Genomic DNA, 115,343 nt, shown 5'->3' on the forward strand with positions numbered 1-115,343 from the left:
ACGCTGTCAGCAAGAATCGAAACCATAACAACAGGCTCGACCTTTTTTGCCCTTGGCTATCCTTACAGCCACTGCCGTGTACAGAACATAAAAACCATCGATCTCACGTCGCATTCGGGGAAACAACCATGGTCACGATCAAACGTATTCTGGGCGCCACCGTGTGTGGCTTGACGCTGCTGGCCAGCGCCGTCCAGGCCGAGCAGCGCGAACTGCGGGTGTACAACTGGGCGGATTACATCCTGCCGTCAGTGCCCAAGGATTTCGCCGAGCAAAGCAAGATCAAAGTGACCTGGGACACCTTCGACACCAACGAATCCCTTGAAGCCAAACTGCTCACCGGCAACTCCGGTTACGACCTCGTGGTGCCGTCCAACCAGTTCCTCGAAACCCAGATCAAGGCCGGCGTGTTCCAGAAACTCGACAAGTCGAAACTGCCGAACTGGCAGCACCAGGATCCAGCCCTGCTCAAATTGCTTGACGCCAACGACCCCGGCAACCAGTACGGCATGCCATACATGTACGGCACCGTGCTGATTGGCTTCAACCCGGCCAAGGTCAAGGCTGCATTGGGCGATAACGCACCCGTGGACAGTTGGGATCTGGTGTTCAAGCCCCAGAACATGGAAAAGCTCAAGGCCTGTGGCGTGGCGATGCTCGATTCGCCGTCGGAAATCCTGCCGCTGGCCCTGCATTATCTGGGCCTCGATCCGAACAGCCAGAACCCGGCGGATTATGAAAAGGCCAAGGCCTTGATGATGAAGATTCGCCCGTACGTGACCTATTTCAACTCGGCCAAGTACATGACCGACATTGCCAACGGCGACATCTGCGTGGCGATCGGTTATTCCGGCAGCTTCTACCAGTTCGGCAATCGCGCCAAAGAGGCGGGCAACGGCGTCGTGGTGGACTGGCGTTTGCCGAAGGAGGGCGCACCGATCTGGTTCGACACGTTCGCCATTCCCAAGAGCGCGAAGAACGTCGCCGAGGCGCATGAGTTCCTCAATCACTTGCTCGACCCGAAAGTGATCGCACCGATCAGCGATTTCCTCGGCTATCCGAATGCCAACAAGGACTCGATGCCGCTGATCAACAAGGACATCACCGACAACCCCAACCTGACCCCGACCAGCGAAGCGCTGAAAACCCTGTATGTGGTGCAGCCGTTGCCGCAGAAAATGGAGCGGGTGCGCACGCGTGTGTGGACCAGTATCAAGTCCGATAAATAAGTATCGGCTGTACGAAATCCCTGTGGGAGCGAGCTCGCTCGCGAAAGCGCAGTGGCAGTCGATGTAAATGTTGACTGATCCGACGCCTTCGCGAGCAAGCCCGCTCCCACAAGGTGTCAGGTGGTGTCATTCGGTGCGGCGTTCTGCCTCGCGGGTGGTCACCAGACTCAACAGTACCGACCCGGGAATCACCGAACCCACCACCGCCAGCGACCATTCCACGGGCATGTGGAACCATGGCATCAGCACCATCTTGCCGCCAATAAATACCAGCACGATCGCCAGCCCGTATTTGAGCAGGTGAAAGCGATCAGCCATGTCCGCCAGCAGGAAGTACAGCGCGCGCAGGCCCATGATCGCGAAGATGTTTGAGGTAAAAACAATGAACGGGTCGGTGGTCACGGCGAAGATTGCCGGGATACTGTCGACCGCGAACATCAAGTCGCTGGCCTCGATCAGCACCAGCACCAGAAACATCGGCGTTGCCCAGCGCACGCCGTTCTGCAGGATGAAAAACCGTTCGCCATGAAAGCCGCTGGTGATGCGCATATGCCCGCGAACCCAGCGTAACAACGGGTTTTTGTCCAGATCCGGTTGATGATCAGCGAACACCAGCATCTTGATCCCCGTAATGATCAGGAATACGCCAAAGGCATAGAGCAGCCATTCGAACTGTGAGACCAGCCACACACCGGCAAAAATCATGATCGCGCGCATGACAATCGCGCCCAGCACGCCGTACAGCAGCACGCGTCGTTGCAATTCCGGCGGCACGGCGAAATAGCTGAAAATCATCACGAAGACGAACATGTTGTCGATCGACAGCGACTGCTCGATCAGATAACCGGTGAGAAACTCCAGGGTTTTCTGCCGGGCGATTTCACCGCCGAATTCGCCGTGCAGATACCACCAGAGCAACCCGGCAAAACTCAGCGCCAGCAGGCACCAGGCAACCACCCAGGCCGACGCTTCCCGCACCGAGACCCGGTGCGCCTTGCGCCCACCGAAGACAAACAAGTCCAGGGCCAGCATGGCGAGAACGAAGACGATGAAGGCGCCCCACATCCAGGGTTCGCCGATATTGATGTTCGTGGCAGGCATGTCACGCTCCCTGTCTTTTGCAGCGTTATCACCGTTCCCGGCTCCGGCACAGAAACCTGTGGGAGCGGGCTTGCTCGCGAGTGTTGACTGACAGACTGCATTTGCGAGCAAGCCCGCTCCCAAGGGATCACCGTTGGCTGGGAGTTGTGTTCATGGCTTGATCAAGTCAGACGGGGCCATGCTAGCGACGGATTTGTGACTAAGAAAAATCGTTTATTTCTGACTGACAGTTCGGCAAAAACGAAGTGTCAGCGAAAAAACTCCCCCGGGGTCTCACCAAATTGCTGGCGAAACGCGGCGATAAACGCCGATGTCGAGTCGTAACCGCACGCCAGCGCGACATCGGTCACGCGCTCACCTTGTTCCAGCGGCGTCAGCGCACCCAGCAGGCGCAGGCGCTGGCGCCAGGCGCGAAAGGTCAGGCCGGTGTCGCGCAGAAACAGGCGCGTCAGGGTCTTTTCGGTGACGCCGAACTGGTCGCTCCAGTGGCTCAGAGTGGTCTGCTGTTCCGGGTGTTGCTCCAGGCTCTGGCAGATCTGCTTCAGGCGAGCGTCTTGCGGCAGCGGCAGCATCAAGTCGATGGTCGGCGCGTCGGCCAATTGATCGAGGATCACCTGAGCCAGGCGTCCATCGGGGCCACCTTCGTCGTATTCCACCGGCACCTGACTGAAGGCGCGGATCAACTCCCTGAGCAAATCGCTGACGCCGAGCACATGGCAATGTTCGGCCGCCCAACCGGTGACGCTGCTGTCGATGTACAGGCTGCGCATTTCCGTGTGTGGCGCGCTGAAGACGCGATGGGGCACGCCGGCAGGAATCCATACCGCACGCTCCGGCGGCGCGACGAAGCGGCCGGCGCCGGTCTGCACTTCGAGCACGCCCTGAATCGCATAGGACAACTGCACCCACGGATGACTGTGGCGGCGGGTGAGGGCGCGATTGGGCAGCGATTCGGTGCGTCCATACACGGGGCGCGGCAGGCTGGGCAGCCCGGGAACGCTGCGACGGACGCTTTTGGCATGTCCTTTAGGCGGCATCTTGCGGCTCTTCGGCGTTAGTCGGTAATTGCCAGTCACGTTAGAGTCGTCGGCACGCACTGGCAACCCCCGGATGAATCTCATGACGCGCCCACGTTTTTTGCCCGATAACTTCACGCTGACGTTGATCGGCGTTGTCCTGCTGGCCAGCTTTCTGCCTGCCAGCGGCCAGGTCGCGGTCGGCTTCGGCTGGCTGACCAATATCGCCATCGCCCTGCTGTTTTTCCTGCACGGTGCCAAGCTGTCCCGCGAATCGATCATCGCCGGCGCCGGCCATTGGCGTTTGCATCTGCTGGTGTTTGGCCTGACCTTCGTACTGTTTCCGATTCTCGGCTTGGCGTTGAAACCGTTGTTGTCACCGCTGATTGGCGATCAGTTGTACATGGGCATGCTTTACCTGTGCGCATTGCCGGCCACCGTGCAGTCTGCCATCGCTTTCACTTCGCTGGCGCGAGGCAATATTCCGGCGGCGATCTGCAGTGCGGCGGCGTCCAGCCTGTTCGGGATTTTCCTCACTCCCTTGCTGGTGACGCTGCTGCTCAACGTTCATGGCGACGGCGGCTCGACCCTCGATGCGATCGTGAAAATCAGCGTGCAATTGCTGCTGCCGTTCATTGCCGGGCAGATCGCTCGACGCTGGATCGGCGCGTGGGTAGGGCGCAACAAAAACTGGCTGAAATTCGTTGATCAGGGGTCGATCCTGCTGGTGGTTTACGGCGCGTTCAGCGAAGCGGTCAACGAAGGCATCTGGCAGCAGATTCCGCTGTTCGAGTTGCTTGGCCTGGTGGTGGTCTGCTGCATCCTCCTGACGCTGGTTCTGGTGGCATCGACTTTGTTGAGCAAAGCGTTCGGCTTCAATCAGGAAGACCGCATCACCATTCTGTTCTGCGGCTCGAAAAAGAGCCTGGCCACTGGCGTGCCGATGGCTCAGGTGCTGTTTGCCGGCAGCACCATCGGCGTGCTGATCTTGCCGCTGATGTTGTTCCACCAGATTCAACTGATGGTCTGCGCGGTACTGGCCCAGCGTTATGCGCGGCGGCCGGAATCGGTGCCGGAGTTGATGGCGCAGGTCGATCCCTGATCGCTGCGCCTCAGACGATATCGTCGATCAGAATATGGTGCAGCCCGCGGCTGCACTGTTCGATCCGCGCTTCAACCTTGTACACGCTGCGCAGCATCTGCTCGGTGATGACCTCACTGCTCGGGCCACTGCCCTGGGTGGTGCCATCAGCGATAACCAGCACCTGATCGGCAAACCGCAGCGCCTGATTTAGATCATGAATCGCGATGAATACAATCACCTCGCGTTGCCGCGCCAGGCGGCGCATGAAGTTCAGCACCTGCACCTGTCGATGCATGTCGAGGGCGCTGGTCGGTTCGTCCATCAGCAGGATTTCCGGTTCGCGCACCAGCGTCTGTGCGATGGACACCAGTTGCTGCTGCCCGCCACTGAGTTCACCGAGGTTGCGAAACGACAGGGCGGTGATGCCCAGTGCGGCGAGAATGTCGTCGACCAGTTTCAGCTCGTCATCGTGGACGACCCAGCCCGGCGTCAGTTGCTTGCGCGCCAGCAGCACTGATTCGTATACGGTCAGGCGGGCGCTGGCGTTCAGGCCCTGGGGCATGTAGCTGATCCCCGTCGGGCCTTTTTTCGAGTCCTGCAGGATCACTTGGCCAGGGCCGTCGATCAGCCCGGCCATGCGTTTGAACAGCGTCGATTTGCCGGCCGCATTCGGCCCGACCACGGCGACCACCTGACCACCCAGAAACGCCGCGGTGGAGACGCCGCGGATGATCTCGCGCTGGCCATAGCGGGCGCCCAGATTGTCCAGTTGCAGCTTCACCATGAGTTTTTCTTCCCGCCGAGAATCAGTGAAATGAAGAACGGCACGCCGATCAGCGAGGTGACCACGCCGATCGGGAAAATCGCGCCGGGAATCAGGGTCTTGCTGACCACCGAACTGGCCGACAGAATCAGCGCCCCCGTGAGCAGCGAGGCCGGCAGGAAGAATCGCTGGTCTTCGCCGATCAGCATGCGTGCGATGTGCGGGCCGACCAGGCCGATGAAGCCAATGGTGCCGACGAACGCCACGGGAAACGAGGCGAGCAGACTGACCATGATCAGCGTCTGAAAGCGCAGGCTGCGCACGTTGATGCCGAAACTCGCCGCCTTGTCGTCGCCCAGGCGCAGGGCGGTCAAGGCCCAGGCGCGGCGGGCGAAAATGGGTAGGGTGATGAGTATCACCAGGCAGATGATGCCAAGTTTTGGCCAGGTGGCTTTGGTCAGGCTGCCCATGGTCCAGAACACCACGGCGGCGACGGCTTGCTCGGTGGCAAAAAACTGCACCAGCGCCAGCAACGCGTTGAAGGTGAAGACCAGGGCAATGCCGAGCAGGACAATGGTCTCGGCGGTAACCCCGCGGCGCATGCTCAAAAAGTGAATCAGCAGCGCCGACAGCATGGCCATGATGAACGCATTGAGCGGCACCATGAATTGCGCGGCCAGCGGAAACAGCGCGACGCCGAAGGCAAGACCCAGCGCCGCGCCGAAGCTGGCGGCGGCGGAAATGCCCAGGGTGAACGGGCTGGCCAGTGGATTATTGAGGATCGTCTGCATCTGCGCGCCGGCCAGCGACAACGCCGCGCCGACGGCCACCGCCATCAACGCCACGGGCAGGCGAATGTCCCACATCACCACGCGCACTTGCGGCGAGGCGCTGTCCGGTGAAAGCAGTGCGCCGAGCACTTCACCGAGGCTGTAGCTGGCCGGGCCGAGCGCCAGATCGAGCAGCACGCTGCACAGCAGCAAAAACACCAGCCCGGCGAGGATCAGGCGCTTGCGCAGCACCAGACGGCGATAGGTTTCGCGCTGGACTTCCACGGTGTCGGTCATCGAGCTCATGGCTTGACCTCGGTCTCGCCCAGGCTGACGAAGTAGCCCGATTCGTACGGCACCGGCAGGAAGCGATCATGCAGTTCGCGGAACGCTGCGTCCGGGTCGAGATCGGCGAACAGCTGCGGGTGAAACCATTTGGCCAATTGCTGGATGGCAACGAACTGGTAGGGGCTGTTGTAGAACTGGTGCCAGATCGCGTGGAAGGCTTGATGCTCCTGGGCCTTGATGCCGGCGTAGGCCGGGCGCTGGGTGTACCAGGCGAGCTTTTTCCGTGCCTGCGCCATGTCCGCGCCGGGGCCGACGCCGACCCAGTGCCCACCGGGGGCAAACGCTTCCCAGTTGGCGCTGGTGACCACCACATGCGCCGGATTGGCGACGATGACTTGCTCGGGATTCAACTGGCCGAACGTGGTCGGAATGATGCCGCGCGCGACGTTGTTGCCGCCGGCCATGTCGACGAACAGGCCGAAGTTTTCGTTGCCGAAACTCAGGCAGCAATCATCGGTGTAACCGCCGATGCGCTCGATGAACACGCTCGGGCGAGGCGGGTGCTGTTTTTCGATGACGTCGGTGACGCGATGGATCTGCTGGTTGCGAAAATCGATGAACGCTTCGGCCCTTTGCTCCTTGCCGAACAACTGGCCGAACAGGCGCATGGTCGGCTCGGTGTTCTGCATCGGGTGGTTGCGAAAATCGACGTACACCACCGGGATACCGAGGGCGTCGAGCTTTTCGATGTAACGCGCATCCTCAGTGGCGTGCTGCGCCTCGATGTTGAGGATGATCACGTCCGGGCGTTGCGAGATGGCCTGCTCGATATCGAAGGTGCCGTCTTCAAAGCCGCCGAAAGTGGGGATTTTGGCGATGGCGGGGAATTTGCGCAGGTACGCGTTGTAGGTGTCCGGGTCGGACTGGATCAGGTCCTTGCGCCAGCCAACGATGCGTTCGATCGGATTCTGTGTATCGAGCGCCGCGACCAGATACAGCTGCCGGCCTTCACCGAGGATCACCCGCCTGACCGGCAGATGCACCTTGACCTTGCGTCCCAGCAGGTCGGTCACCTCGGTGCGCGCAGCGTCGCTGTCAGCAGCGTCAGCACTGCGCGGCGCGAGGGAAAACAGGCTCAGCACGCCCGCCAGTAACAGCGCAGCAACCGCCTGGCTGCGTCGATCGAAAATCGCCATGGTCCAACCTTTGCCAAAGTCAGCGCGGCCCTCGGCGCCTGCCGCCGCCACGCTGAACGTTTCAGAAATCGACAGTCGCCGACAGTAATAAAGTGCGCGGTGAGCCCTGGGAGAACGCGCCGTAAGAGGCGACGCCCGACCAGTACTCTCGATCGAACACGTTCTGCACCGTGGCGCGGAACGTGGTCGGCCGCTCATCGATGCGCGTGGTATAACGCGCACCGACATCGAAGCGGGTCCAGTCATCGAGTTTTTGCGTGTTGGCCTGGTTCACGTACTGGCTGCCGGTATGGATGGCCCCCCCGGTCAGCGACAGCCCTTCGAGCCACGAGCTGTCCCATTCGGCCCAGAGGTTGGCCTGCATCGACGGCACGCCGACCGGCTTGTTGCCGCGATTGCCGGCCACGGCGGTTTTGTTCAGTTCGGCGTCCAGCAGGGTCACGCCACCAAGCAACCGCGTGCCCGGCGTCAGTTCGCCAAACACGTTCAGCTCCAGGCCGCGGTTGCGCTGCTCGCCCTGCACCGAGAACACCCCGGCGGCCAGCTCGCCGCTGGGCTTGGTGATCTGGAACAGGCTCAGGGTCGAGGTGAAGGTGCCGTAGTCGACCTTGACGCCGAGCTCATGCTGGCGCGAAACGTATGGTGCGAAGATCTCCCCCGCATTGCTGGCGGTGGAGGGCGCGATGTCGCCCTTGCTCAGGCCTTCGATGTAGTTGTAGTAGAGCGCGACGTGGTCCCAGGGCTTGATGACCGCACCGAACAGCGGCGTGGTGCGGCTGTCGTCGTAGGACGTGGTGACCACGCCGCTGGGGTTGTAATTATCCGATTTGATGTTCTGCTGGCGCACGCCGAGGGTCATCTGCGCGCGGTCGTCGAGGATCGACAGGGTGTCGGCGAGGGCCACGCCGGTCAGTTCGCTCTCGGAGACTTTCGGCGTGGCCGGCTCCGGAATGTAAGGCTCCGGGCGATCCACGGGGTGATAAATGTTCGACAGGATCGGCGCGGCGGAGGTGATCCCCCGTGACAGCACATCGCGATAACGGCTGACTTGCACCGCGGTGCGGTGGCTGACCGGCCCGGTGTCGAAGCGCAGCCGCGCACCGGTGTCGACGGTGTAGCGCTTGACCTCGAATTTGTAATAACCGGGCGTCGAAGACGTGTCGCCAGCCGGGTTGATGATGGTCGGGGTCTGGTCGGACATGCGCGCCACCGCCGATTTGCCGCCCCCGGCATGGGCGAACACCGTCAGCGCCTCGCTGAGGTCGTATTCGCCGCTGAGCAGCGCCGAGGTATCCCGGGTTTTCGACCAGCCCCAGTCCTGGCTCACGCTGGTTCGGCCATTGGCGGCGGAGGGAATGTCCACGCCCGGGGCGATCAGAAACGGCCGCGAGGCGGCATCGAAGCGTTCTTTCTGCCGCAACCAGTCGAAGCTGGTCCGCAGGCGCTCGCCTTGATAATCGAGGGCAATCGCGCCGATGTCGACGTGGCGCGACTGCTTGTCGATCGCCGTGTCGCCCAGTTGCGTGCTGCCATTGATGCGCACACCGAAGCGGCGTTCTTCACCGAAACGCCGACTGACATCGAGGTGCCCGCCGAGCTGCGCATTCAGCGCGTAACTGGCCGTGAAACGGCTCAGGTCTTCGTCCAGCGAACGTTTCGGCACCACGTTGATCACGCCGCCCACCGCGTTGTTGGGGGACATGCCGTAGAGCAGGGCGCCGGGCCCTTTGACCAGTTCGATGCGCTCGGCGTACTCGGTGAAGACCCGGTAGTTCGGCGCGACGCCGTAGACGCCATCGAACGCCAGTTCACCGAGGTTGCCTTCGCCCACCGGAAAACCACGAATGAAAAACGAGTCGACGATGCCGCCGGTCTGCCCGGTAGAGCGCACCGAGGAATCGCGTTCCAGCACATCACCGACGGTGACGGCCTGTTGATCCTTGATCAGCGCCGAGGTGTAGGTGCTGACGCTGAACGGCGCGTCCATCACATCGGTGTTGCCGAGCAGGCCCAGACGTCCGCCACTGGCCACCTGGCCGCCGGCATACACCGTCGGCAGCGCGTCGCTGCGCCGGTCGGTGCCGAGCACCGCCGTTTCATCCAGCGTGACCCGACGCGCGACCAGCGTGTAACTGCCGTCGCTGCGCCGCACCATATCCAAACCACTGCCGGCCAACAGGCGATTGACCGCTTCCTGGGTCGAATAGCGGCCGATCAGCGCCGGGCTGCTCAAGCCGTCGGTCAGCGCCGGCTGGAACGACAGGGCAATGCCGGCGTCCACGGCAAAACTCGACAGGGTCGCACCGAGCGGCCCGGCCGGAATGTCGTAGGCACGCAGGGCGAGCGTATCCAGTTGCGCAGGCTCGCCGGCGATGGCCAGCGGGCAGGCGACAGCGATCAGGACAAGGCTCAGCAACGCACTGCGAATAGCGGGTTTGAACGGACGATCCGGGCGCAGTAGGCGTGCAACGGGCATGGATGGATGAGCCTATGAACAGGACGATAAAATGCATCTCCCTCCTAGCCAGTCGAGATCGGAAAAAGTATCAGCACGGCGGCAAATATTTTTTCCGCTCAGGCGCCGGAGAGCATGACCCAGTAGCCATTCAAATGGCCGCTGACCAGAATCGGGTAGGTTTGCGCCAGCATGTTCAAGGTGCGCTGGCTGTCGCTGATCGGGTAGGCGCCAGAAATGCGCAAGTCGGCAATCGCCGGATCGAGGCGGATGAAACCGCGACGATAGCGCGTCAGTTCCGCGACGAAATCGGCAAGGCGCATCTTGTCGGCCATCAGCATGCCTTGGCTCCAGGCGCCGGCGTAACGGTCGGTGGCACTGACCGCGCCAAAGGTCGAAGAAGATAAGTCGGTGCGCTGCCCGGCGTTGACGATCAGTGGCGTGTGCTGGCGATTGTCCGCGAGTTCGACTTTTACCGCGCCTTCCAGAACCGCGAGGTGCGTTTGCGGAGGCAGCGCGCGCACGGTGAATCGCGTGCCCAGCGCCTGCATCCGGCCCTGCGGGGTCGTGACCACAAAGGGCCGCGCCATCGGTGAGATATCCGCTGCGGTCTGCACCAGTATTTCGCCTTCGCGCAGGTGAATCAGGCGCTGACTGGCGTCGAACAGCACATCGATGGCGGAATCAGTGTTGAGGGTGATTTTTGAGCCGTCGGCGAGGGTCAGTTCGCGTTGCTGGCCGACGGCCGTATGGTAATCGGCTGACCATTGCTGGGTTTGCGAAAGCTTCCAGCCGCCCCAGCCGGCCGGGACCAGCGCCAGCAGCAGCGCCAGTTTGCCAATCGCCGCACGGCGTTCCGGGCTGCTGGGCCGGTCGAGGGCAGACATGGCCAAGGACGGCGGCAGGCCACCCAGTTTGCCCTGCAACAATTGCGCACGGGCCCAGGCGCGCGTGCGCTCGGGGCTGCTGGCTTTCCACAATTCCCATTCGCCGCGTTCGCTGTCGCTGAGCTCGCGCTCGCTCATGCGCATCAGCCAGTCAGCGGCTTCTTCCAACGCCTGAGGAGCGGGTTGCGCTTCATTGCGCCGGGCGAGCATTCATTCCACCAGCAACAGGCATTGCACGAAGGCTTGCTTCATGTAGCGTTTGACGGTGATCAGCGACACGCCCAGTTGTTCGGCAATGTCGTCGTATTTCAAGCCGCTGATCTGCGACAGCAGGAACGCACGTTTGACCAGCGGAGGCAGGGTGTCGAGCATCGCGTCGATTTCGTGCAGGGTTTCCAGCACCATGAAGCGCAGTTCCGGCGAGGGCACCTCGGGCGCGGGCAACTGCGCCAGCGCCTCCAGATAGGCGCGTTCGAGCGCCTTGCGTTGATACCAGTTGACCAGAATGCCCTTGGCCACGCAGCTCAGGTAGGCGCGCGGCTGTTCGATCACCGTGACCTGCGAGGCGAGAATGCGGGTGAAGGTGTCCTGCGCCAGATCCGCCGCATCCATGGCGTTACCCAGTTTTTTTCTCAGCGTCGCGTACAGCCAGCCGTGATGACCGCTGTACAGGGCTTCGATCGCGCACAGGTGCTTGTTGTCATTCGCGGGAAGGGTTTCGCTCATGGCTGCAGATTTTCATGCAATTGAGAAGTATTCCCAATGCTAGTTTACAAAGCCTGTGCGGCGCAAGCGCCGATTGGCCTGCCGTTTCGAAGCCGCGACAAAGGCTGTGAACCGGCGATCATCGCGTCGATTTTGCGCCCCGGTGTCAGGCGTGCAGCGAGACGTGGCTGACTTTCAGCAAGTTTCCATGCGGCGTATCCAACTGCATCTGCCCGCCACCCTGGCAGACGTCTAGCACCTTCTGCTTTGTCGCCAACGAGACCTGGTCGTGTTTTCCTGGATCAATCCGCCGGCGGTGCGTGGCTCGGTTGCATCGCGGCAGGGCAGTAACGCAAGGCGACAATCGGGATCAGCGCGAACCCGTACGCCAGGCACACGAACAGGTAGGTGTACTGCAAACCGTAAACCTGACTGAGCAGCCCGCCAGCCGATATTCCGGCAATCGACGCAAATTGTGCCGTGCCCTGTGCGATGCCCAGCACATGACCCTGCTGCGAGCTGTCCGCGTTTTTCGAGATCAGCGCCATCAGCACCGGCGTGGTCGCCCCCAGCAGTACGCCCCAGATGAAATAGGCCGCAACGAAAACCAACGGGTTACGCGTGACGCCTGCGACTGCGGTCAGTGCGATGCAGCCGATCACCACGTAGCTCATGCGCTGCAAGGTGTCCTGCTGGCCACGGTGTTCGAAATAGCGCGACCACGCCGTCGCCGACAGGATGAAGCCCAGCGCCAGCAGGCCATAACACAGGCCGACCACTGAATTGTTCACCTCGAACACCGAGCTGACGTACAGCGAAAACGATGTCTGCGGGAGCATGCGCGCCAGCAGTAGAATGCCCATCACACCCAGCAGCGAGAGCAACGGCGAACCCCGCCAGAGACTGGCGCGGCGCACGGGTGTGGCGGCTGCGCTGACCACGGCTTTCTTCACTGGAGGCACGTCCGGCAGCGTTACCGCAGCAATAACCGTACACACCGCGCAAAGTGCCGAGGCGATGATGTTGATCCAGAAGAATGTCGCGTAATCAAGGATCAGCCCGCCGACCACAGCACCAAGCAGCGAGCCGACGTTGGTTGAGATCTGCAGCATCGCGAACAGCCGCGTCCGTCGCGACGGTGCTTCGATACTCACGCCATACGCCTGCGCCGGGGCGATGTAACCGGCGAAGGCGCCCTGCAGAAACCGCAGAATCAGAATTGCCCAGATATCACTGAACAGAGCCAACCCCAACTGAGTCAGTGACAACCCGGCGAGCGCGCGGATCATCATCAGCTTGTGACCGTAGCGGTCACCGATTCGGCCCCAGAAGGCACTGGTCAGAATGATGCCCAGCATCGGCCCGACATACACGGCGATGCTGGCGAAGCTGAAAACCGTTTCGGATTCGGTTAGCCCGCGCAGGTGGACAGGCCAGAACGGCCCGCTCATTTCCATCGCGCCCATCGACACCAGTTGGATCGCGAACAGAAGATAAATCAGGATTCGGACACGCGAACCATGGATGGCACCTGCATGGGACATGAGTCGGCCTCGGTTAAACGCTGGCGAGCGGGATGGTCATGGTTTGTAGCAAACGATAGTTGCTGTGTTGCATCAGGTACATGCTCAGCAACGAACGCGTCGGCCAGGGTTCTTCGACGAACGCCCGGTGCAAGCAACGGCGCATAAGTGCGTATATGGCCGAAATCGCGGACCAGCAGACTACGTGCTTTGCCGTCTGGAGAGAACAGCACCATGGTGTTTTGCCTGAGCTGTCGGCCGGGAAGGTCGTCCTCATCGGCCCTGGCGAGATGTTGCCTTACAAGACCACCCGGCGTGCGTTGAACCCGGCGTGGCCGTTGTTGGCGATACCGCTGGAGCGCCTGTGCACCCGACCAGCACGGGTGCGGAAAATAAAACTGACTGGCGCTGATACTTTTTCGCGAATCGACTGGCAATAGGAGTGATTACCATTTTCCCTCGATGAAAAGGATCCTCACCTCATGCCTGTTGTCAGTCGTCCTTGCGGTGAGCGGGTGTTAACACTCGCTGTGCGTACCGCCATGCTGAATTTCGTTCTGGTCGCAGGAAGCGCCAATGCCTGGGCCGCCGGCTCCGGGCAGACCGACGTCGCCGCCCAGACATCGAACGCCGCGGCCACCGCGCCGGCCGATGACAGCAAGGACGCGCTGACCCTCGACACCACCAACATCAACGCTCGTTACAACAGCGCCACGGCGTTGCCGGAAACCCTCGCCGGAGGGCAGGTTGCGCGTGGTGCTCGGCTGGGCATGCTGGGCAACAAAGACGTGATGGACACGCCGTTCAGCGTCACCAGTTACACCGCGAAAACCCTTGCCGACCTGCAGACCGTGACCGTCGCCGATGCGCTGGAGCGCGACCCTTCGGTGCGTTCGACCGGCCAGACGGGGGGCATCGTCGACTCGTTTTTCATTCGCGGCTTCCCGATTGGCGAAGGCAACCTCGGCGAGCTGGCGTTCGACGGCGTCTACGGCGTGGCGCCGAACTATCGGGTATTCACCGATTACGCCGAGCGGGTGGAAGTGCTCAAGGGCCCCGGCGCGCTGATGTACGGTATCTCGCCGAACAGTGGCGTCGGCGGGGTGATCAACATCGTGCCCAAGCGTCCGCTGGACGAAGACCTGACCCGATTCACCGGCAGCTACGCCTCCGACTCACAGGTTGGCGGGCATCTGGATCTGAGCCGGCGCTTCGGTTCGGAGAACCAGTTCGGCGTGCGTTTCAACGGCAATCTGCAAGGCGGCGACACGGCGGTCGATGATCAGCACCGCGACCTCGGCGTCGGCGCCATCGCGTTGGATTATCGCGGCGAGCGTCTGCGCTTGAATCTCGATTACATCAGCCAGAAAGAGAGCTGGGAAGCCGCCTCGCGGCCCTTCACCATCGCACCGGGTGTCGACGTGCCGTCGGCGCCGAACGGCCGCACCAACCTGCCGCAGGACTGGGGCTGGTCGGACACCAAGGAACAATCGGCGCTGCTCGGTGGCGAATATGACCTGAGCGACAACGTCACGGTGTTCGCTCACGCCGGCGGTGGCCGATCCGACGTCAAGCGCCTGTCCGATCAGGTGCCGAGAATCCTCAATGACGCCGGCGACACCAGCAACATTCCCGGCTACTACAAATTCAATGTCGACCGCTCGACTGCCGATGTCGGCATGCGCGGCGTCTTTGCTACAGGCCCGATCACCCATACCACGACGATCATGGCCACCCGTTATCAGGACGAGCTGTCACGCGGGATCACCAACGGCACCGCGATCCTGTCGAACATCTATCACCCGGTCGACGTGCCGCAGCAGTATCTCAGCTCGCCGAAGGTTCAGCGGGTGTCCGAGTCGGAGCTGTCCGGTGTGGCGTTGACCGACACCTTGTCGATGCTCGATGACCGCTTCCAGCTGACCCTCGGCGTACGCCGCCAGGACATTGAGTCGCGCAATTACAACGCGGCCGGTGCGGTCAGTTCCAAGTACAGCGACAACGCGACGACGCCGCTGGTTGGTGTGGTGGTCAAGCCGTGGCAGGACGTTTCGCTGTACTACAACTATGTCGAAGGCTTGTCCAAAGGCGACATCGCGCCGGGCACGGCGAGCAACGCGGGCGAGACCTTCGCCCCGTACGAATCGAAGCAGCATGAGATCGGCGTCAAGTACGAACACGGCACCTTCATGACCACGCTGGCCTTGTTCCAGATCGAAAAACCCAGCGGCGAAATTGGCGCCGGTAATGTGTTTTCGGTGCAGGCCGAGCAACGCAACCGCGGCGTCGAGTTGAGCATGTATGGCGAAGTTGCCAAAGGCACACGCCTGATGGGCGGCGTCACCGTGCTTGACGGTGAACTGACCGATTCGGCCACGACGGCCAATCGTGGCAACAAACCGGTCGGCGTGCCGGACGTGCAGGCCAACCTCTGGGCCGAATGGGATACGCCGTGGCTCGAAGGCTTCACCCTGACCAGCGGCGCTATCTACACCGACCGCCAGTACGTCAACCAGGCCAATACGCAGGAACTGGATGCCTGGACCCGTTTCGACGCCGGTGCGCGTTATGCGACGAAAATCGAAGGCCGGCCGACCACGTTCCGCGCCACTGTGCAGAACGTCTTCGATCGCGAGTACTGGTCGGGCGTGGCTTCCTACGGCGCGTTTTCGCCGGGGTATCCGCGCACGCTGCAATTGTCGGCCACCGTCGATTTCTGATGACAGCAGCGGGGCAGTTGTCCGGTCATCCGGCGACTGCCTCTTCTATATATAGAGAGCGGTTTGAGCATCTCAGAAAAGGAGCCTTCGTCATGTTGAACCATCCCGGCGTTGCGGCGCTTGTCGTTCGGCCCGCATCCTCTGCGCTGCCGCGCGAGTTCGATCGCAGTGCCAATCAACATATTCGTCAATTGCTGAGCCACTTCGGACTGCGCAGCAGCCTGATCCGCTTCAAGGTGCTCAATGCGCTGCTGCTTGCCAGTCGTGACGGCTATTCAACGGGAGTCAATGGCGTGCATGCGTGGGTGGCCTCGTCATCACCGCAGTTGTCGTTCATCAGTGTGCGTGAAGTGCTCAAGCGCCTGTGCCTCGAAGGCTTGATCACCCTGGAACATGACAAGACCTACCGCTTCACCCGGCAAGCCCGGGCCATCCTGCAGCAACACGACCATTGCTTGTAGGCGCGGGACAAGCTGCGCCTACACCAGCCCGAGATACTTCACGGCAGCCGCGGCCCGCGAAGGCACATCGAGAACGCGCAATAAACAAGACACGTGTATGCGCACCGTGAAGGGCGAAATGTCCAGCTCACGGGCGATTTCCTTGTTGGTCTTGCCTTGCGCGATCAAGCGCAGCACATCCTGCTGACGCGGCGTCAGCGCCGTCGCAGTTTCCAGCGGCAACAAGCCGGACGGCGCCGATTTCACCAACACTTCACCCTCACGGATCGCCAGAATCGCCTGGCCGATTTCCTCCGGCGCAATGTTCTTGCCGATAAAACCATCAACACCTGCTGCCATGACTTCACTGATCAACGCTTGGTCGTCGACCATCGACACCACGATCAGCGTGGTGCGCGGTAATCGTTGGCGCAGGTCGGCGAGCTGGGTGATGCAGGTCAGCCCGGGGAAACGCAGATCGAGCATCAGTGTGTCCGGCTCAATGCCCCGCGCCAGCAGGTCGATCACGGCGTCAAAGTCGCCGGCCTCGTCGACAATCGCCTCGGGCAGCAACCGCTGCACAGTGCGCAGCATCGCCTCGCGAAACAGTGGGTGATCGTCGGCTATGATGATCCGGCATGCCATGGCGCGACCCTCCCTGGGTCAAGCGTTAATCAAGGCCGGCACCTTAGCATCGGACGCGAAGGTTGCCTGTAGGCTGCTTCCGAAACTGACGAACGCTGCACAAGGACGTTTACATGAAATTCGAGAAAAACACCGAACTCGACCAGGCCAATCTGCGCATCATCATCGCTGCCATCGCGGTGGTTTACATGGTCGTGCTGGTTTTTCTGCCGGGTCATCGGCTGGAGACCTACCTGCCGGTCATTACCTACATCAGTCTGTTTCTGCTGGCTTCCATCGTGTTCCGTCAGGCCATTGCGCGCTGGGCCGGGCATTATCCGGCGCGGCGGATTTTTGCCATGCTTCACGATTACACCGGCACCTGTTTCGGTCTGGTGATCGGCGGTGAGGCGGCGCTGCCGCTGTATGCGGTCATGGTCTGGGTCAATCTTGGCAACGGCATGCGCTACGGCTCACGCTATCTGGCGATTGCCACCGGCCTGGCGCTGGCGGCGCTGCTGGTGGTCTATCGCCTGACGCCGTATTGGCAGGCGCAGCCGTTCATGGTGCTGATGCTGCTGATCACCAGCACGGTGATTCCGTTTTATGCGCACTTGCTGTTGGAGCGTACGCGCAAGGCCTCGGAAGAAGCGGTGGCGGCTAACCTTGAAAAGTCCCGGTTTCTGGCACAGGCCAGTCACGATTTGCGTCAGCCGATTCATTCCATAGGACTGTTTACCGCGTGTCTGCGCGAGTCGCGCCTGGGCGCTGACGAGCGGCGGCTGGTCGATAACATCGACCGTTCTCTGCTCAACGTCTCGCAGTTGTTCCGCTCGATTCTCGACCTCTACACCCTCGATAACGGTCGGGTCGAAGCGAAAATGCAGACGCTGGACCTCGGTGAATGGCTCGCGGACATCGTCCGGCAACACGAGGAAGCGGCGCGTTGGGCAGGCGTCGAGCTGCGGCTGCGACCGTGCAAGCACTGGGTCAGAACTGATCCGGCGTTGTTGGCAACCATGGTGCAAAACGTCCTCTCCAACTGTTTCAAATATGGCGGGCAGCGACCGGTGTTGCTCGGCGTGCGTAAACGCGGGGCAGGGCTGGCCATCGTCATTTATGACTGCGGCAACGGCATCGCCCAAGAGCACCTGCACAAGGTGTTCGAGGAGTTTTATCGGGTGCGGCAGGTACGCGACAAAGATGTCGAGGGTGTCGGGCTGGGTCTGTCGATCATCAGGCGTCTGGGTGAACTGATTGATGTCGACGTTGCTCTGCGCTCGCGGGTAGGGTGCGGCACGGCGGTGACCCTTGGCGGTTTGCCAGTCGTAGCGGCGCCGCAGGCACGGTTTGTTCGCGGTGAAGCGCGACAGGTGGGTATGTTGACAGGCCTGAAGGTGTGTCTGGTGGAGGATGATCGCAACGTGCTGCTGGCCACTTCGGCGTTGCTTGAGCGCTGGGGCTGCGTGGTTCAGGCCGAGTGCTCGGCTGAGGATCTGGTGACTGACTGCGACATCATCGTCGCCGACTATGACCTCGGCACCCACGCCACTGGCATCGAATGCATCGATGAGGTGCGCAGGCAGCGCGGCTGGGCAGTGCCGGCGATGATCATCACCGGCCACGACGTCGAAAGGATTCAGGCAGCCTTGCACGACCGACAGATTGCGATTCTGTCGAAACCGGTGCACCCGGCCGAGTTACGCGCGACGTTGCGCGGGCTGCGCGGGCTGCGCGATCGACGAGGCGAATCCGCCGAAAACGTTCTGACGTAAAGTCCGATCTTCAGGCTTTACGTCAGTGCAGTGCTAGATGTTCGCCAGTGCCCTGGCGAGGTCGGCACGCAGGTCTTCGACGTCTTCAACGCCTACCGACAGCCGCACCAGCCCATCGCCGATCCCGAGTTTTGCGCGGGTTTCGGCCGGGATGGTCGCGTGGGTCATGATTGCCGGATGCTCGATCAGACTTTCCACACCACCCAGACTTTCCGCCAGGGCGAAGATCTGCACGTTCTCCAGAAAGCGCCGTGCGCCGGCCAGGTCACTGTTCAGATCGACGGAAATCATCCCGCCGAAACCACGCATCTGCCGCTTGGCCAGTTCATGCTGCGGATGCGAAGCCAGCCCCGGGTAGTAAACGCGCTTGACCTGCGGTTGCTGCTCGAGCCACTGCGCCAGGTCCAGGGCGTTGCTGCAATGTCGCTCCATGCGCAGCGCCAGGGTTTTCACCCCACGCAGGGTGAGGAACGCATCGAATGGCCCGGAAATCGCGCCGACGGCGTTTTGCAGAAAACCGAGTTTTTCCGCCAACTCGGCGTTCTGCCCAACCACGGCAATGCCACCGATCACGTCGGAGTGGCCGTTCAGATATTTGGTGGTCGAGTGCAGAACGATGTCGAAACCCAGCTCCAGCGGGCGCTGGATATACGGGCTGGCGAACGTGTTGTCGGCGACGCAGATGATCCCGCGAGCGCGGCAGATGCGCGCAATCGCGGCCAGATCCGACAGGCTCAACAGCGGGTTGGTCGGTGTCTCGACCATGACCATGCGCGTGTCGTCCTGCAGCGACGCTTCGAACGCCGACAGATCGGTCAGGTCGACGAAGCTGAAACGGTGCCCGGCACTGCGCTGACGAACCTTGTCGAACAGGCGGAAGGTACCGCCGTACAAGTCGTTGCCGGAAACGATATGCGAGCCGGCATCGAGCAGTTCCAGCACCGTGGAAATCGCCGCCAGACCCGAGGCGAAGGCGAACGCGCGGGTGCCACCTTCGAGGTCGGCGACGCAGCGTTCCAGGGCAAAACGCGTCGGGTTGTGCGAGCGGCCGTAGTCGAAACCCTTGTGCACGCCGGGGCTGTCTTGCAGGTAGGTGGAGTTGGCGTAGATCGGCGGCATCAGCGCGCCGGTGGTCGGGTCCGGTTGTTGTCCGGCGTGGATCACCCGGGTCGCGAAACCCTGGGATTTATCGTCGTGCTGACTCATGCAAGGGATCTCCGTAATTGATTGAGCATGTCGGTGCGGGTGATCAGGCCATGGAAGCCGGAGGCGTCGGCGATGATGGCGACGAGGCCACGGCTGAGCACCGATTCCAGCTCGGCCAGGCTCGCAGCCGGGGCGAGGGTTTGCAGCTTGTCGGTCATCACGCTGGACACCGACTGGCTGAAGCGCGCGGCATCTTCGTGCACGCCGAGAAGGATGTCGGACTCGTCGATCACGCCCACCAGTTGCTTGCCTTCGACCAACACCGGCAATTGCGAAACATCCGCCAGACGCATGCGCTGGAATGCGGTAAGCAGGGTGTCATCGGGGCCGACGCTGATCACCCGGCCGTCCTCGAAACGTCGGGCGATCAAGTCGCGCAGATCGCCGTAGCCCTTGCGTTGCAGCAGGCCCTGGTCGGTCATCCACTGGTCGTTGTAGACCTTCGAGAGGTAGCGCGTGCCGGTGTCGCAGACAAAACTGACCACGCGTTTCGGCTCGGTCTGCTCGCGGCAATAACGCAGCGCAGCGGCGAGCAGGGTACCGGTCGACGAGCCACCGAGGATGCCTTCGGCCTTGAGCAACTGGCGCGCGTGATCGAAGCTTTCGGCATCGCTGATCGAGTAGGCGTGACGCACGCTGGAGAGGTCGGTGATCGATGGAATGAAATCTTCGCCAATGCCCTCGACGGCCCACGAACCGGGGGTCGGCAAGGTGCCGTCGCGACTATATTGCGCCATCACCGAACCGACCGGATCAGCGAGAACCATTTCCAGATTCGGCTGCACGCGCTTGAAGAAGCGACTCAACCCGGTCAGCGTGCCGGCCGATCCGACGCCGACGACGATGGCGTCCAGGTCATGTTCGGTCTGCGCCCAGATTTCCGGCGCGGTGCTGCATTCGTGGGCCAGCGGGTTGGCGGGATTATTGAACTGGTCGGCGAAAAACGCGCCGGGAATGTCCTTGGCCAAACGCGCGGCAACGTCCTGGTAATACTCGGGATGGCCCTTGCCGACGTCGGAGCGGGTGATATGCACTTCGGCGCCCATGGCCTTCAAGTGCAGGACTTTCTCGGTGGACATTTTGTCCGGCACCACCAGTACCACGCGATAGCCTTTGGCACGGCCGACCAGCGCCAGGCCGAGACCGGTATTGCCGGCGGTGGCCTCGACGATCGTGCCGCCCGGTTGCAGGCGGCCGTCGCGTTCAGCCGCGTCGATCATCGCCAGACCGATACGATCCTTGATCGAGCCGCCGGGGTTCTGCGATTCGAGTTTGAGAAACAGCGTGCACGGTCCGGTATCGAAGCGGGTGACCTGAACCAGCGGAGTATTGCCTATCAGCCCAAGCACGGCAGGGCGTGATTCCTTCGACATTTCTTCACCTCTTTATGGTGTTGATCGCGTTCCAATCGCGGGGAAAAGACTCGCGTGCAACTTAGGCGCAGACATCTTCCCCTCGCAACCTTTAATCCTTCGCAAATCCAGCCATTTGGATCTAACCATAGAACGAAAACTGGCAAGTTGCCCTGAGGCGTTCTGATCGTTCCACGCTCCGCGTGGGAATGCAGTCGGGGACGTTCTGCATCCCTACGGTCTGAAGATCGCAGCCTTCGGCAGCTCCTACAGGGGTGTATGTGCATGAGTGGAACTTGTGATGATCTAGAATTTATTGAGTTTGTTTCATCAAGCTTCGTTCCCGACAATGGCCGCCATCGAATAAGCACCTGGAGTTGTTTGTCATGGCACTGGCCCATTCCCTTGGATTTCCGCGCATCGGTCGCGACCGTGAACTGAAGAAAGCGCAAGAGGCGTTCTGGAAGGGAGAACTGAATGAGGCGGGCCTGCGTGACGTCGGGCGTGAGCTGCGCAAGGTCCATTGGGACTTGCAGAAGAACGCCGGCATCGATTTGTTGCCGGTCGGCGACTTCGCCTGGTACGACCAGGTGCTGAGCCACTCGCTGATGTTCGGCGTGATCCCCGAGCGCTTCCGCCCCCATGACGGCAAAGCCACGCTGCAGACGCTGTTCAGCATGGCCCGAGGCGTCAGCAATGCTTGCTGCAGCGACGGCCAGGCTCAGGAAATGACCAAGTGGTTCGACACCAACTATCACTACCTCGTACCGGAATTCAGCGCCGATCAGCACTTCCAGCTGGGTTGGGAGCAGCTGTTTGAAGAAACCGAAGAGGCCCGTGCGCTGGGGCACAACGTCAAACCGGTGATCCTCGGCCCGTTGACCTATCTGTGGCTGGGCAAAACCAAAGGCGCCGACTTCGACAAGCTCGATTTGCTCGATCGCCTGCTGCCGCTGTACGGCCAGATCTTCGCCCGGCTGGCGGCACTGGGCGTGGAGTGGGTACAGATCGACGAGCCGATTCTGGTCCTCGATCTGCCGCAGGACTGGAAGAATGCTTTCGAACGCGCCTACAACCAGATCCAGCGCGATCCGCTGAAAAAACTGCTCGCTACCTACTTCGGTGGTCTGGAAGAAAACCTCGGTCTGGCGGCGAACCTGCCGGTCGACGGCCTGCACATCGATCTGGTGCGCGCGCCGGATCAGTACCCGACCATTCTTGATCGTCTGCCAGCCTATAAAGTGCTGTCGCTGGGTGTGGTCAACGGTCGTAACGTCTGGCGCTGCGATCTGCAAAACGCATTGGCGACGCTGCGTCACGCTCATGAGCGTCTGGGTGATCGTTTGTGGGTGGCGCCGTCCTGCTCGTTGCTGCACAGTCCGGTCGATCCAGGCCGAGAAGACCAGTTAGATGCCGAAATGAAAAGCTGGCTGGCGTTCGCCCGACAAAAGTATGAAGAGGTGGCTGTGCTCGCCCAAACGGTCAGCGAGCCGCAAGCGCTGCGCGCGTAGCCCTTCGTCGGAGCGGGCTTGCTCGCGAAGGCGGAGTGGCAGCCACAAATAAATTGCCCGACCAACCGCCTTCGTGAGCAAGCCCACTCCCACAGGATTTCGCGCTACACCCGCGATCCCCGGCAACCCACAAGTCCACTGTGGGAGCGGGCTTGCTCGCGAAAGCGGTCCGTCAGCTACACATGCGTCAGGTAAGAAAACGCAATATCTGCGCCCCATCGAACGGGTCCGTCAGGTAGTGCGCCCTGACCCCGAAGGTCATCTGTAGACGCTCCGGCGTCAGCACTTGCAACGGCTCACCCAATGCCACGAGACGGCCGCGTTCCAGCACCGCCAGACGATCGCACTTGAGCGCCTGATTGAGGTCGTGCAGGGCGATCAGCGTCGTCACCGGCAGCGCACGCACCACTTGCAGAATGCTCAACTGATGCTGGATGTCGAGGTGGTTGGCCGGCTCGTCGAGCAGCAGGATCTGCGGGCGCTGGGCCAGTGCGCGGGCGATGTGCACGCGTTGGCGTTCGCCGCCGGAGAGGCTGCGCCAGAGGCGGTTGCGCAGGTGCACGGCGTCGACGTCAACCAACGCTTGCCCGACGATGGCGTCATCGGCCGGCGACCACGGTTGCAGCGCCGATAACCATGGCGTGCGCCCCAGCGCCACCGCGTCGAACACGCGGATGCCGTCGTCGGTGTCGGCCTGTTGCTCAACCACCGCGAGCGTCTGCGCGATGCTGCGCCGTGACATCTTGCCCAGCGCCTGACCGCCGAGCTGCACATGGCCGACGCTCGGTTCGCGCAGGCCGGCGAGCAGTTTGAGCAAAGTGGATTTGCCTGAACCGTTCGGCCCGACAATACCCAGTGTCTCGCCGCGCTGAACGTCGAGGCTGACACCGTTGAGCAACTCGGCGCTGCGCACTTTGAAGCCCACACCCGCACAACTCAGAACCGTGTTCATCGCGCCGATCTCCGACCCACCAGAATCAGGGCGAACACCGGCGCGCCAACCAGCGCGGTGATCACGCCGACCGGAATCACCTGACCCTTGATCAGGGTGCGTGACAGCACATCGGCGGCGATCAGAAACACCGCGCCGCCCAGTGCGCTGGCGGGCAGCAGACGCGCATGGCCGGTACCGAGCAACAACCGTGCGGCGTGGGGAATCACCAGACCGACAAAGCCGATCGAGCCGACAATCGACACCATCACCGCCGTCACCAGCGCGGCGCAGCCGATCAGCAGAATCTGCACGCGACGCACGGCAATGCCCAGAGACGCTGCCGAATCCGCGCCAAAGGTAAACGCATCCAGCGCACGCCGATGCCACAGGCACACCACCAACCCCAGCAGCGCTACCGGCACCGCCAGCCACACCGACGGCCAGCGTACGCCGCCGAGATTGCCCAGCAGCCAGAACATGATCCCGCGCGCTTGCTCCGAGCTTGCTGAGCGGGTAATCAGAAACGCCGTGAGGGCGTTGAACAACTGCGACCCGGCGATGCCGGCCAGGATGATCTGCCCGGTGCCGCTGGCCGAGCCGCTGACCCGTGCCAACAGGATCACCAGCACGAATGCCGTCACCGCACCGGCAAAGGCACCGACCGACAATGAAATAGCCCCGGCGCCGACGCCAAGCAGGGCGACCATCACCGCGCCGGTCGAGGCGCCAGCGGAAATTCCCAGCAAATACGGATCGGCCAACGGATTGCGCAGCAACGACTGCAGGATCACCCCGCACGTGGCGAGGCCGGCACCGCAGGCCGCCGCGACCAAAGCGCGAGTCAGGCGATAATTCCAGACGATGCCTTCGTCGATCGGGTCGAGCACATGACCGGCGCCCCACAGTTTGTTGGCCAGCACCTGCAACACCACGCTTGGCTCGATCGAGGTCTCGCCAATGGCCACGCCGCCGATCAGCGCGACCGACAGCGTCAACAGGACCAGCAGCGACCGAATCAGGTGTCTGCTCATTGCGACAGGTCGTAGCCGTTGATGGCGCTGGCCAATTGTTCGAGGCCGTCGAAGGTGCGCAGGCTGGCCTGCATAGCCATGGCGTCGAGGACGATAATGCGGTTGTGCTTGACCGCGTCCATGTTGCGCGTCACCGGATCACCGCGCAGGAAGGCGAGTTTTTTCTGATAGTCGTCCGCCGGGAAACGTCGACGATCCATGCGCGCGATGACCAGAAACGTCGGGTTGGCCTTGGCGATGGTTTCCCAGCCAACGGTCGGCCATTCTTCATCCGACTCGACGACGTTGCGCACGCCGAGGGTGCTGAGCATGAAATCGGGAACGCCTTTGTGCCCGGCCACGAACGGCTCGATGTCCATCTCGGCGCTGGAGAACCACACCAGGGCGCTGACGTCTTTGCGCTTCTGTTTTTTCGCGGTGGTGATCGACCGCGCGAGGCTGGCTTTGAGCTGCTCATTGAGCTGTTCGCCGCGCGCCTGCACATCGAAAATCGCCGCCAGTTGACTCACGCCTTTGTAGATGCTGTCGATGCGGAACGGCGCCAGCCGCGTGCCGTCGGAGCCGACGAGGTTGTCCTTGGCTTCGCAATCGGAGGGCAGCAGGTAGGTGGGAATCTTCAATTCATGGAACTGCTCGCGACTGCCGACCGCGCCTTGCGGGCCGACCATCCATTCCAGCTCGACGGCAACCAGCTCCGGGCGTTTGGCGATCACCGCTTCGAAACTCGGCTCGTTGTCGGCGAGGCGCTCGATCCTGTCGTTCTGGGCTTTGTATATGCCCATCACGTCGTTGAACCACAGTGAGGTGCCGACGACCTTGTCGCCCAGACCCAAGGCGTAGAGCATTTCGGTGCCGGCCTGGCCGATGGTCACTGTGCGAGTGGGTGCGTGTTGAAAGGTCAGGCTGCTGCCGCAGTTTTCGACGGTCAGCGGATACGCAGTCGGTGCCGCTTGAACCAGTGTGCAAAGGCTCAGACAGGTCAGCAGGGTGGCAACGCGGGTCAGCAGCATTGGGCAGTCTCCAGGGGAACCGTACGGGAGCGGGCGGGTACGGTTTGGAAACACACCTCGGGCGCGGTCGTGGAAACAGCGCAAGGCCGGCATTGTGAAAACACACACGGCACGATGTCCTTCCCGGACACCCCGCCGGTTAGTCAGTCACTGTGCCGGCAGGTCTCCTGACTGATGCGTCATCGCCGTGCTCCGGCCTTCCCGGGAATGACCCAGTGGCAGTCGAGGAGCAGGCTCGGCACCTACAGTTGCGGGGGCAGTTCCGATTGATGCTGTGCAAGCATTTCGGATTCCCTGTTAATTCCGTGTGGAAACCGGCGCGGGCATGGTAGTCGATCAGGGCGCTCAAGGGGAGCCGAATCTGCCTTCGGCAGCTCCTACAGGGGGCGCGTGCTTTCATGCCGGGTATTTGCAATCCTGGGCGAAGCTTGGCTAGTATACGTTCCATATACATTTCGTATCGGAAACAGATATGGGCATCGTAAAAATTTCAGAGGACATGCACGAGAATCTGCGCATCTCCAGCAACGCCCTCAGCCGCTCGATCAACGCGCAGGCCGAGCACTGGATGCGCATCGGCATGCTCGCCGAGCTGCACCCCAACCTCGACCACAGCGCCATTTGCCGCCTGCTGATCCGCGCCGAACAGAACGGCGGCTTGGATTTGCAACAACTGACTCAGGAAGCCGTCAGCGCATGAGAAACCAGATCAAAATCAACACGCCTGCCGACATTGAAAAATCCCGCGCCGCCGGCAAACTCGCCGCCGAAGTGCTGGCGATGCTGGTGCCGCATGTGAAGGCCGGGGTGACCACCGATGAGCTGGATCGGCTGTGCAACGACTACATCGTCAATGTGCAGAAAGCCGTGCCTGCCAACGTCGGTTATCACGGCTTTCCGAAAACCGTCTGTGCGTCGGTCAATGACGTGGTGTGCCACGGGATTCCGTCGGGCACCCCATTGAAGGACGGCGACATCGTCAACCTCGATATCGCCGTGATCAAGGATGGCTGGTTCGGTGATACCAGCCGCATGTATGTCGTCGGTGAGGCGACTCCTGAAGCGCAGCACCTGATCAAGACCACCTACGACGCCATGTGCGCGGGCATTCGCGCAGTGAAACCGGGCGCAACGCTGGGCGATATCGGTCATGCGATCCAGAGCCTGGCGGAGGCGAAGGGCTTCAGCGTCGTGCGTGAATACTGCGGCCACGGCATCGGCAAGGTTTATCACGATGAACCGCAGATCCTGCATTACGGCTTTCCCAATCAGGGGCTCAAGCTCAAGGCCGGGATGATTTTTACCGTGGAGCCGATGCTCAATGCCGGCAAGCGCCATGTGAAGAACATGCCGGATGGCTGGACCGTGCTGACCAAGGATGGCTCGTTGTCGGCGCAGTGGGAGCATATGGTCGCGGTGACCGAGACCGGGTTTGAAGTGCTGACGGCTTGGCCGGATGAGGTCGAAGGCTTTATCCCGATTGTCTGAGCACCACAAAACCTTGTGGGAGCGGGCTTGCTCGCGAATGCGGTGGGTCATTCAACCTTGATGGTGACTGACACGACCTCTTCGCGAGCAAGCCCGATCCCACAGTTGAAACGCAATTTCATGTAGAAGCTTCAGTGGGCACCGGCAGCCTTGTTCAAGTCGCTTTCGGCCCACTCGGTATAAACGCAAGCATCCGCCGTCGCCCAGCGCACCCGCACCGGATCGCCGGCCTTGAGCGGCATGCCCGCCGCCGACAGTGCTTTGACCGTCATCGACGTCCCGCCCGCAGTCACCACGCTGCACGTCTGGCTCTCACCCAGAAACAGCACTTCCACAACATTCGCCGACACCTCATTCCAGCCCGCCGCGAGCGGCTCATCACTCGCTTGCTGCACACTCAGCGCCACAGCCTTTTCCGGCCGCACCATCAGCAGCACATGCTGATCAGTGTGCAACCCGGACGTCAGCCGAATCGACAATGACTGCCCCTCGAAACTCGCCGCCGCATTGCCCTGCGCCTTGAGTTTGAGGAAGTTCGAATTGCCGAGAAAGGATGCGACAAACGCATTCGGCGGATTCTGATAAAGGTCATAACCACTGCCCAGACCCACGATCTTGCCGTGGCTGAAAATCGCGATGCGTTGCGACAGACGCATGGCTTCTTCCTGGTCGTGGGTCACGTAGACAATGGTGATGCCCAGGCGCCGGTGCAGCTGGCGCAGTTCATCCTGCAAATCCTCGCGCAGCTTCTTGTCCAGTGCGCCCAGCGGCTCGTCCATCAGCAGGATGCGTGGCTCGTAAACCAGCGCCCGGGCAATGGCGACACGTTGCTGCTGACCACCGGACAGTTGCGAGGGGCGGCGATGGGCGAACTGTTCGAGCTGCACCAGTTTGAGCATTGCATCGACGCGTTTTTCGCGCTCGGCCGCTGCCAGTTTGCGGATCGCCAAAGGGAAGGCGATGTTGTCGCGCACCGACAGATGCGGGAACAGCGAATATCGCTGGAAGACCATGCCGATGTCGCGCTTGTGCGGCGGCACGTTGACCAGCGATTGGCCGTTGACGAGGATCTCGCCGCTGCTCGGTGTTTCGAAGCCGGCGAGCATCGACAGCGTCGTACTCTTGCCCGAGCCGCTGGAGCCGAGAAAGGTGAGGAATTCGCCGTCCTTGATGTCCAGCGAGATGTTGTCAACGGCGGCAAAATCGCCGTAGTGCTTGTTCAGGTTGCGCAGGCTGACCAGGGGGTTGTCGTTCTGCTGGGATGCGTCTTTGATCACGGCACTCATGTCGTACTCCTGGGCGCTCAGGCGCTGATTTCATTGCGCCGGCGCAGGGCGGCGGCGATCACCATGACCAATACCGACAGGCCGATCAGCAGCGTCGAAGCGACGGCGATCACCGGGGTCAGGTCCTGGCGCAGAGTGGTCCACATTTTCACGGGAAGGGTTTGCAGAGTCGGGCTGGCCATCATCACGCTGAGCACCACTTCGTCCCACGAAACGAGGAAAGCGAAGAGGGCGCCGGCGACCATGCCCGGACGGATCGCCGGGAACGTCACCTTGAACACCGCTTGCAGGCGCGAGGCGCCGCAAATTACCGCTGCGTCTTCAATCGACTGATCGAACAGCTTCAACGAGTTGATGATCGAGATGATGGTGAACGGCAGCGCGACGATCACATGGCTGACCACGAAGGCAAACATCGTCCCGGTGTAGCCGAGCTTGAGGAACAGCGCATACACCGCCACGGCGATGATCACCAGCGGCACGATCATCGGCAGGGTGAACAGGCCGTAGAGCATCTCGCGGCCGGGGAAGCGCCCACGCACCAGCGCAAACGCGGTCGGCAGACCGAGAGCGACGGCGCAAATCGTGGTCAGTACGGCCACCTTGAGACTGGCGGCAGCGGCGTTCATCCAGTCGGGGTTGGAGAAGAACTGGCCGTACCATTTCAGCGTCCAGCCCGGTGGCGGGAACACCAGCCACTGGGAAGAGCCGAACGACAGCAGCACGATGAACACGATCGGCAACAGCAGAAGCAGACCGATCAGCCCAGTCGTGGCGTAGAGGCCGAAACGCATGCGCCGGCTCATGGCATTGGGGGTCAGGAGCATGTCGGCTTACCTCGCGTTACTGGCGCCAACCGGGGATTCCGGTTGAAGCTTCAGGTAGAAGTAGAACAACACCAGGGTGATGGCGATCAGCAACGCGGCGCCGGCACTGGCCAGGCCCCAGTTGAGGAACGATTGCACCTGCTGAATGATGAACTCCGGCAGCATCATGTTCTGCGCCCCGCCGAGCAGCGCCGGGGTGACGTAGTAACCGAGCGACATCACGAACACCATTAACCCGCCGGAGGCCAGGCCCGGCCGGCACAGCGGCAGGAACACCCGGAAGAAGTTGGTCCACGGGCTCGCGCCACAGATCGAGCCGGCCTGCAGGATCATCGGGTCGATGGCCTGCATGGTCGCCTGCAACGGCAGCACGATGAACGGGATCATGATGTAGCTCATGCCGATCACCACGCCGGTGAGGTTGTGCACCATTTCCAGCGGCTGATCGATGATGCCCATGGCCATCAGCGCCTTGTTGATCACCCCCGAGGCTTGCAGCAGCACCAGCCACGAATAGGTGCGGGCGAGCAGGCTGGTCCACATCGACAGCAGCACGATGTTCAGAATCCAGCGGCCCCAGCCGCGCGGTACCAGGGTGATCGCCCAGGCCAGCGGGAAGCCCAGCAACAGGCTGAACAGGGTCACCAGCCCGGCCACCGAAAAGGTATTGAGCAGCACTCGGGCATAGGCCGAGTTGGCGAACAGTTGTTCGTAGTTGCCAAGACCCGGCACCGGTTCCAGCACGCCGCGCAACAGCAGGCCAATCAGCGGCGCGAGAAAGAACAGGCCGAGGAACAGCAGCGCCGGGACGAGGTTGCCGGCGCCGCGCCAGCGCTGCTTGAAAGCCGAACCGGCAGCGCCGGCGGCGCTCCCGGTGGCAGCGGAGGGGCGGGGCGCAGTGGCCGCGATTTTCATTTGACCAGCCATTCGTTCCACCGTGTCGCGATAGCCGGACCGTTTTTGGCCCAGTAAGCGAAATCAAGGGTGATCTGATCCTTGGCGTACGCTGTTGGGAGGTTGGGCGCCAGCGTCGAATCCAGACGCTCGACACTGTCGAGGTTGACCGGGGCGTAGGCGGTCAGGTTGGAGAAATCGGCCTGGCCTTTGGCGCTGCTCGCGTTGGCGAGGAACTTCATCGCCGCATCCTTGTTTTTCGCGCCTTTGGGGATGACCAGAATGTCGGCCATGACCAGGTTCTGCTTCCAGCTCACGCCAACGGGTGCGCCGTCTTCCTGCAAAGCATGCACACGACCGTTCCAGAACTGGCCCATGCTCGCTTCGCCGGACGCCAGCAGTTGCTGCGACTGCGCGCCGCCGCCCCACCAGACGATGTCTTTCTTGATGGTGTCGAGTTTCTTGAAGGCGCGGTCCAGGTCCAGCGGATAGAGCTTGTCAGCCGCAACGCCGTCGGCCAGCAGCGCCAGTTCGAGCACGCCGGGGCTTGGCCATTTGTACAGGGCGCGCTTGCCGGGGTAAGTCTTGGTGTCGAACAGCGCGCTCCAGTCCTGCGGCTTGGTGGCGCCGAGCTTGCCCTCGTTGTAACCGAGGACAAAGGAGAAGAAGAACGAGCCGACGCCGTGATCGTTGACGAAGCGCGGGTCGATCCTGTCGCGCTGGATCACTTTGAAGTCGAGGGGTTCGAGCAAGCCTTCAGCGGCGGCGCGCAGGGCGAAATCGGCTTCGACATCGACGACGTCCCACTGCACGTTGCCGCTCTCGACCATGGCTTTGAGTTTGCCGTAGTCGGTCGGCCCGTCCTGGACGACGGTGATGCCGCTGGCCTTGCTGAACGGATCGGCCCAGGCCTGTTTCTGCGCATCCTGGGTGCTACCGCCCCAGCTGACAAAATTCACGCTTTCGGCAGCCATTGCAGCCTGGCCGGTAACGCTGAGCAGTCCTGCGAAAAAGATCGCAGTTGCAGCTTTGTTCAACACCATGTTCACGCCCTCATTGTTGTGTTTTTGAGCGGGCCTTGCGTTGTTGCCCGCCTGTCGGGAGCAGTAGCTGGACGATTGGTTGCAGCGTCCGGTCTATGGAATATCATATTATGGTATTCCAAACTTTGTGCAAGCACTTTGCCTTACCGGTTATCTGGCAGGACAGTTTTTTGTGACTCAGAAATCCGTGCGTGTAATACAGGCCCCTGTGGGAGCGGGCTTGCTCGTGAAGCGTCGGGTCATTCAATAATGAAGTCGGCTGACAGGACGCCTTCGGGAGCAGGCCCCCTCCCACAGGAAATGTGGGTCAGGTAGATTACTCGGTGAAGGGGATGCTCTCGACGACCTCCAGGTCATACCCGGTCAGCCCTGCGTACTTCAGCGGCGGCCCGAGGTGGCGCAGCTTGCCGACGCCAAGATTCTGCAGAATCTGCGCCCCAGTCCCGACTTCGGAATAGATCCGCGATTGCGAGCGGCTGAACTGCCGGGGCGGCTGGGTCAGTTGCGGGACCCGCTCCAGCAACGCCTGCGACGACTCATGATTGGCCAGCACCACGACCACCCCGTGACCTTCCTCAGCCACTCGTTGCAACGCCGCCCACAGCGTCCAGTTCTTCGGCCCGCTGTACTCGGCACCGACCAGATCGCGCAACGGATCGATTACATGCACACGCACCAGCGTCGGCTCGTCACGGCGCAGATCGCCCATGACCATCGCCATGTGCACGCCGCCCTCGATGCGGTCTTCGAAAGTAATCAAACGGAACGTGCCATGTACCGTTGGCAGCTCTTGTTCACCGATGCGTTCGATGGTGTGCTCGGTGCTCAGGCGATAGTGGATCAGGTCGGCGATGGTGCCGATCTTGATCCCGTGCTTGCGTGCGAACAGTTCCAGATCCGGACGCCGGGCCATGGTGCCGTCGTCATTCATCACTTCGACGATCACCGACGCCGGGGTGAAACCGGCCAAACGCGCCAGATCGCAACCGGCCTCGGTATGACCTGCGCGGGTCAACACGCCACCTTCCTTGGCGCGCAGCGGAAAGATGTGGCCGGGCTGCACCAGGTCTTCAGCACGGGCATTCGGCGCGACGGCGGCAGCAACGGTGCAGGCTCGATCCGCCGCGGAAATGCCAGTGGTCACGCCAACCGCCGCTTCGATCGACACGGTAAAGGCAGTGCTGAACACGCTGCCGTTGGCGGGGACCATCTGCTCCAGGCCCAGACGCTGACAATGTTCGTCAGTCAGGGTCAGGCAGATCAGCCCACGTGCTTCACGGGCCATGAAGCTGATAGCCTCCGCCGTGCAGCGGTCGGCGGCCAGCAACAGGTCGCCTTCGTTTTCGCGGTCTTCGTCATCGACGAGCAAAACCATTTTGCCGAGGCGATAATCGTCGATGATTTCTTCGATGCTGTTGAAGGCCATGCTGGACTCTCAGGGTTCGTTGGAAATATATTGGTATACCATAATACAAAATTAGCACAGAGGTCACTATGAAGGCGTACTGGATTGCCCATGTGGATATAGCCGATGCCGAGCGCTACAGCCATTACACCCAGCGCACCCCGCAGGCGATTGCCGCATTCGGTGGCGTATTTCTCGCCAGAGGCGGGCGCAGCGAGGCGATGGAAGGGCGTGAAACGCCGCAACGCACGGTGATCATCGAGTTTGAAAACTACGAAACAGCCGTGGCGTGCTACCGCTCAGCGGCGTACCAGGAGGCGAAGAGTTACCGCGAGGAATGGGCGAGGGCGGAGATCATTATTGTTGAGGCCTTTGCCCCGATTTAAGCCGTATTGATCGTTCCCACGCGGAGCGTGGGAATGATCAGACATCAGCGCATAAAGTGGATTTTGCCGCTGTCGTCATTGCCCATGTAAATCCCGTACACCCCGGCCTGGCGCTCTTCGATATAGCGCTCGAGAATCTGCCGGATCGCCGGGTAATAAATCTGCTCCCAGGGAATCTCTTCAGGGGCGAAGAATTTGTAATCCATGGTTTCCGGCCCGTACTGCCCGGTGATCTCCAAAGCGATGGCGCGGAAGATGATGTACACCTCGCTGATCTTCGGCACGCTGAAAATCGAATACGGCGAGACGATTTCCGCGCGCACGCCGCTTTCTTCCCAGACTTCGCGCAACGCCGCCTGCTCGGTGGTCTCAAAGCTTTCCATGAACCCGGCCGGCAGGGTCCAGGTGCCCGGGCGCGGGGGAATTGCCCGTTGGCACAAGAGGTATTTGCCGTCCTGCTCGATGATGCAGCCGGCAATGATCTTCGGATTGATGTAATGGATATAGCCGCAGCCGCGGCACATCAGGCGCTCGTGCGTATCGCCCGACGGCGTCTGCTGACCAAGGTCAGGGCCACCGCATTTCGGGCAAAAGCTCGGGCTGAACATGTCATTGACCTATGCGGGGTTCTTTCAGCGCGATCGGCAGAGTGATCGCCGGGGTGCCTTTGACGGCGACGCCGGTTTCTTCCTGCTTGCGCTTGAGGTAATCGAGGGCCACGGCCGCCGCCGCGCGGACGTGATCGACACAGGCCTGATGCGCCGCCAGCGGATCACCGCTCTTGATCGCCTCGACCATTTTTTCCATCTCGTGATTACTCGCGCCGCGTCGGTTTTCCTGTGACACCGAGGTCGCGCGCAGATAGCTGATGCGGGCCTGCAACTGGCGCAACTGAGTGGCGGCGACGTGATTGCCCGAGCCTTCGAGCAGTACGTCGTAGAAACCCTGCACCGAGTCGATCACCTGCTGCAGCTCGCCGTCCTTCAATGCCTTGCGGTTGTCATCGAGGGCTTTTTCCAGGGCTTTGATGTCCTTGGCTTTGGCGCGCAGAGTGAACAGCTGAACGATCAGGCCTTCGAGTACGCAACGCAATTCGTAAATATCGACAGCGTCATCGAGGGTGATGATGGCCACGCGCGGGCCCTTGGCGTCGGCGAATTCGACCAGACCTTCGGATTCCAGATGGCGCAAGGCTTCGCGCACCGAAGTCCGGCTGACACCGAGGCGATCACAGAGGTCGCGTTCGACCAGGCGATCGCCTGGCATGAGCTGGAAATTCATGATCGCGCTACGCAGTTTGTCCAGCACGATTTCGCGCAGGGTAACGGGGTTGCGATTGACCTTGAAGCTGTCGTCGAGTGGCTGGCGTTTCATGGGGTCCGCTCTTGAGCTTGGCTGTCCATGCCAGAGGGGCATCAAAACAGCCGAGGGGTTAACTTGAGGCCTCGGCGTCGGCTTCGGCAAAGGCTTCACGGGCCAGCCGGAAACTGTCCACGGCCGCCGGAACGCCGCAATAAATGCCGACCTGAAGCAGAATTTCGCGTATTTGCTCACGACTCAGGCCGTTACGCAAGGCGCCACGCACATGCAGCTTGAGTTCGTGCGGGCGGTTGAGCGCCGAGATCATCGCCAGGTTGATCATGCTGCGCTCCTTGAGCGACAAGCCGTCACGACCCCAAACGTGGCCCCAGCAGTATTCGGTGACCATTTCCTGCAGCGGACGGGTGAAGTCGTCGGCGTTCTCTATCGAACGTTGCACGTACGCTTCGCCCAATACCTGGGTGCGGATCTTCAGACCCTTCTCATACTTCTCGTTACTCATTATTCCTCCAGTCACCCCATCCCTTGTGTAGGAGCTGCCGAAGGCTGCGATCTTTTGATCTTGCTTTTAAACAAAGACAAAAGATCGCAGCCTTCGGCAGCTCCTACAGGGGGATTTGTGTGAATTCGTCAGGTCAAGGCAGGCAACGCGCCCAACTTGCCCTTGTGATAAATCATCGGCGTCACCGGTTGCTCGGGCAGGATCAGGTGCTTCACCGCGCCGACGATGATCGCGTGGTCGCCGCCGTCGTATTCACGCCACAACTCGCACTCGATAATCGCCGTGGCCTTGGCAAGGATCGGATTGCCCAGATCGCTCAGATGCCACTCGATGTCTTTGGCCTTGTCCTTGCCCTTGCCGGCAAACGCATAGGCTTCGGCTGTCTGTTCGGCGGAGAGCAAGTGGATGGCGAATTTCTTGCTGTCGCGTAGCACCGGGTAGGTATCGGAAGCGTAGTTGGGGCAGAACAGCACCAGCGCCGGGTCGATCGACAGCGCACTGAAGGCGCTGGCGGTGATGCCGACGATGCCGCCGTCCGGGTCCAGCGTCGTCACCACCGTGACGCCGGACGGGAACGAGCTCATGACGTCTTTGTAAATGCCGGGTTCGATCATTTCGCAGGACTCCTAGCGCATCACAAACGGATCAGGCATCGGTGCCTGGGAGAGGTTGATCCACACCGTTTTCAGTTCGGTGTAGGCCAGCACCGAATCGATGCCGCTTTCGCGTCCATAGCCACTGTTCTTGAAGCCGCCGATCGGCGCCATGGCCGAGACCGCGCGGTAGGTGTTGACCCAGATGATCCCCGAACGCACGTCGCGCGCCAGACGATGGGCACGGCCCAGGTCGCGGGTCCAGATGCCGGCGGCGAGGCCGAACTGTGAGTCGTTGGCGATCGCCAGTGCTTCGGCTTCGTCTTTGAAACGAATCACCGAGGCGACCGGGCCGAAGACTTCTTCCTGCATGATCTTCATCGAATTGCGGTCGCATTCGAACAGCGTCGGCTCGTAGAACCAGCCTTCGCCAACATCGCTCGGACGCTTGCCGCCGGTGCGCAAGCGCGCGCCTTCGGCGATCGCATCGGCGACCAGACCTTCGACCACCGCCAGTTGCTGCGCGGTGGCCATCGGGCCCATTTCACTGTTGTCTTCCTGCGGGTTGCCGATGCGGATGCGCTGGGCGCGTTCGACCAGGCGATTGACGAACTCGTCGTAGATTTCGTCCTGCACCAACAAGCGCGAACCGGACACGCAGCTCTGCCCGGACGCCGCGTAGATCCCGGCGATCGCGCCGTTGATCGCACTGTCGAGATCGGCGTCGGCGAAAATGATGTTCGGCGATTTTCCGCCCAGCTCCAACGACAGCTTGGCGAAGTTCTCGGCGCTGCTGCGCACTACATGCCGCGCCGTCGCCGCACCGCCGGTGAAGGCGATCTTGCGGATCAGCGGATGGCGAGTGAGGGCGGCGCCAGTGCTCGGGCCGTAGCCGGTGACGACGTTGACCACACCCGGCGGAATCCCGGCTTCAAGGGCCAGGCGTGCCAGTTCGAGAATGGTCGCCGAGGCGTGCTCGGACGGCTTGATCACGATGGTGTTGCCGGCGGCGAGCGCCGGCGCCAGTTTGATCGCCGTCAGGTACAGCGGGCTGTTCCACGGAATGATCGCGGCCACCACACCCATCGCTTCGTGCACGGTGTAGGCAAACAGGTCGGGCTTGTCCAGCGGCAGGGTGCCGCCCTCAAGCTTGTCCGCGAGGCCGGCGGTGTAGTGGAAGAACTCCGGCAGATAGCTGACCTGGCCACGGGTTTCGCGGATCAGTTTGCCGTTGTCGCGGCTTTCCAGCTGCGCCAGGTGTTCCTTGTTTTCCGCGATCAGGTCGCCGAGGCGACGCAACAATTTGCCCCGCGCGGTTGCAGTCAGGCCACGCCATGCAGGGCTGTCGAATGCAGCCTGTGCCGATTGCACAGCGCGTTCGACGTCCGCCTCATCAGCGTCAGGCAGCTGCGCCCAGGCTTGCGCCGTGGCCGGGTTGAGGCTTTCGAAGGTCTTGCCGGAGAGGGCGTCGACCCAGTCTCCGCCGATGCACATCTGGAAGCGTGCGAGTGTCATGCAACGATCCCCTTTATATGGTTTTGTCGGGAGTGTGCGAATTGGAGAAATTCCAGCAGCATCTGATTGACCAGACGCGGCGACTCTACCGGCATCATATGCCGTTGCTCGGGCAGCACGGCAACCTTCGCACCAGGGATGCGCCGGGCCAGTTGCTCGGCCATTTCCGGCGTCGAGCCGGGGTCGAGTTCGCCGGTGGCGATCAGCGTCGGCGCCTGAATGGTGCCGAGGTCGTCGGCGCGATACATGTCCTGGGTGGCGAACAATTCGTAGGTGGTCAGGTAGCCCTGCGGATCATTGTTGGCCAATGTCTGGCGCAACGCGGCGATCTGCGCCGGGTTGGCTGCCTGATATTCACGGCTGAACCAGCGTGACAGCGCCGCCTCGGCATTGGCGTCCGGGCCATGCTCGGCGGCCTGCGCAGTGCGGGCGATCACACCAGCACGCTGTTCTTCGCTGCGGTTGAACACGCTGTTCAACACCACCAGGCTTTGCAGGCGCTCGGGATAGTGCAGGGCAAAAGCCCGGGCGACCAAGCCGCCCATGGAGAAACCGATCACCGCTGCCTGGGGCAGATTCAGGTGATCGAGCAGCTCGAGCAACTGATCGGCGTAACCGAGCAGGTCGGTGCCGCTGGCCGGGCGCGGGCTGGCGCCGTGACCGAGCATGTCGTAGGCGATCACCTGATACTGGCTGGCGAGGCCGACAATCTGTCCGCCCCACATTTCTTTGTTCAGGCCCACGCCGTGGATCAAGACCACGGGCTGGCCTTGGCCGGTCGCCAGGTAACTGGTGCCAGCCGGGGTGAGTTCAGCGGTGAGCCGAATCATGGAGCGCTCCTGCAATGCCTTTCTTGTTGTGATTACTGGGCTTTTTCGGCGGCCAGTTCTTCCAGATCGATGTAGCGGTTGCCGATGCGCGGGTGCAGGCGGCCACCGTCGGCGCAACCCAGCACGACGACGATTTCGTCGGCACGCGGCGCATCTTCGATCTGCATTTCCAGGGTGATGTAGTGCGAACGCAGGCCTTCGTCGTCCTTGTGCATCATCGGGATCTGAATCGACGTGCCCGGGCCGCCGCGCTTGTTGGTGAAGCTCAGGTAGCTCTTGGCTTTCACCGCTTCGCGGTAGTGGTTGCCGAAGCGCAGGGTGTGGATCACCGCCGAGGCGTGCTCGATCTCGCCGTCAGCACCGACCACCGCCGCTTTGCCGTAAGCCTCGATTTTGTCGGCACCGCCGATGATCCCGACCAGGCGCTCGACCATCATTGCGCCAAGGTCAGAGCAATTGGCGCGGATCTGCGGCTTGAGGTCTTCGACAAAACCGTTGCCCACCCAAGGGTTCTTCATCACCACGGCGAGGCCGACCATGGTCACCGGCTTGTCAGTAGCCTTGCCGCCTTCGATGAAGGTTTCTTCGACATAGCTGACGATCTTGCGAATTTCGAAACTCATGAGCTGCTCCGTTGGGGGATTGAGAGTGTCTGTGCGTCTGATGGTATACCATAATACCGATCCTGCAAGTCCTCTCCACAAGATTTGCGTCATCTATCCTGCGAATGGCTACACATTCATCCGCCACTCACAATTCCCCCAGACAACCTGTAACTCTGTGGGAGGGGGCTTGTCCCCGAAAGCGGTAGATCAGGCAACGTGTCTGGTGGCTGGCACATCGATTCGGGAGCAAGCCCCCCTCCCACAATGAAAATCGCAGGCCAAGCGAGGCTGGTACCGGTTAACAAAAGATAACGTGGCGCCGATTGTCAGACATTTGCAAAGCCCGATAGGATGAGCCAGCTTCCGAAGGGGCTCTGGATTGCGGGTTTCAGGACGATGATTCTGATCTGCCAGCAGCCGGGCACTCTTGCGGCGCCCTTGAAGGCCCGATGGCCCAACAATAATAAATAGGGGAAGGTCTATGAGTCGTTGCCGCCCGCCGGCGTTACGCAACACCGCGTTGCTGGCCACAGCACTCTCGCTGCTGGGCTTTGCCACGTTATCGGCACCTGTGATTGCCGCCGAGGCCCCGGCTGACGTGGTCTATGCCACCGAATCGGCCAAGGCCGCAAAAAGCCTGATTCTTGATGTGGTCCATGCCGGCGCGCGTCTGGTTGCGGTCGGCGATCGTGGGCACATCGTCTATTCCGATGACCAGGGCAAGACCTGGACCCAGGCCAAGGTGCCAACCCGGCAACTGCTCACCGCCGTGTATTTCGTCGACGACAAAAACGGCTGGGCCGTTGGCCACGATGCACAGGTTCTCGCCAGCACAGACGGCGGTCTGACCTGGAGCAAACAATTCGAAGACCTCAAACGTGAATCGCCGCTGCTCGACGTCTGGTTCAAGGACGCCAGCAGCGGCTTTGCCGTGGGCGCCTATGGCACGCTGCTGGAAACCACCGACGGCGGCAAAGACTGGCAAGACGTCAGCGACCGCCTCGATAACGAAGACCAGTTCCACCTCAACGCCATTGCTGCCGTGAAAGACGCCGGGCTGTTCATCGTCGGTGAGTCCGGCAGCATGTTCCGCTCCGCCGATGACGGTCAGACCTGGGAGAAACTCGAAGGCCCATACGAAGGTTCGCTGTTTGGCGTGATCGGCACGGCGCAACCGCAGACCCTGCTCGCTTACGGCTTGCGCGGCAACCTCTACCGCTCCACCGATTTCGGCAGCAACTGGGAGCAGGTCGAGCTCAAAGCCGCGCGCGGTGCGCTGGAGTTCGGCCTGTCCGGCGGCACGCTGCTGGAAGATGGCTCGATCGTCATCGTCGGCAACGGCGGCTCGGTGATCAGCAGCAGTGACAACGGCGAAACCTTCAGCGTGTTCAACCGTCCGGATCGCATTTCGCTGTCGTCGGTCACCGCCGCCGGCAATGGCAACCTGATTCTGACCGGGCAGGGTGGATTGCACATCACCCAGCCAAACGGTGCCGAGACCAATAACAAGAAGGCGGGGCTATGACTTCCTTGATCACTCCTCAGCAGGAAAAGGCGACGTTCCTCGAACGCCTGATTTTCAACAACCGCCCGGCCGTGATTCTGATCTGCCTGGTGGTGAGCATCTTCCTGTTCTGGCAGGCGACGCTGATCCGGCCGTCGACCAGTTTCGAAAAAATGATCCCGCTGCAGCATCCCTTCATCGAAAAGATGATGGAGCACCGCAACGATCTGGCGAACCTCGGCAACACCGTGCGTATTTCGGTGGAGGCTACCGACGGCGACATCTTCTCCAAGGAGTACATGGAGACCCTGCGCCAGATCAACGACGAGGTGTTCTACATTTCCGGCGTCGACCGCTCCGGGCTGAAGTCGCTGTGGAGCCCTAGCGTGCGCTGGACCGAAGTGACCGAAGAGGGTTTCGCCGGGGGTGAAGTGATCCCGCAGAGCTACAACGGCTCCCAGGACAGCCTCGATCTGCTGCGCAACAACGTGCTCAAGTCCGGCCAGGTCGGGCGTCTGGTGGCCAACGATTTCAAGTCGAGCATCGTCGACATACCGCTGCTGGAGGCCTACCCGGACCCGCAGGACCAAGGCAAGCTGCTGGCGCTGGACTATCGCCAGTTTTCCCATGAGCTCGAAGACAAGATCCGCAACAAGTTCGAAGCGCAGAATCCCAATATCAAGATCCACATTGTCGGTTTCGCCAAGAAAGTCGGTGACCTGATCGACGGCCTGGTGATGGTGGTGCTGTTCTTCGGCGTCGCCTTCGTCATCACCCTTATCCTGCTGCTGTGGTTCACCAACTGCGTGCGCAGCACCATTGCAGTGTTGAGTACGACCTTGGTGGCGGTGGTCTGGCAGCTCGGTTTGATGCACTTCTTCGGCTTCGGGCTCGACCCGTATTCGATGCTGGTGCCGTTCCTGATTTTCGCCATCGGCATTTCCCATGGTGTGCAAAAGATCAACGGTATTGCCCTGCAATCCAGCGAGGCGGATAACGCGCTGACCGCAGCACGGCGCACCTTCCGGCAATTGTTCCTGCCGGGGATGATCGCGATTCTGGCCGATGCGGTGGGCTTCATCACGCTGCTGATCATCGACATCGGTGTGATCCGTGAACTGGCCATCGGTGCGTCGATCGGCGTCGCGGTCATCGTGTTTACCAACCTGATTCTGCTGCCGGTGGCGATTTCCTATGTCGGCATCAGCAAGCGTGCGATTGCCAAGAGCAAGAAAGACGCGAACCGCGAACATCCGTTCTGGCGCCTGCTGTCGAACTTCGCCAATCCGAAAGTCGCACGCGTCTCGGTGGTGCTGGCGCTGATCGCTTTCGGCGGTGGCCTCTGGTACAGCCAGAACCTGAAAATTGGCGATCTCGACCAGGGCGCGCCGGAACTGCGACCGGACTCGCGCTACAACAAGGACAACAACTTCATCATCAGCAATTACTCGACCAGCTCCGACGTGCTGGTGGTGATGGTCAAGACCAAGGCCGAGGGCTGCTCGCGCTATGAAGCCATGGCACCGATCGATCAGTTGATGTGGAAGATGCAGAACACCGAGGGCGTGCAGTCAGCGATCTCGCTGGTGACCGTGTCCAAGCAGATGATCAAGGGCATGAACGAGGGCAACCTGAAATGGGAAACCCTGTCGCGCAACCCGGACGTGCTGAACAACTCGATCGCCCGCGCAGACGGCCTGTACAACAACAGCTGCTCGCTGGCACCGGTGCTGATTTTCCTCAATGACCACAAGGCCGAGACCCTCGACCGTGCGGTGCAAGCGGTGCAGGAATTCGCCAAGGAAAACAACAAGGACGGCCTTGAATTCATCCTCGCCGCCGGTAATGCCGGGATTGAAGCGGCGACCAACGAAGTCATCAAACAGGCTGAGTTGACCATCCTGATTCTGGTGTACATCTGCGTGGCGGTGATGTGCATGATCACCTTCCGTTCGTGGGCGGCGACGCTGTGCATCGTCCTGCCTCTGGTGCTGACCTCGGTGCTCGGCAACGCGCTGATGGCGTTCATGGGCATCGGCGTCAAAGTCGCGACGCTGCCGGTGGTGGCGCTGGGTGTGGGGATCGGCGTGGACTACGGCATTTACATCTACAGCCGTCTGGAAAGTTTCCTGCGTGCCGGGCTGCCGTTGCAGGAAGCCTATTACCAGACGCTGAAGTCCACCGGTAAAGCGGTGCTGTTCACCGGCCTGTGTCTGGCGATCGGCGTGTGCACCTGGATCTTCTCGGCGATCAAGTTCCAGGCTGACATGGGCCTGATGCTGACCTTCATGCTGCTCTGGAACATGTTCGGCGCGCTGTGGCTGCTGCCAGCGCTGGCGAAGTTCCTGATCAAACCGGAGAAGCTGGCGGGGCAGAAGGGCAATTCGTTGTTTGCCCACTGATCTGACAGGCTGAAACGACAAAGCCGCAACCTTATGGGGTTGCGGCTTTTTTATCTTTTGAATTTCACTCAGTCCAAATGTGGGAGCGGGCTTGCTCGCGAATGCAGTGGGTCAGTAAAGAATGCTTTGACTGACACACCGCATTCGCGAGCAAGCCCGCTCCCACAGGGAATTTTCGCTGTGTCAGGAAAGCTCGGCGCCCAGCACCACACTCAATGCACTGCGCGCATCATCCAGCTGCACCAACGTCGCATGCCGGGCACCCAAGGCATCACGGTTCTCGATGGCGGTCAAAATTGCCTTGTGCCGCGGCAACGCCAGCTCATGCAGATTCGGTCGCTGATTGGAATGCTTCAACGCCTCGGCAATCGCCACCGCCAGCATGTTGCACAGGTTCGCCAGCAGGTCATTGTGCGTCGCATCGGCAATGCGGCTGTGGAAATCCAGGTCCGGCTGCAACAAGGCTTCCGGCGTCGGTGCGGCTTCCATGCGTTGGTAGGCTTCGTTGATCGCAGCGATGTCGGCATCGGTCGCATGCTGAGCGGCGAGGGCGGCTGCGGCGGGTTCGATGATGCTGCGTACGCTGGTCAGCACGTTAAAGAATTCATTCTGTGGGCTGCTCTGCATCAGCCAGTGCAGCACGTCCGGGTCGAGCATGTGCCATTCGCGCCGGGCCTTGACCACTGTGCCCACGCGCGGTTTGGAATACACCAGACCCTTGGCCACCAACACTCGCGTGGCCTCGCGCAACACCGGCCGACTGACCGCGTACTCCTCGCACAGCAGGGCTTCGGCGGGCAGTTTGTCGTCGGGCAAAAAGCGTCCGGAGACGATCTGCATGCCCAGTTCCTGGACGATGCGCGAATGCATGCTTTTACGGTCGGAGGGTTTGCGGTAATCCATGGGGAGCGGCGCGATCCTGAGCGATGGAGATGCCGCGCATCATAGCAGGCACCGGACAATCTTGAGTCGGGTATAGAACAACTGTGGGAGCGGGCTTGCTCGCGAAAGCGGTGAGTCAAACAACATTACTGTTGAATGTGCCGCCGCCTTCGCGAGCAAGCCCGCTCCCACACGGATTTGCATTCCCGTGTAGGAGCTGCCGCAGGCTGCGATCTTTTGCTCCTAATGAGAGTGACGCGGAACCTCGGCACCACGGCAACCGACGAGGAAGTCAAAGTCGCAACCCTGATCCGCTTGCAGTACGTGGTCGATGTACAACTGACGATAGCCACCCACCAGCAATTGCTGCGGCGCTTGCAGATCGGCCATGCGAGCGGCCAGTTCCACGTCCGGAATGTCCAGATGCAAACGGCCGCTGGCGCAATCGAGTTCGATCCAGTCGCCTTCCTTTACTGCCGCCAAAGGCCCGCCCGCTGCCGCTTCCGGCGCAACGTGCAAAACCACCGTGCCGTACGCGGTGCCGCTCATGCGTGCGTCAGAAATGCGCACCATGTCGGTCACGCCTTCTGCCAACAGCTTGGCCGGCAGGCCCATGTTGCCGACCTCGGCCATGCCCGGATAACCCTTCGGCCCGCAGTTTTTCATCACCAGAATCGAATCCTTATCGACGTCCAGCTCCGGATCGTTGATCCGCGCCTTGTACATGTCGAAGTTCTCGAACACCACGGCGCGACCGCGATGCTGCATCAGTTCAGCGCTAGCAGCGGACGGCTTGAGTACTGCCCCCAGCGGCGCGAGATTGCCGCGCAGCACGCAGATGCCGCCGTCAGCGCGAATCGGATTGTCGAGGGTGCGGATCACTTGGTCTTCGCCGTAGATCGGCGCGTCCTTGGTGTTCTCGCCGATCGATTTGCCGTTGACCGTCAAGGCATTCGGATTGGGAATCAGATTGGCTTCGCCGAGGCGACGCAGTACCGCAGGCAAGCCACCGGCGTAATAAAACTCTTCCATCAGGAAGCGCCCGGACGGCTGCAGGTCGACGATGGTCGGCATGCCGCGACCGATGCGCGTCCAGTCGTCCAGATCGAGTTCGACGCCGATGCGCCCGGCAATGGCTTTCAAGTGAATTACGGCGTTGGTCGAACCGCCGATCGCAGCATTGACGCGAATGGCGTTCTCGAAGGCTTCCTTGGTGAGGATCTTCGACAGTTTCAGGTCTTCGCGAACCATCTCCACCGCACGCATGCCAGACATGTGCGCCAGCACGTAACGGCGCGCATCCACTGCCGGGATCGCTGCGTTGTGTGGCAGCGAAGTGCCGAGTGCTTCAGCCATGCAGGCCATGGTTGAGGCGGTGCCCATGGTGTTGCAGGTGCCCGCCGAGCGCGACATGCCGCCTTCGGCCGCGAGGAAATCGTCGATGGTGATGGTGCCGGCCTTGACCTGTTCGCTGAGCTGCCAGACCACGGTGCCAGAACCGATGTCCTTGCCCTTGTGCTTGCCGTTGAGCATCGGCCCGCCAGTGACCACGATGGCCGGCACGTCGCAACTGGCCGCGCCCATCAGCAACGCCGGGGTGGTTTTATCGCAACCGGTGAGCAGCACCACGCCGTCGATCGGGTTGCCGCGAATCGCTTCCTCAACGTCCATGCTCGCCAGGTTACGGGTGAGCATGGCGGTCGGGCGCAGGTTCGATTCGCCGTTGGAGAACACCGGAAACTCCACCGGAAAACCACCGGCCTCGATCACCCCGCGTTTGACGTGCTCCGCGATCTGGCGGAAGTGCGCGTTGCACGGCGTCAGCTCGGACCAGGTGTTGCAGATGCCGATGATCGGCTTGCCGTGAAACTGGTGGTCGGCGATGCCCTGATTCTTCATCCAGCTGCGGTACATGAAGCCGTTCTTGTCGGCCGTGCCAAACCATTGGGCGGAGCGCAGGGTGGGTTTCTTATCAGACATGATCGTTTCTCTTATTGTAAGACTATTGTTTGCGAGGTGACGCTTAATCTAAGCTCAAAATCCGCGCATTGGAAGTGTTGTTGGGTAATTAGTATTACTATATAGTCGTTTTCGACGGAGGGATGGCCCTGGCTGTTTTAGCGAGAGGCGTCCCCCGAGGTTCTATAAAAACAACAATCGGAGACCGATCTCATGAGCCAGGAATTGCGGCTTATCCGGCGCATCACACTGAAACTGATTCCCTTCCTGATCCTGCTGTACCTGATCGCCTATGTGGATCGCTCCGCCGTTGGCTTCGCCAAGCTGCACATGGGCGCCGACATCGGCATTGGCGACGCGGCCTATGGCCTGGGTGCCGGGCTGTTCTTCATTGGTTACTTCCTGCTCGAAATCCCCAGCAACCTGATGCTCGAACGCTTCGGCGCGCGGCGCTGGTTCGCCCGGATCATGATCACCTGGGGCGCAATCACCATCGGCATGGCCTTTGTGCAAGGGCCGCACAGCTTCTATGTGATGCGCTTTCTGCTCGGCGCGGCCGAAGCGGGCTTCTTCCCAGGCGTGCTGTACTACATCACCCAATGGTTCCCGGTGCGCCATCGCGGCAAGATTCTGGGGCTGTTCATCCTGTCGCAACCGATCGCGATGATGATCACCGGACCCGTGTCCGGCGGTTTGCTCGGCATGGACGGCATCCTTGGCCTGCACGGCTGGCAGTGGCTGTTTATTGTCATCGGCACCCCGGCGATCCTGCTGACCTGGCCGGTGCTGCGCTGGCTGCCAGACGGCCCGCAGCAGGTGAAGTGGATGGATCAGGCGGAAAAGGACTGGCTGACCGGCGAGCTGAAAAAGGATCTGCAGGAGTACGGCCAGACCCGTCACGGCAATCCGTTGCACGCACTGAAGGACAAGCGCGTGTTACTGCTGGCGCTGTTCTATCTGCCAGTGACCCTGAGCATTTACGGCCTCGGCCTGTGGCTGCCGACGCTGATCAAACAGTTCGGTGGCAGCGACCTGGTGACCGGGTTCGTTTCTTCGGTGCCATACATTTTCGGCATCATCGGCCTGCTGATCATTCCGCGTAGCTCCGATCGTTTGAATGATCGCTACGGCCATCTCGCCGTCCTTTATGTGCTCGGCGCAATCGGCTTGTTCCTCAGTGCCTGGCTGTCCTTGCCGGTAGCGCAACTGGCGGCGCTGTGTCTGGTGGCGTTCGCGTTGTTTTCGTGCACGGCGGTGTTCTGGACCTTGCCCGGACGTTTCTTTGCCGGTGCCAGTGCGGCGGCGGGGATTGCCTTGATCAACTCGGTCGGCAACCTGGGCGGTTACATCGGCCCGTTCGTGATTGGCGCGTTGAAGGAGTACACCGGCAATCTGGCTTCGGGGCTGTACTTCCTCTCGGGCGTGATGGTCTTCGGGCTGATTCTGACCGGCATCGTCTACCGCGTGCTGGAACGCAAACACGTGTTGCCCGTCGACCAGTTCGCCGCGAGTGCCCGTGGCGCGACCCGCACCTGAACTGCAGGACTCCACAAAACCTATGTGGGCCCGCGTCATTTTCAAGTTTGTGCTTAAAGGAGAGGACATATGCATCTGGTGCAATTCGAATTACCCAACGGCGAGCGCCGTGTCGGCATGGTCGACAACGGTCAGGTTCGCGAAGTGCAGGACGCCGGCAGTGTCCGCGATCTGGCCCTGGCCGCAATCGAAGCCGGCGGCTCGCTTGAGCAGCAAGTGCAGCGCCTCGGCCTCGGCGCCGATCACGACTACGCGCAATTGCTCAAAGACCTGCGCATCCTGCCGCCACTCGATCACCCGGACCCGGCGCACATGCTGGTCAGCGGTACCGGCCTGACTCACCTGGGCAGCGCTTCGGCCCGCGACAAGATGCACCAGCAGGCCGGCGATGAAGCGGCAATGACCGACACCATGCGCATTTTCAAATGGGGCGTGGAGGGCGGCAAACCGGCGGCGGGGCAGGCCGGTGTGCAACCGGAGTGGTTCTACAAGGGCGACGGTAGCATCGTCGTGCGTCCGGGGCAGCCGTTCCCGCTGCCGCCGTTTGCCGAAGACGCCGGCGAAGAGCCGGAGATGGCCGGCCTGTACGTCATCGGCAACGACGGCAAGCCCTATCGCCTCGGTTTCGCGGTGGGCAACGAGTTCTCCGACCACGTGATGGAACGCAAGAATTACCTGTACCTGGCGCACTCCAAATTGCGCAGTTGCAGTTATGGTCCGGAACTTCGCACCGGTGAATTGCCTCAACACCTTGCCGGCACCAGCCGAATCCTGCGTGACGGCGAAGTGCTCTGGCAGAACGAGTTTCTCAGCGGCGAGGCCAACATGTGCCACAGCCTGGCGAACCTCGAATACCACCACTTCAAATACAGTCAGTTCCTGCGTCCGGGCGACGTGCACATCCATTTTTTCGGCACCGCGACCCTGTCGTTTGCCGACGGCATCCGCACCCAGCCGGGCGACACGTTCGAGATCAGCCAAGCCGACTTCGGCGCTCCGCTGGTCAACGGCATCGCACCGGTCAAAGCGGCTTTTGAACCGGACAGCATTGGCACCCTTTAAGGAGATCCCATGACTCAGATTCTCGGTCACAACTACATCGGCGGTCAGCGCAGCGCCGCCGGCACCGTCAAATTGCACTCAGTCGACGCCAGTAGCGGCGAGGCGCTGCCGCACGATTTCATGCAGGCCACGGCCGAAGAAGTCGACGCCGCCGCCAAAGCCGCCGCTGCGGCTTACCCAACGTATCGCAGCCTCAGCGCCGAACGCCGCGCGCAATTTCTCGACGCGGTCGCGGATGAGCTTGATGCGCTTGGCGACGATTTCGTTGCTGTGGTCTGCCGCGAAACCGCACTGCCGGCCGGTCGCATTCAGGGCGAGCGCGGACGCACCAGCGGCCAGATGCGCCTGTTCGCCAAAGTCCTGCGTCGCGGTGATTTCTACGGCGCGCGCATCGATCTGGCATTGCCGGATCGCCAGCCATTGCCACGGCCCGATCTGCGTCAGTACCGCATCGGCCTCGGCCCGGTCGCGGTGTTTGGCGCGAGCAACTTCCCGCTGGCGTTCTCCACTGCCGGTGGCGATACCGCAGCAGCGCTGGCCGCCGGTTGCCCGGTAGTGTTCAAGGCCCACAGCGGCCATATGGCCACCGCTGAGCTGGTCGCCGACGCGATCATTCGTGCGGCGGAAAAAACCGCCATGCCCGCCGGCGTGTTCAACATGATCTACGGGGGCGGCGTCGGTGAATGGCTGGTCAAGCATCCGGCAATTCAGGCGGTTGGTTTCACCGGCTCGCTGAAGGGTGGTCGCGCGCTGTGCGACATGGCTGCCGCACGTCCGCAACCGATCCCGGTGTTTGCCGAGATGTCGAGCATCAACCCGGTGATTGTTCTGCCGCAGGCACTCGCCACGCGTTCGGAAACCGTCGCGCGCGATCTCACCGCCTCGGTGGTGCAGGGTTGCGGTCAATTCTGCACCAACCCGGGTCTGGTGATCGGTATCCGCTCGCCGCAGTTCAGCGCGTTTGTCCAACAAGTTGCTGCTGCAATCGGTGATCAACCGGCGCAAACCATGCTCAACGCCGGCACCCTCGGCAGCTATGGCAAAGGCCTGGAAAAACTTCTGGCGCACAGCGGCATCCAGCATCTGGCCGGTAATCCGCAGCAGGGCAATCAGGCGCAGCCGCAGTTGTTCAAGGCCGATGTCAGCCTGTTGATCAACGGTGACGAAGTGCTGCAGGACGAAGTGTTCGGCCCGACCACAGTGATCGTTGAAGTAGCCGATCAGGCACAGCTCAGCGCGGCGCTTCATGGCCTGCACGGTCAACTGACGGCGACGATCATCGGTGAGCCGGCTGACTTCGAGCAGTTCGCCGAACTGACGCCGCTGCTGGAACAGAAGGTCGGGCGTATTCTGCTCAACGGCTATCCGACCGGTGTCGAAGTGTGCGATTCGATGGTGCACGGCGGGCCATACCCGGCGACATCCGATGCCCGTGGCACGTCGGTGGGCACCCTGGCGATCGATCGCTTCCTGCGCCCGGTGTGCTTCCAGAATTACCCGGACAGCTTGCTGCCCGAGCCGCTGAAAAACGCCAACCCGCTGCGGATTCAGCGTTTGGTGGATGGCAAGCCATCGCGTGACGCGATCTAGCCAGCACCGCAATCCCTGTGTAGGAGCTGCCGAAGGCTGCGATCTTTTGATCTTGTTGTTAAAAGCAAAATCAAAAGATCGCAGCCTTCGGCAGCTCCTACACAAGGGGCAGGGCGCCATGAGCTATCATTGGCCCTTTCCCCCCAAAGAAAGACTGTTTGCCATGACTGCCCAAACCCTTCTCAACGCCCTCGAACACTGCGGTATGGTCGAAATCGACGGCCTGCACGCCTTCGAATTCGCCCTCGACGAGGACGATAACCTGCACATCGAATGCATTGATGGCCGTGAAGCCAAGCACTGGGAATTCACCCCGGCGCAGGTCGCGGCAGCGACGTTCGATGAGACGCTGCAGAGCTGGCTGGTCGTCGGTTACGCCAGCGACACCAAGACCACGGGCGAGCATCGTCTGGTGTGTCTCGGCGATGTGGTCAGCAGCAGCGACGATGAGGAAGAAACTGATGAAAGTGCGTAACTTCTGGCCATTGCTGATGGCCGGCAGCGTCGGTGCGATGGGGCTTTCCAGCGCCTCTGCCGAAACCCTCCAGTTGCTGGTCGGCTCCTACACTGCCGGTTCCAGCCAGGGCATCTACCGCATGCAGTTCGACAGCGCCACCGGCCAGATCGACGCCAAGCCGCTGCAGGTGGTCAAGACTGAAAACCCGTCGTGGCTGACCCTTTCGAAAGATCAGAAACGCCTGTTCGTGGTCAACGAAAACGGCCCGGGCCAGACTGATCCGGTCGGCCGTGTCAGCAGCTACGCTATCGACCCGAAAACCCATGCCCTGAGCCTGATCAACCAAGTGCAGAGCCTGGGCAACGAGCCTACCCATTCCAGCCTTAGCGCTGATGCCAAACACCTGTTCGTCAGTAACTACTCGGTAATGGAAGATCCAGGCGGCACCCTGGCGGTATTGCCGGTCGATGCCGACGGCCAGCTGAAACCGGTAGTGCAGATGAGCGGGCATCCGGCCAGTCGGGTCAACGCTGAGCGTCAGGCCTCGAATCACGTGCACTCGACGGTGTCGTCGCCGGACGGGCGCTATGTGTTCTCCAATGACCTGGGCGCGGACAAGGTTTTCATTTACCAATACGACCCGAAGGCCAACCCCCACTTGCCGTTGACCCCGGCCAAAACCGCCTCCGTGTCTATGCCAGCCGGCAGTGGCCCACGTCATCTACTGTTCAGCGCTGACGGCAAACATGCCTGGCTGACCATGGAAATGAGCGCACAGGTCGCGGTGTTCGACTACAACGACGGCGTGCTGACCCAGACGCAACTGGTCGATCTGGCAGCGGGCCAGCCAACTTCCGACAAGGCCGGCGCGGCGCTGCATGCCTCGGCTGACGGCAAGTTTCTGTACGTGAGTAATCGCGGCACGGCCAATCAGCTCGTAGTGTTCGGCATTGATCCGGCGACCGGTCAGCTCAAAGAGCTGCAAAAGCGCTCGGTCGAGGGTGATCACCCGCGCGAGTTTGCCCTCGATCCGAGCGGTAAATTCGTCTTGATCGCTAACCAGAAGAGCAACCAGATTGTCGTCGTCGAGCGCGATGCCAAGACCGGTCTGCTTGGCAAAACCGTGCAAAAACTGCCGATCGACGCGCCAAGCGACTTGAAGTTTCTAGTGCGACAATAAGCCGCAGGCCCCGGTTCATGGGGCCTGCATCGGTGTATTAATTGCACTGATATCGGCTAATGCTACAAAAGATTTCAAGCGAGTAACCCTCGAGCGGTACGTTTGTTTCACAGCCCGACCGGGCAAACCAAGCAAACGAACACGAGGGTTACCGCCATGAACTTCAATCTCTTCTCAGTCATCGCCGCTTCCGCCATTTCTGCCACCGTGGTATTGCCAGCCGGCGCCAACGTCGAAATCGCCAGCAAAAAATCCCACACCCAGAGCTACACCCAGAAATACCTGCAACAAAGCGCCAACTTCTACGCCGCGCTGGATCACAAAACCCAAGCTTGAAATGCTCGTCTCCTTGTAGGAGCTGCCGAAGGCTGCGATCTCTTGATCTTGTTTTTCAAAAGCAAAATCAAGAGATCGCAGCCTTCGGCAGCTCCTACGCGTGTGCGTGGCATTCGGTTATAGGTTTCTTCAAGCGAAGGAATAGAGCCGGTAAATAATCAACGAAGCTGATATCCACCATTGCAAACCCTGAGTGGTTGCCCCGGCTTTTTTGACTGATTCTGTGGCCATCGAAACCTTTGCCCACGGAGAACACCATGGCCAGCGCAATCCTCACTTCCGCCAAACGCGGCGCCTATCTGGCCATCGGTCTGTACCTGGCCGTGGTGCTGTTCGTCAGCATCGGCGCGCAGATGGAACACAGCTTCGACGCCCCGATCGACGTCGCCCACCCTGGCATCCAGTTCGAACTGCGCTCGCAAAGCGCGATGGTCGACAGGTCTGAACTGGCAGGAGTCGGCGGCGCATGAAAGGCTACAGACTCTGGGTCGTCGCCAGCCTCGCGTTGATGACCAACGGCGCCTCATTGCTCGGTTTTGGTCAAGGCTCGGTGGGCGGCCTCGCACGGGCCATAGAGGCCAATCACAACATTGCGCACAATATTGAACGCGCCAACACGCTGGGGCTGATGGCGGGTAATCCACCCGTCAAGGTCGCGGTGGATTTTTTGGGGCCGTTTGAAGTGGATTGCATGGCACTGGGCATGTGCCAAGCACTGGCATGAGCCGGTTACTTCTTCATGATCGAGATGAACAGTTCGGACTCCAGCAGCCGCTGCAACCAAGCCTGCAAGCGGACATAAGGCGTCTGCGCAAACCACTCGCGATCGACGTGAGCGAACTGCCGCACAAAGGGCAGCAGGGCGATGTCGGCGAGGCTCGGATGATCGGCCAGCAAGTAGTCACGACCTGCAAGCAGTTCATCCAGTTTCTGCAGAAATAACGCACCTTCAGCCCGATAAGCTTCCATTGGCTGCTCAGGGTAACGCTCGGCGTACTTGTAGCGATTCAAAGCCGATTTGAAAATCTGATCATTACCCTCAATCAGTTTCTCCATCCAAAGTGCGGCGAATGAGTTGCCTGCCAGCAACCAGTCATCCGGATCGTTCTGCGCCAACGCCCAGCGCATGATCTGCAGACTTTCATCAATCACCACGCCATCGGCATTCAGCACCGGCACCGTGCCCTTGGGCGAGAGCGCCAGCATATCTGCCGGTTTGTCCTTCAGGCTGACCTCGACAATCTCCAGCGGCACGCCCGCATAACGCAGCGCCATTCGCGCACGCATCGCGTAGGGGCAGCGTCGGAACGAATACAGCGTGTTCATTTCACCTCCAGCGTGCTCAAGCCATTGCCCTGGCGCCGCACCTGAATCTGCACCGGGATCCGTTCGTGCATTTCCTGCACATGGGAAATCACCGCCACCTTGCGCCCCTGCGCCTGCAGGCCATCGAGCGCGTCCATAGCCAGCTGCAGTGATTCCGGATCGAGGCTGCCAAAGCCTTCATCGATAAACAGCGATTCGATTTTCAGCGTGCTCGACGCCATCGACGCCAGACCCAGTGCCAACGCCAGCGAGACCAGGAACGTCTCACCGCCCGACAACGAATGCACCGAGCGCAGTTCGTCGCCCATTTCCGTGTCCATCACCAGCAGGCCGAGCATGCTGCCGCCGCGTTTGAGGCGATAGCGTTTGACTAGTTGGCGCAGCTGCGCGTTGGCGTGATGTACCAGCAGGTCGAGGTTGTAGGCCTGGGCGATCTTGCGGAAGGTATCGCCGGTGGCCGAGCCGATCAAGGCACTGAGCCGCGCCCAGCGCTGGTACTCGGCGTAGGCGTCGGCGATTTGCTGCGCCAATGCCTGATTGGCGTTCTGCCGGCGCTGGTCCTCCACCTGTTCGGCGCGCAGTTCGGCGCACTGCTGTTCGCTGATGGTGAACTGGTTTTGCAATTCGGCGAGGGCGCTGTCGAGCTGTTCGGCGTCAGGATTGCCGTCCTGCCGGGTCTGGTGATCGAGCAGCCGCTGATCGCGCTCCTGCAACAAGACCTGGGCCTGTTCGATGGCTTTTTCGTTGTGCTGAAGGGTTTGACGCAGTTCGGCGACTTGCGCGTCGTCGAAGCGCAGCAAGTCTTCGAGGCCGCCGTCATCCAGTTCCGGATGGCTGGCGCGCCACTCGGCGATCTTGTCGGCGAGTGCCTGGTCTTCAGCTTGCAGTGCTTGCAGGCGTTCCTGTTGGGCCTTGAGCTCAGCGGCGATCTGCACCAGCTGCGTGCGCACGCTTTGCAGCTCCTCAGCGGTGCTGGTTTCAGCGATGCGCGCCTGCTCCACTGCGTGTTCGAGCTGCTGCTGCCAATGCTCTGCACTGCTGTGCTCGCCCAGTAACTGCGCGAGTTTTTCCTGGCAGCTTTGCTGTTGCCCGGTCAATGTCGTGAAGTGCTGCTCGGCGCTGTGCAGTTGCTGAGTGCGCAGCTGCTGGCGATCCTGTTCTTTCTCCAGCGTTTGCTGGCGTTGCTGCTGTTCGCTCAGCTCTTCCTTTTGCTGCTCGAGCTGGGCCAAGCGCTCGGCGATCTGCCGATCCAGTTGCATGAACGTTGCCGCCGGCTCCAGGCGCATGGCTTCGAGCGTGTCAGCGGGCAGCAGCGGGCCGAACGCGCTGAGTTCCTCTTCAAGGCGCTGACGGTCACTGTTGAGCTCATGCTGCTGATGACTCAGCTGTTGCGCCGCTTGCTGATGCGCAACCTCGGCCTGACGCAATTGTTGCGACAGACGCGCCGCGTCCTGCTGCAAGGTGAGCAGGGCGCTTTGCCGCTGTTCGTCCTGAGTGATGCTCTGGTTCAACTGCTCGTTCTGGCGGCTGAGCCAGGCGTCGCGTTTGTCGGCGTCCTGATTGAACAGTTGCGCGGCCAGCGGATGCGCCTCCAGGCTCGGCGCCAGGGCCTGTTGCTGCGCCGCGAGTTGTTCCTGTTGCTGGAGCAGCTCTTTCTGTTGCGCGATCACGCCGCCGACTTCGCCGCGCAGTTCGATCAGTTTTTCCTTGAGCTGATCGACCACTTGCTGGGCGTTGGCCTGTTCGCTTTCATCGTGACGGCCAAGGCTTTGCAGCAGCGCTTCGGGCTGATGATACGGGTGCTCGTTGCTGCCGCAGACCGGGCATGGCTGAGCGTCCTGCAGCTGTGCACGCAACTCTTCGACACTGGCACTGCGCGCCAGCCGCTGCCGCTCAAGCAGTTCGCGAGTGACGTTGAGGGTTTGCTCGGCGACGGTCAGTTCGGCTTTGGTTTTCACGCCGTCCTGGGTCAGGCGTTCGCGTTGCTGCTGCGCGTCGAGCTGGCGTTGTTGCAACTCGGCGCTGCGCTTGTCGAGATCCTGATGAGAGGCCCACAGGCGCGACAGGTCTTCGATTGCGCGCAGCTGTTTGCGGTTGTCCTGCAGCAAGGTGCCGAGCAGGCCGATCTGTTCGGCTACCGCATCGGGCTCGGCGCCAGCCTCTTTGAACAGCACATCCAGTTGCTGTTTGTGCGAGGCCAGTTGCTCAGCGCTGTGCGCGGCGTTCTGCTCGAGGGACGCCAGTTCGCTCTGCCCCTTGTTCAAGCGGTTGCCGATCAGCATCAACTGTTGCAAACGGTCGCGATAGGCGCTCCAGGCATCGCTCAAGGGCGCCAGATGCGCACGCTGCTCAAGCTCAGCGGCGATGCGCTGCAAACGCTCAGCGACTTCAGTCTGCTTTTCCTGAAAAGCCTGAATCGTGTTCTGGCCATCCTTGAACGCTTGCTCGGCCGCTTGCCGGGCTTCGGCGCTGCTGGCGGTGTCCTTGATCAGACGAGCGAGGGTGCTTTGCTCTTCGAATGCCTGACGCAGCAACGGCGCATTTTCGCTCTGCCATTGTTGCGCTGCGCTCAGGGCGACTTTCGCTGCGTCGAGGTCATGCGCCAGTTGCGTCTGCCGCTCGTCCAGCGCTACGTGTTGTTGGGTGTGTGCGGCAATCTGCGCCGCCAGTGGCGTCAGCAGCGCATCGAGCTCGGCCTTGCGCGCGAACTGATGACGTTGCGGGCCAAGCTGTTCCAGACGCGTCAGTTTCACCCGCTCGCCGGCCAGTGCCTGCCATTGCTGTTGCGCGGTTTGCAGTTGTTCGCTGGCCGCTTGCTGCGCTTGCTGCAACAGACGCAAATCCTTCAGCCAGGCATGCTGTTGCTCAAGCTGTTTGAGCTGCGCCTGTTGCGCTTTCATCTGTTGTTGCGCAGTGTTGAAGCGTTCGTCCAGTTCGGCGCGGGCTTCCGGCGCCAGCGGCGTCACACCGGTCGCCTGATCCTGCAGCAACTTGTGCGCTTCGCGGGCCTCTTTGGTCTTGTCGAAGGCGCGGCGGCCGAGGCGCGTATACAGCGCGGTGTCGGTGAGTTTCTCCAGCAGTTCACTGCGATCGTTATCGTCAGCCTTGAGGAACGCGCTGAACTCACTCTGCGCCAACAGCACGGCGCGGGTGAACTGTTCAAAGTTAAGGCCCAGCGCGGCTTCCAGCTGGGTTTTGTATTCGCCTTTCTGGCTGGCGAGCAGTTGATCCTGATCGATGTCGCGCAGGCTCTGCCGACTGGCCTGCAGCTTGCCGCCAGCCTTCTCGCGCGCGCGATTGGCTTCCCAGCGCGCCCGATAGCGGCGGCCATCGACGCCGACGAAATCCACTTCGGCATAGCCTTCGCCGGTGCCACGACGCAACAGCGTACGAGGGTCGCCGGTGGCGATTTCACCATCGGCGTCGGGGACTTTGGCGTCGCGGCCAGTATTGTTGAGGCGCGGCACCGCGCCGAACAGCGCAAGGCACAACGCATCGAGCAGGGTGCTTTTGCCCGCGCCGGTCGGGCCGGTGATTGCGAACAGACCGGCGCTCGCCAGCGGTTCGGCGGTGAAGTCGATCTCGAACGGCCCGGCCAGCGAGGCCAGGTTCTTCAAACGAATGGCGAGAATTTTCATGGCTGCTCGCCCTCCAGTTGCACGTCTTGCAGCAGTTCGGCGAAGTCCTTGAGCGTCTGGTCGTCGACCTCGCTGCCGTAATTGTCGAGCCAGGCGCGGCTGAACAATTCCTGCGGGGTGAGCTGGTCGAGTTCGATCAACGCGGTGCCGTCATCGCTGCCATCGACGCCGCGATTGCCGGCGTATTCAGCAGCGATGCGCACCAGGCGCACGGCTTTGCCTTGCAGTGCGGTTTCCACCTGATGACGCAGATCCGGCTGCGGCTCATCGAGGCGCACGCGCACTTCGAGCCATGGCTGGCGCTGGGTTTCGGCGAGCAGATCGATGTTCGGCAGGTCAGCCAGTTGCAACAGAATCTCGGCCAGCGGCGCCGGGCCGATGCGCTGCAGATTGACCGAGCGCGGGATCAGCTTCGGCTCGACGCTGACCAGGGTTTCACCGTCCAGGACCACATCGAGAATCTGGTGCTGATAACCGATCTCCGAAAATGACAGCGGAATCGGCGAGCCGCTGTAGCGAATGCGCTCCTCACCGTTGACCTTCTGCGGCTTGTGCAGATGGCCGAGGGCGACGTAGCTGATGCTTTCGCCGAACAGGCTGGCGGGCAGGGCTTCGGCGTTGCCGATGATCAGGCTGCGCTCGGAATCCTCCGACACCGAACCCCCGGCCATGTGCGCGTGGCTGATAGCGATCAACGCCTGCCCGGGCTGGCGCTTGGCATTCGCCGCCGCGATCAGCCATTCATGCACCTGACCGATGCCGCGCAGATAGTTGTCGCCCAGTTGCGCGCCAGTGACTTCCGCCGGGCGCAAAAACGGCAGCGCCAGGCACCATGCGGCGATTTCACCAGTTTTATCCGGCAACGGCAGCAGCAGCCGGTCGGCATCCAGTTGCCCGTCATCAAGCCACAAGACCCGACCCAACGCGTGAGTGCGCAAACGCCGCATCAACGGCGCCGGCAGCTCGATCCGCGAGCCGGAATCATGGTTGCCGGCGATCATGACGATGGTCAGCAACGGCTGCTGTTCGTGAGCGCTGACGATGAAGTCGTAGAGGCGTTCCTGAGCTTTGACCGGCGGATTGACCGTATCGAAGATATCGCCGGCAATCAGCAGCACATCCGGCTGCGCCAGGTGCAACTGGCGCAGCAGCCATTCGAGAAAACACGCGTGCTCGAAATCGCGCTCCTGGCCGTGCAGGTTTTGCCCAAGGTGCCAGTCGGAGGTGTGGAACAGACGCAAGGTGGACTCCGCATTTTGATCAAGAGGGTGGCCGCGAGGAACAAAGGGCGGCGAGAGGAGGGGAGTTTACTGGCAAATCACGCCCCTTGCCTTGTCGTGTGTCTGCTTGCACCGACAGCGGCGAATATTTCGGTAATCGACCGATGCGGGTAGCGCTTGTGCATTTGCCGCACTTGTTCACTCAGTCGCAACAACTCTTCACTGGGCTTGGCCCATTGCTCTTTCGGCAATGGCTCGGACCAGTCGCGCATGACTTCCGGCAGCGCCTGCTTGCCGATTCTTTCCAGCCGACGAATTTCCCATTCGACCAAACGGTTGGGAATCGTCCATAACGTCATGACGTGATACAGGTAACAGAAGAACCCCGACAACCGCGAGCGGCGGCCTTCATGGATCTCCTGATGCATCCGCGCGCGGGCATTGTGGAATGTATGCAGGCCTTCGTGGGGTGGGTCGTCCGGGCCTTGCAGGTCCTGCAAATCCTGGATCGATTTGAGGTCGTTGACTTCGTACTCCATGTAACCGCGAATCGCTTCCCAATGGCTGATCGCGAGCTCCAGGCCGGCGCATTGGAATTCCTGGCTAATGAGGGTTTCACCTTGGTAGAAACCGATGCCCATGCCGTATTGGCGGTGGATGCCGAACTGGGTGGCGCCTTTGGCTTCGATGATCCACGCGGACAGCGATTCCCATGGGACAAAGACCGGCTCGGTGGCGCCTTCGGGCATGAAGCAGACTTCGCGGCGTTGGCGGTTGAAGCGGGTTGGGATGAGGGAGAGGCGTTTTTTGTGGACGTGGTGCCAGACGCCCAGGCCGATACCCAAGGCCACAAAACCCGTTAATAACGCCAATTTGTAAAGGGCAAGAAAAACACCCTCAATAATTTCCTTAATAAACTCCCAGCTATCTCCATACATGAGTCCAATAAAGCCTCCCACCAGTGGATATAGAAACGCGATCATGAATGTGCCACTGAACGGTCCTCCTAAAGTCATCTGCCACATAAATACCTGCGGGTGTCCCAACCCGAAGTCCAAGTAAACACTGTTTAGTACCCCTATATGAGGCCCGTAGGGTGGCGTTTGTGTTGGTAATGGCAAGGGCGCGAGATAGGTAATTTTTCCACTCGGAAACGGTTCAATAAATCCCGCTTGTTTCGGCGGTTCAAATTCCACTCTTGGTGTTTGTTCGTCGTTGCTATTGCGCATGGTCGGCTCGCTCCAGATGCTGGATTTCGACCTTCACAACTGGTGGCTTTTCTTTGACAAACTGAGGTGCAACTACGGCGTAGTGTCCGTCTCCACGAGGATCCAGATGGATTACTCGGGTTCGTGACTGCCACTCACCCTTTTTGTTCATAGCTTGAATGCACACCGCCAACTCCAGTGCTTCTTTCGCCGGGACGAATTTAGAGTCGGGATTTGTGGGGTATTGAAGACAGAGCACGAGTCCCTCCGAATTGGACTTGACGATGCGCAGGCTATTCACAATTTCGTTGCTGATGACATCTCTCCGCTCCCGTGGAACTGCTCTACTGTGCAGCGGAGTGGAAATGCGGTGTGCGCCGATACCTAGCCGGCAGGTTGGTTCACTGCCAAGCGGAGGCAAAAAGTCATGCAGCGTCAGTCGAGGTAGCACCAGATGAATATCGCTGGAGTTGGCTCTGATCAGCAGATCTTTCAGCCAGTAGTCATGCGGATTTTTCCCAAGTTGCGCGTAAGGCGCGTGAATTAAAAAAGCCAGGTAACTTTGATAGTCATCAAGTGAGTGGTCACCACGCATCTCGCCATCCCTGCTCCATGGTGTGATTGTCAGCCATTTATCGTGGGCACTGAGGTTGAAGCGGCTATACAACCAACTGCCGCTGAGCTCCAGGACCGTAAATAGCGCGCCCGCCAAGTTAAAACGGAAGAACACCGTAGAAAGGCGTGTACCCGCAGCGGCCCACGCGGCAGTTCGTGCAGCACCGTTTGGCGCCACAATCACGGTATAACCTGCGTACAGGGTGTGACCTAAACCATATGCGTTGACGGTTGTCATTCCGCTGGAACCCAAGGTGCCCAGTGCCGCTGCATTACCCGCCGAATGGCTTCCACTACGAATCGCCTGCTCCCAATTTTTGCGCTGCGTGACAAGACTGTTCGCAGACGATGCCAACCCTGCCAAATAGGTGAAAAAACCTAATCCCACATGCAGTTTCCCCAACTGCACATGCACGTTTTTCAGCGCCGCTTGCTGAAGATTCGTCGCCAGCAATGAACTGCGGTTTTTCAAGGCTGTATCCACAAGACTTTGCGCAGCAGTAAATCCTGCAGCCCCAGTAGCGATAATCGCATTGGCGAATGGCTGCCAAACCCGTTTATTCGCTGTTTGCCTGCGCAGTTCACGCAAAGCCCCCAGCAAATTCACCACCTGCACCAATACCACCAACAACCCCATCCCCTCCGTCCGCACCAGACTTCCCGCCGATAAACCGCCCACCCCAGCGCGAATATTTTCCAGCAACCCACGTAACTCCCCCTGCTGCGCCGGCGGAAACACCACCGTCAATCCCGCTTTCGCCGGTGTGGCGCCAGACAGTCGCGCCGAGCGATCAGGCAACTCATCAATCGGGCTCAACGCCGCCGCCAGCCTTCCTTCGAACAAGGCCAATTGCGTGCGCACGCGGACGATTTCTTCCTGCAATTCCACCGCACGGGCGGTTTTGTGGCCCTGGCGGTTTTTGTTGTGGGTGAGCTGGTTGCGCTCGCGGTTGAGGGTTTTCAGGTAGTCGCGTTCGCGCAGCACTTCCTTGATGCTGGTTTGCAGCGCCGATTGTTCCGCCGGGGTGGACACGGTGAAGGTCACGCCGCTGGTTCGCGCGGCGTCGAGCACGCGTAGGCGCAGCGCTTTGGGCAGGCGCTGGAACAGTTCGTCCAGTTCGGGGATTTTCTCCCCAGCAAGATCAAAGCCTTCCAGCGCCCGGCTCAGGCCGAGGTTCAGCGCCGGGCTGTAGGTGTCTTGCACCGCGTCCGCCAAGACGCGACTGTGTGCGGGCAGGTCGTCCAGTGCTGGCAGCTGCGGCTGCTCGATGCTCTGCAACTTGGTCAGCCAGTCCGGCAGGTTGTTGAACATCGCCATGCCGGCGTTGAACAGCGTTGAATATTGCCCCGCGTGTTCGGTCTGCAGGCGCAGCGGCAAGGTGTAAAACAACGGGCGGGTCAGTTGCGGGTGTTGCTCGAGGTAACCGAGCATTTGCTCATTGGCCGCGTCGCTGCGGCCGATGTCCTTGAGGCAGGCGTATTCGCTGGCGAGCGCCTGATCGATCTGCACTTGCCCATCGAAATACCACGCCGAGCGATGGAAACGCCCGGCGCACAGCAGTTGCGCGCGATCGGCGGTGATGCGTTCGAGCAGGCGATTCCAACGTCCGAGATTGTCGCGATGACTGTTCAGCACTTCGTCCATGGCCGGGCGGTCGATCAGGTCGTTGACGCCGCGCTTGCCGCTGAGCAGCGGGCCGTCGAGCACGTCTTTCATGCGCCGGTTCTGATCCTTGCCCAGATCGACCAGTGTGCTGAGGTGGCGCTCGACGAAATCGGCCGGGGCCACTTCAGCAAAATATTCGCGCGTGTAAAAGCGTCGATCCGCCTCGGCGGTGACGCGAGCGTGTGCGGTGAAATCAGGCGCGACGCCGTCGAAACGGTTCAGCGCCAGCGACTCGTCCAGTGCCTTTTCGCGCTGTTGCTGCAGTTCAGGTCGAGCCTGGGTATCGGTCGGGACAACCTCACCACCCTTGTTCAAATAGTCGAGCAGCGCCTGCCGGGTATTTTCCCGATCCGGCTCGGGCAATTGCTCCAGTTCAGCAAACAATGCCTGAGCGCGCGGATCGTCGCTGGCCTTGGCCAGGGTGTCGAAATCCTGAGCGCCGAGCTGGCTCAGCGACTCGATGTAACTGGCCAGCAGATAGTCGCGCTCGTTGTTGTCGGTGTTGCTCCACTGCTCGATCCAGCCGACCACCAGGTCCTGATAATCAGCCAGATCGCGCATCACCCCGAGGTCGTCGTTGACCAGCAGAAACAGCGTGTCGTCCTGATATGGCCCGCGCACCCGGCCGAGAAATTCGCCGATATGCGCCTCGCGAAAACGTCGCGGATTCTCCCACAGATAAGGTTCACGCTCGTGCTCCGGCGCGTCGCTGACCTGCACCACCGGCATCCGCGTGGCGTCCGCTTCGACCACCGGTTTCGCCGTGCAGGCCACTTCCGTCAGCCACTGTTTGGCCTGGGCCACGGTGAGCAGATGTTCGCCGCCGATCAGACAATGCACCGGGCCGAGATCGACCGCCTGCATGAAGTGATCGCGTTCCTCCGCGCTGTCCAGCACCTGTTGGCATTTCGCCGCGCTCAACTGCACGTCGGCGAAGGTCACGTACAGGGTGCTTTTGCGCGAAAAGATCAACGCCGGACGTTCTTCAATGGCGCTGCGCTGATCCTCGCTGACGCTTTTGCCGCGATGCAGCAATGCGCTGACGACGCCTTCAAGCACGCGGTATTCGTAGAGCTCGCCGCTGAGGCTGTCGACGATGTACAGCCAGCCATCGCGCAGGCGGCGGATGCCCATCGGGCGCGCGGTCAGGGTGTACGGCAGCGTGAGTTCGGTGCTGGGGTCGAAGGGTTTTTCCACCAGGCCGTACGCGAGGGGCAGCAGTTGCACGTGGGTGTTGCGCAAGGGGCAGGCGGCGGGGCCGATGATCGGGGCTTTGGACGCGGCGGCTGCCGCAAGGTCGGCGGAGTGCATCATTGAGCACATTTCCCTGTGTCTGTTTGTGACAGAGAAATGTGCGTGCATCTGGAAAACGACAGCAGTCAGATCTTTCTGTGTTTTGCGTAGGAATCGAACACTCGGGATGAAACCTACAAGGGATCGTCCGAAATCTTACAGAGGATGCTTCGGATGAATTGTGAGTAACCCTGAAGGCGTACCCGCGCTCGCAAACCGACGCAGGGCAAACAGAGCCTTTAACAGGCGCATTGCCCGAGGATAGGAGCTGTACCGCTTATCGAAACCGATTGTTCAATCACTCCATTGACTGATGCCAAAATAGCGGCCACTCAATATCATGCCGACTGATGCGCTTCTGCAGAGACGCCAGCGACTCTTTGCGCTCATCCGCGCCGCTGTCCGGCCAAGCATGGCACTCTACTACGACGAGCGAGACATGGTTAAAGGGGTAGAATTTTTCGAAAGAAGTACGGTGTCCTGGAGCGGCCACAAGCTAGTAGGCGAAACATCCACGGACGTGTTGGCTTTGTTTCGTCACCACGGTTTTGACCCCGTCATTGACGATGACGGATTAGAAGTCGGTGAGTTGGATATGGGGTTTTACGTTGACGATGACGACGACTTGATCACCACTTTATATATCAATCTGCGCCGCGAAAATTCATGTACCGACCGACACTTACGATGATTCAGGCGTGCACGTTTACTTTGATGAGCGCTACAGGGTCGTTGGCGTTAAGTTTCTGAAATGGAGTGAGCTTGTTTGGGACAACCAGAAACTGGTCGGTGAGAATGCGCTTGTGGTTCGACAGTTTTTGGCCAAGCGAGGAGAGGTTCTGGTTTTCAATGATTCAGGCAATTGCCCAATACTCCGGGCATTGTGATCGCCTGCTTGAGTCTTTAACGTCAGTAATGAACGGCACTCAGCTATCGGTCTGTGAAGGCGGAAATGATGTTGTCCTGAATATTGATGCGAGTGGTGTACAGGTCGATATAAACATAAACGATGACTGGATCGGTCAGCCGGAAAGAAAATTCAGCTTGCAAGAGTGGAAGAAAATTATTGAAAGCTGGAAGTATTTGCTGGAGTTGCCAAAGGGCTCCGATGAAATTGTGCTGGTCAAGCTGCCCTAGGTTCAACGGTACTCAGGAATCAGCACTTATGAGAATCAAAAGATCGCAGCCTTCGGCAGCTCCTACACACTATCGGCAGGCGCTGCCGAAGGCTGCGATCTTTTGCTTTTACTTGGGATAAAGCGGCGGCAACCCACTTTCACTCACCGGGTCCTGCACTCGTTCCGCCGCCGGAATAGTGCGAATCGCCCGCCACAAATCCTCACCCTGCCAATGCTGCCCGGTCTCGCTGTACAGCGCGCCGTTCAGCCCGTCCAACGCATCCGACAGCGGCACAAACCGCGCGGCCATGTCTGCCAGCGTCTCCGGTTGTTGCCGCGCCCAGGCGTCCAGTGCCTGGCGGGTGGCATGCGGGTCGTTGGCCTGGCTGGCGCGTTTGATGTCGTCGAGCAGGGTGCGTGGGCTCGGGCCGGTCTGGGCGGCGCGGTGGATTGCCGGTTGCCAGCGGGCGCGCCACCAGAGGCCGAAGCCGGTGAGGGTGGTGCAGGCGAGGATCAAAGTGCTCAGTTTCCACCACCACAGGGTGTCGTTGTCGGGCGTGCTCGGTTGCAGGGTGCCGGCCGGGGTGTCGATTTGCAGGCTGGGGTTGTTCGCCACTTGCAGGGTGCGAGCGGGCAGGCTGCTGTGTTCGAGGTGGTCTTCGAAGGTGTTCCACCAGACCACGTCGACAGTCGGCAGGTCGATCGCGCCGCTGCGGCTCGGTACCAGGGCTTCGCGCTCCTCGCGGCTGCCGATGATGCCGCGGTCGCTGCTCTGGTTGCTCAGCACCGGTTGGTCGGGGTAGCGGCGCAGGCCGTTGACGTCGGTGGCGGGCAGGGCGGGGAGTTGCGAGCTGGCGAGGCCTTCGACTTTCAGGGTCAGGCTGCGGGTCAGGGAATCGCCGACCTGAATGTGGTCCGGTTCCGGGCTCCAGCTTTCGCTGAGGCTGAGGCTGCGCGCTGGCAGCCAGGGTGCATCAACCGGGTAAGTCAGCGGTTTCGGTTTGACCGTCAGCGGAATCGACGCCGAGCTCACGCGCATCAATTTACCGGGCTTGGGCCCCGAGGCGTCTGCCGATGGCGCGGTATCGACCAGCGTGGCGCTGAACGTCTGCGGGGCGATCATCAGCAGGCCGCTGTGTTGCGGATAGATCGCGTAGCGCATCTCGATTACGCCGTGGCGCAGACCGTTGATGTCTTTCTCGTAGGTGCGCGTGTCGCCGAGCTGTTCGATGCGCGCATCAGTGATTTGCAGCGGGCTCAGGCTGCTGTCGTCGTAGAGCGAAACCGAGTGATAAATGCGCAAAGTCAGGATGGCCTGGGCCTGCACATAGACGCTGGTCTGATCGAGGCTGGCTTCGATGAACACCGGATCGAGGCTGTTTTTGTCTTCGCGGTTGTCGCTGGCGATCACCTGCACGGTGATCGGCTCGCTCTGCGCTTCGCCCAGTTGCAGCGGCGGAATCACTACGCTGCCGTTTTCTTTCGGCAGCAGGGTGATGATCCAGCGAGTGGTCGCGCGGTTGTCGCCGTTGAGGGTGTTGAGCTGGTTGACCTGGCGCGTGCCGCGCACTTCGAACAGCGCTTGCAGCGCCGACAGATCGGGCTTGCCGAACTGGGTGACGTCGTCAGTTTCGAGAGTGAGCTCGACCGTCTCGCCGGAGTTCAGGCGACTGCGATCCACGCTGGCGGTCAGCTCGGCCGCCTGAGCGGAAGCCGTGCAGATCAGCAGGGGCAGCAAGAGAGCGGTGAAGCGGGTCATCGATTGTTTTCCTGATCCTGATGTTGTTGCTGTTCGTACCAGAATTTGCGCCTGAGCAGTTCGCCCGGGTCGTCCGGGATCTTGCCCAGCCATTGCTCGAGCGCCTGACGCTGCTCGCCTTCGAGGTTGTTCTCGCTCGGGCGCAGGGTCGGCACCGTGTCGGTTTCCTCTTCCTCGGTGCTGCCGGGTATTTCGTTGGGGCCTGGCAGCGGCGGGGCGGTGGGTGGCGGTTCGCTGGCGGATTCGCCCGGTTGCGCCTCGCTTTGGGTTTCGCTGCTCACCGCCGGAGGGGGCGCGGTGGCAGGCGAAGGCTCATCGCCGGGCAGACTTTGTTCGTTCGGCTGGTTGTCCGGCTCGGGCGGCGGCGGGGCGGTTTTCTGCTTCAGCAGGTTTTCCACCAGCGCCTTGTTGGTCTGCGCCGGACGCAGATCCGGTTGCAGTTCCAATGCTTGGTCATAGGCGTCGATTGCTGCTTCCAGCTCACCGCTTTTTGCCAGAGCATTGCCACGATTGTAGTGGGCGCGGGCATCGCTGCCCTCGGCGAAGCGCTGAGCGGCGCCACTGTAGTCGCCGGCCTCGTACAACGCCACCCCTTGCCACTGATGATCTTCGAAATGCTGCGCAGCTTCAGCCGGGCGTTTCTGCTTGAGCAGGTGCAAACCCTGCTGGTCGGGGCGCAACCACAAGTCTTCGAAGTCCAAAGCGTAGCTCGGTTGCGGCAGGCACCACAGCAGCGGCAGGCAGAACAGCCAGCCGCGACGTCCGGCACAAGCAGCGAGCAACAGCAGCGGCAACAGCAGCCAGTAACCCTGATCGGCCCACGTGTCGAGGCGCACGGTCTGGCCGTCGTCGCGCAGGCTGCGCGGGCCGTTGAGCAGGCCAAGGGCACCGAGATCAGCCTCGTCGAGTCGCGCCGGGTGATACTCGCCGCCCACACTATTGAGGAAAGTCGCCAGGCCCGGGCTGTCGAGTTGCGGCACGCGGATCGCGCCTTGCTCGTCCTTGAGGAAACTGCCGTCCTCCTGGGCAATCGGCGCACCTTCGGCGGTACCGATGCCGAGCATCAGCAGTTGCGTCGACTCGCCATTGAGCGCGCGGCGAATACCGCGCCGTTCTTCTTCATTGAGCGACGAACCGATCAACAGAATCCGCCCCTGACCCAGTGCCCCTTGCTTGAGCAAGTCCAGAGCCTTGCTCACCGCCAGATCGGCGCGGTGGCCGCTTTGCGGCATCAGCGACGGCTTGAGCGCATCGAGCAGATTGCGGCTCGTGGCCAAGTCATCCGACAGCGGCACCAGCGTGTGCGCGCTGCCGGCATAGACGACGATGGCGGTCTGCGCATCGCTGCGCGCCTGCAACAGGTCGAAGAGCTTGCGCCGCGCCTGTTCCAGACGTGTCGGTGGTGAGTCGGTGGCGAGCATTTCTGGCGTCAGTTCGAGCAGCACCACCAGCGGATCGGCGGGTTTCTGGCTGGTCTGCTCGACGCGCTCCCAGCTCGGCCCGAGCAAGGCCAGAATGGTCAGCAACCACGCCACGCCAAGGGCGATCCACGGCAGTTTGCTCTGGCGCCCGCTGCCGCCACTGAGCAATGCCGCATGGAATGCCGGCGGCAGTATCATCTGCCAGCGACCGGCGCGTTTCTGTCGGTGCCAGAGTTGCCAGAGCAGCCAGCCGAGCAGCGGCAACAGCAACAGCCACCAAGGACGGAACCAGTGCGGCCAGAGCGCGATCATCGGCGCCTCCGCAGGCGCAAACGCTGCAGGCGCTCACGCCAGTCCGGCAGCGGGCTTTGCAAATACAGTCGCTTGGTAAACAGGCGGTGCAGCGGGTTGTCCGGCCACAACTCGCGGACGACCAGCAACAGGCTCAACCACAGTGCCAACGCCAGAGGCCAGTGATACAAGGCTTGCGCCGGGCGTGCCTGCGTCGGTTGCTGGGTCACCGGCTCGAGCTGATCGAGGGTGTCCTTGATCGCTTGCAGCTCTTTGCCGTCATGGGCGCGGAAGTACTGGCCGCCGGTGATTTCGGCGATGGCCTTGAGCGCGGGTTCATCCAGATCAAGGCTCGGATTGACCCCGAGCAGGCCGGTCGAACCGCTGTCCTCGGGATTGGCGCCGATGCCGATCGGATAGATTCTCACGCCTTCGCTGGCCGCGAGCTTTGCGGCGGTCAGCGGATTGATTTCGCCGCCGTTGTTGGCGCCGTCGGTGACCAGAATCAGCACGCGACTTTGCGCCGGACGCAGACGCAGGCGTTTCAAGGCCAGGCCGATGGCATCGCCAATTGCAGTGTTCTTGCCGGCAATGCCGATCCGCGCTTCGTCCAGCCACACGCGCACGGTGCGCCGGTCAAAGGTCAGCGGCGCTTGCAGGTAGGCCTGACTGCCAAACAGGATCAAACCCACGCGGTCGCCGTCGCGGCTTTCAAGGAAATCGCCGAGCAAGTGCTGCACCAGCGACAGGCGACTGACTTCTTCGTCCTGCCATTGCATGTCGGGAAAATCCATTGATCCGGAAACGTCCACCGCCACCAGCAAATCGCGGCCACTGGCGGCGATCGGCAGCGGTTCACCGAGCCATTGCGGGCGGGCGGCGGCGATCAACAGAATCAGCCACAGCAGGATGAACGGCGCCTGCTGCCGCCAGGCCGGCAAGTTGGCGCGGGCGCGGCGGCGGGCGAGGCCTTCGAGGTCGGCGAGGAAACTGACTTTCAGTGCCGGCTCGCCGCTGTCGGCCACCGGCAGGACAAGACGCATCAACCACGGCAGCGGCAACAGTACGAAGATCCACGGCCAGGCGAACTCAAACATGTTTGCGAATCCACGTATCGACTGCCTGGGTCAGGCCGGCGATGGCTTTGTCATCGAGTTTGCATTCCGGTTTGTACGCACCTTCGACCAGCACCATCCAGCGCGTCAGGCCGGCGGCCGGGCAGCGGTTATCGAGGAAGGCCAGCCATTTGCGCCCGTTGAGGGTGTGGCTCTGGCTGTACGGATAGTGGTTGCGGCACAGGCGTTTGAGCAGGCCGTTGAGTTGTTGCAGCCAGGCGCCGGCCGGAGCGCCGTCGTAAGGCTTGGGCATTTGCGCCAGTTCGGCGAGCGCGGCGATGCGCACCGGGTCCAGCGGTTGTTCAGCGCGAGCGACCGGGCGTTTCTTCATCGGAATGAAACGCCGCAGCTTCCACACGGCGAAACCCAGCAGCGGTAACAGCAAAAGCAGCAGCCACCAGCCCGGCGCCGGCGGCCAGAAGGCGATCGGCGGCGGCGAGATCAGCGGTTGCAGGTGGTCGAGGCCGTTCATCGACCTTTCCCCGGACGCTGCGGGTTCAGGAACTCGCGCATCTGCTCGACCATTTCGCTTTGCGTGCTCAACGGCATCAGCAACACCCGCAGCTTTTGCGCGAGCAATTCCCAACGAGCAATGCGCGTTTCGGCTTGTGCTCGGTAAGTCTGGCGCAGGTCGAAATTCAGCGTGTCGATTTCCAGCTGCGCGCCGCGCTCTGCGAAGCGCAGCAGGCCAGCGGCGGGCAGCGCATGATCGAGCGGATCGGACAGCGGCAACATCAGCAGATCGCAATGCCGCGCCAGCAAACTCAATTGCTGTTCGGCGCTGTCGGACAACGCGCGTTCGTCGCAAATGACGATGGCCAGACTGCCCGGCCGCAGCACTTCCCGCGCGCGGCGCAGGGCCACGCCGAAAGCATCGCGATCCGGCTCGCGCTCGCTGTGCAGCGATTGATTGACCTTGACCAGGCGGTTGAGCAATTGCAGCAGGCTCTGCTTGCTGCGCCGAGGCTTGATTTCGTAGTGCTCGTTGTCGCCGAACACCAGCCCGCCGACGCGATCGTTGTGCCCCAGTGCCGCCCAGCCAATCAACGCTGCCACCTGCGCCGCCAACACCGATTTGAACATCAGCCCCGAGCCGAAAAACAGTCGCGTGCTTTGCTCGACCATGATGAAAATCGGTCGCTCGCGTTCTTCATGGAACAGCTTGGTGTGCGGCTCCTGCGTGCGCGCAGTGACGCGCCAGTCGATGGTCCGCACGTCGTCACCGGCCTGATACACCCGCACTTGGTCGAAGTCGACGCCACGGCCACGGAATTTCGAGTGATGCAGGCCGATCAGCGGGCTGCGCTGACTCGGCGTGGAAAACAGCTGCACCTCGCGCACGCGGTGACGCATCTCGATCAGCTCGGCGAGGCTGATGCGGATACCGGGTTCGGAGGGCAGGGCGGCGTTCATGGGGGTCAAGCGACGGCGACGACGTCGAGAATCCGCTGCACCACGCGGTCCTGATCGATGCCCGCGGCTTCGGCTTCGAACGACAGGATGATGCGGTGGCGCAACACGTCGAACAGCACAGCCTGAATGTCTTCCGGGCTGACGAAATCGCGACCGGCCAGCCAGGCATGCGCGCGGGCACAGCGATCAAGGGCGATCGAGCCGCGCGGACTGGCGCCGTAGGCGATCCATTCGGCCATTTCCGGATCAAACTTGGCCGGGTTGCGCGTGGCCATGACCAGCTGCACCAGGTATTCCTCCACGGCGTCGGCCATGTACAAACCGAGGATTTCCTTGCGTGCGGCGAAGATCGCCTGCTGGCTGACCCGTCGCTCAGGCTTGGTCTCGCCGTTCAACGCCTCGCCACGGGCCTGTTGCAGGATGCGCCGTTCGACGGCAGCGTCGGGGAAGCCGATCTTGACGTGCATGAGGAAACGATCGAGCTGGGCTTCCGGCAGCGGATAGGTGCCTTCCTGTTCGATCGGGTTTTGCGTGGCCATCACCAGAAACAGCGGCGACAGCTCATAGGTGCTGCGCCCGACGCTGACCTGACGCTCGGCCATCGCTTCGAGCAAGGCCGATTGCACCTTGGCCGGCGCACGGTTGATTTCGTCGGCCAGCACCAGGTTGTGGAAGATCGGCCCTTGCTGGAAGACGAAACTGCCGGTTTCCGGACGGTAGATTTCGGTGCCGGTGATGTCGGCCGGCAGCAGGTCGGGGGTGAACTGAATACGATGGAACTGGGCTTCGATGCCCTCGGCGAGTTCTTTGATCGCTTTGGTCTTGGCCAGACCGGGAGCGCCCTCGACCAGCATATGACCGTCGGCAAGCAGGGCGATGAGCAAGCGCTCGATGAGTTTTTCCTGGCCGAGAATCTGCGTTGAAAGAAAGGTTCGCAGCGCCAGCAGCGCTTCACGATGTTCCATCGGTGACTGTTCCTGGAAAGGGGGTGGCCGGGGCGTTCGGATAACGCCGGGGCTGGGGGCGTTACTTTAATCCATCGTGGGGGGCGGCGACTAACGGCATTTTGTAGAAAAGCGCAAAAGATCGCCGTCTTGTGCCGCTCCGTGATTGGAATGCAATCACCTGTAGGAGCTGCCGAAGGCTGCGATCTTTTGATCTTTCGCAAAGCAGGAAATTGTAGCGGCGCCAGTGCCGGCCCTATCGCTGGCAAGCCAGCTCCCACAGGTTTCGGTGCAGTGCATGCGATTGGTGCAGCGCATCGGTCCCTGTGGGAGCTGGCTTGCCAGCGATAGGGCCCTTCCAGGCCCCATCAAACCTCGCTGATAAAGGTCCCGGTCCCATCGAGAATATTCTTCAAAGTCTCAACAACCTCATCCATATCCACCATGTCCGGATTAAAACTGATCTCCAGCACATCATCCCCATTCAACGCATCGGCATCCGCAGCAGCAATCTCGATCTTCAGCAGTTTCGACGTCAGCGTGACCTTGACCCCGTCAAGCGTGGAAGGCTCGCCATCCAGGGTGATCTCCAGCTCATCCTCATCCGGATAACGGCTCATCAGGAACATCTCGCCCTTGTCGCTGTGGCAGCAGAGCATGGCCATGTTGTCTTCTTCGTCGTCGCACGGGTTGACGATCAGTAGGGCGGTGGTCATTTGCATGGGGAATTCCTGGGCAGTGGCGGCAGTGGATCTGTTCGTAGGCGCGATTTTGCCAGTCTGCGCGTGTTTGCGCTGCCTTCTCATTTCAGAAATTGGCAAAGCAGGAAATTTCCGTCATTCACTTCCGGGTTACCAGAAGGAAAGGTCGGACGCCAGTGTAGGGATATTAATGATCGCTACAAATAAGGCCGTTTTGGCGATTATTGCTTGTGATAGCCGCCAGGTTGCCGTTAAGTTCGCCGCTCTTGCGCAAGGGAGTGCGTTACGACAATTCATAAAAAGGACCTTTGCGATGACTCAGTATTTCCAACGCGCCGAAGAAATCCGTCATCTCTCGGATGAACAGATCGAAGAGATCTATAAGCGCTATCTCGAAGGCGAAAAAACCGCCGCACTGATGGCCGAGTTCCGGATTCCTTCGACAGTCCGCAGTCTGCTTAAAGTTCTGCCACCGATCGTCAGTGCAGACCTCACTTGTCCATACTGCGAACTGCCGATGTGGATACCTCGGCACGCCAGAGGGAGTTCGCTCTCGCTGCGCAGTCCGTTCAAGTGCGTGCGCTGTGAACATTTGCACTGTGTTCCCGGCGCCAATCGCCGCCGCACAACCTGTGACTGCAAAGAATGTTTTACGGTGCGCCAGCAGCAAGTGGCCGCACGGGCAGCACGGGACCGCCTGGAGCTGGAGGCTCGCTATGGCGCGCGATCTCCGGCAGTGCCTTACGCAAACCTGGGGTTTGTGCAGAAGTTGACGCTGCTCGCCTTGCTGGATGACGGTCATGGCGCAAACGTCGAATGGATTGCCCCCTTGAATACGCCATCCAGGCAGGAGCTGCTTGCCCTGACTGATGAGGCTCGAGAAGAGTTGATCAAAAGTCTGCACGAAACCGGGGTGCTGGCAGTCTCCACCGATTCCGACATCAACGCCTTCGATCGCAGCGAGGGCTGCAATATCCGCGAGTACAGCGCGGTGCGCTGGTTGCCCAGCGTCACGCTCGACGGCGTGGCGCGCAGCAGCCGCGAGAGTTTGTATCGGGCGCTGTATCAGGAGTTGTCGGGCAGCGTAAAAGCCGTCTGGAAGAGCGAAATCTATTCGCTGGTCTTCAGTCTCGCCCGCGAGGAGTCGATTCAATACATTCGTGTGCTGGCCGGCGAAGTGGATTTTGCCTTCACGGCCGAAGCCCGTGCCTCGGAGGTGGTCGGGCAGTTGCTGCAGGACTTCTCGGTGAGTCAGCTGTATTACTTCGCCCGATTGGCGGTGCGCAACGCCGCGCACTTCTACGCCACTGGCAACTCCAAAGGGCGCAGTCATGCCTCCAACACCATTCCGCGCAATATGCTGGGCACGGCGCAGGACGCGCTTGCGCGCAACTGGCGCAAGAATGCGCCTCGCGATGCGCGGGTGCCGCAAACGGCCTTGCAGCGGCTGCTATACGACGTGGTACTCAAGGACAGCGGCGCCGGATTTTCCAAATCGCCGGGCATGTACTGGCGTGACGAGCTGGTCCCGCAATTTTTCTCCGCCGTAGCGTTCGACAGCGACTTGCTCAGCCACCTGCGCCTGTTTTGCCGCGAATGCGATTCGAGCAACATCGACGCCAGCATGGACAAGCAGATCCTGCAGACGATGTGCTACGACTGCGCCACGGTGAGCAAATTCCGAGCCTTTGAGGAACTGCCGGACTGATCCGCGTCAACCGCCTGCGCTGAACCGGATGCCACGCTCAGGGTCGATTAAAGGGCCTTGGGCGTTTTCGTTTCGGCGTATGTAACGTGCTTGGCGACCGACCTGGCACGACAGTCCCGTGAAACCGGGGTTTCGAACCTGCATTTCAGCTCACGCCTGCTAGTGTTGATGCAGGCCAAACCCTGCATTTACGTGCCAATGACCGAATATGTCGCAGCACCGCAAGCAGACACATTGTCGCACCCATTAAGCTGCGCAACGGATGAGCACCCGTAAAGGCATTGTCAGCGTCGTTGGCAGTCGCTTTTGCAGATGCTCATTCATGGAAGGTGAATGTGACCTGAGTGTCCCGTCCAGCTTCACCCACCTGTCTCCCTGTTTCCTCTGCCCGAGAATCAGGAACAGGGCGACACCAACCCCGAAAGGGGTGTTGCACGCGACGCTTTCCATCAATAACAAGCTTAAGCGGAGTACCACAGATGGCGTTCTTCACCGCAGCCAGCAAAGCCGACTTCCAGCACCAACTGCAAGCGGCACTGGCGCAGCACATCAGTGAACAGGCACTGCCACAAGTGGCGCTGTTCGCTGAACAATTCTTCGGCATCATTTCCCTGGACGAGCTGACTCAACGTCGCCTCTCCGACCTCGCTGGCTGTACTCTCTCTGCGTGGCGCCTGCTTGAGCGCTTCGATCACGCGCAACCGCAAGTGCGTGTCTACAACCCCGATTACGAACGCCACGGCTGGCAGTCGACCCACACCGCGGTCGAAGTGCTGCACCACGACCTGCCATTTCTGGTCGACTCGGTGCGTACCGAGCTGAACCGTCGCGGCTACAGCATTCACACCCTGCAAACCACCGTGCTCAGCGTGCGTCGTGGCAGCAAGGGTGAATTGCTGGAAATCCTGCCAAAAGGCAGCACCGGCGAAGGCGTGCTGCACGAATCGCTGATGTACCTGGAAATCGACCGCTGCGCCAACGCGGCCGAGCTGAATGTGCTGAGCAAAGAGCTGGAGCAAGTGCTCGGTGAAGTGCGCGTCGCCGTCGCTGATTTCGAGCCAATGAAAGCCAAGGTGCAGGACATCCTCACCCAGCTCGACAACAGCGCCTACCCGGTCGATGCCGACGAAAAGAACGAAATCAAAAGTTTTCTGGAATGGCTGGTGGGCAACCACTTCACCTTCCTCGGCTACGAAGAGTTCGTGGTCACCGATCAGGCCGATGGCGGCCACATCGAATACGACCAGAGCTCCTTCCTCGGCCTGACCAAACTGCTGCGTACCGGCCTGACCTACGAAGACCTGCGCATCGAAGACTACGCCGTTGCCTACCTGCGCGAACCGACCCTGCTGTCGTTTGCCAAGGCTGCGCACCCGAGCCGCGTCCACCGTCCGGCTTATCCGGACTACGTGTCGATCCGCGAGATCGATGCTGACGGCAAAGTCATCAAGGAACACCGTTTCATGGGCCTTTACACCTCCTCGGTGTACGGCGAGAGCGTGCGGGTCATCCCGTTCATCCGCCGCAAGGTCGAAGAAATCGAGCGCCGCTCCGGCTTCCAGTCCAAGGCTCACCTGGGCAAGGAACTGGCGCAGGTCCTCGAAGTGCTGCCGCGTGACGACCTGTTCCAGACCCCGGTCGACGAGCTGTTCACCACCGTGATGTCGATCGTGCAGATCCAGGAACGCAACAAGATCCGCGTGTTCCTGCGCAAAGACCCGTACGGTCGCTTCTGCTACTGCCTGGCGTACGTGCCGCGCGACATTTATTCCACCGAAGTGCGCCAGAAGATCCAGCAAGTGCTGATGGAGCGCCTGAAGGCCTCCGACTGCGAATTCTGGACATTCTTCTCCGAGTCCGTGCTGGCCCGCGTGCAACTGATCCTGCGCGTCGATCCGAAGAACCGCCTCGACATCGACCCGTTGCTGCTGGAAAAAGAAGTGGTCCAGGCCTGCCGCAGCTGGCAGGACGACTACGCTGCCCTGACCGTCGAAAGCTTCGGCGAAGCCCACGGCACCAACGTGCTGGCCGACTTCCCGAAAGGCTTCCCGGCCGGTTACCGCGAGCGTTTTGCAGCGCATTCGGCCGTGGTCGACATGCAACACCTGCTGAGCCTCAACGAAAAAAATCCGTTGGTGATGAGCTTCTATCAGCCGCTCGGCCAGGTTTCCGGCCAGCGCGAGCTGCATTGCAAGCTGTATCACGCCGACACGCCGCTCGCGCTGTCCGACGTCCTGCCGATTCTGGAAAACCTCGGCCTGCGCGTGCTGGGTGAATTCCCGTATCGCCTGCGCCACACCAACGGCCGCGAATTCTGGATTCACGATTTCGCCTTCACTGCCGCCGAAGGTCTGGACCTCGACATCCAGCAACTCAACGACACCCTGCAGGATGCGTTCGTGCACATCGTGCGTGGCGATGCCGAGAACGACGCGTTCAACCGTCTGGTGCTGACCGCCGGTCTGCCATGGCGCGACGTCGCGCTGCTGCGTGCCTACGCCCGTTACCTGAAGCAGATTCGTCTGGGCTTCGACCTGGGTTACATCGCCAGCACTTTGAACAACCACACCGACATCGCTCGCGAATTGACCCGGTTGTTCAAGACCCGCTTCTACCTGGCGCGCAAACTCGGCAGCGATGATCTGGAAGACAAGCAACAGCGTCTGGAACAAGCGATTCTGACCGCACTGGACGATGTTCAGGTGCTCAACGAAGACCGCATCCTGCGTCGTTATCTGGACCTGATCAAAGCCACCCTGCGCACCAACTTCTATCAGACTGATGCCAGCGGCCAGAACAAGTCGTACTTCAGCTTCAAGTTCAACCCGCACGCGATCCCTGAGCTGCCCAAGCCAGTGCCGAAGTTTGAAATCTTCGTCTACTCGCCACGCGTTGAAGGCGTGCACCTGCGCTTTGGCAACGTCGCTCGTGGCGGTCTGCGCTGGTCCGACCGTGAAGAAGACTTCCGCACCGAAGTGCTTGGCCTGGTAAAAGCCCAGCAAGTGAAAAACTCGGTCATCGTGCCGGTCGGTGCGAAGGGCGGCTTCCTGCCGCGTCGCCTGCCATTGGGTGGCAGCCGTGACGAGATCGCGGCCGAGGGCATCGCCTGCTACCGCATCTTCATCTCCGGCCTGCTGGACATCACCGACAACCTGAAGGACGGCGCATTGGTGCCGCCGGTCAATGTCGTGCGTCATGACGACGATGACCCGTACCTGGTGGTCGCGGCGGACAAGGGCACTGCAACCTTCTCCGACATCGCCAACGGTATCGCCATCGACTACGGCTTCTGGCTGGGTGACGCGTTTGCGTCCGGTGGTTCGGCCGGTTACGACCACAAGAAAATGGGCATCACCGCCAAGGGCGCGTGGGTCGGCGTACAGCGCCACTTCCGCGAGCGCGGCATCAATGTTCAGGAAGACAGCATCACCGTGGTGGGCGTCGGCGACATGGCCGGCGACGTGTTCGGCAACGGCCTGTTGATGTCCGACAAGCTGCAACTGGTGGCCGCGTTCAACCACATGCACATCTTCATCGACCCGAACCCGAACCCGGCGACCAGCTTCGTCGAGCGTCAGCGTCTGTTCGACCTGCCGCGTTCGGCCTGGACCGACTACGACACCAGCATCATGTCCGAAGGTGGCGGGATCTTCTCGCGCAGCGCGAAGAGCATCGCGATCTCGCCGCAAATGAAGGAACGCTTCGACATCAAGGCTGACAAGCTGACCCCGACCGAACTGCTTAACGCCTTGCTCAAGGCTCCGGTGGATCTGTTGTGGAACGGCGGTATCGGCACTTACGTCAAGGCCAGCACCGAAAGCCACGCCGATGTCGGCGACAAAGCCAACGACGCGCTGCGCGTCAACGGCAACGAGCTGCGCTGCAAAGTCGTGGGCGAGGGCGGTAACCTCGGCATGACCCAACTGGGTCGTGTGGAATTCGGTCTCAATGGTGGCGGTTCCAACACCGACTTCATCGACAACGCCGGTGGCGTGGACTGCTCCGACCACGAAGTGAACATCAAGATCCTGCTGAACGAAGTGGTTCAGGCCGGTGACATGACCGACAAGCAACGCAAGCAGTTGCTGGCGAGCATGACCGACGAAGTCGGCAATCTGGTGCTGGGCAACAACTACAAGCAGACTCAGGCCCTGTCCCTGGCGGCGCGTCGTGCGTATGCGCGCATCGCTGAGTACAAGCGTCTGATGAGCGATCTGGAAGGCCGTGGCAAGTTGGACCGTGCCATTGAGTTCCTGCCGACCGAAGAGCAACTGACCGAGCGCGTCGCTGAGGGCCACGGCCTGACCCGTCCTGAACTGTCCGTGCTGATCTCCTACAGCAAGATCGACCTCAAAGAGCAGTTGCTGGGTTCGCAAGTGCCGGACGACGATTACCTGACCCGCGACATGGAAACGGCGTTCCCGCCGACCCTGGTCAGCAAGTTCTCCGAAGCCATGCGTCGCCATCGCCTCAAGCGCGAGATCGTCAGCACCCAGATCGCCAACGATCTGGTCAACCACATGGGCATCACCTTCGTTCAACGACTCAAAGAGTCGACCGGCATGAGCCCGGCGAACGTGGCCGGTGCTTATGTGATTGTGCGCGACATTTTCCACCTCCCGCACTGGTTCCGTCAGATCGAAGCGCTGGACTATCAGGTCTCCGCCGACGTGCAACTGGAGCTGATGGACGAGCTGATGCGTCTGGGTCGCCGTGCCACGCGCTGGTTCCTGCGTGCCCGTCGCAACGAGCAGAACGCTGCCCGTGACGTCACGCATTTCGGTCCGCACCTGAAAGAACTGGGTCTGAAACTCGACGAACTGCTCAGCGGCGAAATCCGCGAGAACTGGCAGTCGCGCTATCAGGCGTACGTCGAAGCCGGTGTGCCGGAATTGCTGGCGCGTATGGTTGCGGGCACCTCGCACCTGTACACGCTGCTGCCGATCATCGAAGCGGCTGACGTCACCGGGCAGAATCCGGCCGAAGTGGCCAAGGCGTACTTCGCCGTCGGCTCTGCGCTGGACATCACCTGGTATCTGCAACAGATCAGCGCTCTGCCGGTAGAAAACAACTGGCAGGCTCTGGCTCGTGAAGCGTTCCGCGATGACGTCGACTGGCAGCAACGGGCGATCACCATCTCCGTCCTGCAGCAGGGCGACGGCACTCAGGACGTGGAAGCACGCCTGGCGCTGTGGATGGCCCAGCACGAAAGCATGATCGAGCGCTGGCGCGCGATGCTGGTGGAAATCCGCGCCGCAAGCGGCACGGACTACGCCATGTACGCGGTGGCCAACCGTGAACTGCTGGATCTGGCGTTGAGCGGTCAAGTGATCGTGCCTGCGGTCACCGCCAATGCCGCGCTTGAATTGGCGTAAGTAGTGGCTGAATGAAAAGCCCCGGTATCGCGAGATGCCGGGGCTTTTTATTACCTGTTATTGATCGACCAAGTCAGTCGTGGTCAAGCGTAGGGTTGCGTCGAAGTCGGATAGTCCACGTTGCGCTGGAGGATTTCCAGATTGAAAGTCACCGAATCACCCGGCGCATCGCCGTAGGTGTAGACGTGAGGGGCTGTGCGTAATTGTCTATTGATGATGCCCGCGTTTCGAGCTCTTAGATAAACGTTCGCATGATTGCCGTGCAGGTCGTCCAAAGTAACCGCAGATGCTCGATCTGCGCCTTTTGTTTATGGCTGATCGGGCGGCCGTCAATTTTCCAGCGGGATCAGCACCTGCTCATCCGGCGCCAGCACCATGAACACCAGCAATTTGGCTGGCTTGGTCGAGCTGGCGTTTTTCGACACCAGATGCTCGGAGCCTGCGGGTTCATACCAGAACTGGCCCTTCTTGTAAGTGATCGCCTGTTCACCCTTGACCTGCGAAATCACTTCGCCTTCGAGCACGTAAGCCATCGCGGTGCCCTCGTGTTTGTGCGCGATCGAAGACTGGCCGGGTTTGTAGTCGACCTCGATCATCATGGCTTTCTTGCCGGGGGCGTTTTTCAGCAGTTTTTCCTGCAAGACGGTGATTTTCTCGGAAGGATCGTGCGCCATCGCCGATGCGGACAGGGTGAGGGCGAGGGCAGCGGCGAGGAAGGGCAGGGCTTTCATGGCGGGTTACCTGTGATGGTTGGGGTGTGATCACAGTAGGCCGCAATGTGGCCGGTTCAAACGGCCAATATCCGAGAAGATCAGGTGACCAATTGCGGGGCTTCAGAAAGATTATCGGTGTGGCGAAATATGCCTTCGCGAGCAAGCCCGCTCCCACAGGGCGGGCGCATTTCTACTGTGGGAGCGGGCTTGCTCGCGAAGGGGCCAGTTCAGACGATGGGAAAGCTGTTGAAATCCACGCTATTGGCCAGGCGGCTATCGATCAGGTCGATGAACCCCTGCGCCTCGGGCCGGTTGAAATGCGCTTGCATCGCCGCTTCCGATTGCCAGCGTGCGCTGACCGTCCAGCGGTGGGTGTCTTCGGGGCAGCGATCGACCAGGTAGGAATCGCAGCCCGGGGTTTCGCGCAGGGTGTCGACAATTTTCTGCAATTGCTTGCCGAGCTCTTCCGAGCGGCCCGCAGCAGCCTTGACCTCAACCGTATTGATCACTTCGCTGGACATTGCTCACACTCCTGAATCAGGCCGGACGAATCCTGCTCACTGAGGGATAACGCCTGTGCAGAATAGGCCTGCGACCATGAATCACCAATAACCAATTGGCGGTAAAAGCCTTATACCAACGGCTCATGACAGCTGTTCGAGGATGTCGCGCAGGCGATCCAGAGCAATATCGATGTCGAGGGTTTCGATGGCGCCGAAGCCGAAGTACAGGCCTTCTTTCGCCGGTTGCTGGTAGTAGAAACCACTGATTGCATACAGGCCGACCTCGACCTTTTTTGCCAGCTCAATGACCAGCGGCAAATCGATCGCCACCTTGCACAACACCGCCATGTGAAACCCGGCACTGGCCGGCACAGCTTGCAGCCATGGCGCGAGGTCAGTCGCCATGCGTTCCAGAATTCGCTCGCGGCGTTGCGCGTAGATCGTATGGCAGCGGCGAATGTGCTTGAGCAGGCAGCCCTCTGCGATGAACTTGGCCAGCGCCCATTGCGGCAGGGTCGAGGCGTGCAGATCGGTGAGCTGTTTGGCGCGAATCACCGCCTCGATGATCGACGGCGGCAGGATCGCGTAACCCAGGCGCAGCTCCGGCAGCAGGGTTTTTGAAAAGGTGCCGACGTAGGCGACGATGCCGCGCTGATCGAGGTTGTACAGCGAATCGGTGGGCCGGCCTTCGTAGCGGAATTCACTGTCGTAATCGTCCTCGATGATGATCGCACCCAGCTCATGAGCACGGGCGAGCAAGGCCTCGCGGCGCGCCTGACTCATCGCCATGCCCAGCGGAAACTGGTGCGACGGCGTGACGTATATCAGCCGCGTGTCATCGGGAATCTGCTCGACCTGAATGCCCTCGGCATCCACCGGCACGCCGACCACTTCGGCGCCGTGCGTACCAAACAGCAAGCGTGCGGGCGGATAACCTGGATCCTCCATCGCCACCCGCGTGCCGGGGCGGGTCAGTACGCGCGTAATCAGGTCGAGTGCCTGTTGCGCGCCGTTGCAGACAACGATGTCTTCGTCCTGACAGTTGATGCCGCGAGAAAAGGCGATGTGCCGGGCAATCGCATTGCGTAGCGCCGGCAAACCCTCAGCAACGCTGTAAAAGCCTTTCGATTGCGCCATCTGCCGCATCGCATGGGCGACGCAACGGCGCCAGTCGTCGTGGGGGAACTGGCCCTTGCTGGTGGCGCCGCCGATGAAGTCGTAGCGCAGCGAACCTTCCAGCGTCGGGTGGCGCAGGAATACCGGCAGGTTGCGCCAGCTCTCGATCACCTCGGCACTGGCCAGTTCGGTGTGGCTCTGCTTGCGCTGCACCTGCGCCGGGCGGGCGTTGACGTAGGTGCCTTTGCCGATCACCCCGGTGAGGAAATTCTCGTAGGTCAGCTGCGCATAAGTGTCGGAAATGGTCTTGCGCGAGATGCCCAATTGCTCGGCGAGCAAGCGGCTCGGCGGCAACTGCGTACCCGCCGCCAGCCGCCCGGATTCAATCGCCGCGCGAAGCTGCTGATACAACTGACCGGCGAGATCCTTGCGGCCGTTGATCACGACATGAAGTTCCATACCGACAAGGCTCCCGAGGCTATTTGGCGTGCCGGCCAGATTACCGCTGTTGTTTGACTGGCAATAGTTGCCTACCCGAAAAACCCGAAATTGGCATAAACACTTCAACGCACTGGCACAAATCTCCTGTGGGAGCGGGCTTGCTCGCGAAGGCGGTCTGTCAGCCAGCCAGGATTTGTCTGGCACACCGCCTTCGCGAGCAAGCCCGCTCCCACAGGTATCGTGTTTGGTCGACGTTTAGTGGTGTACCCACAATTCGTGGAATTGGGGCTGTAACACAGCCCGCACAGCCCTTACCGTGAACTCATCATTCCGCCTGCCGAGAGCCGCGCCATGTCTTTGCGTCTGGATTACTACAACGCGTCGCCCAAGGCGATGAAAGCGATGATTGCCATGGAGGCGCTGACCGGCCACCTGAGTATCGAAGCGCCGCTGCTGCAACTGATCAGGATCCGCGCCTCGCAACTCAACGGCTGCGCGTTCTGCACCGACATGCATTCGGTGGACGCACGGCGAGCCGGGGAGAGTGATCGGCGCCTTTACGCGATCGCGGTGTGGCGCGACAGCAACTTCTTCAACCCCCGCGAACGGGCCGCGCTGGCCTGGGCCGAGGCGGTGACGCTGTTGGCCGAGAGCCACGTGCCGGATGACGTCTACCAGCAGGCGCGCGAGCAATTTGATGAAGGGGAACTGGTGGACCTGACGGTTGCGGTCAGCACCATCAACAGCTGGAATCGCCTGGCCGTGAGCTTCCGCCAGACCCCAAGTGACTGATTTGTCTGCGATCTGATCGTTCCCACGCTCCGCGTGGGAATGCATCCCGGGACGCTCTGCGTCCCATTGGAACGCGGAGCGTCCCTTGAGGCATTCCCACGCGGAGCGTGGGAACGATCGAAAGATCTTGCCTAATTCGCCGGCCGCTGCGGTTTCACCGAGGTGCCAAACGTATTCCCCATCCGCGTACTGGTCGCGGCCGGGGTCGCCAGCCCGACCTGATTCGGCGCGCGCTGGTGCACCGGCACATTCAACGCTTCCATGTTCTTCTGCGCGGCCGCCGCGCCGTCGGGATTGTTGCCCATCTGCTGGCTCAGGCAATCGTAGTTCGGCGCCTTGTAACCGCCGACCGTGACCTCGACACAGCCCAGCGGCTCCTCCGCCTGCGCTGCACCCACCGTCATCAGCAAGACCCACATCCACCGTGTTTTCATGTCCGCCTCCTGGCCCGCCCGAATGGGCCGCTCTGGGTTTGAGTCTAGTGCAAGCGCGGCGCGAAACCCGTGATGATTTTTTTGCACCGCCCGTCATACCAGAGTCATAAATGCCCCGCAGGATAGCGATTTTCAGGGGTGCGCCAGTCGTGCAGCGAGGCAGTTCGCGGATCAGTCTTCAGCGCTCGGCGACGCTTGTGCGCCGCGCGGGTCTGGGGTGGCTGCTCGGTCTGCTGGCCAATGCGGCCAGTGCTGACCCGGCGCCGGCGGATATGCGACTGACCTTGCACATCCCGGCACAGGAGCTCGCCCAGGCGCTGGATCAATACAGCCGCGCTACCGGCGTTGCAGTGCTGGTCGACAGCCAGTTGAGCCGGGGCCGACGCTCCCTCGCCGTGGATGGTGAATACACCGCCGCCGACGCCTTGCGCCATCTGCTCGGCGGCACCGGGTTGATGGCGCGCTACGCCCGCGCCGACGCGTTCACCCTGCAAGCGGCGCAAGTGGAAGATCTGCCAGTGCCGACGGACAAACCCACGCCGGCCACTGTCGCAGTCAACCGCAGTTATGCGACGGCCGTGCAAGCGGCGATCGAGCGCAAATTGTGCCGTTCGCCGCTGACCCGGCCGGGCAGTTATCGCGCGGTGTTACAGGTGTGGGTCGGGCGCGACGGCGTGGTGCAGCACAACCGGTTGGTGACGTCGACCGGCGATGTACGGCGCGATAACGCGCTGGTGGAAAGTTTTCGCAACCTCACAATCGACCGGCCGACGCCCAGCGCCTTGCGCCAGCCGGTCACGTTGCTGTTGTTACCGGAGTCGTCAGGGAAACGCATGGAATGCACGAGATGGGAAGGAGTTTCCGGGGGATGAAAGACGCCGGGCAAAGCTTGATGGGCCAGCTGTTCCTCAGCTCCTACGAGGATTTTCGCGTGCGCCTGCGCCGCCGCCTCGGCTCCGAGGACCTGGCCAACGACGTGCTGCACGAAACCTGGCTGCGGGTCGATCGCATGGAGACCCCGCCCAACCTGCTCAAGCCCAACGCCTACCTGTATCGCATGGCCCTGAATATCGCCGCCGACCGCCGTCAGGCCGATGCGCGTCTGCTCACCGGCACCGAAGTCGAGGAACTGCTGCAACTAGGCGACGAAGCCCTCGACCCGGCGCGGGTGGTCGGTGGGCAAAAAGAGATGCAGGCCCTGCTCAGCGCCTTGTACGAACTGCCCGCACGGCGTCGACGGATCTTCATCGCCGCGCGGCTGGAAGAGGCGCCACACCTGGAAATCTCCCAGCGTTTCGGCATTTCCACGCGCATGGTCGAAAAGGAAATCAAAGCCGCGTTGGGCTTCTGCGCCGCGAAACTTGAAAGAAAAGTGTTTCAGCGGTTCGGTCGCGGGGCCGGAAAACCGTCTAGCGAATAGTGACCCGATTAATCCGTTGAGAATTTGCGCGTTTGAACATCTTTCGACTGAAACCCGCCGAGCCTTCGGCCACCGAGTCTCTGCACAGCGAAGCCCACGACTGGCTGATCCTGCTGACCTCGGGCCGCGCCACCGTCGCCGACGCCCGCGCCTTGCGTGAATGGTGCGCGCAGAGTGGCGAACACGCCCGGGCGTTCGAAGAAGCCAAGCGGCTATGGCATCACCTGCAACCGGCCGCCGAAGCGCTGCAGGGCCGACGCAGTTTCGGTCGACGGGCATTTCTCGGCGGTGCGATTGCCGCCTCCGCCGCATTCCTGCTGGTGCGCGGCACGATTCCCGGTGGCTTCGAAGGGCTGGGCGCCGACTACATCACCGAAGTCGGCCAGCAGCGCCGGGTCGAACCGGCGCAAGGCGTCAGCCTCGAACTCAACACCCAAACCCGGATCAACCAGCGCAGCGTCGAAAACGGCGTGCAGGGTTTTGAACTGGTCAGCGGCGAAGTGGAAGTGCAAACCGCACGCCTGCCGCTGGCGATGCAGGCCGGAGCAGGGTGGTTGCGCGCCAGTCAGGCGCGCTTCAACCTGCGCAACACCGACCAGCAAGTCTGCGTGACCTGCCTCGACGGCGCGGTCGACGTCGCCATCGACGGCCGTAACCTGCGCCTCGAAGCGGGCCAGCAAGTCACCTACGACGCACGGCAAATCGGCAACGTGCAAACCGTCGACACCGCCGCCGTGATGAACTGGCGCCAACAAGTGCTGGTGTTCAATGGCGCGACCCTCAGCCAGATGATCGACGAAATCAACCGCTACCGCCCCGGCATGCTCCTGCTGCTTAATCGCGAACTCGGCCAACGCCGCGTCCAGGCGCGCTTCAACCTCGACCAACTCGCCGGCGTCGCCCTGCTGATCCGCGATGCCTACGGCGTCAAATGCACCGAACTGCCCGGCGGCGTGGTCGTCCTCAGCTAACCAAAGCCCACCGCAATCCCAATGTAGGAGCCGCCGAAGGCTGCGATCTCTTGATCTTGCTCCTGCTTGCTGTGGGAGCGGGCCTGCTCGCGATGACGGTCTCGCAGACAACCAATCCACTGACCCACCACCTATCCACTGTGGGAGCGGGCTTGCTCGCGAATGCGGTCTATCCATAACCACAATTTCAACTGACCCACCGCATTCGCGAGCAAGCCCGGTCCCACAAAGTTACGTGGCCACCGATATCAATCCACCAATCCAATTACCTGCCGATACCGCTCAACCCCCTGCGCCGTCTGCCGGCTCAAGCGAATCTCCAAACCCAACGGATCCTCCCGCCGATTGCCACTCAGTTGCCGCCAACCCTTGTCCACCTCCCAAACCCGCACCTGCACATCACTCAGCTCACTCAACACCGCCACCCCATTCCCAGGCGCCGGCAACGGATAGCGACTGCGCGCCTCAGCCACCGCCCGATACAACGTGTCGCCCTTGACCCACCACCGAACCCGTTGCAACGCCCCCGGCTGATCCGCCGCGCTGCGAATAATGTCCAGCCGAAACCCCTTGCTGTCACTGCTACGCACCGTCACCGCCGGCGGCGCAGTCGGCGCCTCATCCTCAGCCCCAACCTTGCGCGGCTCGCTCAACTCCACCCCGGCGCGCATGTCCACATCGCGCTGCAACTGATTCAACACCCGCAACAACCCATCGCTCTGCTCACTGCTGGCCTGCAAATGGCTGTCCGCCCGCGTCACACTGTCCAGCCCGCGCCAGGCAATCAGACTCACCACCGCCATCAGCAGTATCGCGACCATCACCTCAATCAGAGTGAACCCTTGCTGAGTGTTCATTGAATACTGATCCGCCCAGTGCCATCGCGCAGCACACTCAGCCGATTGGCCCCATCAGACAAAATCAGCCGCAACGGCGGATTGATCCACTCGGCATTCAGCACCACCGTCTGCCGGGGCTCCACACGCACCTCGACCTTCGGGCTCTGCCACGCACGCGGGCGCAACTGCGCATCCTCCTTGAACGACTCAAACCCTTCGCCATCATCCCCACGCCGCCCAAAGCGAAACCCCTTGGCATCCGCCACCCACACAATCGGCCGCCCATCCGCGCGAGCCTCGGCCTGCGCCACCTGCAGCAACTGCGCAACCCGCTCGGCATCCTTGCGCAACAACTGCAACGGATCGGGCCTGATACTCAGGCTGATCGCCGCACTGGCAATCCCGATGATCACCAGCACCACCATCAACTCGATCAATGTAAAACCTTGCTGCCTGCTCATCACCCGCGCGCTCCTTGGCGTCCCACCCCATCGTGCCCGGCGAACATGTAAGGCATGTGAAATAAAACGGAGAGAATTGCCGCGTAGGCTGGCAACAGGGACAACAAGGAGCGACAACCCATGAAATTCACCGCACGGATTACCCCGGCGCAAACCGTCCAGGCCTTGGCGCTGCTCGCCGCCCTGGTGGGCGTCGCGACGTGGTCGTCGCTGCTGCTGACCTCGGCGGAATCGCACACGCCAGCGGCGACACCGCAGGTGCTGGCGGCGAGGAGTGATAGCCCGGCGTTGCAGTGGTTCTCCAACGAGACCGCGCCGGTGGATATCAAGGTGAGTGGAGTGATCGCGGGCGGGAGCGGGACGGTGGCGATATTGAGTTTGAACGATGGCGCGCCGAGGAGTTTTTTGGTGGGGGAGAAGGTTGGGGTTGGGGTGAAGTTGGTGGGGGTTGAGGGGGATGGTGTGGTGATTGAGCGGGGTGGGGAGAGGGTGAGGTTGGGGGTTGAGAGGTTGGGGGAGGGGGTGGAGATGCCGAGGCTGATCCGGCCGGAATTGTAGAGTGGGGAAATAGGGACAACCCCGAGCTCTTGGCGTTTGCTTTTACCCAAAAACCAACAACTGAGTTTGTCCGCTATCGGCCAATAGCTGCCTCTCATTTCAGCAGCAATGGGCAGGTGAAGACTGCATCTTATGACTGAGTACGGGTGCAATTCAGAGGGGGCATTTCTTCATTGAGAGCCGTAGTCGTTGCCATTCATTCCAGCAGTCCTCGGCGACTAAGTCCCGGAACCCACGTTCGTTCTCCATATCCAGGGCGACGTCGAATGGAACTGCAACACACGTCGCGTGATCACGAATTTTGAGTGCCTCGGACTCTGTAAGTGGGGAGCCTTTGTTCGTTTCGGCGCTTTGCAAAGCCACCGAAAGCGCCGGAATGAATACAACGCAAAGCTGTTCCGTCATCTGTTGCTTGCCTCAATTGTGCGAGAAGGCCGAAAGATTACGCTGGTCGCTTAATCACGGCTATTGGCCAGAAGCTGCCTCCCAGGCAGCGAACCGTGAATGGTCACTCGTCAAACAAGGTCCAGCCATGACAAATGCCGGCAAAGTCTTTTGCCGTAAAAAATAATGTCAGTTCCTTTGGGTCAAATTCTTTGTAGAGCCAATGCCCAGGAATGGGGCCTCTCGTTATCGCGTATTCCAAGCGGTATTTTTGAACAGGTCCAAAACCGAAGGATCGTGAATTCAACTCAAACCTGTCACCTCTGTTGAGCGCCCATAGCTTTTCAACAAGGCAGTCATCAAGCACCACCTCTCCCGCTACCTCAATCAGATACTTTGAATGAAGTTTCTGTTGAAGCCTAACGCTTCTGGCCATGCATCAACCTACCTATGAACAGTCCGAGCATCGGCGCAATAATACTTGAACATGATGACGACCGCTTTGGGTTGGAAAAAAGTGCGTTGAGCGTCCGCTTTTGGCCGATAGCAGCCGTTTGCACGCGTGAAAGTAAGCTCAACAGGCCGACGCGGGAAGAATCTGCCCCGCCCAATGTGGCGCGATTGCTCCTAGTAAACACAAGCGTTTAAAAAGACATCTCCAGTCACTGTCCCAGGCTACAGATCCTTGCGCCTTTGCCTACAGCTACGCCAGAATCCGCCGGCTTGTGCGCCTAGGGGGCGGGTTCTATTGTGGTGCGGTCGCTGACGAATCAGCGATCGGGTTTCGCAGCCCGGATCAATCAAGGCGCACAGCGCTCCAGTTCGTTGTCATTTTTGGCAATGGTGCTTTATGGCGGCTGTGCGCGGGATACCTTCGGGTATGCCGGGTTCCTTGATTCCCGGTCTGCGAACCTGCGTACAGCTGCCACCTCTCTTCGTTTCGCAGCGAAACGTGGCGGCTTCAATAATCAAGGAGCTTCACCATGATCAAACCAACACCCAACCCGCCCGAAACAGATCCCACGTCTCCCTACGAATCCCTCGATTCCAACAAACTCCACGAAGCCGCTGACCGCGCGCTCGATCATTACCTGTCGCCAAACAATCTCCTGCCTCCGCCACGTAAGGCGCGGGGGATGTATGCGGTGACGGCGGATACCAAGAATGAAGAACTGCTGGCTGATGCGAGTGAAACGCTTGCTTCGGCGAAGACGATTGCTCAGGACATTTCCAGTTTGCTGCCAGCGCCGCAGCGTCGGGCGTTGTTGGGGGTTGCTCAACTGATCATGCTGGGGGAGCTGGCGGTGAATCGGGTTATGGATAATTTGGAGGTGGCGGGGTGAGGTAGATGTCTGTGGGCGCCAGAAAGATGATTTGTTATCAGGGCTGGCGCTTTCGCGAGCAAGTTCGCTCCCACAGGGTTTTATGCTGATTGCAGATGTTGTGTACGACGCTGACACCTGTGGGAGCAAACATTGGCGACGGATCTATTTTCTGCCCCACCCAGTGCCGCCATAAAACATTGATGATTTGAGCGCGACGTCTGTAAGTCAGAAAGCCGGATTTTCCCTACAACGGACACCGATCCGTCCTGCATTCAAACCTGAGTCCGTTCGCCAAAGTCCTGCCTTTTCAGAACGGGACACGGATGTGACCAGACTCATCCCGCTAAGCGAGTTCCATGGGCAGCGAGAGCAGATCCTCGATGCCTACGAAGCCATGGAGCAGTTCCGACAGGCATTGAATCGTCCGGACGACTTGCCCGGATTCGACGACTTGTTAAACGCCATGGGCCTGCACCGTAACAACTACATGCAAGGCGCAAATGAGCGAAAACTCATCGATGCTGTGCGTAACGGTGATTGGGCACTGGTGAAGCCGCGCATGGCTACAGACAACGGCGGCGCCTCCTGGAATGCCTTCAACCCCAAACCCGAGGCGCCTCCTGCACAACACTTGGTGGAGGAACACGCCTACACCTTGCCGCAACCGGCTGAATCGGGTTTTCACATCGTTCAGAAACCCATAACGCTAGCGGCGCTTGAACGGGAGTTGTACGAAATCAGTCCCGGCGACTCACTGCGTCGCGAATTCCGTTCACTCAATCGACATCTCGGTGAGCGGGTCAAGCCTGGGCAAATGGTCTTGTTCAGCGACTCACGCAACTACATGTGCCGACGCGAAGAAGCACAAATGATGGCCGCTGCGGAGAAGGTGAACGAGGCGTTGAAAGATCTTTCGGATGAAGAAGCTTCGTTCATGGTTGAGCATCATGAGGTCATTGAGCCGTTTCTGGAGGTGTCGGCAGGCACATTGGGCGTTGCGTCATTCATGATCGGGCAGCATCTGGAAGGGTTGAAAAACACCCTCAAAGCGTTGGAGCAACTGCATCAGCAGCAATACACCCAACATCGCCATCTGCATTCGCCGGAGTTCTTTGCCAAACGCAAACGTCTGATGGTGAAACTGGATGCCAGCCTTGGGCCGCTGGTACGCAAAGGTTCCGGTCTGCCAGATCATCCAAAACTCAAACGTGCACTGGGATTGTCCACCCGCCGAATTGTTCACCGGTGGGGTAAAGCAGGTGCACCGGCACAACTGCCCGGATATGCGACGAACATTGCGGGCGTTGCCAGAGCAGCGAAGTTCATGAAGGGAGGTGGTTATCTCGGCATAGGTCTGCAACTGGGCGCATCCAGCTCAAAAATCTACGAGGTCTGCGCGTCCGACCGCGAGGCGGAATGCAGGCAAGTGAGGTTTGTCGAGGGAGGGAAAATGGTCGGCGGTACCGCTGGAGCTCTTGCTGGTGGATATATCGGGGGGAAAGTAGGTTTGGCGGTATGTGCGAAATTGAAAGGAATGGGAAAACTTGTGTGTGTGCTTGTGGTCGGTGCGGCAGGTTCCGTGGAGACAGGAACAAAGATGACAGAGCTAGGAGAGTTAGTGGGACAAGAAATTCATGAGTATTCCGAGTAATGGAAATCACCAGCACAGTATTTGCCTGGGCATGTGGGGTGCAAATCTTGATGGGCGTGATCAACTGCGCAATGATTTTTTATGCCGTTTATACAAAACTCGATGCTCTGGAAAAACACTTTACTGAGTGGCTGTACCTATCCATGGACTGTGGTTCGTCAGGGGGAAGTTTTTACTCGAGAACTCAGCGGATGACCGCTGTCAGTCGGTTGATTACATCAAAGAGTATCCAACGGCAGGAACCCTTGCTGATCGACGCCGTTCAACGCCTTCCCAGAGGACTCAGGTTCTGGGCGACGAGTCCATTTCATGTCGGCTATTTCGTGTGCGGCGGGACGTCACTGCTTTGGCTGTATGGGAAATACAGAGGTTTTTTGTAGGATCAGGTTAGTTTGATGGTTCGACGTTTCGGGAGAATCAGGGCGATTGGTTTTCCGGGCGGCTTAGCAACGTCTCAAGCCTGGCCAACGGCGGCGCATCCTGGTTGCGGTCGAATACTTGAATTCCAACCTTGAGGAGTCGCCCGTTCTCTGCGCTGGCGATCACCTGTTCGCAGCGCAACATAAGCCGTCCTTGATCACATTCAACAGCCTTCATCCCATTCGGCAATCGACCTTCCAACCGCAACTCCGCCATCCGACTCTGCGCCGCAATCAGCGCGATCGATCGATCCCGCAACAGCCCATTACTCTGCGTCATCAACCCGGCCACGCGCACGGCGGCTGACATGGCCACGGCGATGATCGCCAGTGCCACCAGCACTTCAATCAGGGTGAATCCTTCTTCTCGCGTTCGCGCGCGCATACATGGCCCAAAAGCAAAACCCAGCCCTCGACGCTAACCCCCGTCCTTGACGGCTTGACGACGAAAACACCCGAGGATTTTCAACATCCCTGACATATCTTCTTGCAACACTGCGCGTCGAATTCGGATCAAGCCAGGGAATGTCGAGATGGATATCGCACCTTTGAACACGCTCAGTCAGTCGCCGCGCATGCCGCGTAGCCAGCAGGGTTTTACCTTGATCGAGATCATGGTGGTGGTGGTGATTCTGGGGATTCTGGCGGCGATGGTGGTGCCCAAGGTGCTCGACCGGCCGGATCAGGCACGGGCGACGGCGGCGAAGCAGGATATTGGTGGGTTGATGCAGGCGTTGAAGTTGTATCGCCTCGATCACGGCACGTATCCGAGCATGAATCAGGGGCTGAAGGTGTTGGTCGAGCGACCGGCGGATGCGAAGAACAGCAACTGGCGTTCGTATCTGGAGCGTTTGCCGAATGACCCGTGGGGCCGGCCTTATCAGTACCTCAACCCGGGCGCGAATGGTGAGGTCGATATCTTTTCCCTCGGCGCCGATGGCCAGCCTGACGGCGATGGCGTGAATGCCGATATCGGTTCCTGGCAGTTGTAAGGCCGGCCGTGAACACGGGTTCGCTCAACGGGGCGAAGCAACAGGGCATGGCGATTATCAGCGCGTTGTTGATCGCCGCCGTGGTAGCGGTGATTGCGGCGGGGATGTTGACGCGCCAGAGCGTGGCGACCCGGGCGCTGGAGGCCGATCAGCAGCGGGTGCAGGGGCGTTGGCTGGCGCAGGGTGGTCTGGAGATCAGCCGGCAGTTGCTCTGGGATGCGCGCCTGCGTGATCCGTTGACCCGGCGCGATCAGCCCTGGGCGCAGCCGTTGCTGGCGGCGGGTTTTGCCGGGCGACTGGAGGACGAGCAGGGCAAGTTCAACCTGCGCAATCTGGTCGCCAACGAGCGCATCGATGAGGCGCAGGTGCAGGCGTTCGAGCGCTTGTGCGAGCTGATTGGTGTGAGTGCCGTTGTCGGCCAGCGCATTCGTCAGCGGGTGATTGCCGGTTATCCGCATTTGCTGAATGCGCAGATTGGCGCGACGGGCAAAGCCGGTTTCGACAGCGGCCGCGCGACTTCGCCGGATGCCGATCACAAACCGCCACCGCCGAAGGTGCCGATGCTGCGCACGCTGGATGATTTGCGCAGCGTCGAAGGCGTGACGGATGCGCTGATCGGCCAATTGACGCCGTACGTGACGGTGATTCCGGCGACGACGTGGATCAACGGCAACACCGCCACGGCGCAGGTGCTGGCGGCTTATGTGCCGGGGCTTTCGCTGGAGCGGGCGACGGCGTTGATTGCCGAGCGTGACGCCGGGCGCTGGTTTATCAATCGCGGCGATTTCGTGAACCGCTTGCGCATGCCGCAGCTGGAAATGAGCAGCGTCAAAGTCGGCATCACCAGCGACTGGTTTCGTTTGCGCGGTGAGGCGCGGCGCGATCAGCGGCGGGTCAGCCTCGACGCATTGCTGCACCGCAGCGAGGAGCGGCTGCCGCAGGTGATCTGGTCGCGGGTGGGCGCATGAGTCAGTTGCGCGTCGCGTTGCCGCCGTTGGCGGAGCTGGCATTGCATAGCGAAGTGAGCTGCGCCTGGCTGGATCGTCAGGGGCAGGTCAGCCGTGAGGATCGGCTCACTTTGAGTCAGTTAGGGCAACGGCCGAAGCAACCACCGCTGCTGTGTTTTCTGCATCCGGCCGACAGCCTGCTCGCCAGCATTGATCTGCCGCCGTTGCCCGCGAACAAAACGGCGGCCGCTGTGCAGTGCGCGGCGCAGGCATTGATGCTCGGCGACAGCAGCCAGATGCATATCGGCCACAGCCCTCGCGATGCGAGCGGGCGGGTGCAGATTGCCTGGGTTTCGCGACAGCATTTGCAGCGCTTAGCCGCTGTGCTCAAGCAGGCGGGGTTGAGTCTGCGCGGTTTGTATCCGGCGCCTTATAGCCTGCCGGTGCTGCCGGATGTTGTCGTGTGCATGGCGGACGGTCACGTACTCAGACGCGAGAGCTTGAACAGCGCGCAGGTTGAGCCGTTGCTCGGTGACGAAGTGGACGAGGCATCGTTCGCAGCTGACGCGACACAACGCTGGGTCGGCCCCTTGCCAAGTTGGGGTTTGCACGGTGGCCTGCAGCAAACCGCCGGTGAGCAGCGCGGCTGGGGTCGTGCTGTCGGGTGTGTGGCTTTGGCCGTGGCCGTTTGGGTGGTCGGCCTGAACCTCTACGCCGCTCGCGAAGCGCGGCAGGGCCAGCAGCTCAAGGCGCAGATGAGTCAGCGGGTGAAACAGGCGTTTCCTGAATTGCCGGTGATTCTCAACCCGCTGCAACAGGCGCGTCAGCAACTGGAGCAACGGCAAAAAGGCGCGGTCGATGACCCGGCGCAGCACTTCAATCGGCTGGTGTTGCAGGCCGGCACGGGCATGCCGTTCATGGCCGGCAGTGTCGAGCGCCTGAGTTACCGCGACGGCGCTTTGCAGCTGGCGCTGGTGAGCGATGCAAACCGTGGCGGCAACGACAAGGATTGGCAAAGCACATTGGCCCAGGCCGGCATCAGCGTGACTGCCGATGACGCAGGCTGGACCTTGCGCCCGAGCGATGAAACCACCGCCAACACCAACGATGACGACGACAGCGGAGCAGACGATGAGTAGGGCGACGCTGGCGATTTACCGTGCGCGCTGGCAGCGTTTCAGCAGCCAGTTGCAGGCGCGGTGGCAGCCGTTGGCGCTGCGCGAAAAACGCATGGTCGCCGGCATGGCGCTGGTGCTTGTCGGTCTGCTGATCTGGCTGACGCTGGTCAAGCCGCCGTTGGCCAGGATCACTTTTTGGCAGAGCGAAACGCCCAAGTTGCGCGCGCAAACCGAGGCGCTGCAAGTGCTGTTGCGTAGCGTCAACGTGCGACCGCAGGGGCAGAACGTTGGCCAGTCGTTGGAGCAAAGTCTGCAAGCGGCGGGGCTGGCCGGGCATTACCAATTACAAGCGGCGGAGGGTGGCGCGTGGCAGCTGAATGTCGACGCCGCGCCGGCCGATGCGCTGCTCGACTGGCTGCTCAGCCAGCCATCACAACTTTCTCTGCAGGTGGTCGAGGCGCAGTTGCAGCGCGCAAACGAAACCTCGACCGATGTCACCGCCGGCACATTGTCAGGCACCGTTCGCATGGATCAGGCGCAGGGCGCTAAGGAAGCTTCATGAAGGAGTCACGCTGCAAACCGGCACGTCTGGCGCTGCCGTTGTTGCTGATGGCATTGAGCGCGTGCAACAGCACCACGGTGCCGCAAAACCAGCCGCCGCTGTTGGTCGACAGTGAACTCGGCCGGCCGCTGGCCAACACCCAGCGCAGCGGCGATGCGGTGGCCGATCGCGAACGGGCGCAGGCTCAGGCGCGACCGGTGCCGAAGCAGTTGCACAACATCAGTCAGCGCGGTCGCAGTGCTGGCGCTGCGCCGGGCAATGCGACCCCGCGCAATCCGTTGGGCGAGCAACCGGTGACGCTGAATTTTGTCGAGGCGGATATTCAAGCGGTGGTGCGGGCGTTGTCGCGGGCCACCGGGCAGCAGTTTCTCGTCGATCCACGGGTCAAGGGCAATCTGACCCTGGTCTCGGAAGGCCAGGTGCCGGCTCGTCAGGCCTACGACATGCTGCTCGCGGCGTTGCGCATGCAAGGCTTCAGCGTGGTCGATGTCGGCGGCGTGGCGCAGGTGGTTCCCGAGGCCGATGCAAAACTGCTCGGCGGGCCGATCTACAGCGCCGACAAACCGGCCGGCAACGGCATGCTCACGCGCACGTTTCGCCTGCAATATGAGAACGCGGTGAACCTGATCCCGGTGCTGCGCCCGATCGTCTCGCCGAACAATCCGATCAATGCCTATCCCGGCAACAACACGGTGGTGATCACCGATTACGCCGAGAACCTCACCCGCGTCGCGCAATTGATCGAGAGCATAGACACACCGAGCGCTATCGACACCGATGTGGTGCAGATCCAGAACGGCATCGCTGCCGACATCGCGCCGATGGTGGCCGACTTGCTCGACGCGCCGGGCAATGATCCGACGCAGAAAATCGCCGTGATTGGCGACCCGCGCTCGAACACCATCATCATCCGCGCCGGCAGCCCCGAGCGTACCGAGCTGGCGCGCAACCTGATCTACAAACTCGACAACGCGCAGAGCAATCCAAGCAATCTGCATGTGGTTTACCTGCGCAACGCCCAGGCGGCGAAACTTGCGCAGGCGCTGCGTGGTTTGCTCACCGGTGAGAGTGACAGCGGCAGCAGCGACGCGGCGCGTTCGGTGCTCAGCGCGATGGGCAGCAGCACTGGCGGCAATGCCGGGCAGAACGGCCAGAGCAGCACACCGAGCACTGGCACTTCAACGACGACTGGCAGCGGCGCAACCGGCGGCAGTTATGCGCAGGGTAGTGGTGGCGGCACCGGCAGTGGCGGTACGCAGAGCAACGAACAGAACGTCGCTTTCAGCGCTGGCGGCGTGACGATTCAGGCCGACGCCACCACCAACACGCTGCTGATTTCTGCACCGGAACCGCTGTATCGCAACTTGCGTGAAGTCATCGATTTGCTTGACCAGCGTCGTGCGCAGGTGGTGATCGAGAGCCTGATCGTCGAGGTCGGCGAGGATGATGCCAGTGAATTCGGCGTGCAATGGCAGACCGGCGATCTGGGCGGCAAAGGCGTGATCGGTGGCGCCAATCTGGGGGGCGCGGGGCTCAACACGGGTGCCAAGAACAGCATCGACGTGCTGCCGCAGGGTTTGAACCTCGGTTACGTCAACGGCACCGTGGACATCCCCGGCATCGGCAAGATTCTCGATTTGAAAGTGCTGGCGCGGGCGCTGAAGAGCAAGGGCGGCACCAATGTGCTGTCGACGCCGAATCTGCTGACGCTGGACAACGAAGCGGCGAGCATTTTTGTCGGCCAGACCATCCCGTTTGTCAGCGGCAGCTACGTCACCGGCGGCGGGGGCACCAGCAACAACCCGTTCCAGACCGTGACCCGCGAAGAGGTCGGCCTCAAGCTCAACGTGCGCCCGCAGATTTCCGAGGGCGGCACGGTGAAGCTGGATATCTACCAGGAAGTCAGCAGCATCGATGAGCGTGCGTCCAACAGCGTGACCTCGGCGGGCATCGTCACCAACAAACGGGCGATCGACACCAGCATTCTGCTCGACGATGGGCAGATCATGGTGCTCGGTGGTTTGCTTCAGGACGGCTATAGCCAGAGCAATGATGCGGTGCCGTGGCTGGGCAGCCTGCCGGGTATCGGCGCGCTGTTTCGCAACGAACGCCGGGCGATCACCAAGACCAACCTGATGGTGTTCCTGCGCCCGTACATCATCCGCGACAGCGAAGCGGGGCGCAGCATCACCCTCAACCGCTACGACTTCATGCGCCGCGCGCAGGGCGGCTTGCAACCGGAACGCAGTTGGGCGATGCCGGACATGCAGGCGCCGCAATTGCCGGCATCTGCGCAAGGCGTGCCGGCGGTTTTACCCACATCAGGCCCGCGCGCAACGATCAAAGCGGTGCCCATCCAATGACGCTGACATCGCCTCTTGATTTGAAATTCGGACCTGCAGGAGCTGCCGAAGGCTGCGATCTTTTGATCTTGCTCTTCGACGGACCCAAACGGCCAGAGATCAAAAGATCGCAGCCTTCGGCAGCTCCTACAGGGAGGAGTTTGTCTTGAGTCGGTTGCCGTATGCCTGGGCCAAGGCGCAGCGCATTCTTTTGCGCGATGGCGTGTTGACCGTGTGCCCGTCAACGCCCGGCTGGTCGATCAGCGAAGTGCGTCGGCAGTTCGGCGCGACGCAGGTTGAGCGGGTGCGCGATGACGAACTCGACGGCTTGCTCGCCGCCGCGTACTCCGACACCGGCAGCGCCGCTGCGGTGGTCGGTGCTGCGGAAAACGAAGTCGACCTTGATCGGCTGATGCAGGACATGCCGGAAATCACCGACCTGCTCGACACCCAGGACGGTGCGCCGGTGATCCGCATGATCAATGCCTTGCTGACTCAGGCGGCGCGCGACGAGGCCAGCGACATTCACATCGAACCGTTCGAAACCCATTCGGTGGTGCGCTATCGCGTCGACGGCACCCTGCGCGATGTGGTGTCACCGCGCAAGGCGTTGCACGGTGCGCTGGTGTCGCGGATCAAGATCATGGCCCAGCTCGACATCGCCGAAAAACGCCTGCCGCAGGATGGTCGAATCGCGTTGCGCGTAGCGGGGCGGCCGATCGATATTCGCGTGTCGACGGTGCCGACCGGCCATGGCGAACGGGTAGTGATGCGCCTGCTCGACAAACAGGCCGGGCGCTTGCATCTGGAAACCCTCGGCATGGATGCACAGGTGCTGGCCAGACTCGATCAGCTGATCCGCCAGCCTCACGGCATTGTGCTGGTCACCGGGCCGACCGGCAGCGGCAAAACCACCAGCCTTTACGCGGCGCTGGCGCGGCTGGATGCGAGCACCAGCAACATTCTCACCGTGGAAGATCCGGTGGAATACGATTTGCCGGGGATCAGCCAGATTCAGGTCAACGCCAAGATCGACATGACCTTTGCTCTCGCGCTGCGGGCGATTTTGCGCCAGGACCCGGACATCATCATGATCGGCGAGATCCGTGATCTGGAAACCGCACAAATCGCTGTCCAGGCCTCGCTGACCGGGCACTTGGTGCTGGCGACGCTGCACACCAACGACGCCGTGTCGGCGGTCAATCGCCTGATCGACATGGGTGTTGAGCCGTTTTTGCTCGCCTCATCGATGCTAGGCGTCCTCGCGCAGCGCCTGGTGCGGCGCCTGTGCAATCAATGCAAACAGGAAGATCCGGCTACGCCCGGAACCTGGCGTCCGGTCGGTTGCCCGGCATGCAACCAAACCGGTTACAGCGGCCGCACCGGCATCCATGAATTGTTCTGCATCGACGACGACATCCGCACGCTGATTCACCAAGGGGCAGGGGAGCAGGCCTTGCGCGCGGCGGCGTCGAAAGCCGGCATGTTCAGCCTGCGCGAGGACGGTGAGCGCTGGATTCGCAGCGGCGCCACCGCCCCCGAAGAAATCCTTCGCGTGACACGGGACGCCTGATGAATCGCTATCGCTTTGAAGCGGCGGATGCCACGGGAAAAATCGAGTCCGGGCACCTTGAGGCGGACAGCCAGAGCGCGGCGTTCAGTGCCTTGCGCGGGCGCGGATTGACAGCGCTGTCGGTGCACGAGCAAAGCAATGTTGCCCGACACGGTGGCGGCGGTTTGTTCAGCGCCAGACTCTCGGACAACGACCTCGCCTGGGCCACACGCCAATTGGCGAGCCTGCTTGGTGCCAGCCTGCCGCTGGAAGCAGCGCTGAGCGCGACGGTTGAGCAGGCCGAGAAAAAGCACATCGCCCAAACCCTCAGCGCCGTGCGCGCCGACGTGCGCAGCGGCATGCGTCTGGCAGAATCGCTGGCGTCGCGGCCACGGGATTTTCCCGAGATTTACCGGGCGCTGATTGCCGCTGGCGAAGAGTCCGGCGATCTGGCCCAGGTGATGGAACGGCTGGCCGATTACATCGAGGAACGCAACAACCTGCGCGGCAAGATTCTGACCGCGTTCATCTATCCGGGCGTGGTCGGGCTGGTGTCGATCGGCATTGTGATTTTCCTGCTCAGTTACGTGGTGCCGCAGGTGGTCAGCGCGTTTTCCCAGGCGCGGCAGGATTTGCCGGGGCTGACCTTGGCGATGCTCACCGCCAGTGATTTCATTCGGGCGTGGGGTTGGTTGTGCGCGGCGCTCATGGCCGGGGCGTTCTGGAGTTGGCGTTTGTATTTGCGTAATCCGGCGGCGCGGTTGAGTTGGCATCACCGGGTGCTGAAGTTGCCTCTGTTCGGGCGTTTTATCCTGGGTTTGAACACTGCGCGATTCGCCTCGACCCTGGCGATTCTCGGCGGGGCCGGCGTGCCACTGTTGCGCGCACTGGAAGCGGCACGGCAGACGCTGTCCAACGACCGCTTGAGCCTGAGCGTCAGCGAGGCCACGGCGAAAGTGCGCGAAGGCGTCAATCTCGCCGCCGCGCTGCGGGTGGAGAATGTGTTCCCGCCGGTGCTGATTCACCTGATCGCCAGCGGCGAGAAAACCGGCTCGCTACCGCCGATGCTCGAGCGCGCGGCGCAGACGTTGTCGCGGGATATCGAACGGCGGGCAATGGGCATGACGGCGTTGCTCGAGCCGCTGATGATCGTGGTGATGGGCGGGGTGGTGCTGGTGATTGTGATGGCGGTGTTGTTGCCGATCATTGAGATCAACCAGTTGGTGCAGTAGTGGTGTACCGGGTGATTTGATGGTGTCTGGGCGGGCCTCTTCGCGAGCAAGCCCGCTCCCACAGGGGAACGCATTTTCAAATGTGGGAGCGGGCTTGCTCGCGAAGAGGTCGGTAGGGACGATAAATAATCCAGTCTTTTTTCCAAGGCTCAGGCGTCACCCGACCCTTGATTTCACCATTCTCGGGTTCTCCATTCTGTCATCTGCAACCACGCGCCAACGGCTCCAGCCCGATTCAGTCAAACCCGCGATCCAGACGCCCCGCAAGACCCCGCAAACACCCGAGAAATCCGTACAGAAATCCCCCCGCAGCTCCCGAGGTTTTTTCCTTTATCTGTCACCGGAAGCTGCGAATTTCTCCCTGCGGCTCCACTGCGGTGGACCCTCCCGGTGTCATGCAAGCCTTCCGAAACCTGTGTTCCAAACCAAGTTGAAAAGGAGATTCTTCATGTTCAAGCGCACTCTGATCGCCGCCTCACTGACCGTCGCCGCTCTGGCTTCCGCCCAGGCCATGGCCGTAACCGGTGGTGGCGCCTCGCTGCCTGCCGCGCTGTACAAAGGTTCTGCCAACAGCATCCTGCCTGCCAACTTCAGCTACGCCGTGACCGGTAGCGGCGTCGGCAAAAGCGCTTTCCTGACCAACAACGCTGCCCAGTTCAGCACCACCGGCACTGTGCACTTCGCCGCGAGCGACTCGATTCTCAGCGCTGCGGAACTGAACACCTACACCACCAACTTCGGTGCTTCTTACGGCCCGTTGATCCAGCTGCCATCGGTGGCCACTTCGGTTGCCATTCCCTATAAAAAATCCGGCCAGACCGCGCTTAACCTGACCAGCGCTCAACTGTGCGATGCGCTGTCGGGCACCAAGACTACCTGGGGCGCGCTGTTGGGTACTGCCGACACCACCGCCATCCGCGTGGTTTATCGCAGCACTTCGAGCGGCACCACCGAAATCCTCAGCCGTCACTTGAACGCGATCTGCCCGACCAAATTCGCGGTCAACACCACCTTCACCAACGCGCGTCTGCCAGCCGGTTCGACGTTGCCATCGACTTGGGTTGGCGTCGCCAACACGGCTGATGTGGCAACTGCGGTGAACGCCGTGGACGGTTCGATCGGCTATGTGGGGCCGGACGGCGTGAATGCCGCCAGCAACGCCGTGGTTGCCCGCGTCAATGGCGTCCAGCCAACCAACGCTAACGTGACGCTGGCACTGAGCACCGCAGCGCTGCCAACCGCACCGGCCAACCCGGCTCAGTGGGCGCCAGTCGTGCCTAACCCGGCCAGCGGTTACCCGATTGTGGCTTACACCAACTTCATCTTCGGCCAGTGCTACAAGGATGCTGCCGTAGCCACCGCTGTGCGCAACTTCCTGACCACCCACTACAGCAACCCAGGCAACAACGTTGCCACCGTGGCCCACAGCTTCACGCCAGTACCCAACAACTGGAAAACCGCTGTGACCGCCAACTTCATCACCAACAGCTCGGGCAACAACCTGGACATCAACAACGCCAACGCCTGCAACGGCATCGGTCGTCCTTTGTAAGCCTTGCATCAAGCGCAATGAAACGGCAGCGGCCTTCGGGCTGCTGCTTTTTTTTGGCCGACTTACACCTGGATCATGAAGTTTGTGTGACATCCGTTCGGTCGTGAGGCGCGTCAACCGCCTATGTCGTAACAGCAGGGCTGACCCGACCTGCCACCAAAAGGACCTGTAGTGATGCTTGCTCGCACCTCCCGTCGCAGTACCCGTATTCAGCCGATCAAACGTGGCGCGGGCGATCCCGCACAGTGGCTGCTCAAGCCATTGGCGCAAGCCGTTGCCTTGTGTCTGGTGGCGGGCAGTGCCGAGGCGGCGACAGCATTCAGTTCTACCTGGTTTGCCGCCAAGGGCGCGGCGCAGCAGGCTTCGGCGTCGCGTCCGGGTGGGGGCGGTCTGCCGGGGATGACCCCACCGCTGGCACAGCAGCAACGGGCCAGCCAGCAATTGCAGCGCTCTTTGCAGACACTTAACAACACCGTGGCAGCGATTGCCGCGCAGCAGGCCGCACAAGCCGCTGGACGTGCCGCCGCATTGGGCAACGTGCAGGTCGTTCCGGATGGATTGGGCGAGGGCGGCCTGAAGATCGATAACAGCCTGACCCAGGGCTGGCTGAACGCCAAAGGCCCGCAACAAACCCAGGCCGACGGCAAGACCACGGTGAAGATCGAGCAGACCGCCGACAAGGCGATTCTCAATTGGGAAACGTTCAACGTCGGCCGCAATACCACAGTGGAATTCGCCCAGCAGGCCAACTGGGCGGTGCTCAACCGCGTCAATGATCCGAGCGCACGGGCCAGCCAGATTCAGGGACAGATCAAAGCGGACGGCACGGTGATGCTGATCAACCGCAACGGCATCGTCTTCAGCGGTGGCAGTCAGGTCAATGTGCGAAATCTGGTGGCGGCAGCCGCGAACATGACCGATGCGCAATTTCGTGATCGGGGTCTGTATTTCGACAGCACCGGCAGTCAGCCATCCTTTACCGATGCTGCTGGCCAGGTGCTGGTGGAGCGTGGCGCTGCCATACAAACGCATCAACCTGCGCTCTCCACCGATGCCGGTGGCTATACCTTGTTGCTTGGCCAGGACGTGCAGAACGACGGCTCGATCAGCACGGCCAAAGGTCAGACGGTGATGGGTGCGGGCGACCGTTTCTACATTCGCAAGGGCTCAGGCACCGACGGCAATGTTTATTCCACCACCTTCGGCAGCGAGGTCATTCCCGGTTTCAAGGCTGACAGCTCGGGCAAGGTCAGCAATACCGGTCTGATCCAGGCATCCACCGGCGACATCACCCTGACTGGCCGCGACGTTCTGCAGAACGGCGTGCTGCTGGCAAGCACTTCGGTGGCGACGCGCGGCACCGTGCATTTGCTCAATCCGGCCAGCGATGCCCAGGGCCGTGTGACCCTGGGCGAGAACGGCGTCAGTGCGATTCTGCTCGACAGCAGCGATCTCACGGCCCTGGACAGCCAGCGCGAGGCGGCGTTGATCGGCGTGAATGCCGACAACCGGATCCGCAGCGATCAGTCCCGCATCGACATCGCCAGCGGTGGCGCCGTTGAATTCAAAAGTGGTTCGATCACCCTTGCGACCGGTGGGCAGGTGGCGGTTGCCGCCGGGCGACGCAGTCTGCTGCGCGAGGGGGCGGTGGTCGACGTGTCCGGCGCCCTCGGCGTGAAAGTGGCCATGGAAGCCAACAACATCAAGATCAACGTGCAGGGCAACGAGCAGCGGGATGCGCCGCTCAATCGCGAGAACGGCGCGCTCAACAGCAGCGATATCTGGGTCGATGTCCGCGAACTGGTATTCGTGCCGGCGGGCACCAACGGTTACGCCACCGACCGCTGGTACACCGCCGGTGGGTTGTTGGAGGTTGGCGGATACCTCGGCACTCAGGGCCATGGCGTCGGTGAATGGATGGCTCAGGGCGGTGAGGTGCGGTTTTCCGGAAATGATGTGATCAGCGAAAACGGTTCGCTGATCAATCTGTCCGGCGGCACACTCGATGTGCAGGGCGGCGAGATTCGCCAGAGTTGGCTGCGCGGTGCGGACGGGCGGTTATACGAAGTGTCGCGTGCGCCGGGCGATATTCTCTACAGCGGTCTTTACAAAGGTTACGAAAGTCACAGCGAGCGCTGGGGTCAGACGGATTATTTCCATAGCCCACTGATTGCACCGACGCGCCGTCAGGAAACGGGGTACACCGTTGGCCGGGATGCCGGGCAACTGGTGATCGCCACGCGCAACGCCGTGCTGGAAGGCCAGCTGTTGGGCGAGGTGTTTCAGGGCGAACGACAAAACCAGGCGCCGCGAGCGGCCCTGGACGGCTATGCCCAGCCTCAGACCGCCCGGGCGCGGCGGGGGCAGTTGGTCGTTGGCAATTACGATGCGGCTTATGTCGCCGCCAGTGCGGGCCTGCTCTATCAACTCGACCCGTTGCTCGATCAGGTGCAAGTGGGGAGCGCCCGTGCCAGCGCAGCGAACGCAGGGCTGACCGACGCGGTCGCTGCTGAGCGCGCCGGCAAACTGTTTCTCGACGCCGGGCTGCTCAATGGTTTCCAGCTGGGCGCGCTGAAGATCTCGGCGAAAAACACGATTGAAGTCGATGAAGGCGTAACCGTGGATCACGGGGGCGACATCACCCTGTTCAGCCCAGATGTGCAGGTCAATGCCGATTTGATTGCGCAAGGGGGCAGCCTGCAGCTGGGCAACGTTTTGAACCAGCTCGCCACCGATCGGCGCGATGACACCAGTCTTCAGGTGCCAACAGGCAAGCAGGCCCGCGTGACGGTTGCGCAGGGCGTGCAGCTGCAGGCGCGCGGTCTGTGGAGCAACCTGTCGAGTAACCCGGACGACGCGGACGGCCTGGCGTACCTCAATGGCGGGACGGTGTCGATCCGCAGCAGCGGCGACATTGTGCTGGCCAGTGGCAGTCTGGTCGATGTCACGTCGGGCGGCGCGATATTGGCCAACGGCAAGACGCGTGGCGGCAAGGGTGGCGACGTGACCCTTGAGTCCAGCGCCAACAGCGCGCCGGGCCACTCACGCCTGGTGCTTGATGGCGAGGTGCAGGGTTATGGCGTGAACGGCGGTGGGACGCTCACTGTGCAGGCCAGCAAGGTCCGGATCGGCGGTGCTGGCGCCGTCGCCGAAGAACAGTCCTTGCGGCTGACGCCGGAACTGTTTCAGACGGGGTTCAGCGCCTACAACATCATCGGTCTGAAGGGCATGGAAGTAGCCGATGAAACGATTATCGATGTGCAGATGCCGGTCTATCGATTCGGCGAATCCGCCTCGACCATTGCGTCCGGCACGTCGCCGCGCGCTGCGCTGGAGCTATGGACGCCCACGTTGTTCCAGGAAGACCCGCTCAAGGGTGTATTGACGCAAAGGGCCGGTGCATCAGTTGCATTGCAGGCCGGTGCGACGCTGGCTGGCTTGATTGACCCTGCCAACAGCCCGTTGTCGCTTGGCGAAGGCGCACGGATCAGTGTCGATCCCGGCCAGCGCATCGGTTTGCGCGGGGCAGAGCAGATCACGGTTGACGGTGAGCTCAACGCCTGGGGCGGCACTGTCGATATCCGTCAACAACAATTCGGCGCGATCGATGTGGCGACATCCTTGCAAGAGGCTGATCCGACCCTGCACAACCGTTCGATCTGGATCGGTGACCATGCCTCGATCGATGTCGCCGGTCGGGCAGTGACCGCCGTCGATGCGCTGGGCCGCGTCTACGGCCAGGTCGGCAAGGGTGGCTCGATCATCGTCGGCGGCGAAATTGATGCGAAGAAAGTCACCGCGACCGCCGCCGATGCTTACGTCATCGTTCGTCAGGGGGCGCGCCTGGAAGCGTCCGGTGCGCAAGCCGTGCTCGATAGCGGTGAACAAGGCCCCGTTCGAGTCGCCACCGATGGCGGGCGGATCAGTTTGAGTGCCTACAATGGTCTGTTCATCGAGGGCAGCTTGCAGGCCAATGCCGGTGGTGCAGGTGCGGCGGGCGGGCGTCTGGAAATCGCTCTGGATACGCCGGCCTACGGTGCCGGGGGATTGACCAACGCCGTGCGGGTGCCGCGGGAATTGATCATTGGCCAAGGGCCCGGATCGGCACTGCCGCAGGCGCTGCAGGCAGGGGAAGCTTCGTCACTTTTACGCTACGGGCGTACGCGCCTGAGTGCTGATCAGCTGATGAGCGGCGGCTTCGACAGCCTGAGTCTGCTGAGCAACGGTCTGATGACGTTCGACGGCGATGTTGACTTGCACATGGGGCAGAGCCTGAGTCTGTTCGCCGGTTCCCTTTCATTGGCCGATTCCGCGCAAGACAGCGCTCGGGTCAACCTCAGCGCACCTTACCTGCGCCTGTCGGGGCCGGGCACCTACTTGAGTTCGGATGTCAAAGTGCGTCCGCGGGTAATGAGCAATCCGACAGCGCAGTTGTCCAGCGCGCAATTCACCGCCAGCGCGAACCTGCTGGATCTGGGCAACTCGCTTTCATTCGGCACCGAAGGGACGCTCGTGCAAACGGCCGCACCCGCGCTTGCAGTCAGCCGTCGTGGCTTTGGTCTGGTCACACTCGACAGCCAGGGTGACATGCGCTTCCTCGAGCCAACCGATGAACAGCAGCGCAGCCGTCTGTGGACTCCGGGTGACATGCACTTGCGTGCTGCGCAGATCTACCCGGCCAGCGGTGTCTCGGCTGATGTGCGAGTGGGTTATCAGACCCAGGCCGGATCGGTGCCGGAGCATACGCTGCGTATCGGCAGCTACGGGCCGGCGCCGACTTTATTGCCTTACTCGGTGTTCGGCAGCCTGACATTCAGCGCGGGACAGATCGAACAGGGGGGCGTCATTCGTGCGCCTTTGGGGCTGATTTCCCTGGGTGATGACTCCATCGTCAAGACCGGTGAGCTTCACCTTCTCCCGGGTAGTGTGACGTCAGTCAGCGCCGCCGGACTGGTCATGCCGTATGGGGGCACCACCGACGGTATCGACTATCGATACAACGACAAGTCGGTTTTCTTGAATGGCATTGCCAGTGCTGCATCCGGGGTCATACTCGATGCGCAATACACCGATGTGCAGGCCGGGGCGGTGATCGATCTTTCGGGCGGCGGCGATCTGCGTGGGGCCGGTTTTGTCTCCGGACGAGGCGGTTCCACCGATGCACGTTTCAATCCGCTGGTACGCAATGCCACCGATGGCACCTTCAGTTTGCCCGGGCTGGCCAGTAATCCCGTGTATGCAATCGTTGCCGGTGATCAGAGCCGCTATGCGCCGATGCTCGCCGAGGCTGGCGCAGTCGATCCGCGCATCGGCCAGCAGATCACCCTCGGTGCCGGCGTTACCGGACTGGCGCCCGGCACCTATACTTTGTTGCCATCGACCTTTGCCTTGTTGCCGGGCGCCTTCCGGGTCGAAATCAATGGTCAAGCGATGGCGGGTTCCATGGACGGTGCGCTGAAGTTGCGCAATGGCTCGTGGACCACGGCCGGACAGCTGTCGATTGCCAATACCGGTATTCGCGACAGTCTGCCCAGCCAGGTCATCGTGACGTCTGCCGACGTGCTGCGGCGCTATTCGCAGTACAACGAAACCGGGTTTACCCAATTTGTGCTCAACGATGCTGCCCGCCGCGGTCTGCCTCGCGCCCGCACACCGCTGGACGGCAACACGCTGCATCTGCGCATGGTCAGTGGCGGCGAGCACGACACAGCCCTGGATTTCGACGGGCAAGTGCTGTTCAAGCCTGCCGAAGGGGGGGTTATTGGTACGGCGGTGGTTCAGGGCGGTTATACCGGCGGTGACTTTGAAATTCTCGGTGCCGGGCACACGCGTACGCCCGGGTTCGACGGTGTTTCGCTGTATGCCGACACCCTCAACCGCTTGAATGCCGGACGCTTGACCATCGGTGGCACCCCGACTGTGTATTACGGCTCCGAGGGCGGCTCGATCAAGGTGATCGGCAATATCGCGGCGATTCGTCTGCGCGAGGGCGCGATTCTCTCCGCGCCAGAGGTCGTGCTGAGCAGCAACAGTGCCAGTGGCGGCATCACCATCGATGCGGGCGCAGGCATCAATACCTTGGGACGAGGCGCCGTTCCGTACGATGCCGCAGCCGGTTTCGTCTACGCACCTGAGCGGTCTAGTCTGCTGGTGGTCTCCAATGGCTGGACACCGGTGCTTGCGCCTGCCGAGGGCGGGGGCGGGAGCATTCGTATCGGCAACTGTCCGACGGCCGATTGCACCGCTGCGGCGTTGCTGTACTCCAACGGCAGCATCATCGCCGCCACCGACAAGGACTTCGAACTGGGCGAAAGCGTGCGCTTTGGCACTCGCCAACTGGGGCTTTCGGTCGGCGTGGTCAATGCCGGCAGTCAGCAAGCACTGGCCGCAGCCAGCGGCCGTGTACCCGCGGGCCTGACGCTTAACCAGAGCGTGCTGGATCGCCTGTTGCAGGGCGACACGCAATTTGGCGCCCCCGCCCTCGAGACCCTGAGTCTGGTGGCCCGCGATGCGTTCAACTTTTTCGGCAGCGTTACCCTCGACACCCTTGATCCACAGACCGGCCAGAGCCGCTTGCAGAATCTGGTTCTGGGCAGCCCGGCCATCTACGGCTCGGGCGCTGCCACCGATGTTGCGACGATCCGCACCCGTAATCTGATCTGGAACGGGGCCACTCAGGCCCCGGGTACGGTGGTCAAGGATGGCGCCGGCACCGGCCACGGTACGCTGGATATCCAGGCGCAGCGGATCGAGCTGGGTTATGGCCCGAATCCGCAGCCCAATGGCCTGGATCGCAATAACCGACTCGCCCTGGGTTTTGCCAGCGTCAACCTCAACGCCAGTGAACGCATCACCGCCAACCACAAGGGCAGTCTGGCGGTGTACGAATCCCAAGGGGCTTATGACGCGGTCAAGGGGTTCAGCTACAGCGGCGGTAACCTCAATCTGCACACGCCACTGCTGACCGGCGAAGCCGCCTCGGTCAGTGATCTCAAGGCCGGCAACCGTCTGACCCTCAGCGGCACCGCCACAACGGCTGTGGCGGACGCGCTTGGCGCACAACTGAGCCTGACGGCACGCAACGTTGTGCTCGACAGCCGCATCGTTCTGGCCAGCGGCAAACTGCTGGTCAATGCCGAGGATGATCTGACCCTTGGCAGCGGCGCGCAGGTGGACATGGCGGGCCGGGTTCTGCCGTTCAACGACGTGAAGAAATACAGCTGGGGCGGCGATGTGTCGTTGCAGAGCAACAACGGCAATATTCGTCAGTCGGCGGGTTCGCGAATCGATCTGTCGGCCGTCAACAATCAGGCCGGGCAACTGAGCGTCGTGGCCCTGGGCACTGACGCCGGGCAGGTTGACCTGCAAGGACAGATCAGCGGAACCAGCAGTGGCTATTACGATGCGGGCGGCACATGGGTGCCGTACAAGGCCGGTGGCGTGGACATTCGCGCCCAGCGCCTGGAAGGTGATTTGAGCCAGGCCTTTGCCAGTCTCAATCAGCGCTTGAACGCGGGCGGGGTGGTGGGCAGTCGCAGCTTCCAGTTCAAGCAGGGCAATCTGCTTGTCGGTAACGGACTCAAAGCAGGCGAGGTCAATGTCTCGGTGGACAACGGCAACCTGACCGTGGACGGGTTGATCGATGCCAGCGGCGAACGGGTCGGCTCTATCCGGCTGGCCGCGAAGAACGCGCTGACACTGACTGGCAACGCGGTGCTGGATGCCCATGGCCGCGTACTGCGCGTCGACAGCTACGGCAAGATCATCGACGCACCGAACCGCGCCATGGTTGAACTCAATTCGACTGACGGCGTGCTGACACTGGCCGCTGGTGCACGGATTGACTTGCGGCACGGCACCGACGCACTGACGGGTAACCAGGCGGGACAACGCGACGGCCTGTTGCGCGGGACGCTGGAGCTCAATGCACCGCGTCTGGGCGGCGGTGATATTGCGGTTGATGCCAGCGGTACGTTGACTGTTCAAGGCGCCCGCTCCATCGGGTTGAATGCCGTTCGCCGTTACAGCGATGCCGCCGATGGCACCGATCCGGCGGCCAGCGGTCGCCCGTATCAAGTGATCGATCAAGCCTATCTGGACGCCATTCATGCCGACAGCAGCGGTTTCATCGATGCGGCACTGAACAACAGTGATCTGCTGCAGCGCAAATTGGCCGGCCTCAACAACGCGACCTATGCCGATGCGTTTCATCTGCGCCCGGGGGTCGAAATCGTCAGCAAAACCGCCGACGGCGATCTGGTGGTGCAGGGCGATCTCGACCTGTCCGGCTACCGCTACGCCAGCCTTAACCCCCACACTCGGCTCACCTCGGTGTACGGCAGCGGGGAAGCGGGCAATCTGTTGATCCGTGCCGGTGGCAACCTTGATATCTACGGCAGCATCAACGACGGTTTTGCGCCCCCACCGGAAACCGTGGACGACGCCGGCTGGAAACTGTTGCCGGGGATACAGCCGTTCGGCGGCGACCTGATCGTACCGGGCAGTGGTGTCAGCCTTGCCGAAGGGACGCTCTTCCCGGTCGGTGCGACATTGAATTACGACCTGCCGATTCAAGCCGCCACGTTGGCCGCAGGCACGGTGTTGCCGGTACAGGCCACGCTGGCCGCACCCTACTCGCTACAGGGTGGAACGGTGCTGGCCGGCGATGTGCACGACGCGACGGGAAACCTGATATATGCCGCCGGTACGCTGCTCGACAATGCCGTGACCCTCCCGGCAGGCAGCCGATTGGGCGCCGGCATCCGCTTGAACAACGCCACCGCCCTGCAGACCCTGCTCTGGCCCAAAGGCGTGCCGTTGCCGGGTGCCGTTGATGCCGATAATAGAACGGTGGGTGTTGGGTTGAACGGTACGTTGGCGCTGTTGCGCGGTTCGCTGATTCCATCCATGACCAACGTGAAGTTGGTGGATGGCACGGTCTACCTCGACCTGCGTCCCGCCAATGGCGAACAACAGGGGCGTAACTGGGCGATCGCCAGCATGCTGCCGGCGGGGAGTGCGTCGTGGTCGATGCGCATGGTCGCAGGCGCCGATCTGGCCGCAGCCGACAGCCGTAGCGTGAGACCTCAGGCCAGCGCCGGCAACTTGCAGATGGCCGACACCCATTATGGTGTGAGCATGACTGAGGTGGCTGGCAAACTGGTCTGGGCCGTGGATAACGAGTATGGCTTTACACCGTACGAACCGGTTCCCGAGGAATATCTTGTGCTCTGTGAGATTGCTCCCGGTGCCTGCGCCCCGATGGCGCGCAGTGTATGGGCCCCTGGCAACTGGATGGGCATGCCGGATTACACACCGATGAACGATGACGAATTGTTCTGGTGCTCCATCGACCCGGCACTGTGCATTGAAAACAATCCGAGCAAGAGCGCCCAGGCCCACACGCAGATGTTCAGCGTTTTGCGTACCGGTACCGGTGACCTGGACTTGATGGCGGCCGGTAATCTGAGCATGGCTTCACCTTTCGGTGTGTACACCGCCGGCACCCAATCGGGTGACGTCGATGCGCGTTATAACCAGGCGCGCGGCCGGCTATCGGCTGATGGATCGGTATTGGGCAGCGCTGGCAGCGATTACGAAAAATGGGTCGATGGCGGCAGTGCCAGCCTTTATCAGGCCTGGTATCCACAGATGGGCGGTAACCTGACGATCAATGCTGGCGGGTCTGTGTCCGGCGACGTGCTCGGGCGTCGCTCGGTCGCCACGGGCGACGGTACGCGGGAGCAGGTGCCGAGTGTGGCAGTGGGCAATTGGCTGTGGCGCCAGGGCACCGGCAACAACGATGTACCGACTGCCTGGTGGATCAACTTCGGCAGCTACGCTGCGCAGCCAATGCCGGCACAGGGCGTGGAAACCAAGCCTTATCTGGTGGGTTTTACCGGGTTCGGTACGCTGGGCGGCGGCAACATCAGTCTGAGCGCTGGCGCAGATGCCGGCATGCTAAAGCCCATGGGCGATGACAAGTATGCGTCGTATCCACGTAGTCAGGGGTTGATCGTGGCAGTCGGCAGTACGGGACGCGTGGGCAGCGACGGTAACCTGCAACTGACCGGTGGCGGAGATCTGGATATTCGTCTGGGCGGTGTCCTCAATCCGTCTCTGCAAGCACGTGCCGGCCTGCAAGGTACCGGCACGCCGACCCACGATTTGCAGGGCGCGCTCATCAACCTGCGCGGCGCGGCGCAACTGACGGGCGCAGCGTTGGGCGGAATCAATCTGCAGTACGGCGCTTCTGCGCTGTTTCATGACCCAAGGGAAACGCGCGCTTTCGATCCGTTCAACTCGACGGCCAGCAATGCCAGTGGTGGGCTGGTGCTGATTCCCGGCGACTCCGGCATGCGCCTCAACACTCGGGGTGATCTGGTGCTGGGTGGCGCCACGGATCCGGGTCGCGTGCGGTTACAAAACTCCACGCCGTTTACCACGGCCGATGGCGTTTACCATGCGGGTGGCGGCTTGAGTGGTTTCTCGCTGTGGACCGATCACACCGCCATCGATTTATTCTCGGCGGGCGGTAACCTGACACCGAGCACTCAATTGATGGAGACCACCGGGCAGGACCCCGTCGCCGGGCTTAACACGTCACCTACGGATGACCGCTTCGTCATTCCTTCGATATTGCGTGCGGTGGCCGGCCAAGGCTCTATTTACGCGGGACCATCAGCCACTTACGGCGTAGGCAACCCGGCACCGGTCGTGGGCTATTCGTTGCTATTGGCACCTTCCAGCGCGGGGCAACTTGAACTGATCGCAGGGGATTCGATCTATGCCGGTGGCTACGCGATCAATCAGTCAGGGGCCAGCCCGGCGGCACTCGCCACGCCGTTGACACCTGCGTTCAATGGCTACGCCAACAACCAGTTCAGTCGCCCTGTCATGACCAATGCCGGCAGCGACGGCGTATTGGCGGATACCAATTCGCGCTATCCGCTGTTTGCCTTTGGTCCCGATAGCTATTCGGGGTTGAGCAGGGTTCAGGGGCCGGCGCGCTTCTATGCACTGACCGGTGACCTGGTGGGTATTCGCACGGGTGAAACGCTGGCGTTCGCGACCACAAAGCGCACCTGGTACGAATCGGCAGGCCCGGTCTGGATGGTGGCAGGGCGCGACATCGTGGCGTCCGGTACCAACCTGGGCCAACCCACGAATGCGCCCACCGGCGGCATGGGGCGCAATAACGAACAGGTCGCATCGACCGGCAATCTGTTCGTGCATAACGATGCGCGCGACATTTCGAGGGTTTCGGCCGGGCGCGACATTCTGTACAGCAGCTTCGACATTGCCGGCCCAGGGGTTCTGGACGTCAGTGCAGGGCGCAATATCATGATGGAAGATCGTGCCAGCATCACCAGCCTCGGCCCTCTCGCGGCGGGTGATCATCGCTCCGGTGCAACTATTGTGATGCAATCAGGCGCGGGCGCGCAGGGGCCGAATTACTCGCGGTTCGTTGCGCGTTATCTGAACCCGCAAAACGTCGCGGATTCGGCTGTGGCCCTGAGCGCGCAACCGGGCAAAGTGGTCAAGACCTATGTCGAAGAACTGCAGAGTTGGCTGAGCCTCGGTTATGGCTTCAAGGGTAGCGATGAACAGGCGCAAGCCTTCTTCGCCGCTCTGCCGAGTACCGAGCAGGCGATCTTCGCCCGCCAGGTGTACTTCGCCGAACTGCGCGCCGGCGGCCTGGAATATACCGATGCCAATGGCCCGCGCACCGGCAGTTACCTGCGCGGTCGCAATGCCATTGCGGCGTTGTTCCCGAACACCGATGTGGCGGGCAATCCGATTCGCTACGACGGCGATATCACCCTGTACGGCGGCGCCGGGGTCAAGACGCTGTTTGGCGGCGATATCCAGATGCTCACGCCGGGCGGTGGTCAGGTGTTCGGCATCGAAGGCGCGGCGCCACCGTCGACGGCGGGGATCATCACTCAGGGCTCGGGCGATATTCAACTGTACTCGCAAGGCAGCATTCTGCTCGGCCAGAGCAGGATCATGACGACGTTCGGCGGCTCGATTCTCGGCTGGTCCGCCGAGGGCGACATCAACGCCGGTCGCGGCTCGAAAACCACTGTGGTCTACACGCCGCCAAAACGCGTCTATGACACCTGGGGCAACGTCACGCTGTCGCCGTCGGTGCCGAGCACCGGCGCCGGTATCGCCACGCTCAACCCGATCGCCGAAGTGGCGCCGGGCAACATCGACCTGATCGCGCCGCTGGGCACCATCGATGCCGGCGAAGCGGGGATTCGCGTCTCGGGTAACGTCAACATCGCTGCGCTGACGGTAGTCAACGCCGCGAACATTTCGGTGCAGGGCAAGGCGACCGGCGTGCCCGTGGTGTCGGCGGTCAACACCGGCGCAATCACCTCGGCCAGTTCGGCAGCATCCTCGGCGACCCAAGCGGCGGAAGACGTCGCCCGTCAGCAACAGGCGGCGGCGCGGCAGAATCAGGCCTCGGTGTTCACTGTGCAGGTATTGAGCTTCGGCAACGAGCAACTGGCGCCGTCGCGCGATGGTGCCAGCCGGGCACCGGCGACGGGCTACAACCCCGACAGCCCGGTGCAGGTACTCGGCGCCGGCGCGCTGGATGAACAGGCGAAACAGCAGCTGACCGAGGAGGAGCGTGGGCAGCTGACGTTGTAAAAGACTCTCGTGCAGTACGTTTGGGCGGCCGGTTGGCCGCCTTTGTTTAGAGTGAAGGGTTAGGGGATATTTTTGTCGAGCGTGAAGCACCCTGAGTATGTCGATCTCCCCATTCACCCGATGAACCAGCAGATAGTTTGGATGAATCACCATTTCGCGAGTGCCAGACACCCGACCGGATCGGTAGCCATGGGGTATGGAAGAAAGTTTCTGCGCTGCGGCAACGGCTTTACGTTGAAAGGAAACCGAAGCAACGGAGTTGTGCTGATCGATGTAATCAATGATGTCAGCCAGTTGACGAATAGCCTTGTAGCTCCATTTAACCCGCAGCGCGGCGCTTCCTGCGGTTTTCTTCATTCATCTGATCGAGCAACACCATTGCTTCGGCATGGGGAATGCCAGGGTGCGGATCATCAAGTGCTTGCTGGACCTGCGCACGAAACCAAAGGTCGTATTCCGCAGCCTCTTCTTCGGTTTCGAAGTCTGAAACGATAAGTGAAAGTTCAGCGCTCATCATGACCTCCATGATCAATGTGAAGCAGTCTAAGGGGGATGTGGCTTGTTGTCGTCACTGGCGGGACGAGGGAGACATCATCCGCAAACAGACGATGCAAATCTGTCAGACGCTTCGCTTGTGATGCACGTGAAGTCGATCAGCTGTGTAGTTCGATTCTGTAGGAAATCAGCTTTTGATCATCGGGCTGACAGCCGCCGCTCAAAGCCGCGGCCACAGCCACGCTGCACTCAGTTACCGTCTGCAACCTTACGCTCGATCTCATCGACTTTGCGCTGCAGCTCTTCAGCTTCCTGCTCTTTGACCCGAGTGGAAGAGGGCGTGATGATTTTGTCCACGCCTTCGGTCTTGCCATCGCGGTCCTGCAGATCGCGTTCGACCACGTTCACTGGTTTGCCGCTGGCATCGGTGGGCGGGGCGTTGGGGGTTTTGTCGTCGTTGGGATTCATGGCGCTGGCCTCCTGTTGATGTACACATTGGAGACAGCGCGGCGGCAGACGTTCGAAATTTTTAAGCGCCATGGCCCTCTCCCGCAGGAGAGGGCTCAGCGGCGATTTCAGTCTTTGAGAATGTCGCGATCCTTGGTTTCCGGCAGGAAGAACGTGCCGAGTATCGCCGTCGCCACTGCAATGACGATCGGGTACCAGAGCCCGTAGTAGATGTCACCGGTGGCGGCGACCATGGCGAAGGCCACGGTCGGCAGAAAACCGCCGAACCAGCCGTTGCCGATGTGGTAAGGCAGCGACATCGAGGTGTAGCGGATGCGCGTCGGGAACAGTTCGACCAGCCACGCGGCGATCGGGCCATAAACCATGGTCACGTAGATCACCAGAACGGTCAGCAGAAGCAACATCATCGGATAGTTGATTTTCGCCGGATCGGCTTTTTCCGGGTAACCGGCGTCCTTCAACGCCGCGCCGAGGTTGGCGGTGAAGGCGTCGTTGCGGGCTTTGAAGTCGGCGGCGGGGAGGGCGCTGCCTTCGAAACTCTCGACGACGCGATCACCGATGCGCACCTGCGCGACCGTGTTCGGTTCGGCAGCAACGTTCTCATAAGGGATCGCGCGTTTCGCCAGCAAGGTTTTCGCCAAGTCACAGGAGCTGGTGAATTTGGCCTTGCCCACCGGATCGAACTGGAATGAACACTGATCAGGATTGGCGATCACCTTGACCGGATTTTTCTCCTGCGCGACGAACACGTCCGGGTTGCCGTACTGGGTCAGCGCAGTAAAGATCGGAAAGTAGGTCAAAGCAGCCAGAATGCACCCGGCCATGATGATCGGCTTGCGCCCGATGCGATCGGACAGGCTGCCGAAAATCACGAAGAACGGTGTGCCGATCAGCAGCGAGCCGGCAATCAACAGGTTGGCGGTCTGCGCGTCGATTTTCAGGGTTTGCAGCAAGAAAAACAGCGCATAAAACTGCCCGGTGTACCAGACCACCGCTTGCCCGGCCGTGCCGCCGAGCAGCGACATGATTACCACTTTGAGGTTGTCCCAGCGCGCGAAGGATTCGGTCAGCGGCGCTTTCGATGCCTTGCCTTCGTCTTTCATTTTCTGAAAGACCGGCGACTCGCTCAGTTGCAGGCGGATGTACACCGACACGGCCAGCAGAATGATCGACAGCAGAAACGGAATCCGCCAGCCCCACGCCTCGAACGCTTCGGTGCCCAGCGCCGTGCGGCAGGCGAGAATCACCAGCAACGACATGAACAGGCCGAGGGTGGCGGTGGTTTGAATCCACGAAGTGAAGAAACCGCGCCGATTACGCGGTGCGTGTTCGGCAACATAGGTCGCCGCGCCGCCGTATTCCC

91 protein-coding genes, 2 pseudogenes and 1 riboswitch (1 of these 94 cut by a window edge) are annotated in these 115,343 nt (G+C 61.3%); of the genes and pseudogenes, 40 read left to right on the forward strand and 53 right to left on the reverse strand.

Annotation, left to right across the window (positions count from 1 at the left end; genetic code table 11):
* The first annotated feature begins 128 nt into the window (after window positions 1-128).
* Window positions 129-1,229 carry a polyamine ABC transporter substrate-binding protein gene (locus tag ACP7D9_RS01870; RefSeq protein ID WP_426155315.1) on the forward strand — a complete coding sequence of 367 codons (1,101 nt, stop codon included), beginning with the start codon at window positions 129-131 and terminating at the stop codon, window positions 1,227-1,229.
* Between the two features lie 126 nt (window positions 1,230-1,355).
* Here ACP7D9_RS01870 and ACP7D9_RS01875 read toward each other — a convergent pair whose 3' ends face one another.
* Window positions 1,356-2,330, reverse strand: coding sequence for a TerC family protein (locus ACP7D9_RS01875; RefSeq protein ID WP_426155317.1), 975 nt, complete (start codon window positions 2,328-2,330; stop codon window positions 1,356-1,358).
* A gap of 248 nt (window positions 2,331-2,578) precedes the next feature.
* Window positions 2,579-3,367 (reverse strand): AraC family transcriptional regulator, encoded by a 789-nt coding sequence (locus tag ACP7D9_RS01880; RefSeq protein WP_426155589.1) that lies wholly within the window; start codon window positions 3,365-3,367, stop codon window positions 2,579-2,581.
* 82 nt (window positions 3,368-3,449) lie between these two features.
* Here ACP7D9_RS01880 and ACP7D9_RS01885 point away from each other — a divergent pair, with 82 nt between their 5' ends.
* Window positions 3,450-4,448 carry a bile acid:sodium symporter family protein gene (locus ACP7D9_RS01885; protein ID WP_130927328.1) on the forward strand — a complete coding sequence of 333 codons (999 nt, stop codon included), beginning with the start codon at window positions 3,450-3,452 and terminating at the stop codon, window positions 4,446-4,448.
* A gap of 10 nt (window positions 4,449-4,458) precedes the next feature.
* Here the strand turns inward: ACP7D9_RS01885 and ACP7D9_RS01890 are convergent, their stop codons facing one another.
* The 7 genes from ACP7D9_RS01890 to ACP7D9_RS01920 form a co-directional block, all read right to left on the reverse strand.
* Window positions 4,459-5,214: an ABC transporter ATP-binding protein gene (locus ACP7D9_RS01890; protein ID WP_426155319.1), complete on the reverse strand. Its 756-nt coding sequence runs from the start codon at window positions 5,212-5,214 to the stop codon at window positions 4,459-4,461.
* Window positions 5,208-6,269: a FecCD family ABC transporter permease gene (locus tag ACP7D9_RS01895; protein ID WP_426155321.1), complete on the reverse strand. Its 1,062-nt coding sequence runs from the start codon at window positions 6,267-6,269 to the stop codon at window positions 5,208-5,210. Before ACP7D9_RS01895 ends, ACP7D9_RS01890 begins: the two co-directional genes overlap by 7 nt.
* The gene (locus ACP7D9_RS01900; RefSeq protein WP_426155323.1) at window positions 6,266-7,447 is read right to left on the reverse strand and encodes an ABC transporter substrate-binding protein; all 1,182 of its coding nucleotides are present in this window, start codon (window positions 7,445-7,447) and stop codon (window positions 6,266-6,268) included. Before ACP7D9_RS01900 ends, ACP7D9_RS01895 begins: the two co-directional genes overlap by 4 nt.
* A 61-nt stretch (window positions 7,448-7,508) precedes the next feature.
* Window positions 7,509-9,923: a TonB-dependent siderophore receptor gene (locus tag ACP7D9_RS01905; protein WP_426155325.1), complete on the reverse strand. Its 2,415-nt coding sequence runs from the start codon at window positions 9,921-9,923 to the stop codon at window positions 7,509-7,511.
* 98 nt (window positions 9,924-10,021) lie between these two features.
* Window positions 10,022-10,999 carry a FecR domain-containing protein gene (locus ACP7D9_RS01910; RefSeq protein ID WP_426155327.1) on the reverse strand — a complete coding sequence of 326 codons (978 nt, stop codon included), beginning with the start codon at window positions 10,997-10,999 and terminating at the stop codon, window positions 10,022-10,024.
* Window positions 11,000-11,515 carry a sigma-70 family RNA polymerase sigma factor gene (locus ACP7D9_RS01915; protein WP_426155328.1) on the reverse strand — a complete coding sequence of 172 codons (516 nt, stop codon included), beginning with the start codon at window positions 11,513-11,515 and terminating at the stop codon, window positions 11,000-11,002. It lies immediately after the preceding gene.
* A gap of 281 nt (window positions 11,516-11,796) precedes the next feature.
* On the reverse strand, window positions 11,797-13,038 hold the full coding sequence (locus tag ACP7D9_RS01920) for an MFS transporter (protein ID WP_426155330.1): 1,242 nt from the start codon (window positions 13,036-13,038) through the stop codon (window positions 11,797-11,799).
* Window positions 13,039-13,499: 461 nt separating this feature from the next.
* Between ACP7D9_RS01920 and ACP7D9_RS01925 the strand changes: the two genes are divergently transcribed.
* Together ACP7D9_RS01925 and ACP7D9_RS01930 are read left to right on the forward strand one after the other, a co-directional pair.
* Window positions 13,500-15,737 carry a TonB-dependent receptor gene (locus ACP7D9_RS01925; protein ID WP_426155333.1) on the forward strand — a complete coding sequence of 746 codons (2,238 nt, stop codon included), beginning with the start codon at window positions 13,500-13,502 and terminating at the stop codon, window positions 15,735-15,737.
* Between the two features lie 92 nt (window positions 15,738-15,829).
* Entirely contained in the window at window positions 15,830-16,198 is a 369-nt protein-coding gene (locus ACP7D9_RS01930) for a fe2+ zn2+ uptake regulation protein (RefSeq protein ID WP_426155335.1), read from the forward strand.
* Window positions 16,199-16,216: 18 nt separating this feature from the next.
* Here ACP7D9_RS01930 and ACP7D9_RS01935 read toward each other — a convergent pair whose 3' ends face one another.
* Window positions 16,217-16,822 carry a LuxR C-terminal-related transcriptional regulator gene (locus ACP7D9_RS01935; protein WP_426155337.1) on the reverse strand — a complete coding sequence of 202 codons (606 nt, stop codon included), beginning with the start codon at window positions 16,820-16,822 and terminating at the stop codon, window positions 16,217-16,219.
* Window positions 16,823-16,935: 113 nt separating this feature from the next.
* Between ACP7D9_RS01935 and ACP7D9_RS01940 the strand changes: the two genes are divergently transcribed.
* Window positions 16,936-18,576, forward strand: coding sequence for an ATP-binding response regulator (locus tag ACP7D9_RS01940; RefSeq protein WP_426155339.1), 1,641 nt, complete (start codon window positions 16,936-16,938; stop codon window positions 18,574-18,576).
* Window positions 18,577-18,609: 33 nt separating this feature from the next.
* Here the strand turns inward: ACP7D9_RS01940 and ACP7D9_RS01945 are convergent, their stop codons facing one another.
* Together ACP7D9_RS01945 and ACP7D9_RS01950 are read right to left on the reverse strand one after the other, a co-directional pair.
* Entirely contained in the window at window positions 18,610-19,782 is a 1,173-nt protein-coding gene (locus ACP7D9_RS01945) for a cystathionine gamma-synthase (protein ID WP_426155341.1), read from the reverse strand.
* A complete protein-coding gene (locus tag ACP7D9_RS01950; protein ID WP_426155343.1) occupies window positions 19,779-21,155 on the reverse strand; it encodes a pyridoxal-phosphate dependent enzyme in 1,377 nt (458 codons plus the stop codon). The genes ACP7D9_RS01945 and ACP7D9_RS01950 overlap by 4 nt, the downstream gene beginning before the upstream one ends.
* A gap of 365 nt (window positions 21,156-21,520) precedes the next feature.
* Between ACP7D9_RS01950 and ACP7D9_RS01955 the strand changes: the two are divergent.
* Window positions 21,521-22,633: pseudogene (locus ACP7D9_RS01955) on the forward strand (5-methyltetrahydropteroyltriglutamate--homocysteine S-methyltransferase); the annotation flags it as partial.
* A gap of 199 nt (window positions 22,634-22,832) precedes the next feature.
* On the opposite strand, the gene ACP7D9_RS01960 reads toward ACP7D9_RS01955, so the two are convergent.
* From ACP7D9_RS01960 to ACP7D9_RS01970, 3 genes are read right to left on the reverse strand one after another with little or no spacing between them, the layout of a single operon-like run.
* Entirely contained in the window at window positions 22,833-23,597 is a 765-nt protein-coding gene (locus ACP7D9_RS01960) for an ABC transporter ATP-binding protein (protein ID WP_426155345.1), read from the reverse strand.
* Window positions 23,594-24,610 carry a FecCD family ABC transporter permease gene (locus ACP7D9_RS01965; protein ID WP_397478515.1) on the reverse strand — a complete coding sequence of 339 codons (1,017 nt, stop codon included), beginning with the start codon at window positions 24,608-24,610 and terminating at the stop codon, window positions 23,594-23,596. Before ACP7D9_RS01965 ends, ACP7D9_RS01960 begins: the two co-directional genes overlap by 4 nt.
* A complete protein-coding gene (locus tag ACP7D9_RS01970; RefSeq protein WP_426155348.1) occupies window positions 24,607-25,620 on the reverse strand; it encodes an ABC transporter substrate-binding protein in 1,014 nt (337 codons plus the stop codon). Before ACP7D9_RS01970 ends, ACP7D9_RS01965 begins: the two co-directional genes overlap by 4 nt.
* 140 nt (window positions 25,621-25,760) lie before the next feature.
* Window positions 25,761-25,954: riboswitch (cobalamin riboswitch) on the reverse strand.
* Between the two features lie 138 nt (window positions 25,955-26,092).
* Here ACP7D9_RS01970 and ACP7D9_RS01975 point away from each other — a divergent pair.
* Window positions 26,093-26,320, forward strand: coding sequence for a ParD-like family protein (locus ACP7D9_RS01975; protein WP_007918027.1), 228 nt, complete (start codon window positions 26,093-26,095; stop codon window positions 26,318-26,320).
* Window positions 26,317-27,108: a type I methionyl aminopeptidase gene (gene map / locus ACP7D9_RS01980; protein ID WP_426155350.1), complete on the forward strand. Its 792-nt coding sequence runs from the start codon at window positions 26,317-26,319 to the stop codon at window positions 27,106-27,108. The genes ACP7D9_RS01975 and map overlap by 4 nt, the downstream gene beginning before the upstream one ends.
* Before the next feature lie 131 nt (window positions 27,109-27,239).
* Here map and ACP7D9_RS01985 read toward each other — a convergent pair whose 3' ends face one another.
* The 5 genes from ACP7D9_RS01985 to ribBA form a co-directional block, all read right to left on the reverse strand.
* Window positions 27,240-28,394 (reverse strand): ABC transporter ATP-binding protein, encoded by a 1,155-nt coding sequence (locus ACP7D9_RS01985; protein WP_426155352.1) that lies wholly within the window; start codon window positions 28,392-28,394, stop codon window positions 27,240-27,242.
* Window positions 28,395-28,411: 17 nt separating this feature from the next.
* Window positions 28,412-29,221, reverse strand: coding sequence for an ABC transporter permease (locus ACP7D9_RS01990; RefSeq protein WP_426155354.1), 810 nt, complete (start codon window positions 29,219-29,221; stop codon window positions 28,412-28,414).
* A 6-nt stretch (window positions 29,222-29,227) separates the two neighbouring features.
* Window positions 29,228-30,136, reverse strand: coding sequence for an ABC transporter permease (locus ACP7D9_RS01995; RefSeq protein ID WP_101155089.1), 909 nt, complete (start codon window positions 30,134-30,136; stop codon window positions 29,228-29,230).
* Entirely contained in the window at window positions 30,133-31,158 is a 1,026-nt protein-coding gene (locus ACP7D9_RS02000) for an ABC transporter substrate-binding protein (RefSeq protein WP_426155356.1), read from the reverse strand. Before ACP7D9_RS02000 ends, ACP7D9_RS01995 begins: the two co-directional genes overlap by 4 nt.
* Before the next feature lie 316 nt (window positions 31,159-31,474).
* A complete protein-coding gene (ribBA, locus tag ACP7D9_RS02005) occupies window positions 31,475-32,584 on the reverse strand; it encodes a bifunctional 3,4-dihydroxy-2-butanone-4-phosphate synthase/GTP cyclohydrolase II (RefSeq protein ID WP_101155085.1) in 1,110 nt (369 codons plus the stop codon).
* A gap of 68 nt (window positions 32,585-32,652) precedes the next feature.
* On the opposite strand from ribBA, the gene ACP7D9_RS02010 reads away from it, so the two are divergent.
* Window positions 32,653-32,949: a DUF1330 domain-containing protein gene (locus tag ACP7D9_RS02010; protein WP_101155083.1), complete on the forward strand. Its 297-nt coding sequence runs from the start codon at window positions 32,653-32,655 to the stop codon at window positions 32,947-32,949.
* A 44-nt stretch (window positions 32,950-32,993) separates the two neighbouring features.
* Here the strand turns inward: ACP7D9_RS02010 and ACP7D9_RS02015 are convergent, their stop codons facing one another.
* The 7 genes from ACP7D9_RS02015 to ACP7D9_RS02045 form a co-directional block, all read right to left on the reverse strand.
* Window positions 32,994-33,557, reverse strand: a complete 564-nt coding sequence (locus ACP7D9_RS02015) for an NUDIX hydrolase (RefSeq protein WP_101155081.1) — start codon at window positions 33,555-33,557, stop codon at window positions 32,994-32,996.
* A gap of 1 nt (window position 33,558) precedes the next feature.
* Window positions 33,559-34,323 (reverse strand): GntR family transcriptional regulator, encoded by a 765-nt coding sequence (locus ACP7D9_RS02020; RefSeq protein ID WP_016775014.1) that lies wholly within the window; start codon window positions 34,321-34,323, stop codon window positions 33,559-33,561.
* A 58-nt stretch (window positions 34,324-34,381) separates the two neighbouring features.
* Window positions 34,382-34,771 carry a carboxymuconolactone decarboxylase family protein gene (locus ACP7D9_RS02025; protein WP_064384063.1) on the reverse strand — a complete coding sequence of 130 codons (390 nt, stop codon included), beginning with the start codon at window positions 34,769-34,771 and terminating at the stop codon, window positions 34,382-34,384.
* A 128-nt stretch (window positions 34,772-34,899) separates the two neighbouring features.
* Window positions 34,900-35,385, reverse strand: coding sequence for a flavin reductase family protein (locus tag ACP7D9_RS02030; RefSeq protein WP_426155360.1), 486 nt, complete (start codon window positions 35,383-35,385; stop codon window positions 34,900-34,902).
* A gap of 12 nt (window positions 35,386-35,397) precedes the next feature.
* Window positions 35,398-36,879, reverse strand: a complete 1,482-nt coding sequence (locus ACP7D9_RS02035; protein ID WP_313004915.1) for an aldehyde dehydrogenase — start codon at window positions 36,877-36,879, stop codon at window positions 35,398-35,400.
* Window positions 36,876-37,709: an alpha/beta fold hydrolase gene (locus tag ACP7D9_RS02040; protein ID WP_426155362.1), complete on the reverse strand. Its 834-nt coding sequence runs from the start codon at window positions 37,707-37,709 to the stop codon at window positions 36,876-36,878. Before ACP7D9_RS02040 ends, ACP7D9_RS02035 begins: the two co-directional genes overlap by 4 nt.
* 32 nt (window positions 37,710-37,741) lie before the next feature.
* A complete protein-coding gene (locus tag ACP7D9_RS02045; protein WP_426155364.1) occupies window positions 37,742-38,332 on the reverse strand; it encodes an amino acid synthesis family protein in 591 nt (196 codons plus the stop codon).
* 463 nt (window positions 38,333-38,795) lie between these two features.
* On the opposite strand from ACP7D9_RS02045, the gene ACP7D9_RS02050 reads away from it, so the two are divergent.
* Together ACP7D9_RS02050 and ACP7D9_RS02055 are read left to right on the forward strand one after the other, a co-directional pair.
* Window positions 38,796-39,839, forward strand: a complete 1,044-nt coding sequence (locus tag ACP7D9_RS02050) for a WD40/YVTN/BNR-like repeat-containing protein (protein WP_313004921.1) — start codon at window positions 38,796-38,798, stop codon at window positions 39,837-39,839.
* The gene (locus tag ACP7D9_RS02055) at window positions 39,836-42,220 is read left to right on the forward strand and encodes an efflux RND transporter permease subunit (protein WP_101155071.1); all 2,385 of its coding nucleotides are present in this window, start codon (window positions 39,836-39,838) and stop codon (window positions 42,218-42,220) included. Before ACP7D9_RS02050 ends, ACP7D9_RS02055 begins: the two co-directional genes overlap by 4 nt.
* 183 nt (window positions 42,221-42,403) lie before the next feature.
* Here ACP7D9_RS02055 and ACP7D9_RS02060 read toward each other — a convergent pair whose 3' ends face one another.
* Together ACP7D9_RS02060 and ACP7D9_RS02065 are read right to left on the reverse strand one after the other, a co-directional pair.
* Window positions 42,404-43,123 carry a FadR/GntR family transcriptional regulator gene (locus ACP7D9_RS02060; RefSeq protein ID WP_024013185.1) on the reverse strand — a complete coding sequence of 240 codons (720 nt, stop codon included), beginning with the start codon at window positions 43,121-43,123 and terminating at the stop codon, window positions 42,404-42,406.
* A gap of 222 nt (window positions 43,124-43,345) precedes the next feature.
* Window positions 43,346-45,082, reverse strand: a complete 1,737-nt coding sequence (locus tag ACP7D9_RS02065; RefSeq protein ID WP_397504524.1) for an IlvD/Edd family dehydratase — start codon at window positions 45,080-45,082, stop codon at window positions 43,346-43,348.
* A gap of 192 nt (window positions 45,083-45,274) precedes the next feature.
* Between ACP7D9_RS02065 and ACP7D9_RS02070 the strand changes: the two genes are divergently transcribed.
* From ACP7D9_RS02070 to ACP7D9_RS02105, 8 genes are all read left to right on the forward strand, one after another.
* The gene (locus ACP7D9_RS02070; RefSeq protein WP_313004929.1) at window positions 45,275-46,597 is read left to right on the forward strand and encodes an MFS transporter; all 1,323 of its coding nucleotides are present in this window, start codon (window positions 45,275-45,277) and stop codon (window positions 46,595-46,597) included.
* Window positions 46,598-46,666: 69 nt separating this feature from the next.
* Window positions 46,667-47,659 (forward strand): AraD1 family protein, encoded by a 993-nt coding sequence (gene araD1, locus ACP7D9_RS02075; protein ID WP_426155367.1) that lies wholly within the window; start codon window positions 46,667-46,669, stop codon window positions 47,657-47,659.
* A 9-nt stretch (window positions 47,660-47,668) separates the two neighbouring features.
* Window positions 47,669-49,249 (forward strand): aldehyde dehydrogenase (NADP(+)), encoded by a 1,581-nt coding sequence (locus ACP7D9_RS02080; RefSeq protein WP_426155369.1) that lies wholly within the window; start codon window positions 47,669-47,671, stop codon window positions 49,247-49,249.
* 163 nt (window positions 49,250-49,412) lie between these two features.
* Window positions 49,413-49,724 (forward strand): DUF5629 family protein, encoded by a 312-nt coding sequence (locus ACP7D9_RS02085; protein WP_426155371.1) that lies wholly within the window; start codon window positions 49,413-49,415, stop codon window positions 49,722-49,724.
* Window positions 49,711-50,886 (forward strand): lactonase family protein, encoded by a 1,176-nt coding sequence (locus ACP7D9_RS02090; protein WP_426155373.1) that lies wholly within the window; start codon window positions 49,711-49,713, stop codon window positions 50,884-50,886. Before ACP7D9_RS02085 ends, ACP7D9_RS02090 begins: the two co-directional genes overlap by 14 nt.
* Before the next feature lie 156 nt (window positions 50,887-51,042).
* A complete protein-coding gene (locus ACP7D9_RS02095; protein ID WP_016775003.1) occupies window positions 51,043-51,222 on the forward strand; it encodes a hypothetical protein in 180 nt (59 codons plus the stop codon).
* Between the two features lie 257 nt (window positions 51,223-51,479).
* A complete protein-coding gene (locus tag ACP7D9_RS02100; protein WP_101155057.1) occupies window positions 51,480-51,692 on the forward strand; it encodes a hypothetical protein in 213 nt (70 codons plus the stop codon).
* Entirely contained in the window at window positions 51,689-51,946 is a 258-nt protein-coding gene (locus ACP7D9_RS02105) for a hypothetical protein (protein WP_426155376.1), read from the forward strand. The genes ACP7D9_RS02100 and ACP7D9_RS02105 overlap by 4 nt, the downstream gene beginning before the upstream one ends.
* A 5-nt stretch (window positions 51,947-51,951) precedes the next feature.
* Here ACP7D9_RS02105 and ACP7D9_RS02110 read toward each other — a convergent pair whose 3' ends face one another.
* The 5 genes from ACP7D9_RS02110 to ACP7D9_RS02130 form a co-directional block, all read right to left on the reverse strand.
* On the reverse strand, window positions 51,952-52,548 hold the full coding sequence (locus ACP7D9_RS02110; protein WP_426155378.1) for a glutathione S-transferase: 597 nt from the start codon (window positions 52,546-52,548) through the stop codon (window positions 51,952-51,954).
* Window positions 52,545-56,186, reverse strand: a complete 3,642-nt coding sequence (locus ACP7D9_RS02115; protein WP_426155380.1) for an AAA family ATPase — start codon at window positions 56,184-56,186, stop codon at window positions 52,545-52,547. The genes ACP7D9_RS02110 and ACP7D9_RS02115 overlap by 4 nt, the downstream gene beginning before the upstream one ends.
* Entirely contained in the window at window positions 56,183-57,427 is a 1,245-nt protein-coding gene (locus tag ACP7D9_RS02120) for an exonuclease SbcCD subunit D C-terminal domain-containing protein (protein WP_426155382.1), read from the reverse strand. Before ACP7D9_RS02120 ends, ACP7D9_RS02115 begins: the two co-directional genes overlap by 4 nt.
* Before the next feature lie 77 nt (window positions 57,428-57,504).
* Window positions 57,505-58,635 carry a hypothetical protein gene (locus ACP7D9_RS02125; protein ID WP_426155384.1) on the reverse strand — a complete coding sequence of 377 codons (1,131 nt, stop codon included), beginning with the start codon at window positions 58,633-58,635 and terminating at the stop codon, window positions 57,505-57,507.
* A complete protein-coding gene (locus ACP7D9_RS02130; RefSeq protein ID WP_426155386.1) occupies window positions 58,625-62,209 on the reverse strand; it encodes a toxin VasX in 3,585 nt (1,194 codons plus the stop codon). Before ACP7D9_RS02130 ends, ACP7D9_RS02125 begins: the two co-directional genes overlap by 11 nt.
* A 319-nt stretch (window positions 62,210-62,528) precedes the next feature.
* Between ACP7D9_RS02130 and ACP7D9_RS02135 the strand changes: the two genes are divergently transcribed.
* Together ACP7D9_RS02135 and ACP7D9_RS02140 are read left to right on the forward strand one after the other, a co-directional pair.
* Window positions 62,529-62,879: a hypothetical protein gene (locus tag ACP7D9_RS02135; RefSeq protein ID WP_426155388.1), complete on the forward strand. Its 351-nt coding sequence runs from the start codon at window positions 62,529-62,531 to the stop codon at window positions 62,877-62,879.
* Between the two features lie 104 nt (window positions 62,880-62,983).
* A complete protein-coding gene (locus ACP7D9_RS02140) occupies window positions 62,984-63,325 on the forward strand; it encodes a hypothetical protein (protein ID WP_426155390.1) in 342 nt (113 codons plus the stop codon).
* 108 nt (window positions 63,326-63,433) lie between these two features.
* On the opposite strand, the gene ACP7D9_RS02145 is transcribed toward ACP7D9_RS02140, so the two are convergent.
* From ACP7D9_RS02145 to ACP7D9_RS02175, 7 genes are all read right to left on the reverse strand, one after another.
* Entirely contained in the window at window positions 63,434-65,065 is a 1,632-nt protein-coding gene (locus ACP7D9_RS02145; protein ID WP_426155392.1) for a BatD family protein, read from the reverse strand.
* On the reverse strand, window positions 65,062-66,798 hold the full coding sequence (locus ACP7D9_RS02150; protein ID WP_101155042.1) for a vWA domain-containing protein: 1,737 nt from the start codon (window positions 66,796-66,798) through the stop codon (window positions 65,062-65,064). Before ACP7D9_RS02150 ends, ACP7D9_RS02145 begins: the two co-directional genes overlap by 4 nt.
* On the reverse strand, window positions 66,795-67,874 hold the full coding sequence (locus ACP7D9_RS02155) for a vWA domain-containing protein (protein ID WP_101155040.1): 1,080 nt from the start codon (window positions 67,872-67,874) through the stop codon (window positions 66,795-66,797). Before ACP7D9_RS02155 ends, ACP7D9_RS02150 begins: the two co-directional genes overlap by 4 nt.
* Window positions 67,867-68,364: a DUF4381 domain-containing protein gene (locus ACP7D9_RS02160; RefSeq protein ID WP_426155394.1), complete on the reverse strand. Its 498-nt coding sequence runs from the start codon at window positions 68,362-68,364 to the stop codon at window positions 67,867-67,869. The genes ACP7D9_RS02155 and ACP7D9_RS02160 overlap by 8 nt, the downstream gene beginning before the upstream one ends.
* Window positions 68,361-69,305 (reverse strand): DUF58 domain-containing protein, encoded by a 945-nt coding sequence (locus tag ACP7D9_RS02165; RefSeq protein WP_426155396.1) that lies wholly within the window; start codon window positions 69,303-69,305, stop codon window positions 68,361-68,363. The genes ACP7D9_RS02160 and ACP7D9_RS02165 overlap by 4 nt, the downstream gene beginning before the upstream one ends.
* Before the next feature lie 5 nt (window positions 69,306-69,310).
* The gene (locus ACP7D9_RS02170) at window positions 69,311-70,270 is read right to left on the reverse strand and encodes an AAA family ATPase (protein ID WP_007913915.1); all 960 of its coding nucleotides are present in this window, start codon (window positions 70,268-70,270) and stop codon (window positions 69,311-69,313) included.
* 347 nt (window positions 70,271-70,617) lie between these two features.
* Window positions 70,618-70,971: a hypothetical protein gene (locus tag ACP7D9_RS02175; RefSeq protein WP_016774987.1), complete on the reverse strand. Its 354-nt coding sequence runs from the start codon at window positions 70,969-70,971 to the stop codon at window positions 70,618-70,620.
* 292 nt (window positions 70,972-71,263) lie between these two features.
* Here ACP7D9_RS02175 and ACP7D9_RS02180 point away from each other — a divergent pair, with 292 nt between their 5' ends.
* Together ACP7D9_RS02180 and ACP7D9_RS02185 are read left to right on the forward strand one after the other, a co-directional pair.
* On the forward strand, window positions 71,264-72,658 hold the full coding sequence (locus ACP7D9_RS02180; protein ID WP_426155399.1) for a hypothetical protein: 1,395 nt from the start codon (window positions 71,264-71,266) through the stop codon (window positions 72,656-72,658).
* A 479-nt stretch (window positions 72,659-73,137) separates the two neighbouring features.
* Window positions 73,138-78,033, forward strand: a complete 4,896-nt coding sequence (locus ACP7D9_RS02185; protein WP_426155401.1) for an NAD-glutamate dehydrogenase — start codon at window positions 73,138-73,140, stop codon at window positions 78,031-78,033.
* Window positions 78,034-78,362: 329 nt separating this feature from the next.
* Here the strand turns inward: ACP7D9_RS02185 and ACP7D9_RS02190 are convergent, their stop codons facing one another.
* The 3 genes from ACP7D9_RS02190 to ACP7D9_RS02200 form a co-directional block, all read right to left on the reverse strand.
* Window positions 78,363-78,764 (reverse strand): cupin domain-containing protein, encoded by a 402-nt coding sequence (locus tag ACP7D9_RS02190; RefSeq protein ID WP_426155403.1) that lies wholly within the window; start codon window positions 78,762-78,764, stop codon window positions 78,363-78,365.
* Between the two features lie 209 nt (window positions 78,765-78,973).
* The gene (locus tag ACP7D9_RS02195) at window positions 78,974-79,267 is read right to left on the reverse strand and encodes a putative quinol monooxygenase (RefSeq protein WP_101155023.1); all 294 of its coding nucleotides are present in this window, start codon (window positions 79,265-79,267) and stop codon (window positions 78,974-78,976) included.
* Window positions 79,268-79,390: 123 nt separating this feature from the next.
* On the reverse strand, window positions 79,391-80,824 hold the full coding sequence (locus ACP7D9_RS02200; RefSeq protein ID WP_426155405.1) for a PLP-dependent aminotransferase family protein: 1,434 nt from the start codon (window positions 80,822-80,824) through the stop codon (window positions 79,391-79,393).
* Between the two features lie 333 nt (window positions 80,825-81,157).
* On the opposite strand from ACP7D9_RS02200, the gene ACP7D9_RS02205 reads away from it, so the two are divergent.
* A complete protein-coding gene (locus ACP7D9_RS02205; RefSeq protein ID WP_101155019.1) occupies window positions 81,158-81,598 on the forward strand; it encodes a carboxymuconolactone decarboxylase family protein in 441 nt (146 codons plus the stop codon).
* Window positions 81,599-81,729: 131 nt separating this feature from the next.
* Here ACP7D9_RS02205 and ACP7D9_RS02210 read toward each other — a convergent pair whose 3' ends face one another.
* Entirely contained in the window at window positions 81,730-82,032 is a 303-nt protein-coding gene (locus ACP7D9_RS02210; RefSeq protein ID WP_101155017.1) for a hypothetical protein, read from the reverse strand.
* A gap of 149 nt (window positions 82,033-82,181) precedes the next feature.
* Here ACP7D9_RS02210 and ACP7D9_RS02215 point away from each other — a divergent pair, with 149 nt between their 5' ends.
* Genes ACP7D9_RS02215 through ACP7D9_RS02225 form a run of 3 tightly spaced genes read left to right on the forward strand, consistent with a single transcriptional unit; the run spans window position 82,182 to window position 84,423 of the window.
* Window positions 82,182-82,904, forward strand: coding sequence for a secretin and TonB N-terminal domain-containing protein (locus ACP7D9_RS02215; RefSeq protein ID WP_426155591.1), 723 nt, complete (start codon window positions 82,182-82,184; stop codon window positions 82,902-82,904).
* On the forward strand, window positions 82,901-83,452 hold the full coding sequence (locus tag ACP7D9_RS02220; protein ID WP_426155408.1) for an RNA polymerase sigma factor: 552 nt from the start codon (window positions 82,901-82,903) through the stop codon (window positions 83,450-83,452). Before ACP7D9_RS02215 ends, ACP7D9_RS02220 begins: the two co-directional genes overlap by 4 nt.
* Before the next feature lie 32 nt (window positions 83,453-83,484).
* Window positions 83,485-84,423: a FecR family protein gene (locus ACP7D9_RS02225; protein ID WP_426155410.1), complete on the forward strand. Its 939-nt coding sequence runs from the start codon at window positions 83,485-83,487 to the stop codon at window positions 84,421-84,423.
* A gap of 248 nt (window positions 84,424-84,671) precedes the next feature.
* Here ACP7D9_RS02225 and ACP7D9_RS02230 read toward each other — a convergent pair whose 3' ends face one another.
* Complete coding sequence (locus ACP7D9_RS02230) at window positions 84,672-85,280, reverse strand: prepilin-type N-terminal cleavage/methylation domain-containing protein (RefSeq protein ID WP_426155412.1); 609 nt, start codon at window positions 85,278-85,280, stop codon at window positions 84,672-84,674.
* Window positions 85,277-85,723 carry a type II secretion system minor pseudopilin GspH gene (gene gspH, locus ACP7D9_RS02235; RefSeq protein ID WP_426155414.1) on the reverse strand — a complete coding sequence of 149 codons (447 nt, stop codon included), beginning with the start codon at window positions 85,721-85,723 and terminating at the stop codon, window positions 85,277-85,279. The genes ACP7D9_RS02230 and gspH overlap by 4 nt, the downstream gene beginning before the upstream one ends.
* A gap of 120 nt (window positions 85,724-85,843) precedes the next feature.
* On the opposite strand from gspH, the gene ACP7D9_RS02240 reads away from it, so the two are divergent.
* On the forward strand, window positions 85,844-86,281 hold the full coding sequence (locus ACP7D9_RS02240) for a type II secretion system protein N (protein ID WP_426155416.1): 438 nt from the start codon (window positions 85,844-85,846) through the stop codon (window positions 86,279-86,281).
* A gap of 508 nt (window positions 86,282-86,789) precedes the next feature.
* On the opposite strand, the gene ACP7D9_RS02245 is transcribed toward ACP7D9_RS02240, so the two are convergent.
* The gene (locus ACP7D9_RS02245) at window positions 86,790-87,101 is read right to left on the reverse strand and encodes a hypothetical protein (RefSeq protein ID WP_125916036.1); all 312 of its coding nucleotides are present in this window, start codon (window positions 87,099-87,101) and stop codon (window positions 86,790-86,792) included.
* 547 nt (window positions 87,102-87,648) lie between these two features.
* Between ACP7D9_RS02245 and ACP7D9_RS02250 the strand changes: the two genes are divergently transcribed.
* From ACP7D9_RS02250 to ACP7D9_RS02260, 3 genes are all read left to right on the forward strand, one after another.
* On the forward strand, window positions 87,649-88,008 hold the full coding sequence (locus ACP7D9_RS02250; protein WP_016774969.1) for a DUF6124 family protein: 360 nt from the start codon (window positions 87,649-87,651) through the stop codon (window positions 88,006-88,008).
* Window positions 88,009-88,315: 307 nt separating this feature from the next.
* Window positions 88,316-89,641 carry a hypothetical protein gene (locus ACP7D9_RS02255; protein ID WP_426155418.1) on the forward strand — a complete coding sequence of 442 codons (1,326 nt, stop codon included), beginning with the start codon at window positions 88,316-88,318 and terminating at the stop codon, window positions 89,639-89,641.
* The gene (locus tag ACP7D9_RS02260) at window positions 89,641-90,021 is read left to right on the forward strand and encodes a hypothetical protein (protein WP_426155420.1); all 381 of its coding nucleotides are present in this window, start codon (window positions 89,641-89,643) and stop codon (window positions 90,019-90,021) included. Before ACP7D9_RS02255 ends, ACP7D9_RS02260 begins: the two co-directional genes overlap by 1 nt.
* A 37-nt stretch (window positions 90,022-90,058) precedes the next feature.
* Here the strand turns inward: ACP7D9_RS02260 and gspI are convergent, their stop codons facing one another.
* Entirely contained in the window at window positions 90,059-90,445 is a 387-nt protein-coding gene (gene gspI / locus ACP7D9_RS02265; protein ID WP_426155422.1) for a type II secretion system minor pseudopilin GspI, read from the reverse strand.
* A gap of 148 nt (window positions 90,446-90,593) precedes the next feature.
* Here gspI and gspG point away from each other — a divergent pair, with 148 nt between their 5' ends.
* The 9 genes from gspG to ACP7D9_RS02310 all read left to right on the forward strand — a co-directional run bounded on the left by gspG (window position 90,594) and on the right by ACP7D9_RS02310 (window position 113,017).
* Entirely contained in the window at window positions 90,594-91,052 is a 459-nt protein-coding gene (gene gspG, locus ACP7D9_RS02270) for a type II secretion system major pseudopilin GspG (protein WP_024013159.1), read from the forward strand.
* A 47-nt stretch (window positions 91,053-91,099) separates the two neighbouring features.
* A complete protein-coding gene (gene gspK, locus ACP7D9_RS02275; protein ID WP_426155424.1) occupies window positions 91,100-92,020 on the forward strand; it encodes a type II secretion system minor pseudopilin GspK in 921 nt (306 codons plus the stop codon).
* The gene (gspL, locus tag ACP7D9_RS02280) at window positions 92,017-93,138 is read left to right on the forward strand and encodes a type II secretion system protein GspL (RefSeq protein WP_426155426.1); all 1,122 of its coding nucleotides are present in this window, start codon (window positions 92,017-92,019) and stop codon (window positions 93,136-93,138) included. The genes gspK and gspL overlap by 4 nt, the downstream gene beginning before the upstream one ends.
* Entirely contained in the window at window positions 93,131-93,679 is a 549-nt protein-coding gene (gene gspM, locus ACP7D9_RS02285) for a type II secretion system protein GspM (RefSeq protein ID WP_426155428.1), read from the forward strand. Before gspL ends, gspM begins: the two co-directional genes overlap by 8 nt.
* Complete coding sequence (gene gspD / locus ACP7D9_RS02290; RefSeq protein ID WP_426155430.1) at window positions 93,676-96,042, forward strand: type II secretion system secretin GspD; 2,367 nt, start codon at window positions 93,676-93,678, stop codon at window positions 96,040-96,042. The genes gspM and gspD overlap by 4 nt, the downstream gene beginning before the upstream one ends.
* Window positions 96,043-96,187: 145 nt before the next feature.
* Window positions 96,188-97,594: a type II secretion system ATPase GspE gene (gene gspE / locus ACP7D9_RS02295; RefSeq protein ID WP_426155432.1), complete on the forward strand. Its 1,407-nt coding sequence runs from the start codon at window positions 96,188-96,190 to the stop codon at window positions 97,592-97,594.
* A complete protein-coding gene (gspF, locus tag ACP7D9_RS02300) occupies window positions 97,594-98,805 on the forward strand; it encodes a type II secretion system inner membrane protein GspF (RefSeq protein WP_223630959.1) in 1,212 nt (403 codons plus the stop codon). Before gspE ends, gspF begins: the two co-directional genes overlap by 1 nt.
* A gap of 448 nt (window positions 98,806-99,253) precedes the next feature.
* Window positions 99,254-100,357 (forward strand): substrate-binding domain-containing protein, encoded by a 1,104-nt coding sequence (locus tag ACP7D9_RS02305; protein WP_101157133.1) that lies wholly within the window; start codon window positions 99,254-99,256, stop codon window positions 100,355-100,357.
* 174 nt (window positions 100,358-100,531) lie between these two features.
* Window positions 100,532-113,017 (forward strand): filamentous haemagglutinin family protein, encoded by a 12,486-nt coding sequence (locus tag ACP7D9_RS02310; RefSeq protein ID WP_426155435.1) that lies wholly within the window; start codon window positions 100,532-100,534, stop codon window positions 113,015-113,017.
* Window positions 113,018-113,143: 126 nt separating this feature from the next.
* Here the strand turns inward: ACP7D9_RS02310 and ACP7D9_RS02315 are convergent.
* From ACP7D9_RS02315 to ACP7D9_RS02330, 4 genes and pseudogenes are all read right to left on the reverse strand, one after another.
* Window positions 113,144-113,374 (reverse strand): annotated as a pseudogene (locus ACP7D9_RS02315) (type II toxin-antitoxin system RelE/ParE family toxin); the annotation flags it as partial.
* Window positions 113,337-113,531 carry a stability determinant gene (locus ACP7D9_RS02320; protein WP_426155437.1) on the reverse strand — a complete coding sequence of 65 codons (195 nt, stop codon included), beginning with the start codon at window positions 113,529-113,531 and terminating at the stop codon, window positions 113,337-113,339. The pseudogene ACP7D9_RS02315 and the gene ACP7D9_RS02320, both read right to left, overlap by 38 nt.
* 230 nt (window positions 113,532-113,761) lie before the next feature.
* The gene (locus ACP7D9_RS02325; RefSeq protein WP_056789562.1) at window positions 113,762-113,980 is read right to left on the reverse strand and encodes a hypothetical protein; all 219 of its coding nucleotides are present in this window, start codon (window positions 113,978-113,980) and stop codon (window positions 113,762-113,764) included.
* Between the two features lie 107 nt (window positions 113,981-114,087).
* On the reverse strand, window positions 114,088-115,343 hold the 3' portion of the coding sequence (locus ACP7D9_RS02330; RefSeq protein ID WP_426155439.1) for an MFS transporter. 424 nt of this gene lie beyond the right edge of the window; the window shows 1,256 of its 1,680 coding nt (coding positions 425-1,680); its start codon lies off the right edge, out of view; its stop codon occupies window positions 114,088-114,090.

This window comes from Pseudomonas sp. TSRC2-2 (genome assembly GCF_049897785.1).
Classification (GTDB): Bacteria; Pseudomonadota; Gammaproteobacteria; order Pseudomonadales; family Pseudomonadaceae; genus Aquipseudomonas.

Excerpts from the sequence above, each read along its gene's own strand:
- ACP7D9_RS02325 (WP_056789562.1), bottom strand. The coding sequence starts at position 113,980 with ATGAATCCCAACGACGACAAAACCCCCAACGCCCCGCCCACCGATGCC.
- ACP7D9_RS01940 (WP_426155339.1), top strand. The coding sequence starts at position 16,936 with ATGAAATTCGAGAAAAACACCGAACTCGACCAGGCCAATCTGCGCATC.
- gspF (WP_223630959.1), top strand. The coding sequence starts at position 97,594 with ATGAATCGCTATCGCTTTGAAGCGGCGGATGCCACGGGAAAAATCGAG.
- ACP7D9_RS01880 (WP_426155589.1), bottom strand. The coding sequence starts at position 3,367 with ATGCCGCCTAAAGGACATGCCAAAAGCGTCCGTCGCAGCGTTCCCGGG.
- ACP7D9_RS02185 (WP_426155401.1), top strand. The coding sequence starts at position 73,138 with ATGGCGTTCTTCACCGCAGCCAGCAAAGCCGACTTCCAGCACCAACTG.
- ACP7D9_RS02080 (WP_426155369.1), top strand. The coding sequence starts at position 47,669 with ATGACTCAGATTCTCGGTCACAACTACATCGGCGGTCAGCGCAGCGCC.
- ACP7D9_RS02210 (WP_101155017.1), bottom strand. The coding sequence starts at position 82,032 with ATGAAAACACGGTGGATGTGGGTCTTGCTGATGACGGTGGGTGCAGCG.
- ACP7D9_RS02000 (WP_426155356.1), bottom strand. The coding sequence starts at position 31,158 with ATGGTGTTGAACAAAGCTGCAACTGCGATCTTTTTCGCAGGACTGCTC.
- map (WP_426155350.1), top strand. The coding sequence starts at position 26,317 with ATGAGAAACCAGATCAAAATCAACACGCCTGCCGACATTGAAAAATCC.
- ACP7D9_RS01895 (WP_426155321.1), bottom strand. The coding sequence starts at position 6,269 with ATGAGCTCGATGACCGACACCGTGGAAGTCCAGCGCGAAACCTATCGC.
- ACP7D9_RS02200 (WP_426155405.1), bottom strand. The coding sequence starts at position 80,824 with ATGGAACTTCATGTCGTGATCAACGGCCGCAAGGATCTCGCCGGTCAG.
- ACP7D9_RS02320 (WP_426155437.1), bottom strand. The coding sequence starts at position 113,531 with ATGAGCGCTGAACTTTCACTTATCGTTTCAGACTTCGAAACCGAAGAA.
- ACP7D9_RS02250 (WP_016774969.1), top strand. The coding sequence starts at position 87,649 with ATGATCAAACCAACACCCAACCCGCCCGAAACAGATCCCACGTCTCCC.
- gspL (WP_426155426.1), top strand. The coding sequence starts at position 92,017 with ATGAGTCAGTTGCGCGTCGCGTTGCCGCCGTTGGCGGAGCTGGCATTG.
- ACP7D9_RS01990 (WP_426155354.1), bottom strand. The coding sequence starts at position 29,221 with ATGCTCCTGACCCCCAATGCCATGAGCCGGCGCATGCGTTTCGGCCTC.
- ACP7D9_RS01965 (WP_397478515.1), bottom strand. The coding sequence starts at position 24,610 with ATGAGCAGACACCTGATTCGGTCGCTGCTGGTCCTGTTGACGCTGTCG.
- ACP7D9_RS02190 (WP_426155403.1), bottom strand. The coding sequence starts at position 78,764 with ATGAAAGCCCTGCCCTTCCTCGCCGCTGCCCTCGCCCTCACCCTGTCC.
- ACP7D9_RS01890 (WP_426155319.1), bottom strand. The coding sequence starts at position 5,214 with ATGGTGAAGCTGCAACTGGACAATCTGGGCGCCCGCTATGGCCAGCGC.
- ACP7D9_RS02040 (WP_426155362.1), bottom strand. The coding sequence starts at position 37,709 with ATGATTCGGCTCACCGCTGAACTCACCCCGGCTGGCACCAGTTACCTG.
- ACP7D9_RS02010 (WP_101155083.1), top strand. The coding sequence starts at position 32,653 with ATGAAGGCGTACTGGATTGCCCATGTGGATATAGCCGATGCCGAGCGC.
- araD1 (WP_426155367.1), top strand. The coding sequence starts at position 46,667 with ATGCATCTGGTGCAATTCGAATTACCCAACGGCGAGCGCCGTGTCGGC.
- ACP7D9_RS01985 (WP_426155352.1), bottom strand. The coding sequence starts at position 28,394 with ATGAGTGCCGTGATCAAAGACGCATCCCAGCAGAACGACAACCCCCTG.
- ACP7D9_RS02230 (WP_426155412.1), bottom strand. The coding sequence starts at position 85,280 with ATGAACACTCAGCAAGGGTTCACTCTGATTGAGGTGATGGTCGCGATA.
- ACP7D9_RS02090 (WP_426155373.1), top strand. The coding sequence starts at position 49,711 with ATGAAAGTGCGTAACTTCTGGCCATTGCTGATGGCCGGCAGCGTCGGT.
- ACP7D9_RS01930 (WP_426155335.1), top strand. The coding sequence starts at position 15,830 with ATGTTGAACCATCCCGGCGTTGCGGCGCTTGTCGTTCGGCCCGCATCC.
- ACP7D9_RS02070 (WP_313004929.1), top strand. The coding sequence starts at position 45,275 with ATGAGCCAGGAATTGCGGCTTATCCGGCGCATCACACTGAAACTGATT.
- ACP7D9_RS01925 (WP_426155333.1), top strand. The coding sequence starts at position 13,500 with ATGCCTGTTGTCAGTCGTCCTTGCGGTGAGCGGGTGTTAACACTCGCT.
- ACP7D9_RS02170 (WP_007913915.1), bottom strand. The coding sequence starts at position 70,270 with ATGGAACATCGTGAAGCGCTGCTGGCGCTGCGAACCTTTCTTTCAACG.
- ACP7D9_RS02135 (WP_426155388.1), top strand. The coding sequence starts at position 62,529 with ATGCCGACTGATGCGCTTCTGCAGAGACGCCAGCGACTCTTTGCGCTC.
- gspG (WP_024013159.1), top strand. The coding sequence starts at position 90,594 with ATGGATATCGCACCTTTGAACACGCTCAGTCAGTCGCCGCGCATGCCG.
- ACP7D9_RS02085 (WP_426155371.1), top strand. The coding sequence starts at position 49,413 with ATGACTGCCCAAACCCTTCTCAACGCCCTCGAACACTGCGGTATGGTC.
- gspK (WP_426155424.1), top strand. The coding sequence starts at position 91,100 with ATGGCGATTATCAGCGCGTTGTTGATCGCCGCCGTGGTAGCGGTGATT.
- ACP7D9_RS02180 (WP_426155399.1), top strand. The coding sequence starts at position 71,264 with ATGACTCAGTATTTCCAACGCGCCGAAGAAATCCGTCATCTCTCGGAT.
- ACP7D9_RS02045 (WP_426155364.1), bottom strand. The coding sequence starts at position 38,332 with ATGAGTTTCGAAATTCGCAAGATCGTCAGCTATGTCGAAGAAACCTTC.
- ACP7D9_RS02065 (WP_397504524.1), bottom strand. The coding sequence starts at position 45,082 with ATGTCTGATAAGAAACCCACCCTGCGCTCCGCCCAATGGTTTGGCACG.
- ACP7D9_RS02260 (WP_426155420.1), top strand. The coding sequence starts at position 89,641 with ATGGAAATCACCAGCACAGTATTTGCCTGGGCATGTGGGGTGCAAATC.
- ACP7D9_RS02130 (WP_426155386.1), bottom strand. The coding sequence starts at position 62,209 with ATGATGCACTCCGCCGACCTTGCGGCAGCCGCCGCGTCCAAAGCCCCG.
- ACP7D9_RS01905 (WP_426155325.1), bottom strand. The coding sequence starts at position 9,923 with ATGCCCGTTGCACGCCTACTGCGCCCGGATCGTCCGTTCAAACCCGCT.
- ACP7D9_RS01875 (WP_426155317.1), bottom strand. The coding sequence starts at position 2,330 with ATGCCTGCCACGAACATCAATATCGGCGAACCCTGGATGTGGGGCGCC.
- ACP7D9_RS01870 (WP_426155315.1), top strand. The coding sequence starts at position 129 with ATGGTCACGATCAAACGTATTCTGGGCGCCACCGTGTGTGGCTTGACG.
- ACP7D9_RS02100 (WP_101155057.1), top strand. The coding sequence starts at position 51,480 with ATGGCCAGCGCAATCCTCACTTCCGCCAAACGCGGCGCCTATCTGGCC.
- ACP7D9_RS02305 (WP_101157133.1), top strand. The coding sequence starts at position 99,254 with ATGTTCAAGCGCACTCTGATCGCCGCCTCACTGACCGTCGCCGCTCTG.
- gspI (WP_426155422.1), bottom strand. The coding sequence starts at position 90,445 with ATGCGCGCGCGAACGCGAGAAGAAGGATTCACCCTGATTGAAGTGCTG.
- ACP7D9_RS01975 (WP_007918027.1), top strand. The coding sequence starts at position 26,093 with ATGGGCATCGTAAAAATTTCAGAGGACATGCACGAGAATCTGCGCATC.
- ACP7D9_RS02145 (WP_426155392.1), bottom strand. The coding sequence starts at position 65,065 with ATGACCCGCTTCACCGCTCTCTTGCTGCCCCTGCTGATCTGCACGGCT.
- gspD (WP_426155430.1), top strand. The coding sequence starts at position 93,676 with ATGAAGGAGTCACGCTGCAAACCGGCACGTCTGGCGCTGCCGTTGTTG.
- gspH (WP_426155414.1), bottom strand. The coding sequence starts at position 85,723 with ATGAGCAGGCAGCAAGGTTTTACATTGATCGAGTTGATGGTGGTGCTG.
- gspM (WP_426155428.1), top strand. The coding sequence starts at position 93,131 with ATGAGTAGGGCGACGCTGGCGATTTACCGTGCGCGCTGGCAGCGTTTC.
- ACP7D9_RS02160 (WP_426155394.1), bottom strand. The coding sequence starts at position 68,364 with ATGAACGGCCTCGACCACCTGCAACCGCTGATCTCGCCGCCGCCGATC.
- ACP7D9_RS01910 (WP_426155327.1), bottom strand. The coding sequence starts at position 10,999 with ATGCTCGCCCGGCGCAATGAAGCGCAACCCGCTCCTCAGGCGTTGGAA.
- ACP7D9_RS02150 (WP_101155042.1), bottom strand. The coding sequence starts at position 66,798 with ATGATCGCGCTCTGGCCGCACTGGTTCCGTCCTTGGTGGCTGTTGCTG.
- ACP7D9_RS02175 (WP_016774987.1), bottom strand. The coding sequence starts at position 70,971 with ATGCAAATGACCACCGCCCTACTGATCGTCAACCCGTGCGACGACGAA.
- ACP7D9_RS02060 (WP_024013185.1), bottom strand. The coding sequence starts at position 43,123 with ATGGATTACCGCAAACCCTCCGACCGTAAAAGCATGCATTCGCGCATC.
- ACP7D9_RS02125 (WP_426155384.1), bottom strand. The coding sequence starts at position 58,635 with ATGCGCAATAGCAACGACGAACAAACACCAAGAGTGGAATTTGAACCG.
- ACP7D9_RS01935 (WP_426155337.1), bottom strand. The coding sequence starts at position 16,822 with ATGGCATGCCGGATCATCATAGCCGACGATCACCCACTGTTTCGCGAG.
- ACP7D9_RS02245 (WP_125916036.1), bottom strand. The coding sequence starts at position 87,101 with ATGGCCAGAAGCGTTAGGCTTCAACAGAAACTTCATTCAAAGTATCTG.
- ACP7D9_RS02030 (WP_426155360.1), bottom strand. The coding sequence starts at position 35,385 with ATGATCGAACCCGGCATTTACAAAGACGTCATGAGCTCGTTCCCGTCC.
- ACP7D9_RS01915 (WP_426155328.1), bottom strand. The coding sequence starts at position 11,515 with ATGAGCGAAACCCTTCCCGCGAATGACAACAAGCACCTGTGCGCGATC.
- ACP7D9_RS02140 (WP_426155390.1), top strand. The coding sequence starts at position 62,984 with ATGCGCTTGTGGTTCGACAGTTTTTGGCCAAGCGAGGAGAGGTTCTGG.
- ACP7D9_RS02310 (WP_426155435.1), top strand. The coding sequence starts at position 100,532 with ATGCTTGCTCGCACCTCCCGTCGCAGTACCCGTATTCAGCCGATCAAA.
- ACP7D9_RS02095 (WP_016775003.1), top strand. The coding sequence starts at position 51,043 with ATGAACTTCAATCTCTTCTCAGTCATCGCCGCTTCCGCCATTTCTGCC.
- ACP7D9_RS02025 (WP_064384063.1), bottom strand. The coding sequence starts at position 34,771 with ATGAGTAACGAGAAGTATGAGAAGGGTCTGAAGATCCGCACCCAGGTA.
- ACP7D9_RS02020 (WP_016775014.1), bottom strand. The coding sequence starts at position 34,323 with ATGAAACGCCAGCCACTCGACGACAGCTTCAAGGTCAATCGCAACCCC.
- ACP7D9_RS01920 (WP_426155330.1), bottom strand. The coding sequence starts at position 13,038 with ATGTCCCATGCAGGTGCCATCCATGGTTCGCGTGTCCGAATCCTGATT.
- ACP7D9_RS02055 (WP_101155071.1), top strand. The coding sequence starts at position 39,836 with ATGACTTCCTTGATCACTCCTCAGCAGGAAAAGGCGACGTTCCTCGAA.
- ACP7D9_RS02220 (WP_426155408.1), top strand. The coding sequence starts at position 82,901 with ATGAAAGACGCCGGGCAAAGCTTGATGGGCCAGCTGTTCCTCAGCTCC.
- ACP7D9_RS02195 (WP_101155023.1), bottom strand. The coding sequence starts at position 79,267 with ATGTCCAGCGAAGTGATCAATACGGTTGAGGTCAAGGCTGCTGCGGGC.
- ACP7D9_RS01945 (WP_426155341.1), bottom strand. The coding sequence starts at position 19,782 with ATGAGTCAGCACGACGATAAATCCCAGGGTTTCGCGACCCGGGTGATC.
- ACP7D9_RS02050 (WP_313004921.1), top strand. The coding sequence starts at position 38,796 with ATGAGTCGTTGCCGCCCGCCGGCGTTACGCAACACCGCGTTGCTGGCC.
- ACP7D9_RS02155 (WP_101155040.1), bottom strand. The coding sequence starts at position 67,874 with ATGTTTGAGTTCGCCTGGCCGTGGATCTTCGTACTGTTGCCGCTGCCG.
- ACP7D9_RS01995 (WP_101155089.1), bottom strand. The coding sequence starts at position 30,136 with ATGAAAATCGCGGCCACTGCGCCCCGCCCCTCCGCTGCCACCGGGAGC.
- ACP7D9_RS01885 (WP_130927328.1), top strand. The coding sequence starts at position 3,450 with ATGACGCGCCCACGTTTTTTGCCCGATAACTTCACGCTGACGTTGATC.
- ribBA (WP_101155085.1), bottom strand. The coding sequence starts at position 32,584 with ATGGCCTTCAACAGCATCGAAGAAATCATCGACGATTATCGCCTCGGC.
- ACP7D9_RS02105 (WP_426155376.1), top strand. The coding sequence starts at position 51,689 with ATGAAAGGCTACAGACTCTGGGTCGTCGCCAGCCTCGCGTTGATGACC.
- ACP7D9_RS02110 (WP_426155378.1), bottom strand. The coding sequence starts at position 52,548 with ATGAACACGCTGTATTCGTTCCGACGCTGCCCCTACGCGATGCGTGCG.
- ACP7D9_RS02115 (WP_426155380.1), bottom strand. The coding sequence starts at position 56,186 with ATGAAAATTCTCGCCATTCGTTTGAAGAACCTGGCCTCGCTGGCCGGG.
- ACP7D9_RS01960 (WP_426155345.1), bottom strand. The coding sequence starts at position 23,597 with ATGAACACGGTTCTGAGTTGTGCGGGTGTGGGCTTCAAAGTGCGCAGC.
- ACP7D9_RS01970 (WP_426155348.1), bottom strand. The coding sequence starts at position 25,620 with ATGCTGCTGACCCGCGTTGCCACCCTGCTGACCTGTCTGAGCCTTTGC.
- ACP7D9_RS01900 (WP_426155323.1), bottom strand. The coding sequence starts at position 7,447 with ATGGCGATTTTCGATCGACGCAGCCAGGCGGTTGCTGCGCTGTTACTG.
- ACP7D9_RS02205 (WP_101155019.1), top strand. The coding sequence starts at position 81,158 with ATGTCTTTGCGTCTGGATTACTACAACGCGTCGCCCAAGGCGATGAAA.
- ACP7D9_RS02240 (WP_426155416.1), top strand. The coding sequence starts at position 85,844 with ATGAAATTCACCGCACGGATTACCCCGGCGCAAACCGTCCAGGCCTTG.
- ACP7D9_RS02165 (WP_426155396.1), bottom strand. The coding sequence starts at position 69,305 with ATGAACGCCGCCCTGCCCTCCGAACCCGGTATCCGCATCAGCCTCGCC.
- ACP7D9_RS02035 (WP_313004915.1), bottom strand. The coding sequence starts at position 36,879 with ATGACACTCGCACGCTTCCAGATGTGCATCGGCGGAGACTGGGTCGAC.
- ACP7D9_RS02015 (WP_101155081.1), bottom strand. The coding sequence starts at position 33,557 with ATGTTCAGCCCGAGCTTTTGCCCGAAATGCGGTGGCCCTGACCTTGGT.
- ACP7D9_RS01950 (WP_426155343.1), bottom strand. The coding sequence starts at position 21,155 with ATGTCGAAGGAATCACGCCCTGCCGTGCTTGGGCTGATAGGCAATACT.